Origin of the sequence: Pseudomonas yangonensis, assembly GCF_009932725.1 — a bacterium.
Lineage (GTDB): Bacteria > Pseudomonadota > Gammaproteobacteria > Pseudomonadales > Pseudomonadaceae > Aquipseudomonas > Aquipseudomonas yangonensis.
Genome location: NZ_BLJU01000015.1, coordinates 1 through 115343, shown reverse-complemented (window position 1 = coordinate 115343; position 115343 = coordinate 1). Strand labels below are relative to the sequence as shown.

Sequence of the window (115343 nt, the reverse complement as noted above, 5' to 3'; positions counted from 1 at the left end):
TCGGATAACGCCAAGACCGAGTTCGTTCAGCAGTGCATCGCTGGCGCGCCGGCGGGATATGAGGAGCCCCAATTGCGAGCCTATTGCGACTGCGCTGCGACCAAGGTCAGTGAGGAGTTCAGTGAAGCCGAGCTGCAGGAGATGGCCCGCCAGTCACCTCCCGATACTGCGATGCAGCAGCGTCTGGTGAACGCATCCAGCAGCTGCAGCGGCAAGCTCAAGCCCTAATCCTGTGTTGAGCGATTAGTGCGCATGCAGGCCGGAGCCCCATGGGCTCTGGCCTGGCGCCGTGTTTCCACAGCCAGTTCACAACCCCGTCCCCAGTATTTGTGCACAAGGCAAATATAACTCGTTGATCCTGTTCGATTTTTAGTCGCTTCTCGGGAGGCCCGGCAGCTCTGCCGTTGCGCCCGTGTCGAACAGCCTATGCACACTTTAATCCACAACTTCTGTGCATATCCCCAGCCGATTTCCGTCGCCTGAACTGTCGCTGGTGGATAAGCCGTGCGAGCTGTTTCGCTGTGCAGATATCGACCTTTCGCGCCAGGTTCAGAGCCGGTGCACCCCGCAGCCGTCGATCGACAGCTTTTCCACAGGCTCGTCCACGGTTTCTGTGCATGCCTGTTCTTGCTAACTGATTGATATTGGTCAGGAAATGTCCGTTGTCCTGCGCCCCGCGCACGAGCTGGGTCTGCGCGCTGTATGCACGGTTTATCCACAGCCTGATCCACCTGATTTGTGCGCAAAGCGATGCGCTCATATCGACTCGCCTGATTGCGACAGGGCTATGTCGCAAACAAATGCTCTCACGGCGTTAGCAGGCATCTGGGGGGGCATGGCCGGCCCTACCATCGCTCCACAGGGCCTTGCCGGCCCGTTAGTCCAAGACCGCCGCCCAAAGGCGCTGCAGGAGAGTCGAGATGTTCAGCAAGCAAGATCAGATTCAAGGTTACGACGACGAGTTGCTCGCGGCGATCAATCAGGAAGAACGCCGTCAGGAAGAGCATATCGAGCTGATCGCCTCGGAAAACTATTGCAGCCAGCGTGTGATGGAAGCGCAAGGCAGCGGCCTGACCAACAAGTACGCCGAAGGTTATCCGGGCAAGCGTTATTACGGTGGCTGCGAGTACGTCGACAAGGTCGAGCAACTGGCCATCGACCGCGCCAAGCAGCTGTTCGGCGCCGACTTCGCCAACGTCCAGCCGCACTCCGGCTCGTCCGCCAACTCCGCTGTCTACCTCGCGCTGCTCAACGCCGGCGACACCATCCTCGGCATGAGCCTGGCTCACGGTGGTCACCTGACCCACGGCGCCAAGGTGTCCTCCTCGGGCAAGCTATATAACGCCGTGCAGTACGGCCTGGATCCTGCTACCGGCCTGATCGACTATGACGAGGTCGAGCGCCTGGCTGTCGAGCACAAGCCGAAGATGATCGTCGCCGGCTTCTCCGCTTATTCCAAGACCCTGGATTTCCCGCGCTTCCGCGCCATCGCCGACAAGGTCGGGGCGCTGCTGTTCGTCGACATGGCGCACGTGGCGGGTCTGGTTGCTGCTGGCCTGTACCCCAACCCGATCCCGTTCGCCGACGTGGTCACCACCACCACCCACAAGACCCTGCGCGGTCCGCGTGGCGGCCTGATCCTGGCCAAGGCCAACGAAGAGATCGAGAAGAAACTCAACTCTGCCGTGTTCCCGGGCGCCCAGGGCGGCCCGCTGATGCACGTGATCGCGGCCAAGGCCGTGTGCTTCAAGGAAGCCATGGAGCCTGAGTTCAAGGCTTATCAGCAGCAGGTGATCGACAACGCTCAGGCCATGGCCAAGGTCTTCGTTCAGCGCGGTTACGAGGTGGTTTCCGGTGGTACCGACAATCACCTGTTCCTGCTCAGCCTGATCAAGCAGGGTCTGACCGGTAAAGAGGCCGATGCTGCTCTGGGCCGCGCCGGCATCACCGTGAACAAGAACGCCGTGCCGAACGACCCGCAATCGCCGTTCGTGACCTCGGGTATCCGCATCGGTACCCCGGCCGTTACCACTCGTGGCTTCAAGGTCGCGCAGTGCGAGACGCTGGCTGGCTGGATCTGCGACATCCTCGACCACCTCGGCGATGCCGATGTCGAGGCGCAGGTGGCCAAGCTGGTCGCCGGGCTGTGCGCGGATTATCCGGTCTATCGCTAAGCCAACCCTCTCTCTCGGCCCCTCTCGCGCAGTCGCGAGAGGGCAGTAGAACCCTGGAGCATGCCCATGCAACGTTATTCCGGCTTCGGCCTGTTCAAGCACTCGTTCAGCCATCATGAGAACTGGCAGCGCATGTGGCGTAACCCAACGCCCAAGCCGGTTTACGATGTGATCATCGTCGGCGGTGGCGGCCACGGCCTGGCTACGGCCTACTACCTGGCCAAGGAGTTCGGCGTGAAGAACGTCGCCGTGGTCGAGAAGGGCTGGCTGGGTGGTGGCAACACCGCGCGCAACACCACCATCGTGCGTTCCAACTACCTGTGGGACGAGTCGGCGCACCTGTACGAGCACGCGATGAAGCTGTGGGAAGGTCTGTCGCAGGATCTGAACTACAACGTCATGTTCTCTCAGCGTGGCGTGTTCAACCTCGGCCACACCCTGCAGGACATGCGTGACATCGAACGTCGTGTCAGCGCCAACCGCCTCAACGGTATCGACGGCGAGGTGGTGGACGCCAAGCAGGTGGCGGAGATGATCCCCTACCTGGATTGCTCGAAGAATACCCGTTACCCGATTCTCGGCGCCTCGCTGCAGCGCCGTGGCGGCGTGGCCCGTCACGATGCGGTGGCCTGGGGCTTTGCCCGCGCCGCTGACGCCCTGGGCGTCGACCTGATCCAGCAGACCGAAGTGATCGGTTTCCGCAAGGAAAACGGCGCGGTGATCGGCGTGGAAACCAGCAAGGGCTTCATCGGCGCCAAGCGCGTCGGCGTGGTCGCCGCCGGTAACTCCGGGCACCTGGCCAAGCTCGCCGGCTTCCGCCTGCCGCTGGAATCGCACCCGCTGCAGGCGCTGGTCTCCGAGCCGATCAAGCCGATCATCGACACGGTGATCATGTCCAACGCCGTACACGGCTACATCAGCCAGTCGGACAAGGGCGACCTGGTCATCGGCGCCGGCATCGACGGCTACAACGGCTACGGTCAGCGCGGCTCCTATCCGACCATCGAACACACCCTGCAGGCCATCGTCGAGATGTTCCCGGTGCTTTCGCGCGTGCGCATGAACCGCCAGTGGGGTGGCATCGTCGACACCACGCCGGATGCCTGCCCGATCATCGCCAAGACGCCGGTGAAGAATCTGTACTTCAACTGCGGTTGGGGTACCGGTGGCTTCAAGGCCACGCCGGGTTCGGGTCACGTGTTCGCGGCCAGCCTGGCCAAGGGCGAGATGCATCCGCTGGCCAAGGCGTTCTCCATCGAGCGCTTCCACAACGGTGCGCTGATCGACGAGCACGGCGCAGCCGGTGTGGCCCACTAAGGGTCGCGCGTAGCGCGACGGCTGATGCCCCTCTCCCCTTCATGGGAGAGGGTGGCCCGGAGGGCCGGGAGAGGGCAGTGCGCTAACGCCGCCCCTTTCCCACAACCCCTCTCCCGCGGGAGAGGGGAGACAAGCTTGCCCCGCGCGGTCATCCGAGCGGGTTTGAAGATTTACCGGAGGTAGCGACCATGCTGCACATCTTCTGCCCTCACTGTGGCGAACTGCGTTCCGAAGAAGAATTCCACGCTGGCGGCCAGGCGCACATCGCCCGCCCGCTGGACCCGAACGCCTGCACTGACGAGGAGTGGGGCGAGTACCTGTTCTTCCGTGACAACCCGCGCGGCATCCACCACGAGCTGTGGATTCACGCGGCGGGCTGCCGTCAGTACTTCAACGTCACCCGTCACACGGTGAGCTACGAAATTCTCGAAACCTACAAGATCGGCGAGCGCCCCAGCGTGACTGAGGCATCGCTCACCGCGAAAAAGGCAGTCGACCAAGGAGTAACGGCATGAGCCAGGTCAATCGTCTTTCCCAGGGTGGCCGCATCGACCGCAGTCAGCCCTTGACCTTCAGCTTCAACGGCCAGACCTATCAGGGTTACGCCGGCGATACCCTGGCCGCCGCGCTGCTGGCCAACGGCGTCGACGTGGTCGGCCGCAGCTTCAAGTATTCGCGTCCGCGCGGCATCGTTGCCGCGGGTGCCGAAGAGCCCAATGCCGTGCTGCAGATCGGCTCCACCGAGGCGGCGCAGGTCCCCAACGTGCGTGCTACCCAGCAGGCGCTGTACGCGAACCTGACCGCAACCAGCACCAACGGCTGGCCGAGCGTGAACACCGACCTGATGGGCATTCTCGGCAAGGTCGGCGGCGGCATGATGCCGCCCGGTTTCTACTACAAGACCTTCATGTATCCGCAGAACCTGTGGCTGACCTACGAGAAGTACATTCGTAAGGCCGCGGGCCTGGGTCGTTCGCCCAAGGAAAACGACCCGGATATCTACGACTATCTGAACCAGCACTGCGACGTGCTGGTGGTCGGTGCCGGCCCTGCCGGTCTGGCCGCAGCCCTGGCCGCCGGCCGCAGTGGTGCGCGGGTAATCCTGGCCGACGAACAGGAAGAGTTCGGTGGCAGCCTGCTGTCGACCCGCGAGATGCTCGATGACAAGCCGGCTGCTGACTGGGCTGTCAAGGCCATCGCCGAGCTGCAAAAGATGCCGGAAGTGACCCTGCTGCCGCGTGCCACGGTCAACGGTTACCACGACCACAATTTCCTCACCATCCACCAGCGCCTCACCGATCATCTCGGCGAAGTCGCGCCGATGGGCCAGCCGCGTCAGCGCATGCACCGTGTGCGTGCCGGTCGCGTGGTGCTGGCCACCGGTGCCCACGAGCGCCCGCTGGTTTACGCCAACAACGACGTGCCCGGCAACATGCTGGCCGATGCCGTGTCGACCTACGTACGTCGCTACGGCGTAGCGCCCGGCCAGAAGCTGGTGCTGTCGACCAACAACGATTACGCCTACCGCGTGGTACTGGACTGGCTCGACGCCGGTCGCCAGGTGGTGGCCGTGGCCGACGCCCGTAGCAACCCGCGTGGCAGCTGGGTCGAAGAAGCGCGTCGCCGCGGTGTGCGCGTACTCACCGGCAGTGCCGTGGTCGAGGCGCGTGGCAGCAAGCGTGTGACCGGTGCGCGCATCTGCGCCATCGATCTGGCCAAGCACAAGGTCACCAGCCCCGGTGAAGTGGTCGACTGCGATCTGATCGTGAGCTCCGGCGGTTACAGCCCGGTGGTGCACCTGGCTTCGCACCTGGGCGGCCGTCCTGTCTGGCGTGAAGACATCCTGGCGTTCGTTCCGGGTGAAGGCTTCCAGAAGCGTCACTGTGCCGGTGCGGTCAACGGCGTGTTCGGCCTGGGCGACGCCCTGGCCGATGGTTTCGAAGCCGGCGCCAAGGCAGCTGCCGAAGTGGGTTTCAACGCCGTGACCGGCAGCCTGCCGAAGGCCGAGAAGCGTATCGAGGAAGCCTCGGTCGCGCTGTTCCAGGTGCCGCACGACAAGGGCACCTCGCGTGCGCCCAAGCAGTTCGTCGATCAGCAGAACGACGTCACCGCTGCCGGCATCGAGCTGGCCACCCGCGAGGGCTTCGAGTCGGTCGAGCACGTCAAGCGCTACACCGCGCTGGGCTTCGGCACCGACCAGGGCAAGCTGGGCAACATCAACGGCCTGGCCATCGCCGCCAAGTCGCTGGGCATCAGCATTGCCGAAATGGGCACCACGATGTTCCGCCCGAACTACACCCCGGTGACCTTCGGCGCGATCGCCGGCCGTCACTGCGGCGAGCTGTTCGAGCCCAAGCGCTACACCGCCATGCAGAAATGGCATCTGGAAAACGGCGCCGAGTTCGAGGACGTCGGCCAGTGGAAGCGCCCCTGGTACTTCCCCAAGAACGGTGAAGACATGCATGCCGCTGTGGCGCGCGAGTGCCTGGCCGTACGCAATGCTGTCGGCATCCTCGATGCTTCGACCCTGGGCAAGATCGACATCCAGGGCCCGGATGCGCGCGAGTTCCTCAACCGCGTCTACACCAACGCCTGGACCAAGCTGGACGTGGGCAAGGCCCGCTACGGCCTGATGTGCAAGGAAGACGGCATGGTCTTCGACGACGGCGTAACCGCCTGTCTGGCCGACAACCATTTCGTCATGACCACCACCACCGGCGGCGCCGGCCGCGTGATGGAATGGCTGGAGATCTACCATCAGACCGAATGGCCGGAGCTGAAGGTGTACTTCACCTCGGTCACCGACCACTGGGCGACCATGACCCTGTCCGGCCCGAACAGCCGCAAGCTGCTGGCCGAGGTCACCGACATCGATCTGGACAAGGATGCCTTCCCCTTCATGACCTGGAAGGAAGGCAAGGTCGGTGGTGTACCGGCTCGCGTGTTCCGCATCTCCTTCACCGGTGAGCTCTCCTACGAAGTCAACGTGCAGGCCGACTACGCTCTGGGCGTGTGGGAGAAGATCGTGGAAGCCGGCAAGAAGCATGGCCTGACGCCTTACGGCACCGAGACCATGCACGTGCTGCGTGCCGAGAAGGGTTTCATCATCGTTGGCCAGGACACCGACGGTTCGGTCACCCCGGACGATCTGGGCATGGGCTGGTGCGTGGGTCGTACCAAACCCTTCTCCTGGATCGGCTGGCGCGGCATGAATCGCGAGGACTGCCTGAAGGAAAACCGCAAGCAGCTGATCGGCCTCAAGCCGCTGGACCCGAACAAGGTCCTGCCGGAAGGCGCACAGCTGGTGTTCGATCCCAAGCAGCCGATCCCGATGACCATGGTTGGTCACGTCACTTCCAGCTACATGAGCGCGGCCATGGGCTACAGCTTTGCCATGGCCCTGGTCAGGGGTGGCCTGTCGCGTATCGGCGAGCGCGTGTTCGCGCCGCTGGCCGATGGCAGCGTGATCGAATCCGAAATCGTCAGCCCCGTGTTCTATGACCCGAAAGGGGACCGCCAGAATGTCTAACGTGAATGTCTACAAGCAACGCCCCGACGATGTCGCCGGGCAATCGCCCCTGCACCACGCCGGCCTGCATGAGCTGGTCGGCAAGGGCCGCAAGGGCGCCGGGGTGACCCTGCGCGAGAAGAAGCTGCTGGGCCATCTGGTTCTGCGCGGCGACGCCGACGATGCCGACTTCGCCGGTGGCGTGCACAAGGCGCTGGGCCTGGAGCTGCCAGGCGCGCTAGGCCTGGTGGCCAGTGGCGAGACTTCGCTGCAGTGGCTGGGCCCGGATGAATGGCTGCTGATCGTGCCTGGCGGTACCGAGTTCGAGGTCGAGCGCAAGCTGCGCGACGCCCTGGCTGGTCAGCACATTTCGGTGGTCAACGTCAGCGGCGGGCAGACCCTGCTCGAGCTGCGTGGTCCGAAGGTGCGCGAACTGCTGATGAAGTCCAGCAGCTACGACGTACATCCGCGCAACTTCCCGGTGGGCAAGGCAGTCGGTACGGTGTTCGCCAAGTCCCAACTGGTGATTCGCCACACCGGCGAGGACACCTGGGAGCTGCTGGTGCGCCGCAGTTTCTCCGACTACTTCTGGCTGTGGCTGCAGGATGCCAGCGCGGAGTATGGGTTGGCGGTCGAGGCCTGATATCGAACGGCTTCCTGCGGGGAGAGGGGAAGGGCAGACTGCGTTAATTCGGATAGCCCTCTCCCCCGGCCCCTCTCCCATAAATGGGAGAGGGGGGCAAAGCAACGGAGTTTGTCTCGGAGTCTATTATGAGCCGCACCCCCGACACCTGGATTCTCACCGCTCATTGTCCGAGCGTGCTCGGTACCGTGGATGCGGTGACGCGTTTTCTGTTCGAGCAACGCTGCTATGTCACCGAGCACCATTCGTTCGACGACCGGCTGTCCTCGCGCTTCTTCATCCGTGTCGAGTTCCGCCAGCCGGAAGGTTTCGACGAGGCGGCGTTTCGCGCCGGAGTGGCCGAGCGTCTGGCGCCTTTCGGCATGCAGGTCGAGCTGACGCCGCCGGGGTATCGCGCCAAGGTGGTGCTGATGGTCTCCAAGGCCGATCACTGCCTGAACGATCTGCTCTATCGCCAACGCATCGGCCAGCTGGCCATGGATGTGGTGGCGGTGGTGTCCAACCATCCGGATCTGGAACCGCTGGCGAGCTGGCATGGCATTCCGTACCACCACTTCCCCCTCGACCCCAACGACAAGCCCGCACAGGAACGCCGGGTGATGCAGGTGGTAGAGGACACCGGCGCCGAGCTGGTGGTGCTCGCCCGTTACATGCAGGTGCTGTCCGCCGACCTGTGCCGCAAGCTGGACGGTCGGGCGATCAATATCCATCACTCGCTGCTGCCCGGTTTCAAGGGCGCCAAGCCCTACCACCAGGCGTACCAGAAAGGCGTCAAGCTGGTCGGCGCGACCGCTCACTATGTCAATGACCATCTCGACGAGGGGCCGATCATCGCCCAGGGCGTGGAGACGGTGGATCACGCCCACTACCCCGAGGACCTGATCGCCAAAGGCCGCGACATCGAGTGTCTGACTCTGGCGCGCGCAGTCGGTTACCACATCGACCGCCGCGTGTTTCTCAATGCCAACCGGACGGTGGTGCTCAACGCCTGAACGCAGTACCGCGACAGGCACCGCCGTAGCAATCAATGCAGGAAATCGGTGCGCATAGCGCACCTTAGGTTCATCGCCCTGCCAGGCTGTCCCGGCGGTGACCGGCAACAAAAGAGGCTCCAGTGCAAGGCCGCGCGACCGCCGGTCGCGCCTTGTGTCCACAACAAGAAGGAGAGTTACGCATGTCTGATAATCGTGGTGTGGTTTACCTCGGCGCGGGCAAGGTCGAAGTACAGAAGATCGACTACCCGAAAATGCAGGATCCGCGCGGCAAGAAGATCGAGCACGGGGTCATCCTGAAAGTCGTTTCCACCAACATCTGCGGCTCCGACCAGCACATGGTGCGCGGTCGTACCACCGCTCAGGTCGGCCTGGTTCTGGGCCACGAGATCACCGGCGAGGTGATCGAGAAGGGCCGCGACGTCGAGCGTCTGCAGATCGGTGATCTGGTTTCCGTGCCCTTCAACGTCGCCTGCGGTCGTTGCCGCAGTTGCAAGGAACAGCACACCGGCGTCTGCCTGACCGTCAACCCGGCGCGTGCCGGCGGTGCCTATGGCTACGTCGACATGGGCGACTGGACCGGTGGCCAGGCCGAATACGTGCTGGTGCCCTACGCCGACTTCAACCTGCTCAAACTGCCGGATCGCGACAAGGCCATGGAGAAGATCCGTGACCTGACCTGCCTGTCCGACATTCTGCCTACCGGCTATCACGGCGCCGTTACCGCTGGCGTTGGCCCGGGCTCCACCGTTTACGTCGCAGGTGCCGGCCCGGTCGGTCTGGCGGCTGCCGCCTCGGCCCGCCTGCTCGGCGCTGCCGTGGTCATCGTCGGTGACCTCAACCCGGCCCGTCTGGCGCATGCCAAGGCGCAGGGCTTCGAGATCGCCGACCTGTCGCTGGACACCCCGCTGCACGAGCAGATCGCCGCGCTGCTGGGCGAGCCGGAAGTGGATTGCGCCATCGACTGCGTGGGCTTCGAGGCCCGCGGTCATGGTCACGAAGGTGCCAAGCACGAGGCTCCGGCTACCGTGCTCAACTCGCTGATGCAGGTCACCCGTGTCGCCGGCAAGATCGGTATCCCCGGTCTGTACGTCACCGAAGACCCGGGTGCGGTGGATGCCGCTGCCAAGATCGGCAGCCTGAGCATTCGCTTCGGCCTCGGCTGGGCCAAGTCGCACAGCTTCCACACCGGCCAGACCCCGGTGATGAAGTACAACCGTGCGCTGATGCAGGCCATCATGTGGGATCGCCTCAACATCGCGGAAATCGTTGGCGTACAGGTCATCAGCCTGGACGACGCACCGCGTGGCTACGGCGAGTTCGACGCAGGCGTGCCGAAGAAATTCGTCATCGACCCGCACAAGATGTTCAGCGCGGCGTGATGCCGAGCTGCGTGGCCCGGCGTTGTTGCGGGCCACGAGTTGCGTTGGCGACGCGCTGCACGCGTCGCAGATAGGTTTACGGCCAGGCGCATTGGTCCGCGCCTTCTTCTTAGGGAGCCTTCGGGCTCCCTTTTTTCCGCCCTGGCGTCAGGCCTCACTGCGCAGCTGTTCGATGCGCTTGTCCTTGGCCAGCCACAGGTCCGACACCCAGTCCTGTACCTGCAGGCGGAAAGCCGGGTCGTTTTCGTAATCGCCCTGATACAGCGCCGGATCGAGTTCGAGCGTCTGGATATCGATGATCACCTTCGGCACCTGGCCGCTGAGCAGCGCCCAGAAGCCCGGTACCTGCTTGCCGGGATATACCAGCGTCACGTCCAGCACTGCATCGATCTGCTCGCCCAGCGCAGCGAGTACGAACGCCACGCCGCCGGCCTTGGGTTTGAGCAGGTAGCGATAGGGGGATTGCTGTTGGGCCTGCTTGGCCGGGGTGAAGCGGGTGCCCTCCAGGTAGTTGACCACTGTCACCGGCAGGCGCTTGAACTTCTCGCAGGCGGCCTTGGTGATCTCCAGATCCTTGCCTTTCATATGCGGGTTCTTCAATAGGAAGGCTTTGGAATAGCGCTTCATGAAGGGGTAGTCCAACGCCCAGAAGGCCAGGCCGAGGAAGGGGACCCAGATCAGTTGCTGCTTGAGGAAAAACTTGAAGTAGGGCGTCTTGCGGTTGAATGCCTGCACCAACGCCGGGATGTCGACCCAGGACTGGTGGTTGCTGATCACCAGATAGGAGCGGTCGTTGCGCAGTTCGGCATTGCCGCGGATATCCCAGTGCGTCGGGGTGAGCAGCGCAAAGATGCGTTTGCAGTTCTCTGCCCAGAACTCTGCCACCCACATCACTCCCCGTGAGCAGGCATCACGCGCGGCCTGCCCCGGCAGTACGAACTTGGCCAGGGCGATCAGCAGCAGCGGTCCGATCAACAGCAGGGTATTGCTCAGCAGCAGGGCTATATTGAGTAGGCCGATCAGCAGGGGACGCATATCAACTCCTTGGCGGGCGCGGAGCAGCCATCATAAGCACCTGGAGAATTTGTCTCAAAATTGCGACTAGTGGCCTATGGCCATTTTCTGCGCAGACCTTATGCTGATCCATGTGACATGTAGGGAATGTTCGACGGCCTGAGGTGTCCGGCTCGAGCCCTCCCGCCAACCTGCTCTGGATTATCTCGATGTTGAAGCGCATTGCCGTAGCCGATCTGCGTATCGGCATGTACATCCAGGAGTTTTGCGGATCATGGATGGATCATCCGTTCTGGAAGTCGAAATTTGTCCTCAATTCGCCGCAGGATCTGCAGCGCATTCAGGCCAGCAGCATCGGTGAACTGTGGATTGATGTCAGCAAGGGCCTGGATGTCGAGGCTGGCGCTCATGCCAGTAGTGTGGCCGAAGCCCAGCAGGAGGTTGAGGCCACCCTGATGGCGGCGGTGGAGCGTCGGCGCAACCCGCCGGCCGTTGCCATGGACGTCGAGCTGGAGCGCGCCGCCAAGCTCTGCGCCCGCTCCAAGCAGGCTGTGATGAGCATGTTCGGTGATGCGCGCATGGGCAAGGCGCTGGATTTCGGCCAGGCCGAGTCGCTGGTAGAGGAAATCTCCGAGTCGATTCTGCGCCATCCCAGCGCTCTGATCAGCCTGGCGCGGCTCAAGCATGCAGACGAATACACCTACATGCACTCGGTGGCGGTCTGTGCGTTGATGATCGCACTCGCGCGGCAACTTGGCCTGGGGGAGGGCGCGGTACGCGAGGCCGGCCTGGCCGGACTGCTGCATGATGTAGGCAAGATGGCCATCGATCAGGACGTGCTGAACAAGCCCGGCAAGCTCAGCGATGTCGAGTTCTCGGCGGTTCGCCGTCATCCCGAGGCCGGCGGTGAGATTCTCCGCGCCGGCAAGCAGGTCAGCGCTCTGGTACTGGATGTCTGTTTGCATCACCACGAAAAGGTCGACGGCAGCGGCTACCCGCATGGGCTGCAGGGCGACCAGATCAGTCTGTTCGCCAGGATGGGGGCGGTCTGTGACGTCTACGACGCCATCACCTCCAATCGCCCCTACAAGCCGGGCTGGGACCCGGCCGAGTCGATCCGCAAAATGGCCGAGTGGAAGGGGCACTTCGACGAGGCGGTATTCCAGGCCTTCGTCAAGACCGTAGGCATTTACCCGGTTGGCGCGTTGGTGCGTCTGGAAAGTGGTCGCCTGGCGGTCGTGCTGGAGCAGAATGCCAAGTCGCTGCTGGTGCCCAAGGTCAAGGCCTTCTTCCTGGCCAAGTCGAAAGTGCAGATTCCGCCGGTGGTGATCGACCTGAGCAAGCCGACCGCTCAGGATCGCATCGTCGGGCGCGAGTCAGCGGCGGCCTGGGGCTTCGAGAATCTGGACGAACTCTGGAGTGGTGTGCCACAGCAGCGAGCCCGGCGGTAACGCTTTGTCATGTTCGTCGGGGAACACAGCAGACTCTGGATAAGTCGGATAACGGGAATCCCATTGCTCAGGAGTGCCGACCTTGAAATACGCCCTGTTTCTGCTGGCCGCTGCAATCAGCCTGCCGACCATGGCCAATCAGCAACCCGACCTTTACGGCCGCTATGAGCTGATCAAGCTCCCTGCCCTCGGCCAGACGCTCAAGGCCAAGATGGATACCGGCGCCATGACCGCCTCGCTGTCGGCCAAGGACATCGAGCCGTTCAAGCGCGATGGCGAAGACTGGGTACGTTTCCGCCTGGCTGTCGAGGGCGCCGAAGATACGGTGTACGAGCATCCGCTGGTGCGTATCGCCGAGATCAAGAAGCGCGCCGAGGAGAGCGATGCGGAGGTCCAGGAAGTCGCCTACTCGCAACGTCCGGTGATCGAGATGCCAATCTGCCTGGGTGAGGAGGAACGCACCATCGAGGTCAACCTGACCGACCGCAGCACCTTCAGCTATCCGCTGCTGATCGGTGCCAGCGCCATGCGTGATCTGGGGGCAGCTGTGGACCCGGCGGAACGCTACACCCGCGATCGTCCGCAGTGCTGAGTTAACCGTCTTGGCTTGAGCGGTGCACCTTGCTCGTTGACGCCGCCCGATCGTCATCTGGTGGGGCTTGCCGGGCCTGATCCAGCAGGTTCAATCGCCTGCCAGGCCCTGGAGCCTGCTGCTGGCCAAGGTGCCGCGACTATGGCCTGTGCACATTGGCGGCGAGGGGCTGGCGCACAATACCGGACGATTCGGCCTCGCCTGGGCTGACCGCGGCGGCCAACTCTGCTAAAAACGGATAACAACGATAAGGAGCCGCCCGCATGAAAACCGTCGCAGAAGTGATTCGCAGTAAAGCCCATGCCTACGTTTACAGCGTCGACAGTGAGGACTCGCTGCTCGACGGTCTGCGTATCCTGGCCGAGAAGGGCATCGGCGCGCTGGTGGTGCTCTCCGGTGGGCGCCTGGTCGGCATCGTCAGCGAGCGCGACTACGTGCGCAAGGTGGCGCTGGCCGAGCGTTCTCTGCTCAACACCAAGATCAGCGAAATCATGACCAGCGAGGTGATCAGCGTCGGCCCCCGTGACAGCGTGCAGTACTGCATGGAGTTGATGACCGAGCGCCGCCTGCGTCACCTGCCGGTACTGGCCGAGGGCGAGTTGATCGGCCTGCTGTCCATCGGTGACCTGGTCAAGGAAACCATCGCCGAACAGGCCGACCTGATCCGTCAGCTGGAGCAATACATCCGCGGCGAGATTCCCTGAAAGGTAGCCCGGATGCAATCCGGGAAGTCCTGCCGTTCATTCCCCGGATTCCATCCGGGCTACGGGCGAGCGGCTAACCTTGTGGGAAGCGCTTTCGACTCTGGCATCCTGCTTCGTTCCACCTCCCGCATCCATGCAGTCGCAGCGGCGAATGTCGCCTAGGCAACCGGCCAATCTCCCCTGGTGGCTTGCTCCCGTCCTACGCGATAGCCCGCTTGACGCCCGCCGCGGCCCCCGGCAGTCTGCCGCCGTTGCCCCACAGGTGCAGGACGCCCGATGCCGCAGATACTCATAGTCGAAGACGAAGCCGCGATTGCCGATACGCTGGTCTATGCGCTGCAGGCCGAAGGCTTTGCCACCCATTGGTCGAGCCTCGGCGGCGAGGCGCTGACGTTGCTGGAGAGCGGCGCCTTCGATCTGGCCATCCTTGACGTCGGCCTGCCCGATATCAGCGGCTTCGAACTGTGCAAGCGCCTGCGCCGTTTCTCCGAAGTACCGGTGATCTTCCTTACCGCGCGCAGCGAGGAAATCGACCGCGTGGTGGGGCTGGAAATCGGCGCCGATGACTACGTGGTCAAACCCTTCAGCCCGCGCGAGGTGGCGGCCCGGGTCAAGGCCATCCTCAAGCGCATGGCACCGCGTGAAATACCGCAAGCCACTGCGCCGAGCGCCTTCCAGATCGACGATGGCGCCTTTCGCATTCACTACCACAGCCAGGCGTTGAACCTGACCCGCCACGAATTTCGCCTGCTGCGCACCTTGCTCGGCCAGCCGCGCCGGGTCTACTCGCGCGAGCAACTGCTCGACGCCCTTGGTGTCGCCAGCGAAGCCGGCTACGAACGCAATATCGACAGCCATATCAAGAGTGTGCGCGCCAAACTGCGCGCCATCGCCCCGAGCGAAGAGCCGATCCAGACCCATCGCGGTCTGGGCTACAGCTACGAGCCGGAGCTCTGAATCATGCCATTGGGCGTACGCATCTTTCTGGTCTACTTCCTCTTCGTCGGGCTGGCCGGCTGGTTCGTGCTGAGCACGGTGATGGACGAGATTCGCCCCGGCGTGCGCCAGAGCACCGAAGAAACCCTGGTCGATACTGCCAATCTGCTGGCCGAGATACTGCGTGACGAGGTCAAGTCCGGCACCCTCGGCCAGGGCCGTCTGCACGAGGCGCTGGAGGCTTATGGCCGGCGTCAGCCGCAGGCGAGCATCTGGGGCGTGACCAAGGCCGAGGTCAACCACCGTATCTACGTTACCGACGCCCAGGGTATCGTCCTGCTCGACTCGACAGGTCTGGCGGTCGGCCAGGATTATTCGCGTTGGAATGACGTACTGCTGACCCTGCGCGGCCAGTATGGCGCGCGCTCGACCCGTGAAGACCCGGACGACCCGGATTCCTCGGTGATGTACGTGGCCGCGCCGATCAGGGACGGCGAGCGCATCATCGGCGTGGTCTCGGTGGCCAAGCCCAACCGCACCCTGTTGCCCTATATCGAACGCTCGCAGAACCGCCTGAGCTGGCTCGGCGCCGGGCTGATCGGCCTTGGCCTGCTGATCGGTGCTGCGCTGTCCTGGTGGCTGAGCGCCGCCCTGGGCAAACTCACCCGCTACGCCCAGGCAGTCAGTGAGGGCCAGCGCGCCGAGGCGCCCAGGGTACGCGGTGGCGAACTCGCGCAACTGGCTCAGGCAGTCGAGCGCATGCGCACCGAGCTGGAAGGCAAGGCCTACGTCGAGCGCTACGTACACACCCTGACCCACGAACTGAAAAGCCCACTGGCGGCCATCCGTGGCGCCGCAGAGCTGCTCGACGGCGACATGCCCACCGAACAGCGCCAGCGCTTCGTGGCCAATATCCAGCAGGAAAGTGCGCGCCTGCAGAACCTGATCGAACGCCTGTTGCACCTGGCCCAGGTGGAGCAACGCCAGGGTCTGGAAGAGCGCGTGGCGGTACCGCTGGCGCCGCTGGTGGAGGAACTGTTGCAGGCGCAGCAGGCGCGCATCACAGCTACCAATTTGCAGATCGAACACTCGCTGCCAGCCGGCCTCAGTCTGCGTGGCGAACGCTTTCTGCTACGCCAGGCGTTGGCCAATCTGCTGGACAACGCCCTCGACTTCACCCCACCCGGCGGACACATGCGCATCGCCGCCGAACGCCAGGGCGAGCGCATCGTGTTGCGCCTGTTCAATCAGGGCGAAGCCATCCCCGACTACGCCCTGGGGCGCCTGACCGAGCGCTTCTACTCGCTGCCACGCCCCAATGGCGGGCGCAAGAGCACCGGGCTTGGCCTGAACTTCGTGCAGGAAGTGGCCGAGTTGCATGGCGGTGAATTGCAGATCGGTAATGTCGAAGGTGGTGTGGAAGTGCGTCTGACGTTACCCGTCTAGATTGCGCTGCGCATACCTGGAGGAGCGGCTTCAGCCGCGAAGCGCATCGAGCTGGGCAGGATGGGTAGAGCACCGCGAACCCCATGGCCTGTGGGTTCCCGGGTACCGCCTCGCTCAACCCAGGCTATGATTTTCGACCGCGATGATCGCGGCTGAAACGGAATGCCGCCCAGCCGACCCTACAGGTCGGGCTGCGGCTCGGGGGTGGGTGTTCTGTGCGGCAAACGCAGCAACTCAACCTGCCACCAGGTTGGCAACAGGCGGCGCACTTCGGGGCGGGCGAAGCGGTCGTCGATCAGGTAGAGCACGCCTTGATCCTCCGGCGTCCGGATCACCCGGCCGGCGGCCTGCACCACTTTCTGCAGGCCGGGGTAGAGGTAGGTGTAGTCGTAGCCATTGCCGAACAGGGCGTCCATGCGCTGGCGGATTTCTTCGTTGATCGGGTTGAGCTGAGCCAGGCCGAGGGTGGCGACGAAGGCGCCGATCAGGCGCTCGCCGGGTAGGTCCACCCCTTCACCGAAGACGCCGCCGAGCACGGCGAAGCCGATGCCGCGGCCGCCGATCTGGAAGCGCTCGATAAAGCCCTGGCGCGCTGCTTCGTCCATCTGCCGTGACTGTGTCCATACCGGAATCTGCGGATGATCGCGGCGCAGTTGCTGCAGCACCTGCTCCAGATACTGATAGCTGCTGAAAAAGGCCAGGTAGTTGCCGGGGCGTTCGGCGTACTGGCGCGCCATCAGCTGACAGATCGGCGTTAGCGAGGCGTCGCGGTGCTGGTAGCGGGTCGACAGGTTGCGCACCACCTGCACATGCAGTTGTTCGGCACTGAACGGCGAGGCCACGTCCAGGCACTGCGTCTCTTCCGGCAGGCCGAGCAGGTCGAGGTAGTAGTGGCTGGGGCTGAGGGTGGCGGAGAACAGCGTGGCGCTGTGGGCGTCCTCGAAACGTGGGCCGAGGAAGGGCGCCGGCAGGATATTGCGGATGCACAGGGTCGAGTAGCTACGCCCGTTGCCAGCCTCGACGCGGCTGATATCGAACAGCGAGTGCGGGCCGAAGCTCTCTGCCAGACGGCAGAACAGCATGGCGTCCAGGTAGAAGCTGAGCAGCTCGCCGCCATTGCCTTCGGGCTGGTCGGTGAGCAGGTCGGTGATGGCGCTGACCGCCTTGCCCAGAGCGGCGAGTAGCAGGTCCGGCGCCAGCGGGTAGACCTGATAGGGCACCTCTTGCTCGCGGTGCAGTTGCTCCCAGTGGCGGTCGATCCGGTCCAGCACGCTCTTCAGGCGTTTCGGCGCGTCACGGCACATGGCCTTGAAGCGCGCCTGATCCAACTCGGCGCTGTACATGCCGCGCCCGCGTTCCACCAGGTTGTGCGCCTCGTCCACCAGCAGGCAGACGCGCCACTGGTTGATCAGGGTGAAGCTGTGCAGCAGCGCGCCGAGGTCGAAGTAGTAGTTGTAGTCGCCCACCACCACGTCGCTCCAGCGGCACAGCTCCTGGCTCAGGTAGTAGGGGCAAACGCCGTGGGCGATGGCGATATTGCGCACGGCCTGCTGATCCAGCCAGCGTTCCTTAAGCGCCGCACTGCGTGCAGCCGGCAGGCGGTCGTAGAAGCCCTTGGCGAGAGGGCAGGAGTCGCCATGGCAGGCCTTGCTCGGGTGTTCGCAGGCCTTGTCACGGGCCACGTGTTCCAGCACGCGCAGCGGTGTATCCGCCTCGCGCAGGCGTTGCAGGGCATCCAGTGCCAGGCGCCGGCCGGGCGTCTTGGCGCTCAAGAAGAACAGGCGGTCGAGCTGCTGGCCAGGCATGGCCTTGAGCTGCGGGAACAGGGTGCCGAGGGTCTTGCCGATGCCGGTGGTGGCCTGCGCCAGCAGGTAGTGGCCATCACGCGCGGCGCGGTACACGGCTTCGGCCAGTTGCCGCTGACCATGACGGAATTCGCCATAGGGGAAGCTGAGGTTTTCCAGCGCCTGGTTGCGCGCCTGCTGGTGCGCCTGTTCCTGCCGCGCCCAGTCGATATAGCGGCGGCAGTGCAGGGCGAAGAACTCCCCCAGCGATTCGGCGCTGTGGCGCTCGCGGAATACCGTTTCCTGCTGGGTGATGACGTTGAAGTAGACCACCGCCAGATCCAGTTCCTCGAAGCCCAGCTCCTGGCACAGCAGCCAGCCGTAGACCTTGACCTGCGCCCAGTGCAGCAGGCGGTGGTTGGCCGGGATGCGCGAGATGTCGCCGCGATGGGTCTTGATCTCTTCCAGCAGACGAAACTCGGGGTCGAAGCCATCGGCGCGGCCGCTGACCGTCAGCCCCTCGAACTCGCCGATCAGCGGCAGTTCGGAAACGTAATCCGGACCGCGCCGGGCGACCACGGTGGCGTGCCCGGCCATACCTTCGGCGGCGGTGGGCGAGGGGGTGAAGCGCAGGTCGAGATCACCTTCCTTGGCGGTGAACTCGCACAGTTCGCGTACGGCGACGCGCAGGCTCAATCGTCCCACTCCACGTAACAGACGCTGACCGGCATGCCGTGCTCGGCACAGAAGGCCAGCCAGCGTTTCTGGTTGTTCTGCAGGCGGTCGCCAGGGCCTTTCACTTCGATCATCCGGTAGCGCGCCTCACTGGGCCAGAACTGGATCAGGTCGGGCATGCCGGCGCGGTTCTCGCGGATGTCTGCGAGCAGGCGGCGGAACCAGGCACTCAGGTGCGCGGGCGGCAGGCAGGCCAGTGCCTGTTCCAGGCGCTCGGCGTCGAGCAGATCCCAGAATACGAACGGCGACTGGATGCCGAACTTCTCGGCGTGGGTGCGGCGCATGGCCTCGACGTAACTGCCATCATCCAGACGCGCCAGGCAGGCGGCGAACAGTTCGCTGCGCCGTGCGTGGAAGTCGGCGCGGTGCAGATCCACCGGGCCGGCGTGGAAGGGGTGGAAGAAGGCGCCGGGCAGCGGAGCGAAGATCGCCTCCCAGCAGAGCAGGCCGAACAGCCCGCAGATCAGCGTGTTTTCCACGTAATGCACGGGGGCATCGGGTTCGGCCAGGTGCATGGCCACGGCCAGTTCGACGCTGGCGGCGCGCGGCAGACGCAGGTCGAGGCGAACCTCATCGAGCTTCGCCGCCCTGGCCGCTGGCGCCAGGCCGAGGCGTTTGCGCAGGCGCGTCCGTGCCCGTTCGGCCAGTTGCGCTTCTTCGGCGTTGAGCGGCGCTTTGAGCACCTGCTCGGCCATGCTCAGCGCTTCGGTATCCCGACCCAGGCGCTCCAGCACGCGGATCTGCCTTTGCCGCGAGCCCACCGCGCGGGTGTCGCGGTACAGCGTCAGCGCCGATTCCAGTTCACCGGTGCGCTCCAGATGCTGCGCCAGTTGCAGCAGCAGGCGCTGGTGGCGCTCGGCGATATGCGGGCTGTCGCTGGCGAAGTCGCCGAGCAGCTGCAGCACCTCGGTGACCGCCATGCCAGCCTCGAAGGCCTCGCGGCAGGCGCGCAAATGCAGGTAGTCGTCCACGTCCTGACGGTTGCGGAAACCGCGCGAGCCCGGCGTGATCGGCACCTGTTCGTAGCGGAAGATACCAAGGTCGGCGAGCACGAACTCCGACCAGTCCTGCGCCAGGTTGCCGAAGAACATCAGGCGCAGGCGGTCGCACAGCGGCGCGATGGCCAGGCTCAGCAGGCGTTCCTGCAGATTCGGACACCAGTCGGCCAGGCTGCGCGGTTCGACATGCAGTTCGCGCAGGTGGTCGAGCAGGTCGCTTTTTTTCAGTGGTCCGCGTGGCAGATCGGCGGCGAAATGTGTGGCCAGTTCATCCTTGAGCAGCAAAGCGCCCAGCTCGTCGAAGCTCAGAGCCGCACAGTCGATCAGCCAGCCCAGCACCAGCAGCGGTGCAGCTGCACTCTGGATTTCGCCGATCTCCGCATAGCGCAGCTTGCTGACACGAAAGTGCACGCCCTTGCGCATCACCAGGCGCACCAGCAGCGCCTGGGCGGGCAATGGCAGCTGGAGAAAATCCACGACGAAGGCGCGCTCGGCATCGTCCATCAGGTCGCGGTGATGGGCGTCGAGCCAGTCGAGGGCCTTGCGGAAGTTGGCCAGGTAATAGAGTTCGGGAGCGTCGAGGGCGAGCATGCTGCGAAGTTTTACTGGTTTTTTATACAGATTCCAGTGCCTTTCGCCCGCGCAGCTGCCGAGCAGACGGAAGGCGAGGATGACGCCGCGGGGACGTTTCTGATGACTATGTGGCTGATCGATAAGCGCTTTTTCAGGTATCGATGACGTCGATGGTCACTATCCCGAGATGTGCCTTTTGCCATTCCGGGGCGTGCGTAACATGACAACCGTAGCCAGTTGCTCACCCCCTCTTCAGGAGAACGACCATGAAAAAGCAAATCCTCGCCAGCCTCGTTATTGCCACTCTGTCTGCCAGTGTATTTGCCCTGCCGCAGATTTCCGCGCAACAGTCCGCCGCACCGGTCGTGGCCGAAGATGGTGCTGACCGCGTAGGCATCAATCGTGTCGCCGAAGGCGGTGCCGAGCGTACTCTGGAGCGTTTCCGCGTGGCCGAAGATGGCGCCGATCGCGTTGGTTCGAACCGCGTAGCCGAAGGTGGTGCCGATCGCGTTGGTCCGAACCGGGTAGCCGAAGGTGGCGCAGACCGCGTAGGCCTGAACCGCGTAGCTGAAGGTGGTGCAGACCGCGTAGGCCTGAACCGTGTAGCCGAAGGTGGCGCCGATCGCGTTGGTCCGAACCGCGTAGCTGAAGGTGGTGCAGACCGCGTAGGCCTGAACCGTGTAGCCGAAGATGGTGCCGACCGCGTAGGTGCCAGCCGTATCAGCTGATCCGGATATCCATCACGCGGGAGCAGTCTCATGCCGCATTGCAGTTAGAAAGGGCGCCCGAATCGGCGCCCTTTCTGTTTCATGCATTCTCCACACAATCTCCACGCTCGCCCCATACGCATCCCACCACCCCTGCCCAGACTCTGCCGTACCTTCACTCGCTACGGAGAGCCGTACCATGAGCCGTTCCCTGGGCTTCAAGCTGGGCGCCATCGCCCTGCTGATTCTGCTGCTGATGATTCCCCTGCTGATGATCGATGGCCTGGTCGACGAGCGACAGGGGCTGCGCCATGAGGTGCTGCAGGACATCGCCCGCAGTTCCAGCTACCGCCAGCAGATCACCGGGCCGATCCTGGTGCTGCCCTACATCAAGACCACGCATGAGTGGAAAACCAACGAGAAGACCGGCGAGCGCTACAGCGAGGAGCGTCAGCGCCGCGGCCGCCTGTATTTCCTGCCGGAGCGCTTCGTGCTCGAAGGGCAGGTTGGCACCGAGCTGCGAGCGCGCGGCATCTACGAAGCGCGCCTGTACCGCAGCGACAGCCAAGTCAGCGGGCAATTCCGCCTGCCGGCGCGCCTCGGGCTGGGCGAAGACCTGGGCTTCTACCGCTTCGAGAAACCCTTCCTCTCGGTCGGCATCAGCGATATCCGTGGTATCAGCAACGACCTGCAACTGCGCCTGAATGGCCAGACCCTGAGTTTCGCACCGGGCAGCGGCGACGATAATTTCGGCGCCGGCGTGCATGCACCGCTCCCGGCTCTGGATGCGCAGGGTGGGCAGACGCTCGAGTTCGCCTTCGATCTGAAACTGCAGGGCACCGAGCAGCTCTCGATCGTGCCGGTCGGGCGCGATAGCCGGGTCAAGCTGCACTCCGACTGGCCGCATCCGAGCTTCGTCGGCGAATACCTGCCGAGCAGTCGTGAGATCAGCGCTGCGGGGTTCACGGCCGAGTGGCAGACCAGCTTCTTCGCCACCAATCTGGAGGAGGCTTTGCGTGACTGCGTGGGCAGCGAGCGTTGCCAGGGGCTGTTCGGCCGCAACTTCGGGGTGAGTTTCGTCGACCCGGTCGACCAGTACCTGAAGACCGACCGCGCGATCAAGTATGCGCTGCTGTTCATCGCTCTGACCTTCGCCACCTTCTTCCTCTTCGAGGTGCTCAAGCGCCTGGCCGTACACCCGGTGCAGTACGCCCTGGTCGGCCTGTCGCTGGCGCTGTTCTACCTGCTGCTGTTGTCGCTCTCCGAACATCTGGACTTCGCCCTGGCCTACGGTCTGTCCGCCAGCGCCTGCGTCGCTCTGATCGGGTTCTACGTCAGTTTCGTACTGCATAGCTGGCAGCGCGGGCTGGGCTTCGGCAGCCTGCTGGCAGCGTTGTACGCGATGCTCTACGGCCTGCTCAACGCCGAGGACTACGCCCTGCTGATGGGCTCGCTGCTGGTGTTCGGCGTGCTCGGCAGCGTGATGGTGCTGACCCGCAAACTGGACTGGTACGGCGTCGGCCGCAGCGCTGCGCAAGCCTGAATCTGTTCGGCGCGGTCAGTGCAGGCCGCGCCCTTTATCGAAGGTGATCCCCATGCGTCTTCTCATGCAATTTTCCGCCTGCCTTGGGCTCGGTCTGGTGGTGGCGGTGATGATCCTCATCGGTCTGATGTTCTGCGGCTGGTTCAATCTGATCGACGGCCTGCTGCTGACCGGCAAGCCGCTGGCCAGCCTGAGCCTGATGGTGCTGCCGGAGGGCTTCTGGAGTGCCCTGACCGGTATCCAGGACGCGGCGAGCAATAGCACGCTGCGTTCGTTTCTGTCGTTGTGCGCGGCGCTGGGCCAGGTCGGCCTGCTGCTAGCGCTGGGCTTCATGCGCCTGTGGTATCGGGCATGAGCGGGCATATCGGTTTGCGCGAGGATGCGCGTGCCGGGCATCTGCTGGCGCTGCGCATCGCCTGGCTGTTTCGCGATGGCCGTCATGGGCTGCAGGTGAGCAGCCGCGTAGACTCGCGGCGGGACGAACCGGAGGATCTCAAGGATGAAAAGGCTTCTTGCCGCAGCCCTGGGCGGCTTGCTGCTGAGCAGCGCCGCACAGGCTGAAGATTGCCGCCAGCGACTGCCGGCCTGGATCGAGATGGCCCATCCGGGCCATGCGGCCGGCCAGGCGCCGGACGACGAGCGTGGGCACTACCGGGTGGATGCCGAGCGCAGCATCTGCAAGGTCTGGCCGGCACGGCCTCACCTGACTCTGCTTGCGATGCCGCTGGTGCGCGCCGAACACGATGGCTACGGGGAAACGGACCTGGAATTGCTGGTGTTCGATAGCGCCAGGCAGCGTTTCCTGGCGCGCCTGGTCGAGCCCAATCGACTGGATTGGGATGCGGTTTTTATCGAGGATTTGAGGTTCGATACCGCGCCTTATCGCCTGCGCGCAGACGTTATTGCATTCGGTGTGCGGATATCGCGGCGCGGCAGTTCGCGGCCCAATCCGTTCTATGAAACCCGGCTCGATCTTTACCTGCTGGACACCGATAGCCTGCGCCCATTGTTGAGCGAGTTACCGGTGAGAACGGCTGGAGGCGAGTGGGATACCAACTGCAGCGGAGCATTCAGCGAAACCAAGGGCGTGGTCATCATCACCGACCGGGCTGGGCACGACGGGTATCGCGATCTGCTGCTGAAGAACACGCGTGTCGAGCGGCGTATGGCGCTGATCGACGGCGAATGCCGGACCGTCGAGGAAAACTTCCATCGCTACCAGTTGCCCATCGAGTACGGTGATGACCGCTACCTGCTGCCGATCGAGCTGGTCTCCGACCCGCTCTGAAGGCACGTAGCCCGGATGCAATCCGGGAACGGCATGGCAGGCCATCCCCGGATTGCATCCGGGCTACGAAGTGACAAGCCAGGTGAACCGAGTTCACCTGGCGCTTGGCTTTACAGGCTGACGGAAATCCCCGCCTGCAGCGTGCGCGGCTCGCCCGGGTAGGCCCAGACGTTCCAGGCGCGCTCTTCATAGTGCTTGTCGAACACGTTGTTCAGGTTGAGGTTCAGGCGCACGTTCTCGGTCAGCGGGTAGTAGGCCAGCAGGTCGACCACGCTATAGCCGTCCATGTCGAAGGTGTTGTTGCTGGTCTGGCCCTGACGTTCGCTGACGTATTTCACACCCAGGCCCAGGCCCAGGCCGGCCAGTGCGCCGCTGTCGAACTCGTAGGTGTCGAGCAGGTTGAAGCTGTGCCGTGGCACGTTGGCCAGGCGCGAGCCCACCGGCATGGTGGCGCTGGTGCTTTCGGTGACTTCGGCGTCGACATAGGCATAGCCGCCGATCACCCGCCATTGCGGAGTGATGTTGCCGGCCAGGTTGATATCGAAGCCGCGGCTGCGCACTTCGCCGGCGGCGATGCTGCGCGTGGTATCCAGCGGGTCGCTGGTCAGCACGTTTTCCTTGACGATATGGAACGCCGCCGCGGTCAGGCTCAGGTCGCGGTCGGCCATGTCGTACTTGATACCGACTTCATGAGCGATGCCTTCTTCCGGATCGAAGGCATTGCCCAGGCGATCCGCGCCCCGATTGGGTTTGAACGAGCGCGAAGTGTTGGCGAATACCGCCAGCTCGTCGGTGAGGTCGTAGATCAGGCCGAAGCGCGGCGAGACTGCGTTGTGCGCCTGATCCCAGCTGCCGCTGCGGTTGAGCTTGTCGTCATAGCTCTGCTCGAAGCGCTCGATGCGCGCGCCCAGCTGCGCCTTGAGGCGTTCGGTCAGGGCGATCTGATCCTGCAGGTAGAAGGCGTAGGACTCCAGCGTCTCGGCGTCGTGCGTGGTGGTGCGGGTCAGCGCCGGCAGCGGCTGGCCGTGTACCGGGTTGTACAGGTCGATGGGGTAAGCGTTGCCGCCCGGCGAACGGATGATCAGCGAGTTGTAGTTGAACTTGTCGTACTCCACACCCACAAGCAGGGTATGGGCGAAGCCGCCGAGGTCGAAGTTGCCTTCGGCGTTGGCCTGGGCATTGACGTCGTTCCAGTTCAGCCAGCGCTCGTTGTAGTTGCGTCCGATGGTCGTGGAGCCTGCAGGCAAGCCGGTGTAGGCGTTGCTGTTGTTCTCCACGGCGCCGCCGGAAAGCTCGCCGTCGAGGTACTGCACGCCGCCGCGCAGGGTCCAGCTGTCGTTGAGCAGGTGTTCGATGCGCAGCTGCGTAGTGGCGTTGGCGTTGGTCAGCTTGCCGGCGGATTCTTCGCCGAGGAAGCGGTCGCGCGGCAGCTTGCCGTTCTGGTTGGAGTAGCGGGTGACGCCACGGTCGAGCGGGTGGCGGTTGTGCAGGTAGTCGCCTTCGAGGGTGACGGCGGTGGTCTCGTTGAGTTGCCAACGCAGCACCGGGGCGACGTTGTAGCGCTCGCTCTCGACGTCATCGCGGAAGCTGTCGCCGCCTTCGGCCACCAGGTTCAGGCGGTAGGTGAAGGCGGCTTGTTCGTCCAGCGCGCCGGTGGTGTCCAGTGTGCCGCGGCGCAGGCCTTCGCTGTTGACCTGGCTGCCCAGCACCGTGCGGCGTTCGGCCTGCGGCTGCTTGCTGACGATGTTGAAGGTGCCGCCTGGATCGCTGCGGCCGTAGAGCATGGCCGCCGGCCCGCGCAGCACTTCGATGCGCTCGATGGTGCTGGCGTCGGGCATGTTCGGGTAGCCACGGTTGACGGCGAAACCGTTGCGGTAGAACTCCTGGCTGTTGAAGCCGCGAATCAGAAATTCGGTCAGACCCTGGCCACCGAAATTGTTGCCGCGCTCCACGCCGCCGGCGTAATCCAGCGCATCTTCCAGGCGCACCGCGCCGATGTCCTGCACCACCTGCGCCGGCACTACGCTGATCGACTGCGGAATCTCGTGAATCGGCGTATCGGTACGGGTGGCACTGGCCGAGCGGCTGGCCCGGTAGCCATCCACCGGGCCGTCGGCCCGCTCGCTGGGGGCGGTGATCTGCATTTCTTCCAGTGCCAGCGGCGTGTCGTTGTCAGTGCTGGCGAAGGCGGTGTGACCGGCGAGAGCGGGTAGGGCGAGAAGCGGTACGACCAGGCGTCGCATGATGTGAATCCTTGGGGCGTCGGGTAGGTGAGGGCCCAGGATTCTAGTGTTTTAGAGAATCACTATCAAATGTGTTTTTGTCTTATTCATAGCCTTGGAAGGCGCCGTTTTTCTTCTACAGTTTCCAGCGTTTCCGACAATTGTCCGAAACGTTGCGCTGCAGCTAATACCAATGTCTATCTGTCGGTCCTGGCTGGCCTGCTGCTAGCTTGAAGCTGCATCAGAATAACAATAACCGGAGGCGTCTATGACTTCTGAACAAGCAAATGCCGCGGCCTACTGGAAGGCCAACGTGCGGCTCATCACCTGGAGCCTGATTGTCTGGGCGCTGGTTTCCTACGGATTTGCCATGATTCTGCGCCCGATGGTCGCGGGAGTCTCGGTTGGCGGTTCCGACCTCGGATTCTGGTTCGCACAGCAAGGCTCAATCCTCTTCTTCATCGGGCTCATTTTTCACTACGCGTGGAGACTGAACAAACTCGATAAAGAATTTGGCGTCGAGGAGTAAGTGGTCATGAGCCAATTCGTTATCAACATGTTGTTCGTGGGGGCGTCCTTCGCGCTCTACATCGGCATCGCTATCTGGGCGCGTGCCGGCTCCACCAAGGAGTTCTACGTCGCTGGCGGTGGTGTGCATCCGGTCACCAACGGCATGGCGACTGCCGCTGACTGGATGTCTGCTGCATCCTTCATCTCCATGGCGGGCCTGATTGCCGCCGGCGGTTATGCCAACTCCACCTTCCTCATGGGCTGGACCGGCGGCTACGTGCTGCTGGCGATGCTGTTGGCACCCTACCTGCGCAAATTCGGCAAGTTCACCGTGCCGGATTTCATCGGTGATCGCTTCTACAGTCGTGGCGCACGCCTGACTGCGGTGATCTGCCTGGTGATCATCTCCGTGACCTACGTGATCGGTCAGATGGCCGGTGCCGGCGTTGCCTTCTCGCGCTTCCTCGAGGTGAGCAACTCCACCGGTATCTGGATCGCTGCGGCCGTGGTGTTCGCCTACGCCGTGTTCGGCGGCATGAAGGGCATCACCTACACCCAGGTCGCTCAGTACGTGGTCCTGATCGTGGCCTACACCATCCCGGCCATCTTCATCTCCCTGCAGCTGACCGGTAACCCGATCCCGCCGCTGGGCCTGTTCGGTGACCACGTCGAATCCGGCGTGCCGCTGCTGCAGAAACTCGATGAAGTGGTGCGTGATTTGGGCTTCGCTGCCTACACCGCGGACGTCGACAACAAGCTGAACATGGTGCTGTTCACCATGTCGCTGATGATCGGTACTGCCGGTCTGCCGCACGTGATCATTCGCTTCTTCACCGTGCCGCGCGTGGCCGATGCCCGCTGGTCCGCTGGCTGGACGCTGATCTTCATCGCCCTGCTGTATCTCACCGCGCCGGCCGTTGCCTCCATGGCGCGTCTGAACCTGGTGACCACCATTTATCCGGAAGGCGCTTCGGCCCCGGCCCTGTCTTACGAAGAGCGTCCTGAGTGGGTCAGGACCTGGGAACAGACCGGCCTGATCAAATGGGAAGACAAGAACGGCGACGGCCGCATCCAGATGTACAACGATGCTGCACCGGCCTTCACTGCGACCGCTCAGGAGCGTGGCTGGAACGGTAACGAGCTGACCGTGAACAACGACATCCTGGTTCTGGCCAACCCGGAGATCGCCAACCTGCCCGGCTGGGTCGTCGGTCTGATCGCGGCGGGCGCCATCGCGGCGGCCTTGTCGACGGCTGCGGGCTTGTTGCTGGCGATCTCTTCGGCGATCAGTCATGACCTGATCAAGACCTTGATCAATCCGAAAATCAGCGAGAAGGGGGAAATGCGCGCAGCGCGGATCTCCATGGCCTGTGCGATCCTGCTGGCGACCTATCTGGGCCTGAATCCACCCGGGTTCGCCGCGCAGGTGGTGGCGCTGGCCTTCGGTATCGCTGCGGCAACCCTGTTCCCGGTACTGATGATGGGCATCTTCTCCAAGCGCATGAACGATAAGGGCGCGATCTGCGGTATGGTCGCCGGCCTGGTGGTGACGCTGCTGTACATCTTCACCTACCTGGGCTGGTTCTTCATTCCGGAAACCAACATGCTGCCCAATACCCCGGACCAGTGGTTCATGGGTATCTCCCCGGCTTCCTTCGGCTCCGTCGGCGCCCTGATCAACTTCGCCGTGGCCTACGGCGTATCGATGGTCACCGCCGAGCCGCCACAGGAAATCCAGGACCTGGTGGAAAGCGTGCGTACCCCCAAAGGTGCTGGTGCCGCTCTGAACCACTGAGCATAATCCTCGCCCGACGCCATCTGTCGATGGTCCAGGGTCTGACAGACGGGCCTCCACTGGAGGCCCTTCTTTTTTCGGGAACAGTCATATGTTGTGGACTTTGCTTGCCATCGTGGTGGCGGGGCTCGGCGCTGCCGGTATCGCTCTGCTGCTGCGCAAACTGACGCGCAACAAGCTGCCGAAGTGGATCGTGCCACTGTTCGGTGGCCTGGGAATGCTGAGTTATCAGGTGTTCTACGAGTACTCCTGGTTCGAGCATCAGCAGGCGCGTCAGCCCGCCGAGTCGGTCGTCGTTGCGACTGAAGCGGGTCATGTGTTCTGGCGCCCGTGGAGCTACTTCGTGCCGATGGTCACCGCGTTCACCGTGCTCGACAGCAAGAGCGTCGTGCGCAAGCAGGTGGCGGACGCGCAAGTGGCCGAGTTCATGCTCTATCGCTTCGAGAAGCAGCACATCGATCACGTGTCGCATCAGGCGCATCTGCTCAACTGCACGACCGCCGAGCTGTTGCCGCTGGATGAGAAACAGCAGCCTCTGTTGGCGCAGCTCAAGCGTATCGACAAGGAAGATGCGCTTTATCGACTGACCTGCCAGTAACCGTCTGGACTTCAACCTGCCTTGCCGGCCCTTCGGCAAGGCGCGTGTTCCCCGCTTTTTGCGTGCCGATAGACCCAGGTCAATATTCGCGCCTGCCACCTGCATAGAATCGCCAGCCCCTGATTTTTCGAGCTTGCGGTCATGCCCCGTTTTCCCGAACTGCTGTCGCCTGCCGGCACCCTGAAGAACATGCGCTACGCCTTCGCCTATGGCGCCGATGCGGTGTATGCCGGGCAGCCGCGTTACAGCCTGCGCGTGCGCAACAACGAGTTCGACCATGCCAACCTCGCGCTCGGCATCGATGAGGCGCACGCGCAGGGCAAGCAGTTCTACGTGGTAGTCAACATCGCCCCGCACAACGCCAAGCTCAGGACCTTCCTCAAGGACCTGGCGCCGGTGATCGAGATGCGCCCCGATGCGCTGATCATGTCCGACCCCGGCTTGATCATGCTGGTGCGTCAGCACTACCCGCAGATGCCGATTCACCTGTCGGTGCAGGCCAATGCGGTGAACTGGGCCAGCGTCGAGTTCTGGCGCCAGCAGGGGCTGACGCGGGTGATCCTGTCGCGCGAGCTGTCGCTGGAGGAAATCGAGGAGATCCGCAGCGAGGTGCCGGGCATGGAACTGGAAGTGTTCGTCCATGGCGCGCTGTGCATGGCCTATTCCGGGCGTTGCCTGCTGTCGGGCTACATCAATCGCCGCGATCCCAACCAGGGCACCTGCACCAACGCCTGTCGCTGGCAGTACCAGGCCACGCCTGCGAGCGAGAACGAACTGGGCGAGATCGTCCGTGTGGTCGAGCCGACACTGGGCCAGGGTGCGCCGACCACCCAGGCATTCGTGCTGCAGGAAGCAGGGCGGCCGGACGATGAAATGACCGCCTTCGAAGACGAGCACGGCACCTACATCATGAACTCCAAGGACCTGCGTGCGGTGCAGCACGTCGAGCGCCTGGTGCGCATGGGCGTGCATTCGCTGAAGATCGAAGGGCGCACCAAGAGCCATTTCTACGTGGCGCGCACCGCGCAGGTCTACCGCCGCGCCATCGACGATGCGCTGGCCGGCAAGCCGTTCGACCCGAGCCTGCTGGGCAGCCTGGAGTCACTGGCCCATCGTGGTTACACCGAGGGCTTCCTGCGCCGCCATGTACATGACGAATACCAGAACTACCAGCGCGGCAGCTCGCTGTCGGAGCGTCAGCAGTTCGTCGGTGAGCTGACCGGCGAGCGCCGTGGCGAGCTGGCCGAGGTGCGGGTGAAGAACCGTTTCGCCGTGGGCGACGGCCTGGAGTTGATGACGCCGCAGGGCAACCTGCGTTTCGGCCTGGAGCACCTGCAGAACGCTAAAGGGCAGGCGCAGCAGGTGGCGCCTGGCAATGGCCACGTCCTGTATCTGCCGCTGCCGGCGGATGTGCAACTGGAATACGGGCTGCTGATGCGCGATCTCTAGGTTTTCGTAGGGTGGACGAAAAGAGCGATGCGCAGCCGCGGCAACCACAAAACCGTAGGAGGGGCTTTAGCCGCGATAAACGCTTGCCGCTGAAGCGCCTCCCACCTGAACAGTATGTGCGGTTGGAGGAAGCGCCAGCCACGGATGCACAGCCTGCCGCGACCACTAACCCATAGGAGCGGCTTTAGCCGCGATGTCTGCCGCGCCGCTGCGCATCTGTAGGAGCCGCTTGCAGGCGATGCGCGGTGGGCTGCTACATCGCGTGCTGGCGCCGGCGCCGGCTGGCCAGCTGACGCTCCAGCTCGCAAAGACTGTCGATGCCTTGGCGGCGCGCCTTGCTGAACAGCATCAGCGCCAGTTCGGCGGTGACCAGTGCGTCGGCGCTGGCGTTGTGACGTTGGTGCACCTGCAGACCGAATTCGGCGACCCACTCGTCCAGCCCACCCTGACGGATGCGTGACTGCGGGCACAGCAGCGGCGCGATTTCGGCGACGTCGAAGAAATTGTGCTGCAGGCGATAGCCCAGGTGCTGCTTGAGCGAGCGGGCCAGCATGCGCTGGTCGAAGCCCGCGTGGAAGGCCAGCAGCGGGCTGCTGCCGACGAATTCCATGAAGTCCAGCAGCGCCTCGGCGGGATCGACGCCGCGGGCCACTTCACTGGGGGCGATGCCGTGAATCAGGGTGCTGGCGCTGGCCTGATGATCGGGCTGGTGCAGCGTGCATTCGAACTGTTCGGCGAAGTCGATGGCGCCGTGGTCGATCACCACCGCGCCGATGGCCAGCACCTGATCACGGCGCATGTTCAAACCGGTGGTTTCCAGATCGAGCACGACGAAACGCTGCTGATGCAGAGGGCGCTCGTCGAAGGGCGCCGGCGCGCTCAGCTCGTTGCGGCGCTGCAACTGCTGCTGGGTCAGGGCCGGACCGCGGCCGGTGAACCAGGTGAACTTGCTCATAGCTGATACCTCATGGCCAGGCTGCTCTGCAGGCGCTGCGCCTGGCGGAACGACTCGCGCAGAATACGCCGGTCCAGGTGGTTGAGGTGGTCGGGGTCGACCCGATTGGAGTAGGGCAGCTCGTCGCGTGCCTGCAACTGGTGCTGCTGCATGCGCGTCTGCTGAATGAAGTGGTAGGCCTCTTCATAGGCGGCGCCGTCCAGCGCATCGATCACGCCCTTGGCGATCAGCGCACGCAAGCGCTCCAGGGTGCCGACCGCGCCGATGCCATCGGCCAGCGCGAGCAGGCGCGCCCCGTCGACGAAAGGCGTCAGGCCCTGCACCTTGAGGTCGAGGGTGTCCTTGTCGGCGCCGGAACGTGCCACCACGAAATCACGGAAGCGCCCGACCGGTGGTCGCTGGCGCAGGGCGTTCTCGGCCAGCATCTTCTGGAACAGGCTGTTGCTGGCGACGCGGCCGAGCAGCTCGCTGCGTAGCTGCTCGCAGCCTTCGTCTGGGCCCCAGATGGTGCGCAGGTCGAAGTAGATCGACGAGCGCAGCAGGTTCTCCGGCGTGGCTTCGAGGACGAAGCCGGCGAAGCGCCGTGACCATTCCTGGCGCGACAGGCACAGCTCGGGATTGCTGGCCATGATGTTGCCCTTGCACAGGGTGAAACCGCACTGTGCCAGGCGCTGGTTGATCTCGCGCGCGATGGGTAGCAGGCGCTCGCGAATGGCCGCGGCCTCGGCGGCATCGCTGGCCTCGAAGAGGATGCCGTTGTCCTGGTCGGTGTGCAGGGTCTGTTCGCGGCGGCCTTCGCTGCCGAAGCACAGCCAGGTGAAGGGGATGCCGGGATCGCCCATGTCCTCGAGGGTCAGCTCGATCACCCGGCATACGGTGTGGTCGTTGAGCAGGGTGACGATATGGGTGATCTGCGTCGAGCTGGCGCCGTGGGCGAGCATGCGATCGACCAGCAGGCGGATGTCGCTGCGCAGCCCGGCCAGCGTCTCGACCTTGCCGGCGTGGCGGATGGTGCGCGCCAGGTGCACCAGATCGACGCGCTGCAGGCTGAACAGATCGCGCTCGGAAATCACCCCGCAGAGTTTCTCGTGCTCCACCAGGCAGACGTGGGCGATATGCCGCTCGGTCATGGCGATGGCGGCATCGAAGGCGCTGGCATCCGGCGCCAGATGGAAGGGGTTGGGCGTCATCAGCTTGTCGATCGGCTGGGCCAGGTCGACACCGTCGGCGACAACGCGGCGCAGGTCGCGCAGGGTGAAGATGCCCAGCGGTCTGTCGGCCGGGTCGAGCACCACGATGCTGCCCACGTGCTGTTCATGCATCAGTCGTACGGCATCGCGCAGCGGCGTGTCTGGCGCGCAGCCGATGGGTTGGCGCATGGCCAGTTCGCCCAGGCGGGTGTCCAGCGAATACTGCGCGCCGAGGGTTTCCACTGCGCGCAGCTGCACCTGCTGGTTGACCTGATCGAGCAGGCTGCTGACCCCGCGCAGGGCGAAGTCGCGCAGCGGGTTGGAAACGGCGAACAGCTTGACGAAGGCGTGCTTGGCCAGCAGCAGGCAGAAGGTGTCTTCGGCTGCCAGGTGTTCGGTGCGCGTGGCACGCTCGCCGATCAGCGCGGCCAGAGGGAAGCATTCGCCAGCGGTGATCTCGAAGGTGGTCTCTGTGCCGCGCCTCGCGCTGTGTGGGCGCTCACCGTGCACGCGCCCCTGCTTGACGATGTAGAAGTGTTCGACCGGGCCATCGCTGGGCTTGATGATCGAGTCGCCCTCGGCATAGAAACGCAGCTGGCAGTGCTCGACCAGAAACGCCAGGTGAGCGGTGTCCATCTGGTTGAAAGGCGGGAACTTGTGCAGGAACTCCATGGTGCCGTGGATGTTCTGCAGCACCGCAGTTTTGCCCGCATCGGCCATCGCGTCGGCCTTGCTCATGGGCGTGCGCCTCGCAGTTTCGGGATGGTGCCAGTGTGGCTCTCGGCCACGCTGTTGCCCATTGCACCTAAGTAGGGTGCCGGGGCGCGGTTCTTGACGAAATTTTGACGTGTCCCCAGGCAGACTGCACCCGCCCATGTATTCCGTAAAGAGCAAGGCCTATCCATGCAGTCATCCGTACCAGCTGCCCGTGAGGCGGCGCAGGTCAGTGTTGCCAGTCACCTGGCTTTCATCCTCGGCAGCGCGCTGTGCATGCTGCTGCTGTTCGCCCTGGCCCGCCTGGGGCTGCTGGCCTACAACCAGGCGTTGATCGCCGATACGCCGGCCGGCACCTTCGTCGAATCCTTCGTCAACGGCGCGCGTTTCGACCTGCGCCTGATTGTCTACCTGTGCATTCCGCTCAGCCTGTCGCTGCTCAGCGTCACGGCGATGCGCGCGCGAGGTCTGCACGTCGCCTGGCTGACCTTCGCTACCAGCCTGTGCCTGTTCTTCGCCGTGGTCGAACTGAATTTCTATCGCGAATTCCACCAGCGCCTGAACAGCCTGGTGTTCCAGTACATGCAGGAAGATATCGGCACCGTGGCCAGCATGATCTGGAACGGCTTCCCGGTGCTACGCCTGCTGCTGGCCTGGGCCCTGGCTACGCTGCTGCTGGCCTGGCTGTTCCGCCGTATCGAGCGCGCCACCCGCGCCCGTGGCCACGCTGCGCCGCCGCGCTGGCCGGTGCGCACTGTCGTTTTCGTGCTGTTGCTGCTGATCTGCGTGGTCGCCGCTCGCGGCACCCTGCGCTCCGGCCCGCCGCTGCGCTGGGGCGACGCCTACACCACCGATTCGATGTTCGCCAACCACCTGGGCCTCAATGGCACCCTGACCCTGGTCGATGCGGCCGACAACTTCTTCTCCGACCACCGCGACAACAGCTGGAAGGCCACGCTGCCGGCCGAGGAGGCGCAGCAGATCACTCGCGACCTGCTGTTGACCCCGCGCGACAAGCTGATCGACGCCGACCAGGCCGCTGTGCGCCGCCTTTACACGCCGCCGGCCGAGGGGCAGTTGCCGCAGGTGCGCAACGTGGTGGTGATCCTCATGGAGAGCATGGCCGGGCGTTACATCGGCGCCATGGGCAATCAGGACGGCATCACGCCGTACTTCGATGCCCTGGCCAAGGAGGGCCTGCTGTTCCAGCGCGTGTTCTCCAACGGCACCCATACCCACCAGGGCATGTTCGCCACCATGGCCTGCTTCCCCAACCTGCCGGCCTTCGAATACCTGATGCGCATGCCGGAAGGCAGCCACCAGTTTTCCGGCCTGCCGCAGCTGCTCAGCGCTCGTGGCTACGACGACGTCTATGTGTACAACGGCAGCTTCGCCTGGGATAACCAGTCCGGGTTCTTCGCCAACCAGGGCATGCGCAATTTCGTCGGTCGTGACGATTTCGTCGATCCGGTGTTCATCGACCCGACCTGGGGCGTGTCCGATCAGGACATGTTCAGCCGTGGCGCCGATGAGCTGGCCAAGCTAGCCAGCCAGGGCAAACCCTTCTATGCGCTGCTGCAGACGTTGTCCAACCATACGCCTTACGCTTTGCCGGAAGACCTGCCGGTCGAGCGCGTCACCGGCCATGGCTCGCTGGACCAGCACCTGACGGCCATGCGCTATGCCGACTGGGCGCTCGGCCAGTTCTTCGCCAAGGCGCGCCAGCAGCCCTATTTCAAGGACACCCTGTTCGTGCTGCTGGGTGACCACGGCTTCGGCAACGACGAGCAGATCACGGAAATGGACCTGTCACGCTTCAGCATTCCGCTGCTGCTGATCGGCCCCGGCGTGCAGGAAACCTTCGGCAGCAGCCGCGACACCGTCGGCAGCCAGATCGACGTGGTGCCGACCATCATGGGCCGCCTCGGTCAGCCGGTGCAGCAGCAATGCTGGGGCCGCGACCTGCTGGCGCTACCCGAGGGCGACGCCGGCGTGGCGGTGATCAAACCGTCGGGCAGTGATCAGACCGTGGGCCTGGTGACCGGCGACAACATTCTGGTCAAGCCGCGTGACCGTGATGCGCGCCTTTATCGCTACCAGCTGGGCCACGAAGCCCGTGCCGAGGTGATCGACGACGCGCAGCGGCGCAGCGATCTGGAACGCAAGCTGTCGGCCTTCGTGCAGACGGCGACAGCCAGTCTGCTGGGCAATACCACCGGGGTGACGGCGGACAAAACAGCGCAGACCAAGCCCTGACTGCCTGTCGCGGCTAAAGCCCCTCTCACAACATCCAGCGCCCGTGAGAGGGGCTTCAGCCGCGACTGCCCAATAAAAAACCGCCCCGGAGGGCGGTTTATTCATTCGCGCAGCGTCCGCATCACAGACCGTTCCTGGCCTTGAATTCGCGACGGCGGCGGTGCAGCACCGGCTCGGTGTAGCCGTTGGGCTGCTTGGTGCCTTCGACCACCAGCTCCAGCGCGGCCTGGAAGGCGACGTTGTTGTCGAAGTCCGGGGCCATCGGGCGATACAGCGGGTCAGCCGCGTTCTGGCGATCCACCACCGGCGCCATGCGCTTGAGGCTTTCGACCACCTGCGCTTCGGTAACGATGCCGTGGCGCAGCCAGTTGGCCAGCAGCTGGCTGGAGATGCGCAGGGTGGCGCGGTCTTCCATCAGGCCGACGTCGTTGATGTCCGGCACCTTGGAGCAGCCAACGCCCTGGTCGATCCAGCGCACCACGTAACCGAGGATGCCTTGCGCGTTGTTGTCCAGCTCGTTGCGGATTTCCTCCTCGCTCCAGCTGGTGTCCTTGGCCAGCGGGATGGTCAGGATGTCGTCCACCGAAGCCGGGGTGCGCTTGGCCAGTTCGGCCTGACGGGCGAACACGTCGACCTTGTGGTAGTGCAGGGCGTGCAGGGTGGCGGCGGTCGGCGAGGGGACCCAGGCGGTGTTGGCGCCGGACAGCGGGTGGGCGATCTTCTGCTCGACCATCGCCGCCATCAGGTCCGGCATGGCCCACATACCCTTGCCGATCTGCGCGCGGCCCTGCAGGCCGGTGGCCAGGCCAACGTCGACGTTGTTGTTCTCGTAGGCACCGATCCAGGTCTCGCTCTTCATCGCGGCCTTGCGCACCACGGCGCCGGCTTCCATGGAGGTGTGGATTTCGTCACCGGTGCGGTCGAGGAAACCGGTGTTGATGAACACCACGCGCTCGCTGGCAGCCTTGATGCACGCCTTGAGGTTGACGGTGGTGCGGCGCTCTTCGTCCATGATGCCGACTTTCAGGGTGTTGCGGGCCAGGCCCAGCACATCCTCGACGCGGGCGAAAATTTCGCTGGTGAAGGCGACTTCCTCCGGGCCGTGCATCTTCGGCTTGACGATGTACACGCTACCGGTACGGGTGTTCTTGCGGGTGGTGTTGCCGATCAGGTTGTGCACCGCGATCAGGCTGGTGAACAGCGCGTCCTGAATGCCTTCCGGGATCTCGTTGCCTTCGGCGTCGAGGATGGCCGGGTTGGTCATCAGGTGGCCGACGTTGCGCACGAACAGCAGCGAGCGGCCATGCAGGGTCAGCTCCGAGCCGTCCGGCTTGGTGTAGACGCGGTCCGGGTTCATGGTGCGGGTGAAGGTGCTGCCGCCCTTGGACACTTCCTCGGCCAGGTCGCCCTTCATCAGGCCCAGCCAGTTGCGGTAGACCACCACCTTGTCGTCGGCATCGACGGCGGCGACGGAATCTTCGCAGTCCATGATGGTGGTCAGCGCCGCTTCCATCAGCACGTCTTTCACGCCGGCGGCGTCGGTGCTGCCGATGGGGCTGGAGGCGTCGATCTGGATTTCGAAGTGCAGGCCGTTGTGCTTGAGCAGCACGGCGATCGGCGCGCTGGCCTCGCCCTGGAAGCCGACCAGTTGCGCGTCGTCACGCAGGCCGCTGTTGCTGCCACCCTTGAGGGCAACGACCAGCTTGCCGTCGACTATGGCATAGCCGGTGGAGTCGACGTGCGAGCCGGCAGTCAGCGGCGCGGCTTCGTCGAGGAAAGCGCGGGCGAAGGCGATGACCTTGTCGCCACGTACCTTGTTGTAGCCCTTGCCTTTCTCGGCGCCGCCTTCTTCGCTGATCACGTCGGTGCCGTACAGCGCGTCGTACAGCGAGCCCCAGCGGGCGTTGGAGGCGTTCAGGGCGAAGCGCGCGTTCATCACCGGCACCACCAGCTGCGGGCCGGCCAGGCGGGCGATCTCTTCGTCGACGTTGGCGGTGGTGGCCTGGAAGTTTTCCGGCTCCGGCAGCAGGTAGCCGATTTCCTGGAGGAAGGCCTTGTAGGCGGCCGCGTCGTGAGCCTGGCCCTTGCGCGCCTGGTGCCAGGCATCGATCTGCGCCTGCAGCTCGTCGCGCTTGGCCAGCAGGGCGCGGTTCTTCGGTGCCAGGTCCTTGATGACCGCGGCGGCACCGGCCCAGAACTTGTCGGCAGCGATGCCGGTACCGGGAATGGCTTCGTTGTTCACGAAGTCGTACAGGGCTTTGGCGACCTGCAGGCCACCGACTTGAACGCGTTCAGTCATCACTTGCCTCACTCTCTGAGCTTTACTCAATCGCCGCTTCGGGCACCTCTGAAAACGACCTGCGGATCAGCGCCTGCGCTTTCAGAGAGGCTCGTCGGAGACGGGCTGGCCGTCTTGTAGTCCGTGGCGCGGCATACTACATCAAGATTCCGGGGAAATGCAGTGGTTGCGCGTCAGACTGCGACCAAAAGACTAATTCGGGTCATGCTGAATACGCTGTGTGTGCAAAAAGCGGCGCTATTGTTCCATAAAATAATTAAAAACGTACACGATTAATTGATCCCGCTACTGACAACGGCATCAATATGGCCTACGCGTCCCTCGCCTATACTGCCCGACACGCCTTCTGGAGCCTGTCATGACGGTTTCCGCCGCTTCTGCTGCCGATCTTGTCGATCTCATCCGGCTCTTTGCTGGCTACCTGCGTTTCTATCAGGTGCCACGGGCTGATGCGGACATCGCCGCCTTCCTTGGCTCGCGGCTGGAGCGCGGAGATTCGCGTTTGTTCATCGCCCGCGACGGACAGGGCGCCGCGCAGGGGTTCGTGCAGCTGTATCCCTTTCTGTCCTCGCTGGCGCTGGAACCGGCCTGGCTGCTCAGCGATCTGTATGTCGACGAAAGCGCGCGCCGCTGCGGCGTTGGCGAGGCGCTGATGAATGCTGCCCGCGCCCATGCCGAGGCAACCGGGGCCTGCGGTCTGCAACTGGAGACGGCGAAGACCAACCTGGCCGGTCAGCGTCTTTATGAGCGGCTCGGTTATGTGCGCGACGAACAGTTCTTCACCTACTGGTTGTCGCTGCGCGACTGACTTTCCCATCCTATGAACGAGTGAGGTAGTACATGGATCATCTGGTACTGACGGTGATTGCCGAGGACCAACCCGGCCTGGTCGAGCGTCTGGCCGGCTGCGTGGCCAATCATGGCGGCAACTGGCTGGAGAGCCGGATGGCGCGCATGGCCGGGCAGTTCGCCGGGATCGTGCGGGTGGATGTACCGGCCGAGGCTCATGGCGGCCTGATCAAGGAACTCGAGGGGTTGAGTGCGCAGGGCATCCGTGTGCAGCTGGCGGCCAGCGGTAGTGAACCAGGCGGGCGTTTCGCCGCGATTCGCCTGGAGCTGGTGGGTAACGACCGTCCCGGTATCGTGCGCGACATCACCCGCGTATTGGCCGAGCAGGGCGTCAACCTAGAGAGCTTGCTCACCGAGGTGGCACCAGCACCGATGAGCGGCGAGCTGTTGTTCACCGCCGAGGCGCTGCTCGCCGTGCCGGAAACGCTGGCCCTGGAGCAACTGCAGGCGCGCCTGGAGACCCTGGCCGACGATTTGATGGTGGAGCTGAATCTGCGCACCGAGGAGTGATATCCACGCATTGCGTGGATCAGCCTGTGGGTAAACTGGGGAGCCCCGGCGCACTGCCTAGTGCGCCGGGGCTTTTCACTGAGTGGTCAAAAATTAAGCAGGATCAAGGGCTTGTGCACAAATGCCGGGGATGGTTCTGTGGATAAGCCGGGGGCGAAGGTCGCCGTCCCAATGCTGGCGAGACTTCGCAGTCTGTGCGCATTTTTTGTTCAATGCTCTGGTGAAGCCGGTACGCGCGGCGCACCGGTCGTTCATTCGGTCGGGCGTTTGCGCAGGCTCAGCCAGATATCCAGGCTGTAAACCGCCAGACCTGCCCAGATGAAGGCGAAGGCCACCAGCTTGGCTGGATCGAAATGTTCGCCGAACAGGAAGATCGCCTGCAGCATCACCAGGGTGGGCGCGATGTACTGCAGGAAACCGAGCGTGGTGTAGGGCAGGTGGCGCGCGGCGGCGTTGAAGCACACCAGTGGCACCAGCGTGATGGGCCCGGCTGCGGCCAGCCAGAGCCATTGCGAGCTGCTCCAGAACTCGGGTTGGCTGCTCATCGCTGCCGGGTGCAGGGCCAGCCAGGTCAGCGCCACCGGCAACAGCAGCCAGGTTTCCACCACCAGGCCGGGCAGTGCAGCGACGGGCGCCTTCTTGCGGATCAGCCCATAGAAACCAAAGGTCAGTGCCAGCACCAGCGAGACCCAGGGCAGGCTGCCCACCTGCCAGACCTGTTGCGCCACGCCGATGGCCGCCAGCCCCACGGCGACCCACTGCAGGCGGCGCAGTCGTTCACCGAGAATCAACAGACCGAGCAATACGTTGACCAGCGGGTTGATGTAGTAACCCAGGCTGGCTTCCAGCATGCGTTCGTTGTTCACCGCCCATACGTACACCAGCCAGTTGCTGGCGATCAGCAGACCGCAGCCGGCCAGCACCGCCAGGCGTTTGGGGTGCTCGCGCAACTCGCGCCACCAGCCAGGATGCTTCCACAGCATCAGCAGGATCGCGCCGAACAATGCCGACCAGACCGCACGGTGGACAATGATCTCCAGCGACGGAATGTGCTGTATGGCTTTGAAGTAGATGGGGAACAGGCCCCAGATGACGTAGGCGGTAAGGCCCAGAATGTACCCGCGTTGCGGGTTGGCGGCGGCCATTGGCGATCCTTGGTTGGGCTGCAGATCGGCTGTTTGTTTCGACAGCCTGCTAACGGTTAGCCGCGAAATTTTAGCTTTCAGGCCCCAGGCTTGTCTGTTCGTTGAGCCTTTTCTGTATACCGAAGCGCTGGCAAGTCGTAAGGCAAACTTTACGCGGCGCGCACAACTGTATCGGTATGCGGGGGCTCGCTGGGTAGTCCAAATGCCGCCCCAGGCCCTTGGCATCGGACAAAAAGCATCGCGGCTGAAGCGGAATGCCGCCCAGCCGTTCCTACAGATGTCCACCTGCCCGGTAGGAGCGGCTTCAGCCGCGAAGGCTTCTGCTCTCGATAGCCGCGATGATCCTGTAGCCCGGCTGCAATCCGGGATTGCGCTTCCGGATTGTATCCGGGCTACTTCTCAGAACAGCCGCAGCGGCTCTTCGTCCAGCGCCGCCAACTGTTCGCGCAGGGCGAGAATCTGGTCGCCCCAGTAGCGTTCGCCGGCGAACCAGGGAAAGGCCAGGGGGAAGGCCGGGTCGTCCCAGCGCCGAGCGATCCAGGCGCTGTGATGCATCAGGCGCAGGGCGCGCAGGCCCTCGATCAGCGGCAGTTCGCGGGCGGCAAAGTCGTGGAACTCCTGATAGCCGTCGACCAGCTCGGCGAGCTGGCCGAGGCGTTCGTGGCGCTCGCCGGCCAGCATCATCCACAGGTCCTGCACGGCCGGGCCCATGCGGCAGTCGTCGAGGTCGACCATATGGAAGGCGTCGTCGCGGTGCAGCAGGTTGCCGGGGTGGCAGTCGCCGTGCAGGCGGATCGGCGTGTAGCGTATGCGGGCGAACAGCTCGTCGAGTCGGGCGAGCAGATCGCGCGCCACCGATTCGTAGGCTGGCAACAGGCTGCGCGGTACGAAGCCACCGTCGAGCAGCGAGGCCAGGGCGGCGTGGCCGAAGCCGGTCACCGTCAGGCTTTCGCGATGCTCGAAGGGGCGGCTGGCGCCGATGGCATGCATGCGCCCGAGCAACTGGCCAAGGCGATACAGCTGGTCGAGATTGCCCGGCTCCGGCGCGCGTCCGCCGCGGCGGGGGAACAGGGCGAAGCGAAAGCCGCCGTGTTCGAACAGCGTTTCGCCATCGCGTACCAGCGGCGCCACCACCGGCACCTCATGCTCGGACAGTTCGAGGCTGAAGGCGTGCTCTTCGCGGATCGCCGCATCGCTCCAGCGGTCCGGGCGATAGAACTTGGCGATCAGTGGTGTCTCGTCCTCGATACCGACCTGATAGACGCGGTTCTCGTAGCTGTTGAGCGCCAATACGCGGGCGTCGCTGAGGTAGCCAAGGCTCTCCACGGCATCGAGCACCAGATCCGGGGTGAGGGTGAAAAAAGGATGGCTCATGAGCGGCTCCGCAAAGGTGGATGCACAGTGTACCTGGCGGATGGACTAGCCGTAGGGCGGGTGCAACCCGCCGCTACCGTTACTGACGGAGCGCGCGCTACAGCCTTGTAGCCCGGATGAAATCCGCGGCAACCGAGAATCCCCGCGTTTGCTCCGGGCCAGGGTTCTGTCGAGTCGCCCGTCCTACAGCTGCGTACCCAGCAACACCTGGCTGGCAGCGAACTGCGCGCGCACCGGATCACCGACCGCGATACCCAGCTCCGCCAGTCGCTGCGGCTCGACCGAGGCGCACAGCGTCTGGCCGTTGGCCAGGCTCACGCGCACTTCGCTGGGGCCATCGCCGCCCGGCAGAATCTGCTCGATGCGGCCTTCCAGTGCATTGAGCCCAACGTCTGCCGGCTGGCTCAGTGGTTGCAGCTCCAGCCAGCCGGCCTTGATCAGCGCAACCACGCTGCTGCCAGCGCCCAGCTGCAGGTTTTCCGTGCTGTCATGGGTGATCAGCGCCTGCAGGTGCTTGCCACCAGGCAGCTCGATAGTGATCAGGTCGTTGTGCCCCTGCGCATCGATCGCATGTACGCGGCCGGTCAGCTGGTTGCGCGCACTGGTGCGCAGCATCAGGCGGCCGAGCAGCTCCAGGTCGGCATCGCCACCGGCGGCCTGCAACAATTGCATCTGCAACGCCTGCAGGCGTCGCTGCAGTGCCAGCAAACGTTCGCCAGCGGGCGTCAGGCGTGCGCCGCCGCCGCCCTTGCCGCCGACGCTGCGGCTGACCAGAGGCTGTTCGGACAGGTTGTTCAGCTCGTCGATGGCATCCCAGGCAGCCTTGTAGCTCAGCCCGGCAGCCTTGGCGGCGCGGGTGATGGAGCCTTGTTCGGCGATCTGTTCGAGCAGGGCCAGGCGTTTCGGTCGGCGGCTGAGCAGTTGGGCGAGGGGATCGAGCTGCGACATGGTTCGGGCTTGGCAAAAAGGATGTTCGCACGGTGCGTGACTGTGCCAGGTGCGTCAAGTCAGCCATCGCCCGGCCGTGGCGTGCGAGCCAGGCAGTAGACGTCGACGCGCAGGGCGCCAGCGCGGTGCAGCAAATGGGCGAGCGTACCGGCGGTTGCGCCTGTGGTGAGCACGTCATCGACCAGCGCCAGATGAGCACCGGCAACCGGCGCATGAGGACCGAGGCCGAATGCCTGGCGCAGGTTGCGCTTGCGCGTGGCGGCATCCAGACCCTGCTGAGCGGGCGTATCGACACGGCGCTGCAGCCAGTCATTGTGTACTGGCAGCTTCAGGCTGGCGCCCAGCCAGTCGGCGAGCATCTGCGCCTGGTTGAAGCCGCGCTGCCGTTGTCGCCTGCCTGCCAGCGGCACCGGCAGCAGGGCTTGCGGCCGTGGCAGGCCTTCGTCGTAGGCGTGGCCGAGATGCTCGGCCAGCAGTTCGGCGAGCAGACGACCATGGGGCCACTGCGCCTGGTGCTTGAAACGGGTGATCAGATTGTCGACCGGAAAGGCGTAGCGCCAGGGCGCTTCCACGCGGGCGAAGCTCGGCGGCTTGTTCTGGCAGGCGCCGCAGATCAGCCCGTGAGCCGCCAGCGGCACTGCGCAGACCTGACAGTGTGGGCCGAGCCAGGGCAGCTCGGCTTCGCAGGCGGTGCAGATGTTGTGCGTGGGATGGTCGGTCGCTTCATCGCAAAGCTGGCAATGGCGACGTGGCCTGAGCCAGGGCAGGCGGCGCAGCGAGGTGAGGTCGAACAGTGGCATGGCGGCTCATCCGTGAGCGGGGATGCCGGAAGTGTAGCCAGCGTCAGCGGATCAGCCAGCCCATGACGATCAGGCCGAGAAACAGCCAGATCACCCCGCCGATGATCGAGCCGCGCAGGAACGAGCGCACACCGCTGAAGAGAAACAGCAGACCGATGATCAGCAAAATGATGCTGAAGATCGACACGTCCATGCCGATGGCCCTGGCCAGCCCGTGAAGAAAGTCGTCGATGGCATCGGCCATCGCGCCCAGCACGCCGGACAGCATGTCGACGATGAAACGGATGGCGCGGCCCAGCGCTTCGCCGAGTCCTTCAAAAAAACCTTCAACCTGCATGCAGAACATCCTGTGAGAGGTGTAAGCATTTGGCCTTGTGCCATAACATAAGTTCTATTGATCGATAAATGATCAGATGTAAACCTGTGTCTTTATCGTGGTTGACAGCATCCAATCGCCACTTATGATGGCCAAAGCCTGAATGCCCTGCTGGGGCCCGACAACAGATGCCGCCAAGCGTCGAAGGACTTCTCTGATGAGCGCAACCGCTGAAACCACCACCCGTCACGACTGGAGCCTCGCCGAGGTTCGCGCCTTGTTCGAGCAGCCTTTCAACGACCTGCTGTTCCAGGCGCAGAGCGTGCACCGCCAGCACTTCGACCCCAACCGCGTGCAGGTCTCGACGCTGCTGTCGATCAAGACCGGCGCCTGCCCGGAAGACTGCAAGTACTGCCCGCAGTCCGGCCACTACAACACCGGCCTGGACAAGGAAAAGCTGATGGAAGTGCAGAAGGTGCTGGAGGCTGCCGCCGAGGCCAAGGCCATCGGCTCCACCCGTTTCTGCATGGGCGCGGCCTGGAAGCACCCGTCGGCCAAGGACATGCCCTACGTGCTGGAAATGGTCAAAGGCGTGAAGAAGCTCGGTCTGGAAACCTGCATGACCCTCGGCCGCCTCGACCAGGAGCAGACCCAGGCATTGGCCGAAGCCGGGCTGGATTACTACAACCACAACCTCGATACCTCGCCGGAGTTCTACGGCAACATCATCACCACCCGCACCTACGGTGAGCGCCTGCAGACCCTGGCCTACGTGCGCGAGGCGGGGATGAAGATCTGCTCCGGCGGCATCCTCGGTATGGGCGAGTCGGTGGATGATCGCGCGGGGCTGTTGATCCAGCTGGCCAACCTGCCGGAGCACCCGGAAAGCGTGCCGATCAACATGCTGGTCAAGGTCAAGGGCACGCCATTGGCCGAGGAGAAGGACGTCGACCCCTTCGACTTCATCCGCACCCTGGCCGTGGCGCGCATCATGATGCCGAAATCCCATGTACGCCTGTCCGCCGGCCGCGAGCAGATGAACGAGCAGATGCAGGCCCTGGCCTTCATGGCTGGCGCAAACTCGATCTTCTACGGCGAGAAGCTGCTGACCACCGCCAACCCGCAGGCGGACAAGGACATGGCCCTGTTCAAGCGCCTGGGCATCAAGCCGGAAGAGCGTGAAGAGCACGCCGACGAGGTGCATCAGGCCGCCATCGAGCAGGCGCTGGTCGAGCAGCGCGACTCCAGGCTGTTCTACAACGCCGCTTCGGCCTGATTTCTTTTATGTAGGAGCGAGCTCTGCTCGCGAATGGCGCCCTGTCCTGGCTTTTCGCTCGCGACGCTCGCTCCTACGGGAAACGTGCATGAGTTTCGATCTTGCTAAGCGCCTGGCCGAGCGCCAGGCCGCCGACCTGTTTCGTCAGCGCCCGTTGCTGCAGAGCCCGCAGGGGCCGCAGATAGAGGTGGACGGTGAGCAACTGTTGGCCTTCTGCTCCAACGATTACCTCGGCCTTGCCAATCATCCCGAGATCATTCGCGCGATGCAGCAGGGCGCGGAAAAGTGGGGCGTTGGCGGCGGCGCTTCGCATCTGGTGATCGGCCACAGCACGCCGCACCACGAACTGGAAGAGGCACTGGCCGCATTCACCGGCCGGCCCCGGGCGCTGCTGTTCTCCACCGGCTACATGGCCAATCTGGCTGTGGTCACCGCGCTGGTGGGGCAGGGCGATAGCGTGCTGGAAGATCGCCTCAATCATGCCTCGCTGCTCGACGCCGGCCTGCTCTCGGGCGCGCGATTCTCGCGCTACCTGCACAACGATGCGGCAAGCCTGGCTAGTCGTCTGCGCAAGGCCAGCGGCGACTGCCTGGTGGTCACTGACGGTGTTTTCAGCATGGACGGCGACCTGGCCGATCTGCCTGCACTGTGCGCCGAAGCGCGCGCCCGGGACGCCTGGGTAATGGTCGACGATGCGCATGGCTTCGGCCCGCTGGGCGCCACCGGCGGTGGTATCGTCGAGCACTTCGGCCTGGGCCAGGATGATGTGCAGGTGCTGGTCGGCACCCTGGGCAAGGCCTTCGGTACCGCCGGTGCCTTCGTTGCCGGCAGCGAGGAGCTGATCGAGACCCTGATCCAGTTCGCCCGCCCCTACATCTACACCACCAGCCAGCCGCCGGCGGTGGCCTGTGCCACGCTGAAAAGCCTGGAGCTGCTGCGCAGTGAGCACTGGCGTCGGGAGCATCTGCAGCGGTTGATCGGGCGTTTTCGTCAGGGCGCCGCCGAGATCGGCCTGAGTCTGATGGACAGCCCGACGCCGATTCAGCCGATCCTGGTCGGCGACAGTGCCCGCGCGCTGAAACTGTCAGCGTTGCTCAGGGATCGCGGCCTGCTGGTTGGCGCCATCCGCCCGCCGACCGTACCGGCGGGCAGCGCGCGGCTGCGCGTGACCCTGTCCGCCGCGCACAGCGAGGCGCAGCTCGATCTGCTGCTTGCAGCGCTCGCCGAATGTTGGCCGCAGGTGCAAAGCGATGCGTGAGACGCTTGTTCTGTTGCCGGGCTGGGGCCTGGATAGCGCTGTACTGCAACCGTTGGCGGACGCGCTGGGATATGACCTGGACGTGCAGCTGCCGGCCCTGCCGCGGTTAGCCAGTGCAGTCGCCGCCGACTGGCTCGACGAACTGGATACGCGCCTGCCACAAGATTGCTGGCTGGCCGGCTGGTCGCTTGGCGGCATGCTCGCCACGGCCCTGGCGGCACGGCGCGGCGAGCGTTGCCGTGGGCTGATCACCCTGGCCAGCAATGCCTGTTTCGTCGTCGGCGACACCTGGCAGGCGGCGATGCCGGCGCCAACCTACGCCGCCTTCTATCAGGGTTGCCAGGATGACCCCGGCGCTACCCTCAAGCGCTTCGCCATGCTCTGCGCGCAGGGGGGCACCGATACGCGACGGCTTTCACGCCAGCTGCAAGGCAAGCTCAGGGTTGGCGACGAGCCTGCTCTGCTGGCCGGGCTGCGCCTGCTGGCCAGTCTGGACAACCGTGCGGCGCTGGCCGGGTTCGCCGGCCCGCAATTGCATCTGCTGGCCGAGCAGGACGCCCTGGTGCCCGCCGCCGTTGCCGATGACCTGCTGGCGCTTTTGCCTGGCGGCGAGGTGGGTGTGCTGGAAGACTGCGGCCATGCCTTCGTGCTCGAGCAGGCGGATGTGCTGGCGACCTTGATGCTCGATTATGTTCGCGAGGCCTGCGATGTCTGAACATTGCGCGCGCCCACTGCGCGAGTCACCCGGCGCGCACAGCGCCACTTGCGCTCTGCCGGACAAGCGTCAGGTGGCTGCGTCCTTTTCCCGTGCGGCGGCCAGCTACGATGCCGTCGCCGAATTGCAGCGCAGCGTCGGCGCCCAGTTGCTGGCGCGCTTGCCGGCGGAGCTGCAGCCTCGCCGCTGGCTGGACCTGGGCTGCGGCACGGGTCACTTCACCCGCGCGCTAGCCGAGCGTTATGCGCAGGGCGAAGGCCTGGCCTTGGATATCGCCGAAGGCATGCTGCGTCATGCCAGGCCACAGGGCGGCGCTGCGTATTTCGTTGCCGGCGATGCCGAGGCGCTGCCTCTGCAGGACGCCAGTGTCGATCTGCTGTTCTCCAGTCTGGCGCTGCAATGGTGCGGCGATTTCCCGCGGGTGCTGAGGGAGGCGCAGCGCGTATTGCTTCCGGGCGGTGTGCTGGCCTTTTCCAGCCTTTGCTTGGGTACTCTGCAGGAGCTGCGCGACAGCTGGCTGGCGGTCGATGGCTTCGTCCACGTCAATCGCTTTCGGCGCTTCGAGGATTACCAGCAGATGTGCGCGGCCAGTGGTTTGCAGTCGCTGACCTTGCAACGCCAGGCCGAGGTGCTGCATTTCCCCGATCTGCGCAGCCTGACCGGCTCGCTCAGGGACCTCGGCGCGCACAATCTCAATCCGGGGCGGCCGGGTGGCTTGACCGGGCGTTCGCGCATTCGCGCGCTGATCGAGGCCTACGAGCGTTTTCGTCAGCCTCAGGGATTGCCGGCGACCTATCAGGTCGTGTACGGCGTGCTGCAGAAGCCCTTGTAGGCGCGAACCTCGCGCGACAATCAGGTAACAGACAAGCTTCGCGAGCAGAGCTCGCTGCTATGGGGGATCAGATGGCCCAGGCTTATTTCGTCACCGGCACCGATACGGAAGTTGGCAAGACCACCATCGCCGCTGGTCTGCTGCATGCGGCGCGTCTTCAGGGGCTGAGCACGGCAGCGGCCAAGCCGGTGGCTTCCGGTTGCGTGAGCACCGCGCAGGGGCTGCGTAATGACGACGCGCTGGCGTTGCTGGCGCAGTGTTCGCTGCCGCTGCGCTATGAGGAGGTCAACCCGCTGGCCTTCGAGCCGGCCATCGCGCCGCACCTGGCGGCACGCGAAGTTGGCGTCGTGCTGGATGTGGACAGCCTCTATCAGTCCGTGCGCGGCGTTCTGGACAAGGGGGCCGATTTCTCCCTGGTCGAGGGGGCGGGTGGCTGGCGCGTGCCGCTGTCCGGCGCGCAGACGCTCTCGGATCTGGCCGTCGCATTGAGGCTGCCGGTGATTCTGGTGGTCGGCGTGCGCCTTGGCTGTATCAACCACGCCGTGCTGAGCGCCGAAGCCATTGCCCACGATGGTCTGCAGCTGGCGGGGTGGGTGGCCAATATCATCGAGCCACAGACATCGCGCCTGGAGGAAAACCTGGCGACCCTCGCCGAACGCCTGCCTGCACCCTGCCTTGGGCACGTGCCGCGGCTACAAAACGCTCAGGCCGACGCCGTCTCGGCGTATCTCGATCTGGAGCGGCTGCCTGGCTGGTAATAAACAGCAACGCGATCATAGCCTTTTCTCTGTACGTTTTTTAGCCGATTTCTGCTTCAATACTGGCCATTAGGTTCTACATCCCTCAGGGGGCTGCCATGGAAATCTCCGCCAATGCATTCAATTCGGGTTTGAACGGTATTCAGGCCGGGCAACGCCGTGTCGAGCAGGCAGCCGCTGATATCGCCAGCAACACCGTCAATCCCTCGCAGCAGGCCACGCAGACGCCGCCGCAGAATCAGGTCAACCCGAGCACGCAGGTTTCCGAGCGTAACCGTCCCGACCTGACCGAAAGCCTTGTGGCGCTGCGCGTCGGTGAGAACGAAGTCCGCGCCAATGCACGTGTCGTCGACACGGCCGACGAGGTGCTGGGCACGCTGATCGATACCCGTGCCTGAGTAGTACCCGGCTGCGAGCGCAGCCGGTAGCGGGGCAGGAGGGCGTTCATGCAGATCGGCAACAGCCTGCCAGCATTCATTTCCGCACCTTCCGTCAGTCCGGCCAGGCCGCTGTCGCCCGATGTGTCTGTCGACATAGCTCGTGCCGACCAGGCGCCTGTCGTCGCGCCACAGGAGCAGCAGGCCGATTCAGCTGCTTCCGGGCGGGAAGAGGCTGATCGCGACGCCAGCTCATCGACTCGCCCAGGCGAACCAAAGCTCACTCCCCAGGAGCAGCGCCAGCAGGAGCTGGAAATCGCCGAGCTGGTGCAGCGTGACCGCGAGGTGCGCACTCATGAGCAGGCGCACGCTGCCGTAGGCGGGCAGTACGCCGGTGCGCCCACCTACAGCTTCAAGCGCGGCCCTGACGGGCAGCGCTATGCCGTGTCCGGTGAAGTCAGCATCGACACCGCCCCCGTTCCCAACGACCCCGAAGCGACGCTGCGCAAGATGGAAATCGTCCTGCGCGCAGCGCTCGCGCCCATCGAACCTTCCCCGCAGGACTTGCGTGTTGCCGCGCTGGCTCAGGCGCAGGCGGCGCAGGCACGCGTCGAACTCGCCGAGCTGCGGCGCCAAGAGGCCAGCGACGCCGTCGAGCAGCGCAAGGCGGGTGCCGAAGCCAGGCAGGCTGATGAGTCGACAGCCGAGCCCTCGCAGCAGGCTCTGGCGCCAGCGCCTAATCTTGATCTGTATCGGCGTCTGGGTGAATTGCCAGCGCCGGAGCCGCGCATCGATGTGGTCGGCTAGTGGGCCGATTGGCAGCGCTTGACAAGGGGTTGGCGTAAACGTATGTTTCAAACGCCTGTTTGATTGCTTTGGCCGCAGCCGCGTGCGAGGCAGCCGGGAGTGATCCCGAGAGCGACCGCCAAGACGGTCACCCCAACTACTAGGAATCCACCGCAGAGGTTTACCGTTATGCCTGACTACAAGGCCCCCTTGCGTGACATTCGTTTCGTTCGTGACGAGCTGCTGGGCTATGAAGCTCATTACCAGAGCCTGCCAGGCTGTCAGGACGCCACTCCGGACATGGTCGACGCCATCCTCGAAGAAGGCGCCAAGTTCTGCGAGCAGGTTCTGGCTCCGCTGAACCGTGTGGGTGACACCGAGGGCTGCACCTGGAGCGAATCCGGCGTGAAGACCCCGACCGGCTTCAAAGAGGCTTATCAGCAGTTCGTCGAAGGCGGCTGGCCGAGCCTGGCCCATGACGTCGAGCATGGCGGCCAGGGCCTGCCGGAATCCCTCGGCCTGGCCATCAGCGAGATGGTCGGTTCGGCCAACTGGTCCTGGGGCATGTACCCGGGCCTCTCCCACGGCGCCATGAACACCCTGAGCGCTCACGGCACCGACGAGCAGAAGCACACCTACCTGACCAAGCTGGTTTCCGGCGAGTGGACCGGCACCATGTGCCTGACCGAGCCGCATTGCGGCACCGACCTGGGCATGCTGCGCACCAAGGCCGAACCGCAGGCCGACGGCAGCTACAAGGTCACCGGCACCAAGATCTTCATTTCCGCTGGTGAGCACGACATGGCCGACAACATCGTCCATATCGTTCTGGCCCGCCTGCCCGATGCCCCGGCCGGTACCAAGGGTATCTCGCTGTTCATCGTGCCGAAGTTCCTGCCCAATGCCGAAGGCGGCGTAGGTGAACGCAACGCCGTTTCCTGTGGCTCCATCGAGCACAAGATGGGCATCCACGGCAACGCCACCTGCGTGATGAACTTCGACGGCGCTACCGGCTTCCTGATCGGCCCGGCCAACAAGGGCCTGAACTGCATGTTCACCTTCATGAACACCGCTCGTCTGGGTACCGCGCTGCAAGGCCTGGCCCACGCCGAAGTCGGCTTCCAGGGTGGTATCAAGTACGCCCGCGAGCGTCTGCAGATGCGTTCGCTGACTGGCCCGAAGGCGCCGGAAAAAGCCGCTGACCCGATCATCGTGCATCCGGACGTGCGTCGCATGCTGCTGACCATGAAGGCGTTCGCCGAAGGCAACCGCGCCATGGTCTACTTCACCGCCAAGCAGGTGGACATCGTTCAGCACAGCGAGAACGAAGAAGAGAAGAAGGTCGCCGATGAGCTGCTGGCCTTCCTGACTCCGATCGCCAAGGCATTCATGACCGAAGTGGGCTTCGAGGCCGCTTCCCACGGCATGCAGATCTACGGTGGCCACGGCTTCATCAGCGAGTGGGGCATGGAGCAGAACCTGCGCGACTGCCGCATCTCCATGATGTACGAAGGCACCACCGGCGTTCAGGCGCTGGACCTGCTGGGCCGCAAGGTGCTGATGACTCAGGGCGGCGCCCTGAAGAACTTCACCAAGATCGTGCACAAGTTCTGCCAGGCCAACGAAGGCAACGATTCCGTCAAGGAATTCGTCGAGCCGCTGGCCAAGCTGAACAAGGAGTGGGGCGACATCACCATGAAGATCGGCATGGCGGCGATGAAGGATCGCGAGGAAGTCGGTGCCGCTTCGGTGGACTACCTGATGTACTCCGGCTACGCCTGCCTGGCCTACTTCTGGGCCGACATGGCGCGCCTGGCTGCCGAGAAGCTGGCCGCCGGTACCGACGACGAGGCCTTCTACAAGGCCAAGCTGCAGACCGCGCGCTTCTACTTCGCGCGCATCCTGCCGCGCACCCGTACGCACGTCGAAGCCATGCTGTCCGGCGCCAGCAACCTGATGGACATGGAAGAAGAGCACTTCGCGCTCGGCTTCTAAGTTCTGATTGCTTGAACCACAACGCCGCCCCTCGGGGCGGCGTTGTCGTTTTTGCGTCGTGCATTGAAGCAAATGTCGCATCCTGTCGCTGTTTTCAAGGGGCGAAGCAGGCAAAATGCCTTCACCTATCGTCCGGGATGCCAGCGTGATTCGTCCGGCCAGTCTGCGCCTCAGTCACTTCTTCTCCTCGCTGCCCCTGCTGGTCGGCGCGCTGGTGGCTGCACGCTTGCCGGTATTGAGCGAGTTCTTCATTTCCCTGTTCAATGTGTTGCCGACCCTGCTGTTGCTCCTAGGCGGCGCCTTCTGCCTGGTCTACGGCCGTCAGCGTGAAGTGTTTCTGCTGTTGGCGCTGTATGTCAGCTATTTCCTGCTGGATACCCAGGTCGATCACTTCCGGGACAATGGCCAGGTGCGCGACGATGCAGCCTTGGTCTTCCACCTGATCTGCCTGCTATTGCCCCTGCTTTATGCCCTCTACGGCTGCTGGGAGGAGCGTTCGCATCTGCTGCAGGACATCTTCGCCCGCTCACTCGTGCTGCTCGCGGCCAGCGCGGTGGCCGTCGGGCTCGCACGCCGTTATCCGCAGGGCATTGCCGACTGGCTGGCGCAGATTCACTGGCCATCGCTGCACGGCGCCTGGATGAACCTCGCGCAACTGTCCTACCTGGCGTTCCTGCTGGCATTCATCGCCTTGCTGGCGCAGTACCTGCGCCGCCCGCGTCCGCTGCATGCGGCGCAACTGGTGGGGCTGTTCGGCCTGCTGTGGATGCTGCCGCAGGTGTTCATCCTGGCCAACGCGCTGCAGGTGATGATCAGCATGGTGATGCTCATGCTGGTGGCCGCCGTGGCGCACGAGGCCTACCAGATGGCCTTTCGCGACGAGCTGACCGGGCTGCCCGGCCGGCGCGCGCTCAACGAGCGACTGCAACGCCTGGGGCGTGACTACGTGATCGCCATGGTCGACGTCGACCACTTCAAGAAATTCAACGACACCCACGGTCACGATGTCGGCGATCAGGTGCTGCGTCTGGTCGCCAGCCAGTTGCGCAAGGTCGGTGGTGGCGGCAAGGCCTATCGCTACGGTGGCGAGGAGTTCACCCTGCTGTTCCCGGGCAAGACCCTGGATCAATGTTTGCCACATATGGAAGCAGTGCGCCTGGCCATCGAGCAGTACCGCATGCAGTTGCGTGACAAGCAGAGCCGTCCTCGCGATGACCGTGAGGGCAAGCAGCGTCGTGCCGGCAAGGCCGCTAGCGAGGTGTCGGTGACCGTCAGCATGGGCGTGGCCGAGCGCCAGAGCGAGCAGCGCAACCCGCAGGAAGTGATCAAGGAAGCGGACAAGGCCCTCTATAGCGCCAAGGCGGCCGGGCGCAATTGCATCCGCAGCGCGGGGCAGCGGCGGGGGGCCGTGAGGCTGACGCCAGGCCGAGATTGAGGCGCTTGCAGACGAATGGTTACAAGGCTTTGCGGCGCTCGGATGAGTGTTTTCCAGATCAGATAGTTGCTGACTGCTTGTGAATTATTGGTCACAACACGACCCTATGTGTCTGTAAAGTTGTTCAAGTAAACTCGGCCCTTTCACGTAAGTCCGTTTCCGAGGATGTGTCATGGCCGATTACAAAGCCCCCCTGCGCGACATGCGCTTCGTGCTCAATGAAGTATTCGAAGTCTCCAAGCTCTGGGCCGAGCTGCCGGCCCTGGCCGAGGTGGTGGATGAAGAAACCGCCAATGCCATTCTCGAAGAGGCCGGCAAGGTCACCGCGGGCAGTATCGCCCCGCTGAACCGCAGCGGCGACGAGGAAGGCTGCTCCTGGGACAGCGGCGTGGTGAAGACCCCGGCCGGTTTCCCCGAGGCCTACCGCACCTACGCTGAAGGCGGCTGGGTCGGCGTCGGCGGTTCGCCCGAGTTCGGTGGCATGGGCATGCCCAAGGTGATCGGCGCCCAGGTCGAGGAGATGGTCAACTCGGCCAGCCTGTCCTTCGGCCTGTACCCGATGCTGACTTCCGGCGCCTGCCTGTCGATCCTCAACCACGCCAGCGAAGACCTGAAGGCGCAGTATCTGCCGAACATGTATGAAGGCCGCTGGGCTGGCTCCATGTGCCTGACCGAGCCGCATGCCGGCACCGACCTCGGCATCATCCGCACCAAGGCGGAACCGCAGGCCGATGGCAGCTACAAGATCAGCGGCACCAAGATCTTCATCACCGGCGGCGAGCACGACCTGACCGAGAACATCATCCATCTGGTGCTGGCCAAGCTGCCCGATGCACCGGCCGGGCCGAAGGGTATCTCGCTGTTCCTGGTGCCGAAGATCATGGTGAACGCCGACGGCTCGCTGGGCGAGAAGAACGCTCTGGGTTGCGGCTCCATCGAGCACAAGATGGGCATCAAGGCCTCGGCCACCTGCGTAATGAACTTCGACGGTGCCACCGGCTACCTGATCGGCGAAGTGAACAAGGGCCTGGCGGCGATGTTCACCATGATGAACTACGAGCGCCTGGGTGTCGGCATCCAGGGCCTGTCCCTCGGTGAACGCAGCTACCAGAGCGCTATCGAATACGCCCGCGAGCGCATCCAGAGCCGTGCACCGACCGGCCCGGTCGCCAAGGACAAGGCCGCCGACCCGATCATCGTGCATCCGGACGTGCGCCGCATGCTGCTGACCATGAAGGCGCTGAACGAGGGCGGTCGCGCCTTCTCCAGCTACGTCGCCATGCAGCTCGATACCGCCAAGTACAGCGAGGACAGGGAAACCGCCAAGCGTGCCGACGAACTGGTGGCGCTGCTGACGCCGGTGGCCAAGGCCTTCCTCACCGACATGGCGCTGGAAACCACCGTGCATGGCCAGCAGATCTTCGGCGGCCATGGCTTCATTCGCGAGTGGGGCCAGGAGCAGCTGGTGCGTGACTGCCGCATCACCCAGATCTACGAAGGCACCAACGGCATCCAGTCGCTGGACCTGATGGGGCGCAAGATCGTCGGCAGCGGTGGCAGCTACTACAAGCACTTCGCCGACGAGATCAAGGCCTTCGTCGCTTCGGCCGATGCCAGCCTCGCCGAGTTCACCAAGCCACTGGCCGCGGCCGTGCAGAACCTCGATGAGCTGACCGCCTGGGTACTGGATCGCGCCAAGAGCAATCCCAATGAAATCGGTGCGGCGTCGGTCGAGTACCTGCAGGCCTTCGGCTACACCGCCTATGCCTATATGTGGGCCTTGATGGCTCGCGCCGCGCTGGGCAAGGAGGCACAGGACGAGTTCTACGCCAGCAAGCTGGGCACTGCGCGCTTCTACTTCGCCCGTCTGCTGCCGCGCATTCATTCGCTGAGTGCATCGGTCAAGGCAGGCAGCGAGTCGCTGTACCTGCTCGACGCCGCGCAGTTCTAAGCGCCTCCGGCACCACCGAAAGCCCCGGCCATAGTGCCGGGGCTTTTGCGTTCTGGACCTCTGGTGCGAGGTGCAACGAATGCCATATCGCGTCGCTTCGTAGCCCGGATGCAATCCGGGGCAGATCGTCCACTTCCCCGGATTGCATCCGGGCTACGGTAAAGCGCCGCGCCGTGAGCCCCCGGTGCGCGGCGCACCCTACGTGGCGGGTTATGCCGGTCACTCCCCTGTCATTGCCGCTCGCTAGCCTGGGGCGACCCAGTCGGGCAATCACGTCAGCGAGGAACCGTCATGACCGATCAGATGCACAGTTCGTTACAGGCCTACGAGCAGTTGCTGCAGGCCGAATTCCAGGACAGCCTCGACGAAGAGCTGGAGATGGAACTGGACGATGCACGCCTGGATGATCTCGTCGCGCGGGCGGACCACGGCGGGCCGATGACCAGCGATCTGTCGCGTCGCGAGTATTTTTCCGAGCTGCTGCGCCTGCAGGGTGAACTGGTCAAGCTGCAGGACTGGGTCGTGCACAACCAGCTCAAGGTCGTGGTGCTGTTCGAAGGGCGCGACGCCGCCGGCAAGGGCGGCGTCATCAAGCGTGTCACCCAGCGTCTCAACCCCCGTGTCTGCCGGGTCGCGGCGCTGCCGGCACCGAATGATCGTGAGCGCACCCAGTGGTACTTCCAGCGTTACGTGTCGCACCTGCCGGCGGCCGGGGAAATGGTGCTGTTCGACCGCAGCTGGTACAACCGCGCAGGCGTGGAGAAGGTCATGGGCTTTTGCAGCGATGCCGAGTACGAGGAGTTCTTCCGCTCGGTGCCGGAGTTCGAACGCATGCTGGTGCGTTCGGGCATTCTGCTGATCAAGTACTGGTTCTCCATCACCGATAACGAGCAGAACCGCCGTTTTCTGGCGCGTATCCACGACCCGCTCAAGCAGTGGAAGCTGAGCCCGATGGACCTGGAGTCGCGGCGCCGCTGGGAGGCCTACACCCAGGCCAAGGAAGTGATGCTCGAGCGCACCCATATCGAAGAGGCGCCCTGGTGGGTCGTGGAGGCTGATGACAAGAAGCGCGCGCGACTCAACTGCATCGCTCACCTGCTCAGCCAGATCCCTTACCAGACGGTGCCGCGCGCCCAGGTGCAGCTACCGACGCGGGTTTACAACCCGGACTATCTGCGTATGCCGGTGCCGGACACCATGTTGGTGCCGTCGCTCTACTGATGGTGGGTTGCCTGGGGCACAGCATGGGGTGCCGCGCACGCAGCGCCCCGTGTCGTGAGCTTTATGGCGCCTTGACCAGCGCCTGCATGCTGTTGCGATAACTGTCGCGCGCCAGCGGCATATAGCCGGTGAAATGAATCCAGCCAGGCAGGCCGTCGAGGTAGTGGCTGAGAAAGCGTCCCAGCATGGGCTTTTCCGCCAGGCTGCGTTGGCTGACGTACAGAAACAGCGGCCGGGTCAGTGGCTGGTAGCGATCCTGCGCGACGGTCTCCAGAGTGGGAAACACCGCTCCGTGACCGGCGTCCACCGCCACCAGTTTCAGTTCGTCCCAGTGCCGGTGGTAGGCGCCTATGCCGAAGAAGCCGAGGGCGTTTGGCTCGGCGGCGATGGCATTGGCGAGAAACTCTTCATCCTCGCTGGCCTGATAATCCTGGCGGCTGCTGTGGGTGGTGCCGACGATGGACTGGGTGAAGATGTCGTAGGTGCCGGAATCCTGGCCGCGGCCGAAGAGCACTATAGGCTCGTTCGGCCAGCCCTCACGCAGGTCACGCCACGTGTTGAACGTGTTCTCGGCACCCGGCGACCAGAGCTTCTTCAGCTCATCGACACTGATCTCGTCGACCCAGGTGTTGGCCGGGTTGACCACCACGGCGATGGCGTCCATTGCCAGCGGCACGACCCGAAACTCGACGCCATTGGCCTGGCACTGGGCCAGTTCCTCGGCGTTGATTTCCCGCGAGGCGTTGCTGATGTCGGTCTCTGCGGCGCAGAAGCGTCGAAAGCCTGCCGCCGTACCGGAGAACTTCACTTCGATCTGACCACTCAGCGCACCACGCTCGAAGCGCCGAACGGCCTCGCGGGTCAGCGGAAACACCGTGCTGGAGCCGTCGACGCGCAACTCGGCTGCGTCTGAAGTTGTCGATGGTGCCTGCTCACACGCGGCGAGCAGGGTGGCTGCAATGCCGGCGGCCAGCCCCTTGCCGAGAGAGAAATGGGTCGTCATGGGAATCACCCCCTGGGCTTGCGCCATTCCTGTTTCAGCGAGTTCCAGAACAGTTGCAGGCTGCTGAGCTTGGTGTCGACGGCATCGATGTAATCGTCGAGTTGCTCGATCTGCTCGTGCTGGGCCTTTTCCTGCACTTCCATCCCCGCCAACTGCGCTTCGAGGTCATTGAGGGTCTCGCGCAGTTCGTGGATGCGCTGCTGAGTTTCCTGGCGGTTGCGTTGGTGTTTCATAGCGACTCCTTGGCACGGCTCAGAGCTGGGTGATACCGATCAGCAGCAGGGGCAGGGCGAAGAACAGCCCGACGATATAGGCGGCCACGTAGAGTTTGCTGCGTTGTGCCAGGGTGGCCAGGCCCTCGGCAATCATAGGCGGCACGCCGCGCAGCAACGGCAGGGCATAGATGATCAGGATGCCCAGCAGATTGAACAGCAGGTGCACCAGGGCGATCTGCATGGCCACTTCCGCAGTCGGGCCGGTGATCGCGGTGGCTGCCAGCAGTGCGGTTACGCAGGTGCCGATATTGGTGCCAAGGGTGAAGGGGTAGACCTGCTTGAGGCTGAACACGCCGCTGCCGGCCAGTGGCACGATCAACGCCGTGGTGGTCGATGAAGACTGCACCAGTACCGTGATTACGGTACCCGAGGCGATGCCGGAGAGCGGGCCGCGACCGACGCTGGCGTGCATGATGTCCTTGGCACGACCGACCATCACCTTGCGCAGCACCTTGCCGATGGCCGTGACCACGAACAGGATCATCGCCACGCCGATGAGGATCAGCGCGACGCCGCTCCACATCGCCCCGGGCAGCCAGCTGACGCTCGCGCCAAGCAGATCGGAGGCTGGCGACAGCAGGGTTTTCATGAAGTTGACGCTCTTCATGTCGAGGCTGGCGTCGCTGACCAGCAGGCCGGCGAGTGCTTCTGACATGCGCTGCAACGGCTGAAACAGCAGCTCAAGCGGTAACAGTATGGTCACCGCAGTGATGTTGAAGGCGTCATGCACGGTCGCAGCAGAAAACGCGCGCCGGAATTCTTCGCCGCTGCGGATGTGGCCGAGGCTGACGATGGTGCTGGTCAGCGAGGTGCCGATATTGGCGCCCATGATCAGTGGAATGGCGATGGGAATCGGCAAACCGCCGGCGACCATGCCGACGATGATCGAGGTCACTGTGCTTGAGCTCTGTATCAGCGCGGTGGCCACCAGGCCGATCATCAGGCCGACCAGCGGGTTGGTGGCGAAGGCGAACAGCTCACGGGCGTTGTTGCCAGTGGCGGCCTTGAAGCCATCGCCAATGGCGCCGACACCGGCCAGCAACAGGTAGATCAGCGCGACCACCAGCAACCAGGAAAGCCACTGGCGCGTGGCTGGTAGCGAAGGCTGTACTGTCAGCGCGTCGGCATTGGTGGTCATGAGCCATTTCTCCCTCGGCAGCGAATGGCTCGATGCTGGCGACCTCGGGTTAAGATTTGATGACCGCTCAGCTACCACCGGTCTCGCGCTGCATCCACGCCAGATACAGCAGCGCTGGCTGCTGTGCATGCAGGGCAATTGAGCCGGGCCGGCTTTCCAGCAGCAATCCCTGGCCGCCTGCCAGACTGTGTTCTTCCCCGTCCGCCAGCCGGCACTCGATGCCCGCACCGGTCTGGCACCAGACCAGCATCAGTTCGGCATCGTTCTCCACGTCCTGGCGCCCATGCAGTGGCAGCGGGGCGACCCGATGGCGCCAGGCGCCGCGCCGGGTCATCAGGTTGAGGTCGCTGACCGGGCCGTCCACCAGCGCCGCGGTTATCGCCTCCTCGCCGGCGAAGTGCACCACTGCGCCGCCGGCATACAGCACCTCGGCCCGACCGTCACCACGTTGCAGGCGCAACCCAGCGCCACTTAACAGCGCCAGACTGCGATCGACGCCGGCAAAGGTCGAGAACGGCCCCGCCGCGCCGACCCGAGCGCTGCTGATGCGCCATTGGAAATGCTCCAGCCCGGCGCCCGCGGGCGCAATGGCCAGTTCCAGGGTCTCGCCGCCGCCGTTCTTCCAGGGCATGACCCGTGCGCTGGCGAGATCGAGCAGGGTGCAGGACATGAAAATCTCCAAATGTATATACATGAAGTGCGCCGACCAACGGTGTCCATCGGCGACAGCAGAACAGGGTCTCTATAAGGCTAGCGAAAGCGTTTATGGCGCGGTTCGCTTGATATGCAGGTCGTGAGCGTCGCTGCGTCACGGGCGCGACCCGTACGTCACGGGTTGACGCTCGGTCGATGCGCTCATATTGTATATACAAAACAAGCAAGGGGAATCCCATGCCCACGCAATCATCTTCGAAGCAGCTATGGCGCGATGTGCAGGTCTTTGACGGCCTGGCGCAGCTGGACGAGGCAATGAACGTGCTGGTCGAGGACGGCCGCATCGTCGGTCTGTGGCCGGCGCGCGAGTTCAACGAGGCGCAGGCCCAGGGCGCCGCCTGCGCCGGCCGCGGCGGGGTGCTGACTCCCGGCCTGGTCGATTGCCACACCCATCTGGTCTACGCCGGCAACCGTGCCGGCGAGTTCGAGCAGCGCCTGGAAGGGGCGAGCTACGAAGAAATCGCCCGCGCCGGCGGCGGCATCCTCAGCAGCGTGCGCGCGACTCGTGCGGCCAGCGAAGACGAGCTGATCGCCGCCAGCCTGCCGCGCCTCGATGCGCTGCTGGCCGATGGCGTGACCACGGTGGAGATGAAGTCCGGTTACGGCCTGACCGTCGAAAGCGAGCTGAAGATGCTGCGCGTGGCTCGCCGCCTTGGCCAACTGCGCCCGGTACGGGTGCTCACCACCCTGCTCGGCGCCCACGCGCTGCCGCCGGAATACGCTGGCCGCGCCGATGACTACGTGAGCCTGGTCTGCGACGAGATGATTCCGGCGGCGGCCGCCGAAGGCCTGGCCGATGCGGTGGACGTGTTCTGCGAAGGCATCGGCTTCTCGCCTGCGCAGTGCGAGCGCATCTATCAGGCGGCCAGGGCCAATGGTCTGGCGATCAAGGCGCATGCCGAGCAGCTGTCCAATCTGGGCGGCAGCGCCCTGGCCGCGCGTTACGGTGCGCTGTCCGCCGACCATATCGAATACCTGGATGAAGCCGGCGTGCGCGCCTTGGTCGAAGCCGGCACGGTCGCCGTGCTGCTGCCCGGCGCCTTCCATGTGCTGCGCGAAACCCAGCTGCCGCCTATCGAGCTGCTGCGCCAGTACGGTGTGCCGATGGCCGTGGCCAGCGACGCCAACCCCGGCACCTCGCCGATCTGCATGCCCACGCTGATGGCCAACCTGGCCTGCACCCTGTTTCGCCTCACCCCGCGCGAAGCCCTGGCCGGCATGACCGCCCACGGCGCCCGTGCCCTCGGTCTGCCCGAACTCGGCCGCATCGCCGTCGGCGCGCCTGCCGATCTGTGCCTGTGGGATATCCAGCAGCCGGCCGAACTGGCCTATGCGGTGCAGGCCGGGCGCCTGCGCCAGCGCGTTTTCAAGGGAGAAGTGGTTTATGCACGCTGACCGTCATTGCATGAGCGCCTGGACCGGCCGCACCGATCCCGAAGCCGACAGCGCACGCTGGCACCAGCGCATCCGCGCGCTCAGCGAAGCCAGCGAGCCGGGCCTGGCCCTGCTCGGCTTCGCTTGCGACGAGGGTGTGCGCCGCAACCATGGCCGTGTCGGCGCCGCTGGCGCGCCGCAAAGCGTGCGCAAGGCGCTGGCCAATCTCGCCTGGCATCGCCAGGCGCCGGCCTATGACGCCGGTGACGTGACCTGCGAAGACGGTGACCTGGAAGCGGCCCAGGCCCGCCTCGGTCGCAACGTCTGCGCGCTGCTGGACGCCGGCCACCTGCCGCTGGTGATCGGCGGCGGCCACGAGGTGGCCTTCGGCAGCTGGTCCGGTCTGGCCGAGCACCTGTCCGGCAACCCGGCTCCCAAGATCGGCATCGTCAACTTCGACGCCCATTTCGACCTGCGCGACCCGTCCCATGTGCATTCCTCCGGCACGCCCTTCGCCCAGATCGCCGAGCAGTGCGCCGCGCGCGGCTGGCCGTTTCGCTACGCCTGCCTGGGCGTCAGTCGCGCCAGCAACACCCGCGCGCTGTTTTCTCGCGCCGCCGAGCTGAACGTGCTGGTGCGCGAAGACCGTGAAATCCGCGAGGCCACCCTGGAAGCCATCGGCGCCGAGCTGGACGCCTTCGCCGCCGGTTGCGACGCGCTCTACCTGACCATCGACATCGACGTGCTGCCGGCCTGCGAGGCGCCCGGCGTCAGCGCGCCGGCCGCGCGCGGCGTGCGCCTGGAGCTGCTCGAGCCGCTGATCGAACGGCTCAAGGCCAGCGGCAAGCTGCGCCTGGCCGACCTGGCCGAGATCAACCCCGACTACGACATCGACAACCGCACCGCCAAGGTGGCGGCGCGGCTGATTCATCTGCTCAGTCTATGAGCACGCAAGCCCGACGCTTTCCCGCACAACAACAACTACGAGGAAACTACGATGTTCACCACCGCCCGCCGCCGCGGCCAGGAGCCGCGCCATGTCTGAGTCCCTGCCGCTGAGCGCCGGCGTGTCGCGCCCGCGTGCGCTGGCCCGTCTGCTGGGGTACAGCCTGATCGGCCTGCTGCTGTTCTTCGTGCCGTTCGAGATCGGCGGGCGTTCGACCATCCTCCTCGACCACGCTGCCAGCGCCCTGCAGCTGCATGCGCGACCTCTGGTGATCGGCCTGGCGCTGCTGTTCATGCTCTACGGCGCCGTTGCCCCCTGGCTTGACGGCAGCTGGCGACGCAGTCGCACCCACGGCGTGTTCAGCGTGCTCAAGGTGTTCGGCCTGCTGGTCGGTGTCGCCTACCTGCTGCAGCTCGGCCCGCAGGCACTGTATCAGCCGGGCATGCTGCCGTTTCTGTTCGACAAGCTGGTACTCAGCCTGGCGCTGATCGTGCCGCTGGGCTCGCTGGCCCTGGTGTTTCTGATCGGCTTCGGCCTGCTGGAGCTGATCGGCGTGCTGATGCAGCCGGTGATGCGGCCGATCTGGCGCACGCCGGGCAAGTCGGCCATCGATGCCGTGGCCTCCTTCGTCGGCAGCTACTCGGTGGGCCTGCTGATCACCGACCGCATGTACCGCCAGGGCCACTACAGCCTGCGCGAGGCGGCGATCATCGCCACCGGTTTCTCCACCGTGTCGGCGCCGTTCATGGTGATCATCGCCAAGACCCTGGGCCTGATGGGGCAGTGGAACCTGTATTTCTGGAGCGCCATGGCGGTGACCTTCAGCGTCACCGCGATCAGCGCGCGCATCTATCCGCTGTCGCGGCTGCCGTCCGAATCCATCCCGGAAGCGCCGCTGCAAAGCGGCGAAAGCCGACTGGCCAGCGCCTGGCGTGCCGGCCTTCAGCAGGCCAGCATGGCGCCTTCGCTGCCGATGGCGCTGCGCGAGACCTTCCTCGATGGCCTGCGCATGACCGCGGCGATCCTGCCGAGCATCCTCGCCGTCGGCCTGCTCGGTCTGCTCGCGGCTCAATACACCCCGCTGTTCGATGCCCTCGGCCTGCTGCTCTATCCGCTGACCTGGCTGTTCGGCCTGGATGAGCCGATGCAGGTGGCCCGCGCCCTGTCTTCGGGCCTGGCCGAGATGTTCCTGCCGGCCATGCTGCTCAAGGACGCCGACGTGCTGGTGAAGTTCGTCACCGCCATCGTCTCGGTCAGCAGCGTGCTGTTTCTCTCCGCCTCGATTCCCTGCGTGCTGGCCACGCGGATTCCCCTGAGCCTGGGCCACCTGCTGCTGATCTGGCTGCAGCGCACCCTGCTCAGCCTGCTGCTGGCCATCCCCCTGGCCTATCTCGCGCAATTTCTGGGCTGGCTCTGACCGCCCACCCTTAACTCGTTCTCCGTAGGAGCCCGCAACATGACCAAGTTCCGCGACACCGAAATCCGCGCCCCGCGCGGCAACACGCTCACCGCCAAGAGCTGGCTGACCGAAGCGCCGCTGCGCATGCTGATGAACAACCTCGACCCGGACGTGGCCGAAAACCCCAAGGAACTGGTGGTGTACGGCGGCATCGGCCGCGCCGCGCGCAATTGGGAGTGCTACGACAAGATCGTCGAGACCCTCAAGGAGCTGAACGACGACGAGACCCTGCTGGTGCAGTCCGGCAAGCCGGTCGGCGTGTTCAAGACCCACGCCAACGCGCCGCGCGTGCTGATCGCCAACTCCAACCTGGTGCCGCACTGGGCGAGCTGGGAGCACTTCAACGAGCTGGACGCCAAGGGCCTGGCCATGTACGGCCAGATGACCGCCGGCAGCTGGATCTACATCGGCAGCCAGGGCATCGTCCAGGGCACCTACGAGACCTTCGTCGAAGCCGGTCGCCAGCACTACGGCGGTGACCTCAAGGGCCGCTGGGTGCTGACCGCCGGCCTGGGCGGCATGGGCGGCGCCCAGCCGCTGGCCGCCACCCTGGCCGGCGCCTGCTCGCTGAACATCGAATGCCAGCAGAGCAGCATCGACTTCCGCCTGCGCAGCCGTTACGTCGACGAGCAGGCCAGCGATCTGGACGACGCCCTGGCGCGCATCGCCAAGTACACCGCTGAAGGCAAGGCGATCTCCATCGCCCTGCTGGGCAACGCCGCCGAGATCCTGCCGGAACTGGTCAAGCGTGGCGTGCGCCCGGACATGGTCACCGACCAGACCAGCGCCCACGACCCGCTCAACGGCTACCTGCCGATCGGCTGGACCTGGGCCGAATACAAGGATCGCGCAGCCACCGATCCGGCTGGCGTGGTCAAGGCCGCCAAGCAGTCCATGGCCGTGCATGTGCAGGCCATGCTCGACTTCCAGAAGATGGGCGTGCCGACCTTCGACTACGGCAACAACATCCGCCAGATGGCGAAAGAGGAAGGCGTGGCCAATGCCTTCGACTTCCCCGGCTTCGTCCCGGCCTATATCCGCCCGCTGTTCTGCCGCGGCATCGGCCCGTTCCGCTGGGCGGCGCTGTCCGGCAACCCCGAGGACATCTACAAGACCGACGCCAAGGTCAAGGAACTGATCCCCGACGACGCCCACCTGCACCGCTGGCTGGACATGGCCCGCGAGCGCATCAGCTTCCAGGGCCTGCCGGCGCGTATCTGCTGGGTCGGCTTAGGGCTTCGCGCCAAGCTCGGCCTGGCGTTTAACGAAATGGTGCGTTCGGGTGAGCTGAGCGCGCCCATCGTAATCGGCCGCGACCACCTGGACAGCGGCTCGGTCTCCAGCCCCAACCGTGAGACCGAGGCGATGCGGGACGGCTCCGATGCCGTGTCCGACTGGCCGCTGCTCAACGCCCTGCTCAATACCGCCAGCGGCGCGACCTGGGTGTCGCTGCACCACGGTGGTGGCGTGGGCATGGGTTTCTCCCAGCATTCGGGTATGGTCATCGTCTGCGATGGCACCGACGAAGCCGCCGCGCGCATCGCCCGCGTGCTGACCAACGACCCGGGCACCGGCGTGATGCGTCATGCCGATGCCGGTTACCAGATCGCCATCGACTGCGCCAAGGAGCAAGGTCTGAACCTGCCGATGATCGGTTAAGACACGTTCGCCGCCGGCCCGATGGGCCGGCGCATCAATCACCGCACGTACCGCGACTTCAGCCATTATTCGGCTCTGCTTCGCCAGGCGCGATCTCACCCGTGGAAGAACAGAACATGAACACCCTGAACCTGAAACCCGGCCAGCTGACCCTGGCCGACCTGCGCGCCGCCTACCAGGCTCCCGTGCACCTGACCCTGGACGCCAGCGCCCATCAGGCCATCGACGCCAGCGTCGCCTGCGTCAACCAGATCATCGCCGAGGGCCGCACCGCCTACGGCATCAACACCGGTTTCGGTCTGCTGGCCTCGACCCGCATCGCCAATGCCGATCTGGAAAAGCTGCAGCGCTCCCTGGTGCTGTCGCACGCCGCCGGCATCGGCGAGCCGCTGAGCGATGCCATGGTGCGCCTGATCATGCTGCTCAAGATCAACAGCCTGGCGCGCGGCTTCTCCGGCATCCGCCGCAAGGTGATCGACGCGCTGATCGCCCTGGTCAACGCCGAGGTCTACCCGCATATCCCGCTGAAAGGCTCGGTCGGCGCCTCCGGCGACCTGGCGCCGCTGGCGCATATGTCGCTGGTGCTGCTCGGCGAAAGCCAGGCGCGCTACAAGGGTGAATGGCTGCCGGCCACCGAGGCGCTGGCCATCGCCGGTCTGGAGCCGATGACCCTGGCCGCCAAGGAGGGCCTGGCCCTGCTCAACGGCACTCAGGTGTCCGCCGCCTACGCCCTGCGCGGGCTGTTCGAGGCCGAGGACCTGTACGCCGCCGCCAGCGTCTGCGGCGCGCTCAGCGTCGAGGCGCTGCTGGGTTCGCGCTCGCCCTTCGATGCACGCATCCATGCCGCCCGTGGTCAGCGCGGGCAGATCGACGCGGCAGCCGCCTTCCGTCACCTGCTGGCTGACAGCAGCGAGATCGGCCGTTCCCACGCGGCCTGCGACAAGGTGCAGGACCCGTACTCGCTGCGCTGCCAGCCGCAGGTCATGGGCGCCTGCCTGACCCAGCTGCGTCAGGCTGCCGAGGTGCTCGGCGTCGAGGCCAATGCGGTATCCGACAACCCGCTGGTGTTCGCCGCTGAAGGCGAGGTGATTTCCGGTGGCAACTTCCACGCCGAGCCGGTGGCAATGGCCGCCGACAATATCGCCCTGGCCATCGCCGAGATCGGCTCGCTGTCCGAACGGCGCATCTCGCTGATGATGGACAAGCACATGTCGCAGCTGCCGCCGTTCCTGGTGGCCAATGGCGGGGTCAACTCCGGCTTCATGATCGCCCAGGTGACGGCGGCAGCCTTGGCCAGCGACAACAAGGCGCTGTCCCACCCGCACAGCGTCGACAGCCTGCCCACTTCGGCCAACCAGGAAGACCACGTGTCCATGGCGCCGGGCGCCGGCAAGCGACTGTGGGAAATGGCCGCCAACACTCGCGGCATCCTCGCCGTGGAATGGCTGGGCGCCTGCCAGGGCCTGGATTTCCGTGAAGGCCTGAAGAGCACGCCGGCGCTGGAGCAGGCGCGCCAGACGCTGCGCGCCAAGGTGCCGTACTACGTCGAGGACCGCTTCTTCGCCCCGGACATCGCCGCCGCCGACGAACTGCTGGCCGAGCGTGTGCTGACGCCGCTGCTGCCGGCCGGCATGCTGCCGTCGGTAGGCTGAGAACGGCGGTAGCGTAGCCCGGATGCAATCCGGGGCTTTGATATGAGGCCCCGGATTTCATCCGGGCCACGGTCTTCATGTAGGAGTCGCGCCCCGCGGCGAATGGTGGTTATGCCGCAGGTTTTGCTGAGTGGTTGCGACCGCTTTCGCCCCGAGGCGGGGCTCCTGCGAGATCACTCGTATGGCTGATGTATCATCCGCGCACCGGGCATACCCAAGGAGCAGCCGTGACCAGTCCCACCCCGCGCTACAAGGTCATCGAGGATTTTCTTCTCGAGCGCATTCACGGCGGTGCCTATCCGGTCAATCATCAGATTCCGCCCGAGGAGCAACTGGCGCGCGATTTCGGCGTCAGCCGCATGACCGCCAACAAGGCGATCCAGAATCTGGTGCAGAAGGGCTATCTGGTGCGTCAGGCCGGGCTCGGTACCTTCGTCACCGACCGCAAGGCCGAGTCGCCGCTGCATGAGGTGATGAACATTGCCAGCGAAGTGCGCGGTCGCGGTCATGCCTACAGCAACGCTGTGGTGCGCTGCGAAGCCATCGCCGCCGATGACGAGGTGGCCCTGCGCCTTGGCCTGCGCTTGGGCGGCGAGGTGTTTCACAGCATCCTCGTGCACCTGCAGGACGGCCTGCCGATCCAGCTCGAGGATCGCTTCGTCAACCCGCGCTGGGTGCCGCACTACCTGCAGAGCGACTTCACCCAGGTGACGCCCAACGAGGTGCTGGTCGCCAGTTGCCCGATCTCGGATGTCGAGCATGTGGTCGAAGCGGTGCTGGTGGATGCGCGTACCGCCGAGCTGCTGCAGATCGACCCGGCCATGCCCTGCCTGAGCGTGATCCGCCGTACCTGGTCGGACGATCACCTGATCAGCTACGCGCGGCTGATCCACCCCGGCGATCGCTACAAGCTGCGCTCGCTGCACAAGCGCAGAGCCTAGGCCTTGCACAAACCGTAGGGGCCGGCTTGCCGGCGATCCGCAGTGGTTTCGTCGCGGCTAAAGCCCTCCCACAGTGACCGAAATCAGTCGCTGATCAGCTGATCCACCAGCGACGGATCGTCGATAAAGCGATTACGCGTGCCTTGCAGCACTTCGATCCTGTCGTTGCGCGCCTTTTCTTCCGCATCGGGCGGGTCCAGGCGGTGCCAGGCCTTGTACATCGGCACCAGGCCGACGATCGGCAGGCCGTACTCGACATGCATGTAGAAGATCGCCCGGGCGATATTGCCCTTGGCTTCGTCACGCGGCTCCACCAGCTGATAGCTGGCCTTCAGGTCGCAGCCGATATCGGCAAACTTGCTCGGCACATCGTCGGCCAGGTCGGCGAACTGGGCGTTACGCCGCACCAACTCCACGCGGGTCAGCGCCGGGTAGTAGTTGTGCAGGTCGGCGACTATATAGGGGTAGCGCGGATTCATGATGGTGCACTGGCGATCGGTGACGCAGCGCATCGCGCTCTTGAGCTGTTTGCTGCTGTAGATCGGGCTGGCGGTCAATGTGCTGCTTTCGCGGGCGAAGGTCTGAGCGCAATACAGCGTGCTGCCTCCGTTGCCATAGAGGTTCTGCCAGAACGCCTGTTCGATGGCCTGCTTGACGTCACCCAGTTGGGTCTGGCCGCTGGCCAGGGAAAAGGTGCTCATGCAGGAGGTTGCCAGGCAACCGAGAAGCAGAGTGACTGCGCGCATACTCAAGCCCCAGTGACCGCCGTTGACGGGGTCTGTTGTTTTTGTAGGACAAGATGGAGTCTAGCAAGACGTGCGTCACAAAAAACATCGACAGATGCCTCGACCCAACTTGGGATGGCTCAGGGCAAGTGCCAGCCGGAATCGGCTCGCGAGCGCTAGCGAGCAATTTTTGTAAGCCATGGCTTACAAGATGTCCCGATTATCGCCACTGTCGGGCCATCAGGCACGGGCGTACTCTGCCGCACATGGATTCAGCGCAGGAAGCGCCTAGACAAACAGGGACACGCTGGACAGCCACCAGGACGGTGAGCAGATCAAGGATGTCAGGACAACAGTCTGCAAGACCCCGCAAGCGCGGGGTTTTCTTTTTTCTGCCCGGTGGTTTTCTACCGCCTCCTGCTTTCACGCAGCTCGCTGTTCGATACGCAAGCGCTCGAACCAGTCCAGGGTCTCGTCCCATAGCCGCTGCGCCGCAGGGCGGAAGTAACCCATATGACCGATAGTGCCCAGACCTTCGGCCTGTGAGTCGAGCGTGCGCGCCTGATAGGGCGCGTTGACGTAGGCAGCCATGAAGGCATCGCGTGAGGCGGGCGGTGCCCACAGATCGTCCAGCGTATTGAGGGCCACGATGGGCGTGCGCACCTGAGCGAAACGCTCGGCCAGCCCCGGCATCCGCGGATCGTCGAAGAAGTAGCGGGGAAAGCGGCACCAGCGCTTCCACTGACGGTAGACGCCCAGCGGCAGATCTTCGCCCATGCCCAGCTTGCTCCACGCCAGATAGCCCTTGTAGCGCGTGATCAGCGGGCCGACCAGCCGCCACATGGCCAGCACGCGCAGTTGTTCGCTCTTCGGCATCCAGCCATGCCAGCCGGCGCCCGTGCCGAAGGTGTAGAAGCCGGCGACCTGAGCATGGTTGGGCAGCAGGCCGAAGGCGTGGCCGCCGAAGGAATGACCGATCATGAACAGCGGACGCTCGGCATGCCAGTGCTGATCCACCGCCGCGGCCAGGTCGAGGTGTGCCCAGTCCAGATACTCCATCTCGAAACCACGCAGGCTGTCCGGCCTGGATTGGCCGATACCGCGGTAGTCCAGGGTCAGGGTATTGAAGCCCCGGCTGGCAGCGTGTTCGGCGAAGCGCCGGTAGAAGCCCTGCGGCACGCCGGTGGCGCCGGCGATGAGCAACTGTGCCTGGGGACGCTCGGCGTGATAGCGCGTGGCGGCCAGCGGATAGTCGTCAAGGGCCAGCAGGGGCTGGGTTTCGCGGCGAATGGGCGTGGTCATGGCGACAGGGACTCCGTGCGATGCTGGCGGATGAAGTGGAGCAGGGTGGTCACGGCCTGTTTCAGCGGTTCGCTGCTGCCGGCGACGCGCGCCTGCAGCAGGCCACCTTCGTAGAGCGCGACGAACAGGGCAGCCAGGCCCTGTGGCTGTGGATAACCATGGCGTTGCAACTGCTGCTGCAGCGCCTGGCGAATGACCACGAAGGCGTTGGCCAGGGCCGCGCGAATCTGCTGATCGTCCGGGGTGCTTTCCAGGGCGATGGCGGCCAGTGGGCAACCGCGTTCGAACGCGCTGTTCTGCAGTTGGCCGAGCGCGCTCTGCAGCCAGGTGCTCAGTGCATCGAGCGGGTCGGGCTGCTGCGCGAAGAGCGTGGCGAAAGCCTGCTCGGCGCGCTGGCCGACGCGTTCGATGGCCGCCACGGCGAGCTCGGTCTTGCCACCGGGGAAGTGGTGGTAAAGGCTGCCCTTGGGCGCTTCGGCGGTAGCCAGCAGTTCGTTCAGGCCGACGCCGTGCAGGCCCTTGCGCTGCAGGGCATCGATCATGGCGTCGATCAGTTTGTCGCGAGTGGTCTTGGTCATGTCCTGGATTATCTAGACCGGTCGGTCTAGTGGCCAGTGTCATTCAGGCCGCTGATCAGGCCATATCGGCAATTGTGGCCTGCTTCAGGGTGTTTCCCAGGCGCCGTCGAGCGCGCTGCGCAACAGATCGATCATCGCCTGCTGGCGCTGTGCGTCGCGATACACCAGGCCGACCTGCAGCGGGATGCGTGGCTCGCTCAGGGGCTTCCAGAGCAGGCCATGATGGGCATGCATCTGCCTGGCGCGCCCGGGCAGCACGCTGGCCAGGGTGGTGTGCGGCAGGCTGTCGAGAATGCCGTTCATATGGTTCAGCTCCGCCTGCACCTGCGGCCTCCGGCCGAGCAGGGCAAGCTGCTCTTGCCAGATCTGGCGGATGCGAAACTCCTCGCCGAGCAGCAACATCGGCAGGTCCGCTGCCTGGCTCAGGGACACCTTGCGGAAATCGCGCAGGGGATGGTTCTCCGGCACCACCAGCTGTAATTCGTCCTCGTACAGCGCCAGGCTATGCAAGCCCGGCTGACGCGGCGGCAGGAAGCCGATGCCAATGTCCAGGCCACCGCTGAGCAGGCGCCGCTCGATGTCCACGCCCGAGAGTTCGTAGAGCTTGACCACCAGCTGCGGCTGCGCCTGCTGCAAGCGTTCCAGCAGTAGCGGCACCAGGCTGGCGTTGACCGTCTGCAGCACACCGATGGACAGGCTGCGTGGCCCTGGCCCGCGGAAGCTGCGCAGCGCCTCGCGTGCGCGCTCCATGCCATCGAGCAACGGTACGGCGTGGTTGTACAGCGTGTGTGCGGCCAGTGTGGGCAGCAGACGCCTGCCGCTGCGCTGGAACAGGCCGACATCCAGATCGCCTTCCAGCTGGCGGATCTGTTGCGACAGTGCCGGTTGGGAAATGTTCAGGCGCTCGGCGGCACGGCCGACATGGCCCTCCTCATAGAGCGCGACGAAATAGCGGAGCTGACGAAAATCCATAAGTTTCCGTTATGAATCAAGCAGGGAAAACGAAATGTCAAAATAGCCCGAAGCTCCCTAGTCTAGCGGCATCATCAACAGCCGATAAGGCCGGAGCGGTCGGTGAAGCAGGTCGAGATTCAAGGCGTATTCATAGGTAAAGCCGAAGAAATTGGTGGTGGGCTTAGTGTCGCGCGGCGCAAGCAGCGGGTCGATCACCGCCTGTGGCTGTGGCCGCAGGGCCTCGGCCAGGACGAGCAGGGCGATGCGCGCTTCCACGGTGGTCCCGAGCGTGCCCTGCACCACTATCCGGCGGAACACTATGAGCACTGGCAGGCGCTTTACCCGCAGCTGGACTGGTCACGGCCCAGCTTCGGCGAGAATCTCTCCAGCCAGGGGCTGACCGAGGCACAGGTGTGCATCGGCGATGTGTTTCGGTGGGGCGACGTGCTGCTGCAGGTCAGCCAGCCGCGCTCGCCCTGCTATCGCCTCAACCGTGAGGGGCTACACCCGGAACTGGCCCAGGCGGTTCAGGACAGTGGTCGCTGCGGCTGGTTCTATCGCGTACTCAAGCCGGGTTTCGTCAGTGCCGAGCTGCCATTCGAGCTGGTTCAGCGCCGCTATCCCAGCCTGAGCGTGGCGCGGGCCCTGCAGCATTTCTATCACTCGCCCATGGAGCGAGCCGGCCTGCAGCAGTTGCAGTTGTGCCCGGCGCTATCGGCACGCTGGCGTGAAATCGCCGCGCAACGTTTGCGCAGCGGCCGTCTGGAAAACTGGTCGGCGCGTCTGCTCGGCCTGCCTCTGGCGGGCGCGGTCGCCGAGGCGGAGCGTCGTTATGCGTGATGGCATGGCAAGGCTGCAACTGATGGGCGAGCACGCCGCTCCTCTGTTCGTGCGCGGGCAGGGCTCCTGGCTGTGGGACGCCGACGGCCGCGCCTATCTCGATTTCGATCAGGGACAGGGAGGCAACAGCCTGGGCCATAGCCCGACCCTGCTGCTGGATGCCTTGCGTCGTCAGGCCGAGCAGTTGATCAGCCCAGGGCGCGAGCAGTGCAGCCGGGGACAGCTCAAACTGGCTTCACGCCTATGCCAGGCCACCGGTAGCGAGCAGGCAGCGTTCTGCAGCGACCCCGCGCAGGCCAACGCGCTGGCCGTGCACTTGGCGCTGCAGGCAGCGGCAGAACAGAAGCCCGCGGCCGACACCCTGGTGTTGCTCGATGGCAGCCACCTCGCCTTGCCGCTTCATCCGGTGGCGAAGCGGGTAGTGCGGGTGCCGTTCAACGATCTCGAGGCCCTGGCCGCCGTGGTCGATCTGCGTTGCGCCGCCGTATTGCTCGAGCCGGTGCAACGAGCTGCCGGCGTGGTACCGGCAACTCTGGAATACCTGCAAGGTGCGCAGCGGCTCTGCCGCGAGCAGGGCGCCGTATTGATCCTCGATGAGACTGGCAGCGGTATGGGACGTTGTGGCGCGCTGCTGGCCGAGGAGCTGTACGGCGTGCGCGCCGACCTGTTGACCCTTGGCGGCGCGCTCGGCGGCGGCCTGCCCCTGGCCGCCGTGCTGGCGCGTGGGCGGATCGCCGAGGCGTCTGCGGCCTTGCTGCCCGCCTGCCCGGCCGAGGCGTTGCTGACGGTTGCCGGTGTTGCGGTGCTTGGCGCCGTGCTCGAAGGCAGTTTCTTCAGCCAGGTGCGCGACGTCAGCGAGCATGTGCGCGAGGGCCTGGCGCGATTGTCGCGACGGCATGGCCATGGCTCGCTGCGCGGCCACGGCCTGTTGCTTGGCTTGCCCCTGATCGGGCTGTCGGCGCCTGTGGTGCAGCGTGCCGCGCGTGAGCAGGGGTTGTTGCTTGGCGTCGCACGTAATGACTGCCTGTGCCTGTCGCCGGCCCTGACGGTGAGCCATGGCAACGTCGAGGAGATGCTGCGTCGCCTGGGCCGAGCATTGCAGCGGGTCGAGCAACTCTGCGAGGAGGTGGCCTGATGCGCATTGCGGTGATTCAGCACGGCGCGGATGTAGGCCCTGCGGCAATGCGACAGTGGCTTGGCGAGCACCAGGTCAGCTGGCACCGGTTGTTCGCCGGTGAGCCCTTGCCGAGCCTGGAGGATTTCGAGCTGCTGCTGTTGCTCGACGGCTCGCTGAGCGTACATGACGAACGCCAGCACGGCTGGATGGGCGCAGAGAAGTGCCTGATCCACCAGTCTCTGATGGCGCGCAAGCGGGTGTTCGGCAGCGGGCTCGGCGCCTTGCTTCTGGCCGAAGCCCTGGGCGCACGTATCGCGAGTGGCCCGCAGGCTGCGCGAATCGGCTGGTGGCAACTGGAAAAGGACCCGCAATCACGCCAGTCGCCGCTTGGCCGCATGCTGCCGCAGCGTCTGCTGGCGCTGCACTGGCAGCGTGAAAGCTGCAGCCTGCCGCAGGGCGCGATCGCCTTGTACGGCTCTACGGCTGCGGCCTTGCAGGGCTTCGTCTGGCAGGAACGCGCCATCGGTTTGCTCTGCCAGCTGGAAAGCGATGCCGAGAGTCTCGATGAGCGCCTGCAGCAGGCCTCGGCCGATCTCGCTCTAAGGGGCGAGATGCAGGATCGCGCGAGCATTCGTGACGGCGCGCCACATGCGGCATCAGCCAACGCCACCCTGTTCCGTCTGCTCGATTACCTCTCGGGTGCCCACGCCCATATGACCTGAACACCCTTTTTGCGAGTCTGTCGCACGCCCCGGTCTACCGACGGGGCGTTTTTTCTGCGGCTTCAGCCAGCGTGCTTGGCCACCCAGTCGGCGTAAGCGTCGATGAACTTCTGCAGGAACGGCTTGATGCCGTCGCTGAGCACGCCGTTCTCGTCGAAGAAGTTGCCGGCACCGCCGAGGTAGGCCTCCGGCTGCTGCAGCACATACACATCGAGGAACACCAGGCACTGGCGCAGGTGATGGTTGGCGCCGAAGCCGCCGATGGCACCTGGCGAGGCGCTGAGCACTGCTCCCGGCTTGCCGCTGAAGCCGCTCTGGCCGTACGGGCGCGAGCCGACGTCGATGGCGTTCTTCATCGCGCCGGGGATCGAGCGGTTGTATTCCGGGGTGATGAACAGCACGGCATCGGCGGCCTTGAGCTTGCTGCGAAAGGGCGCGTAGGACGCCGGAGCGCTATCGCCATCGGCGTCTTCGTTGTACAGCGGCAGGTCGCCGATCTCGAGGATCTCCAAGTTCAGCGAAGCGGGCGCCAGGTCGGCCAGCGCCAACGCCAGCTTGCGGTTGATAGAGGCCTTGCGCAGGCTGCCGACCAGTACGGCGACGTTGTAGGTCTTGCTCATGGTTGTTCCTCTGGCGAATGAATAAACAGGCAGCAACTATAGACCGGTCAGAGGACTCGGGTCCCGTCTTGTCTCATTCCAATGCGCGTGCCGTGGCGATGAAGGGCCGCAAGGTGATCGGGATGGACTTGGCCGCCGGCACCTTGGCCTTCTTCTCATGGTGCCAGAGCGGCACCAGCACGTTGCACTCGGGGTAATAGGCCGCGCAGCAGCCTTCGGGAATGTCGTGCGGGGTGACGCGCAGCGGTCCGACCGAGCGCTGTACGCCATCGTCCACGGCGGTGCTTGCCTGCACCTGATCGCCTTCGTTCAGCCCCAGGCGGGCCATGTCGTTGCGGTGCATGAACAGTACCGAGCGGGTGCCGTGCACGCCGCGGAAACGGTCATCGTAGCCATACACCGTGGTGTTGAACTGATCGTTGCTGCGGATCGTCATCAGGTTGAGCACGTCACGGCGCTCCGGGTTCTGTTCGACGTCGTCGTTGAGCTCCAGGGTGTACGGCCGGGTGAAGTTGGCCTTGCCGCTTTCGGTGTTCCATTCGCGCCAGGTAGCCGGCAGGGGACGATGGAAGCCGCCCGGTTCGAGCATGCGCGTGTTGAAGTCGTGGAAGATCTCCGGATAGCTGGTGGCGATGGCCTCGCGGATCAGCCCGTAGTCGGCCACCCAGGCATCCCAGTCCATGCGCGGGTTGGCCGGCAGCGTGGCCTTGGCCAGGGCGGCGATGATCGCCGGTTCCGAACGCAGCTGCTCGCCGGCCGGCTTGACCACGCCCTGCCAGGCACGGATGCAGGCGGTGCTGTCCTCGGTGGTGTGGTACTGCGGGCCGCCGGCCTGAATATCAATCTCGGTACGCCCCAGACAGGGCAGGATGTAGGCTTTCTCGCCGTGCACCAGGGCGCTGCGGTTGAGCTTGGTGACGATCTGCACGGTCAGGCGCAGTTTGCTCCAGGCCGGCTCCATGCGCTGGCTGTCCGGGGTGGCACGAACGAAGTTGCCGCCCAGGGAGAGGAATGCCTGGATCGTGCCGTTGAGCACGCCCTCACAGGCGTCCACCGTGGTGGCGCCGTCACGCTCCGGCACGTTGAAGCCGAACTGCTGGTACAGGCGGTCGACCGGCACCTGGGCGACCTTCTCGGTGATGCCCACGGTGCGCTGGCCCTGCACGTTGGAATGGCCGCGCACCGGGCAGATGCCCGCGCCTTCCTTGCCCAGATTGCCGCGCATCAGCAGCAGGTTGACCAGCATCTGGATGCTGGTCACTCCATGACGATGCTGGGTCAGCCCCATGCCGTAGATGGCGATGACCCGCTGGCAACCGGCATAGACCCTGGCGGCGCCCTCCATCGCGCCACGGGTCAGGCCGCTGCGGCGCTCCAGCATCTCCCAGGCGTAGCCGCGAATGGTCTGCTCGAAGCTCTCGAAGCCCTGGGTGTGCTGCTCGATGAAGGCGATGTCCAGCACACGATCCTGGCCGTTCTCGCGCGCCGCGTCGTCCATGGTCAGCAGCGCCTTGCAGATGCCGGCAATGGCCGCGGCATCGCCGCCGATGGTGAGCTGGTGATAGTGGGTGCTGACCACTTCCGACTCACCCGTGAGCATCTGCTTTGGCGACTGCGGATTGGTGAAACGCTCCAGGCCGCGTTCGCGCAGCGGATTGAAGGTGAGAATGGGGGCGCCGCGCTGGCGGGCAGCGTCCAGGTCATGCAGCATGCGCGGGCTGTTGCTGCTGGTGTTGTGGCCGAAGATCAGCAGGCCGTCGGTCTTGCCGAAATCCTCCAGAGTGACGGTGCCGACCGGCACGCCGATGCTTTCCGGCAAGGCCACCGATGTGCTCTCGTGACACATGTTGGAGCTGTCCGGCAGGTTGTTGGTGCCGTAGGCGCGGGCCAGCAGCTGCCACAGGTAGGAGGCCTCCAGCGAGGCGCGGCCTGAGGCGTAGAACACGGCCTGGTCGGGGTTTTCCAACGCCTTGAGTTCGGCGCCGATCTCGGCGATGGCCTCGTCCCAGCTGACTGGCAGGTAGCGATCAGTGGCTGCATCCCAGCGCATCGGTTCGGTGAGCCGGCCCTGCTGCTCCAGCTGATAGTCGCTCCAGTTGCGCAGCTCGCTCAGGCTGTGGGCGGCGAAGAATTCGGGCGTGCAGCGCAGGCTGGTGGTTTCCCAGGCCGTGGCCTTGGCGCCGTTCTCGCAAAAGGCCAACGGTTTGGACGGGTGCGGCTTGGCCCAGGCGCAACTGACGCAGGCGAAGCCGTTGATCGGGCGGTTCTGCTTGAGCAGCGCCATGGCGCCGGTCAGCGGCGCCCGTTCGCGCAGCAGGATGGTGCCCACGGCATTGGCCGAACCCCAGCCGCCGGAAGGTCCACGATAGGGTTTGAATCGGGGTTTCATGCTCCGTCTCCCTGGCTCGTCGTCTTGCAGTTACGACGGAGGGGGCGGGGGATGGTTCAGGTTGTTTGCCCGCGCATGGCGCAAGCGGGGCGCATCCTGCCGGGTAAAAAAACGGGCCCGTTCAGGCCCGCGAGTTCACGCTCAAAGGCTTGCCAGGCATTGCGCCAGGCCTATCGGTTCGGGGCGCAACAGCCGTGCGTCCATCAGTTTCGGCTGGCGCACGATGGGGGCGAAGTCCATGCGCGCGAGAATGTCGCGCTCGATATCCACGCCCGGCGCCACTTCGATCAGCTCCAGCCCTTCGGCGGTCAGGCGCAGCACGCAGCGCTCGGTGACGTAGAGCACCGGCTGGCCGCGTTCGGCGGCCAGGCGACCGGCGAAGGTGCGGTGCTCCACCTCGGCGACGAACTTGCGCAGCTCGCCGTCCCGGACGATGCGCAGCTGGCCACCTTCGATGCGGATGTCCTGCGCGCCGGCGCTGAAAGTGCCAACGAACACCACCTGCTTGGCGTTCTGACTGATATTGATGAAACCGCCGGCGCCGGCCAGGCGCGAACCGAATTTCGACACGTTGAGGTTGCCCGCCGCATCGGCCTGGGCCAGGCCGAGAAAGGCGATGTCCAGGCCGCCGCCGTCGTAGAAGTCGAACTGGTAGGGCTGATCGAGCAAGGCGCTGTGGTTGCTCGCCGCGCCGAAATCCAGCCCCGAGGCCGGCACGCCGCCGATCACGCCGGGCTCTGCGGTCAGGGTCAGGCGCTCGATCACGCCTTCTTCGGCGGCCACTGCGGCCACGCCTTCGGGCATGCCGATGCCGAGGTTGACCACCGCGCCTGCTTTCAGCTCCAGCGCGGCGCGGCGGGCGATCAGCTTGCGCACGTCCAGCGGCATCGGCGTCAGGCTGTCCACCGGCACCCGGGTCTCGGCGGCGAAGGCCGGGTTGTAGGCGGTGGCGAAGGTCTGCTGGTGGTTGGCCGGTTCAGCCTGCACCACGCAGTCCACGAGGATGCCGGGGATCTTCACCTGGCGCGCATTCAGCGAGCCGCGCTCGACGATGCGCTCGACCTGGGCGATCACCAGGCCGCCGGAATTGCGCGCGGCCATGGCGATGGCCAGGCTCTCGATGGTCAGCGCCTCGCGCTCGAAACTGAGGTTGCCGTCGGGATCGCTGCTGGTGGCGCGCACCACCGCCACGTCGATGGGGAAGGTCGGGTAGAACAGGTAATCCTCGCCGTCGATGGGCATCAGCCGCACCAGATCGGCGGTGGTGCGCGCATTGAGCTTACCGCCGCCATGGCGCGGGTCGACGTAGGTGCCCAGGCCGACACGCGACAGCTGCCCCGGCTTGCCGGCGGCGATGTCGCGAAACAGCTGGGAGATCACCCCCTGCGGCAGGTTGTAGGCCTCGATGCGGTTGTCCACCGCCAGCTTCTGCAGCCCCGGAACCAGCCCCCAGTGACCGCCGATCACCCGGCGCACCAGGCCTTCATGGGCCAGGTGGTTGAGGCCACGACCCTTGCCGTCGCCCTGGCCGGCGGCATACACCAGGGTCAGGTCGCGCGGCGCCTGCTCGGCCACGAAACGCTGCTCCAGGGCGATGGCGATCTGCTCGGCGAAACCGATGCCGACGAAGCCGCCGGTGGCCAGGTTGGCGTTGTCCGGGATACGCGCCACGGCTTCGGCGGCGGTCATGATCTTGCTCATTGCGGGTACTCGTGAATTGCAGAGGACTGTAGGAGCGGCCGGGCGGCGCTCCGCTTCAGCCGCGAATTTCGCGGATAAATCCGCTCCTACAGCGGTCATCAGAAGCTTCCAAACAGCGTGCCCAGGGTGATGACGACAGCCAGCGCCACCAGCGGGAAGGCCACGGTGTTGACGAAGATGAACTTGTACGACTCGCGGTGGGTGAGCTTGCAGATCGCCAGCAGCGAGATCACCGCGCCGTTGTGCGGCAGGGTGTCCATGCAGCCCGAGGCCATGGCGGCGACGCGGTGCAGCAGCTCGGGGCTGATGCCGGCGGCGGTGGCCATGGTCAGGTACTGCTCGCCGAGGGTCTTCAGCGCGATGGACATGCCCCCCGAGGCCGAACCGGTGATACCGGCGAGGATGTTCACCGCCACCGCTTCGGAAATCAGCGGGTTGCTGGAAACACCCAGCACCAGGTCGCGGATGACCACGAAGCCGGCCAGGGAGGCGATCACCGTGCCGTAACCCACCTCGGCGGCGGTATTGAGGATCGGCAGCATGGAGCCGAAGGCGCCGTCGTTGACGCTCTTCTTCAGGTCCATCCAGCGTTTCCAGTGCAGGGCGATCAGCAGCACGATGGCAGCGCTGAGGGCGACGATGATCGACCAGATGCCGATCAGCGACTTGGCGTCCTGCAGACCGCCATATTCCGGCCTGGCCAGGTAGCTGGTGTCCACGGCCGGCAGGATCTGCTTGGCCATCAGGAAGTTCAGCGCGATCACCACGAAGATCGGCAGCAGCGCCAGCCAGAAGCCGGGAATGTCGCGGCGCTCTTCGCTGACCGGATCATCGCGATGCTCACCGTAGCCTTCGCCGGCAGCCATCAGCTTGCGCGACTGCGCGGTGAGCCACCAGGTGCCGAGGCCGAACATGATCAGCCCGGCGATCACCCCCAGGCCCGGCGCGGCGAAGGCATCGGTGCCGAAGAAGGGGTTGGGAATGGCGTTCTGAATCGCGGGCGTGCCGGGCAGGGCGGTCATGGTAAAGGTGAACGAGCCGAGGGCAATGGCACCGGGGATCAGGCGCTTGGGAATGCCCGCTTCGCGAAACAGCGCGGCGCCGATCGGGTACACGGCGAAGGCCACCACGAACAGCGATACGCCGCCGTAGGTGAGGATGCCGCACGCCAGCACGATGGCCAGGATGGCGCGCTCGCTGCCGACCTTGGCAACGATGCCATGGGCGATGGCGCGCGCCGATCCAGAATCGTCCATCAGCTTGCCGAACAGGGCGCCGAGCAGGAACAGCGGGAAGAACTGGATCACGTAGCCGCCCATGGCCTTCATGAACACCTGGGTGTAGGTGGGCAGCAGCAGGCCGACGTCGCCGGCGAACAGCAGCGCCAGCAGGGCCAGCAGCGGAGCGAGAATCAGGACGTTGATGCCGCGGTACGCGAGGTACATCAACAAGGCGAGGGAAATCAGAATACCGAGGGTACCCATGGGTGGTTCCTTTTGTTGTTGTTCTAGCGGCTCGAAGCCGTTTTATCGGGAAGGCGCGGATACGACAGCGCCTTTGCCGGATATAGAGCCAGAGTCGTGCCAGGCTGGGGTGAGACTTTGGTCGATGGGGTGGGAAGCCTTGTGGCCAGGGGTTTACAGGCGTTTTTGCCGAACGCAGGGCAGTCATACCGGATATAAGCAGCTGTCCAGATTTCTGGATTTTGTCCAGATTTTTAGATTCTGCTTGTGCGTAATTCCAGAAATCTGGATTCGTAGCCCGGATGCAATCCGGGGCTTTTGCGGTGCCTGGCCCTCGGATTTCATCCGGGCTACGTGATTGCGGCCAGCGGCGTTATCTGTAGGAACGGCTGGGCGGCATTCCGCTCTAGCTGCGAAGCGATTTCCGGCCCGGTAACAATCGCGGCTGAAGCCGCTCCCACGACCCGCAATCAATACCGTAGCCCGGATGCAATCCGGGGCTTTTGCGGCGCCTGGTCCCCGGATTTCATCCGGGCTACGCGATTGCGGCCAGCAACGGAATCTGTAGGAACGGCTGGGCGGCATCCCGCTTCAGCCGCGAAGCGATTTCCGGCCCGGTGACAATCGCGGCTGAAGCCGCTCCCACGACCCGCAATCAATACCGTAGCCCGGATGCAATCCGGGGCTTTTGCGACGCCTGCTCCCCGATTTCATCCGGGCTACGCAATTGCCGCCAGCAACGGAATTTTTAGGAACGGCTGGGCGGCATTCCGCTTCAGCCGCGAAGCATTGTTGGGAGCATCGCGGCTAAAGCCGCTCCTACAACACGCTCTGCGAAGTGCTCAGCCCCGGCGCCCCAACCCATGCTGCGCCAGCTTGGCGTAGAGCCCGGCGCGGGAAATGCCCAGACGTTCGGCGGCCAATTGGCGATTGCCGTCGCAGGCCGCCAGTGCTGCCAGCAGCGCCTGCCTTTCGGTCTGCGCCAACTGCTCGGCCAGGGTTTGCGTCGCGCTGATTGCAGGCGGCACAGGGGGCGCCGGCTCGCTCGGCGCCACCGGGTCGACCAGCAAACCACGCAACGCTTCGCCATCCAGCCGCCCATCGACCGCCAGCTGCGCCCGCTCCAGCAGGTTGCGCAGTTCGCGCACGTTGCCCTTCCACGGCTGCGCGCAGAGCAGGGCGAGGGCGTCGTCGCTCAGTTCCATGGGCGCCAGGCCGGAGCGGTTGGCCAGGTCGTCGAGCAGATGCTCGATCAGTGCCGGAATGTCGCCGGCGCGTTCGCGCAGCGGCGGTACGCGCAGGGCCAGCACGTTGAGCCGGTAGTAGAGATCGTCGCGAAACTGCCCGGCCGCCACCTTGGCCTCCAGGTCGATATGGGTGGCGGCGATCACCCGCACGTTGAGCGGCTTGACCTGGTTCGAGCCGAGCGGCTCCACCTCCTGCTCCTGCAACACGCGCAGCAGCTTGGCCTGCAAGGGCAGCGGCAAGTCGCCGATCTCATCGAGAAACAGCGTGCCGCCGTTGGCCACCTCGAACTTGCCGATACGTCCCTTGCGCTCGGCGCCGGTGAAGGCCCCCGGCGCGGTGCCGAACAGCTCGGCTTCCACCAGGGTTTCCGGAATGGCCGCCACGTTGACCGCAACGAAGGGGCCGTTGGCCCGTGGCGATAGGTTGTGGATGCCCTGGGCCAGCAGCTCCTTGCCGGTGCCGGTCTCGCCGCGAATCAGCACCGTGGCATCGAGCTGCGCAGCGCGACGCGCCTGGCGCTTCACTTCGCTAGCTGCTGCGCTGGCGCCGATGAAGCCGGCGATGGTGTAGCGCGCCCGGCGTGCCTTGGCCAGCTCGTGCTGGGTGGCGAGCAGTTGCGTCTGCAGGTTGGCGTACTTGGCCATCAGCGGCTTGAGGTGGCGGGCACGGTCGAACAGGACGAAGCCGAGGGCGCCGACCAGGGTGCCGTCCTCGTCGCGCAGCGGAATGCGGGTGACCACGAAGTGCTCGTCGCCGAAGGCCATCAGGTCGAGCATGCTCGGCTGGCCGCTTTCCACCACCTCGCGCAGGCGGCTGGCCGGTAGCACTTCCTCGATCTCCTTGCCGAGCGCCGTGCGTGCATCGGCGATACCGACCTTCTGCGCGTACTTGTCGTTGATCCAGACGATGCGTGCCTGGCGATTGACCGCGATGGTGCCTTCGCACTGCGCATCGAGGTGATCGAACAGCAGCGGCATGGCCACCGCGCGAAAGCGCTCGGGCGACACGCCGATGATCAGACCGTGCTGGTCCAGGTCGTCGCGGGAGATGGCCATGGGCGAATGTCCGAAGTCAGAAGCCCTTGATTATGGTTGGCGCCGATCCGCGCGGGCAATGTCAACAGTCATCGGACAATGGCATTCGACGCGCGCTTCTGGAATAGTTGAGCGGCTGCGCGTAACCCGCCGGCACCTGCCGATCGCCCACAAGGCCTGCCCGGCAGCCCTGACACCTGCCGTGTCCCTTTCGCGCGCTGACCAGGCGCGCCGAGGCGAGCCATCCGCCCGCCGCTGGATCCGCACCGCTTTGCCGGTGCCACAACGATAACGCCAAGATCCACTCAAGGACGCCCCGATGAAACTCAAGCGACTCTTCTCCGCGCTCGCCGCCGGCGCTGCGCTGACCGCCCTGTGCGCCACCGCGCAGGCGCGTGAATACTCCGTCTCCACCGTGCTTTCCGACGCCTTCCCCTGGGGCCAGGCCGCGCAGAAATGGGCCGATCTGGTCAACGAGCGCTCCGAAGGGCGCATCACCCTGCGCGTCTACCCCAACGCGCAGCTGGTCGCCGGAGACCAGACCAAGGAATTCTCCGCCATGCGCTCGGGCCTGATCGACATGGCCGTGGGCTCGACCATCAACTGGTCGCCGCAGGTGCCGGAGCTCAACCTGTTCTCCCTGCCGTTTTTGATGAAGAACGACGCCGACCTCGACGCCATCACCCAGGGTGAAGCCGGCAAGCTGGCCTTCGCCGCCATCGAGCAGCGCGGCATCGTGCCGCTGGCCTGGGGCGAGAACGGCTTCCGGCAGATCTCCAACTCGGCCAAGCCGGTGCGCAGCCCTGCCGACCTGGCTGGCCTGAAGATCCGCGTGGTCGGTTCGCCGCTGTTCCAGGACACCTTCACCGCCCTCGGCGCCAACCCCACGCAAATGAGCTGGGCCGATGCCAAGCCGGCACTGACCACCGGCGCCGTGGACGGCCAGGAAAACCCGCTGTCGGTCTTCGACGTGGCGCGCGTCGACCAGGTTGGCCAGAAGTACCTGACCCTCTGGGATTACATGGCCGATCCGTTGGTGTTCGCCGTCAACCAGCGCGTGTGGAAAGGCCTGCCCGAGGAAGATCGCGAACTGCTGCGCCAGGCCGCCATCGACGCCGGCAAGTGGGAGATCGAGCTGTCGCGTGGCGCTCAGGCCCAACGCCTGGCCGACGTACGTGAGCGCGGCGTGGAAGTGATCGAACTGACCGATGCCGAGCGCGCCGCCTTCGTCGAGGCCACTGCCAGCGTGCAGGAGAAATGGGCACCACGCATCGGCGACGCGCTGATGGACGCCGCGCGCAAGGCCGTGGCCCAGCCCTGATTCGTTATATCTGACCGCAAGCCCGGGGGCTTTTGGGGCGTGGTGCTGTAAGCCAGTCGTGCGACACCGATCCGCTCCCCTCTCCCATTTATGGGAGAGGGGCTGGGGAGAGGGTCGCTCTTGCGCTGAATCACGCCGAGTCGGTCATTCGAGGTTTCTATGAGCAAGCAAGTCGACGCGCCGCTGGAGCGCGTGCTCGCCACCCTGGCCCTGGTGATCATCAGCCTGATCAGCCTGGCCAACGTCGTGGTGCGTTATTTCACCGATGCATCCTTCGCCTTCACCGAGGAAATCTCGGTGTTCCTGCTGGTCATCCTCACCTTCGCCGGTGCCTCGGTGGCCATGCGCAGCAACCGACACATTCGTATCGGCCTGCTCGAGCGCCTGTTCCCGCGCCTGCGCACGCCGCTGATCCTGTTGCAGTGGCTGGCCGGCGTGCTGGTGCTGGCGCTGGTGTGCTGGTACGGCGGCCAGTTCGCCTGGGAGGAATTCCAGTGGGATTCCGAGTCGCCCGGTCTGGGCCTGCCCAACTGGTGGTACGTGATCTGGCTACCGATCCTGGCGCTGCTGGTGTTCGTACGCCTGACCCAGATGACCGTCGATCGCCTGCGCGGGAGGATCAGCGATGAGCCCTGATCTCTGGCTGATCCTCAGCTTCATCGTGCTGCTGGCGCTCGGCGTGCCGGTGGCTTTCGCCCTTGGCCTGTCCGGGGCCATCGGCATCATCGCCGGCCTGTCGCCGGACATGCTCGCCACCCTCGGCACCAACACCTACAACGGCGTGGCCAAGTATCCGCTGATCGCCATCCCGCTGTTCATCCTCACCGGCCTGGTGTTCGAGAAGGCCGGTGTAGCACTCAGATTGGTGCGCTTCGCCCAGGCGCTGATCGGCCCACGGCATGGAGGTCTGGCGCTGGTCGCGGTGCTGGTCTGCCTGATCATGGGCGGCATGAGCGGTTCCGGCCCGGCCGATGCCGCTGCCGTGGCCATGGTGATGCTGCCGAGCATGACCAAGGCGGGCTACCCCAAGCCGTTCTCGGCCACATTGATCGCCGCCTCGGCCTCGACCGCTATCCTGATTCCGCCGTCCATCGCGCTGATTCTCTACTCCATCGTGGTGCCGGGCGTAGACCTGCGCGCGCTGTTCGCCGCCGGCCTGTTCCCCGGCATCCTGGCCGGCCTGGTGCTGTTGCTGCCGGCCTGGCTGCTGTCGCGTCGCTATGGTTGGGAATCCTCGGAGGAGGGCGAGCGTCCGCCGCTGGGCGAAAGCTTCAAACAGGCGCTGCCGGCGCTGTTCGCGCCGGTACTGATCCTCGGTGGCCTGCGCAGCGGCCTGTTCACGCCCACCGAAGCGGCCGTGGTGGGCGTGACCTATGGCGTGCTGATCGGCCTGTTCCTCACCCGCGAGCTGGACTGGCGCAGCCTCTGGCGCCTGTGCGGCGAGGCGGGGGTGATCTCCGGCGTGGTCATGCTGATCATCGCCCTGGCCGGCATCTTCGCCTGGGCCGGTACCATGCTCGGCACCTTCCGCCATCTGGCCGAATGGCTGATCTCGCTGTCGGACAACGGCTGGGTGTTGCTGGCGCTGGTGATGCTCGCCGTGCTGCTGGCCGGCATGCTGCTCGATGCCATCTCCATCTACCTGATCCTGATGCCGATCCTGATTCCGGTGATGCAGCACTTCGGCTGGAACCCGGTGTGGTTCGGCATCCTGCTGGCGATGAACATTGCCATCGGCCAGTTCACCCCGCCGGTGGCGATCAACCTGATGGTTACGGCGGAAGTCGCCAGGATACGCCTGGAGCAGACCGTCGGCTGGGCGGCGCTGTTCGTCGTGGTGATGTTCAGCGCGTTGATTCTGGTGGCGATCTTCCCGGAAATCGCGCTGTGGCTGCCGCGCGTGCTGGGGTACGCGGTGTAAAACTTTCAAGGGCGTCTATAGTTGCCTGACGGTGCGCAGAGGGGACTGCGCATCATCAGGGGCGGCGGTGTCAGGCAATAAAATGGGCGACGGCAACTATAACGATCACAAGGATGTAGGCACGGGGCACAGCGACGGCCTTCTGGAGGCTGGCAAGCGCGCACTGGTGCGCACCATCCTGCTCGCCACCGGCCTGACCCTGGGCGGCTTCGCCATCCTGCAGGCCCTGAACGGCAACTATCCCTTCGCCATCGTTGAAGTGTTGTTCACGGCCTTGCTGCTGTTCGGTGCCTGGCGCATCGAGCGCGCCAAGCACCTCTACCTGTGGATTTACCTGTACCTGATCCCGACCTTCTGCTTCATCCTCTACATCATCGTCATGCCGGATGCCTCGTCGGCGGCGTTCGTCTGGTTGTACATGATCCCGCTGCTCGCCTACCTGCTGCTGGGCAAACGCCGCGCCTTCCTGCTCACGGCGCCGTTCATGCTGGCCGGCCTGCTGTTGTATTTCGCCGATAACCATCCGAACCTGGACACGCACGGCCTGATCGACCTGGGCAATGCGGCGTTGTGCGGCGTATTGATCCTGGTCTTCGTGCATATCTACGACGGCCTGCGCATGCAGGCGCACCAGGAGCTGGAACGACTGGCACAGACCGATTCGCTGACCGGCGTGGCCAGCCGCGGCAGCTTCCAGCAGGCGCTGCAGCGCAGCATCCAGGAAGCCGAGCGCAGCAGTGGGCATCTGGTGCTGGCGCTGCTCGACGTCGACCACTTCAAGCAGGTCAACGACCAGTGGGGGCACGAAGCGGGTGACATGGCCCTGCAGCACATCTGCCAGATACTGCAGCAGCGTCTGCGCGTGACCGATTTTCTCGGGCGCCTGGGCGGAGAGGAGTTCGGCCTGCTGCTACGCCACACCGACAGCGCTGGCGCCGACCCGCTGGTGGAAAAGCTGCGCCAGCAGATCGCCGATCAACCGCTGGAATACGACGGCGCGCAGATCGCACTGTCCGCCACCTTCGGCCTGGCGGCCTGGCCGCGAGACGGCCGCAGCGCTGCCGAGCTGTACCGCACCGCCGATCGCCGCCTGTACAGCGGCAAGCAGCGCGGTCGCAATCAACTGGTCAGTACCGACCTGCCGACCGAGCTGCTGCTGGACAAGCTCGACGTTCGGCTCTGAGCGCCGCTCAGCGCGATGCACTGGCCGGCGCTGCGGCGGGCACGCAAGGTTGCTGGCCGGCACCGGCCAGGGTCTCGACGTTACTCAGCACGTTATGGCCCTGATTGACCTTTTGCGCGTTCTCCGCGACCTGCATGCGCTGTGCATAGGTGGCGGAGTTGCCGTTGAGGCTGTGCTGGGTCTCCAGCACGGTATTGGCCATATCCAGCAAGCTGCGGCCGGTGGCGATCAGGCTGCTGGTCGCGGTCGGGGCACAAGGGTCGTTGGCCAATTGGGTGTTCTGCAATCCCTGGGTCTGCGTGTTCTGCGGCAGGCAACCGCTCAGCGAGGTCAGTGCAGCAGTGCTCAGGACGATTGCCAGGCTTCTTTCCTTGATGTTCATCAGACATTCCCTTCAGTGGCGGGGCCTCGACCCAGTGCCGAGGCGTTGCCCGGATTCTAGAAACGAGGGCGTCTGGCCCGAAATAGTACGGGTGTACTGATGTCGAAACGCCTGCCAGATGGTGCCTTGCGCTGGCCGCCGACTAAGTCCTAAGGTGCAGGCAAACAACTTGAGCGGTCAGCAGGGAGTCGCCATGACCAGGAAGGTTTCCGCCGCCTACGATACCGAGCGCGCCCAGGCCGGGGTGCGTTTGATCTTCGTGGCCGTCGCCGGCTGTTACACCGCCGCGCTCCATCACTTTTCCCTGATCGACCCCGCGCTGGTGTGGAAGATCTTCCTGCTACATGGCCTGTTCTGCGTCGTGGCCACCTTGATCTGGTCGGATATCCGCCGCCGTCCGGGGCACTACCGGGGGCGGCGCCTGTTCACCATGCTCACCGACTACAGCGGCATCACCGTGGCGCTGGCGAACGGCGGCGCGGCCATGCTGCCGGTCTACGCGATCCTGATCTGGGTCACCATCGGCTACGGCCTGCGTTACGGCTCCGGTTACCTGCTGCTGGCGACGGTCATGGCGCTGCTGTCGCTGACCGTCACCGCCAGCGCGTCGGCTTACTGGCAGTCGCAGCCCTATCTGATCGTCACGCTGCTGCTCACCACTCTGCTGGCGCCGGCCTACATGCACGCCCTGCTCAGGCGCTCGCGCCAGGCAGCCGAGGCTGAGCAGGCGGCCATTCGCGCCAAGTCGCAGTTTCTTGCCCAGGCCAGCCATGACCTGCGTCAGCCCATTCACTCCATCAGCCTGTTCACCGCCTGCCTGCGCGACAGCAGCCTGGACTCCGAGCAGCGGCGCCTGGTGGAGAACATCGACCAATCGCTGCACGGCGTCGCGCGGCTGTTCCGCACCATTCTCGACATGTATTCGCTCGACAGCGGCAAGGTCGTGCCGCAGCTGCAACCGCTTGCGTTGCGCCGCCTGCTTGAGGACCTCATCCAGCAAAATGCCGAGGCGGCGCGCTGGGCCGGGGTCGAGATACGCCTGCGCTGCCCGCCGATTTACGTGCATGCCGACCCGGTGTTGCTCACCACTATGCTGCAGAACCTGCTTTCCAATGCGCTCAAATATGCCCCCGGCAAACCGCTGCTGATCGCCTGCCGGCGTCGAGGCCCGGCCATCGCCATCGAGCTGTACGACAGGGGCCGGGGCATTGCCGCCGGGCACCTCGACAGTGTTTTCGAGGAGTTCTACCGTGTACGTCAGGCACGCGACAGTGACGTCGAGGGCCTCGGCTTGGGCCTGGCCATCGTCAGGCGCCTGGGCGCGCTGATGGACATGCAGGTCGCCATTCACTCCGTGGAGGGGCGGGGCACCCGAGCGGTAATCGAAGGTCTGCAAGCAATGATGGCGCCAAGCGATATGCCGGCCACCAGGGCCGGCAGCCTGCAGTCGCCGCGCATGCTCGAAGGGTTGCGCGTGTGCCTGATCGAGGATGACCGCAACGTACTGCTGGCCACCGCAACCCTGTTGAAGAAATGGGGCTGCGAAGTCGCCACCTTCAGCACCTTGCCCGATGCGTCGACGCCGTTCGATCTGGTGGTGACGGACTTCGACCTCGGCACCGAGGCCTCGGGCGCCGACTGCATCCAGCATCTGCGGCGCTGCGCCGGGCGCAAGGTACCGGCGATCATCATGACCGGTCACGACGTGCGTCGTGTGCAGGAGCAGGTGGACGACAGCGATATTCCGATCCTGGCGAAGCCGGTGCAGCCCGCCGAGCTGCGCTCGCTACTGGTGGCGCTGAAGCTCAAAGCCGCGTGCTGATCAAACCAGCCCGGCCTTGGCGCCCCTGGCGGCAGCTGCTGCGCGAGTGCTGACGTCCAGCGTACGCAGCAGCGACGAAACATGGATGCGTACGGTAAAGGGCGAGATCGCCAGTGCGCGGGCGATTTCTTTGTTCGACAGGCCGCGCACCACCAGCCGCAGCACCTCCTGCTGCCGCGGTGTCAGCTGTTCCAGCAGGTGGCGCTCTTCGGCGAAGGCCGGTACGCCGGCTGGGCCCAGGGTCAGGACGAACTCTCCGGCGCGCACGGCCAATAGCGCAGCAGCGATTTCATCAGGCGGCGTCGCCTTGCCGATGTAGCCGTCCGCGCCGGCGTTCATCACCTCATCGATCAGCTCGCGGTTGTCGACCATCGATACGATCACGATCGAGCTGCACTGAAAGGCCTGACGCAGCGCGCTGATGGCCTGCGGCGACTGCCCGGGGAAGAGCAGATCGAGCATGAACAGGCTGGGGGCGGCGCCGCCTTGTGCCAGGTTCAGCACTTCGTCCATGTCTCGGGCTTCGAGGACGCAGGCCTGGGGAAATACGCGCTGGGCGATACGGCACAGACCATCGCGGAAAACCGGATGATCGTCGGCCACTATGATGCGTTCTTGTGGTGATTGTTCAGTCATGTGGACGCTTCCATCGTGGCCCCAGACTACGGCCATATCCACATCGTTACCAGTCTCTGGTTCTCGGTATCGGCTCCGCATCAGGGAGGCGATATGAACTGCAAGGCATCTGCCCGTGTCTGTTGCAGTACCTCTTATGGAACGTAAAGGAGTACCACATGGATCTTATCCGCATCCTCATCGCCATTCTGCTGCCGCCGCTGGGCGTGTTTCTTCAGGTGGGCTTCGGCGGCGCGTTCTGGCTGAACATCCTGCTCACCCTGCTGGGCTACATTCCCGGCATCGTCCACGCGGTATACATCATCGCCAAGCGCTGAGGCCCGCCAGCAACGAAGCCAAGGTGCCCTTCTGTAGGAGCGAATTCATTCGCGATAGGGTCGACGCCGTACCCAAACAAGATCGCGAATAAATTCGCTCCTACACGCTCCTCACTCCCGCCGTAAAAAATGCACGCTGAACAGCTGCGCCGGATCGCGCCACATGGCGACCGAGGCGAAGCCGCATTCGCCTGCCAGCTCGCGAAAGCCGCTCGGCGTGTATTTGTAGGAATTTTCCGTGTGCAGGGTTTCGCCGGCAGCGAAGTCGAACACGCGATTTTCGATGCGCACCCGCTGCGCCTGACGGCTGACCAGATGCATCTCGATACGCGACTCGGCCTCGTTGAAAAAGGCCCGGTGCTCGAAGCGGCGCGGGTCAATGTCGCTGTCCAGCTCGTTGCGGATGCGCTCGAGCAGGTTGAGGTTGAACAGCGCGGTCACCCCGGCCTGGTCGTTGTAGGCACGCTCCAGCACCTGGCAGTCCTTCACCAGATCCACGCCGATCAGCAAGCCACTGCCGGCCGGCAATGCCCGATGCAGGTTGCGCAAAAAGGCGCGGGCCTCAATCGGGTCGAAATTGCCGATGCTGGAGCCGGGGAAGAACGCCAGCGGGCGCTGCCCCAGCGCCTCGGCGGGTAATTTCAGCGGCTGGCTGAAGTCGGCGCACAGCGCGTGCACGTCGAGCCAGCGGTAATCGGCGGCCAGGCGACGGGTGCAGATATCCAGAAACTCGCGTGAGATATCGATGCCCAGATAACGCGTTGGGCGCAGGGCTTCGAGCAGCAGGCGAATCTTGCGGCTGGCGCCGCTGCCCAGCTCCACCAGGCTGGCGTTGCGCCCGGCAAGCGTGGCGATATCGTTCGCTGCCAGGCGCAGGATGGTCTCCTCGGTGCGCGTCGGGTAGTACTCCGGCTGCTGGCAGATCAGCTCGAACAGCTGTGAGCCTCGGTGATCGTAGAAGAACTTCGGCGACATCGCCTTCGGCTGGGCTGCGAAGCCGCGCAGTGCCTCGTCGCGTAGCGACTCCTGTTCCGCGCTCAGGGATTGTTCGTGGGTACGGATTGCCAATGCCATGCTCAGAGCTCCTTGGCCAGGCGCAGGCCGGAGAACTGCCAGCGCATCGTGGGGTAGAAGAAGTTGCGATAGGTAGGGCGAACGTGGTCTTCCGGCGTGGCGCAGCAACCGCCACGCAGCACCATCTGCCCGGACATGAACTTGCCGTTGTACTCACCCAGGCTGCCGCCCAGCGGGCGAAAGCCTGGGTAGGGCCGGTAGGCGCTGGCGGTCCATTCCCACACATCGCCATAGAGCTGCTGCAGGCCATCGCCGGCGCCCGCGGCCACCGGCTGCAAATGATCGTTCTCGACGAAGTTGCCCCACAGCGGTTCGTCCTGCGCGGCAACTTCCCACTCTTCTTCGCGTGGCAGGCGCGCCTGCGCCCAGGTGGCGAAGGCCTCGGCCTCGAAGTAGCTCAGGTGACAAACCGGTGCATCCAGATCCAGCTCGCGCGGGCCGCCCAGGGTCAGCTCCAGCCAGTCGTCGCCCTCGCGTTGCCAGTACAGCGGCGCCTGCCAGCCGGCGCGCTGGATATGGTCCCAGCCATCCGCCAGCCACAGCGCCGTGCTGCGATAACCGCCATCGCGGATGAACTCAAGGTACTCGCCATTGCTCACCGGGCGGCTGGCCAGCTGAAAGGCCTCGACGAACACGCGGTGCCGCGGCCGCTCGCAGTCGAAGGCGAAGTCCTCGCCGGCATGGCCGACATGGCGCAAGCCGGCGGGGAAGTTAACCCAGCGCAGCTCGCTCGCCTCGGCGCTACCCGGCTTGAGGTCGTGGCGATAGACCGGGCGCAACGGGTTCTGCGCCAGGATGTGCTTGATATCCATCAGCAACAGCTCCTGATGCTGCTGCTCGTGCTCCAGCCCCAGCTCCACCCGCTGCAGCACCTCGTCGTCGAGGTCACTGCCCATCCGGTTGAGCAACTGCTCCATGGCCAGATCGACATGGCTGCGATAGGCGTACACCTCGCTTACCGTCGGCCGCGACAACAACCCCCGCCGCGCCCGCTCGAAGGGCGTGCCGTGGGTCTTGTAGTAGGAGTTGAACAAATGGTCGTAGCGCTCATCCAGCGGGCGATAGCCACGCAGGAAGGGCTGCAGCACGAAGGCCTCGAAGAACCAGGTCACATGCGCCAGATGCCACTTCGGCGGGCTGACGTCCGGCATGCTCTGGATCACATAATCTTCAGCCTCCAGCGGCTCGCAGAGCCGTTCACTGGCAGCGCGTACCCGCTGATAACGCTGCCATAGCTGTTCGAGTTGCAGTTGTGAAACGTCGATCCTGCTGGCGCGGTTCGGCATATCGCGCATCCTTTGCTGGCGTCGCAAAGCGCGACGGTTCTTTAAGCCGACCGGACGAAGAGGGCAAAGGTTCAGGGAATCGTATGACGTTTACATGGCAGGGGCTGGGATCGAGGGCGTCATACACTACGCAGTCGCGGCGTCGAAGAAATTGCACCCCAAGCAACCAACCTAATACACACCGAGAGGCAAGTACTATTGCTTTTGTGGCCGCTTGCTTGGCTTAGTTGGCTTTACCTTGGTGACAAGGAAGTCTTCAATTTCCTTTATCCATCCTGGTTTTTTTGATGGATCATCCAGTTCTGTGTATTTGAGTGCGAAATTTACTTTAAATCCATCTGCCTCAAATATATGTTCCATCAATTTCCGATTGGTGAAGTTTAAATTTAAAGCAAGGCCGGAAGGCCATTCTTTATTTTCTGATGTAAGTCTTGCTGGTAGTTTTTCAATCAAGGGGCCATAAGTTTTATGAGATCTAAAGCTCTCAATTGCCGAGATAAAGGTTGTGGGGTTTAAAGTGTCTTCTATGACTGTGGGGGGTGATGCATTGTTATCGCTGGTCTTTAAGAGTGCAGTGCGAAAGCTGTCTTCATCATTTTTTTATTCTGCGTATCTGAATTCCCGTCAAAGAGTCTTTACCGTCGAAAGACTCAAATTTTTTGTCAGTGTCAATTAGGCAGAAAACTTTGCCTTTTATGTCGTCTCTTGCGTCTTCAAGTGCGAGGTATAGGTAATTGTATATCTTTTTTACTGCAGGGGAACCGCCGACAGGTACGATAAATAATTCCGGGGATTTTATATAGTGATTTAAGTAGATGCGATCTGCGGAGCCTTCGCAAATAATCCATTTGTAGTCGGATGTTGTAATGGATGCGATTATGGACTGAACAAGGTCGTTTATTCCTTTTAGCTCCAGTTCGACCGGTAGCTCCCCTTTGGTTTCGCGTTTTAGTTTCTTTATATCCTCTCTGAAACATCTAAGGTCAAGAAGTAGCGGTGACTGATCGCTCTTGGGGCAATAAACTGCTACGCCATCTGAAATGATTGGCATGAATCCATACCAATGCGTGGTGATGAGTATTTGTATTTTTGATTCGGAGATTTCTCTCAGTTTCTCAAATTGCCTAAAACAAGAGGATACATGCAATGATAGCTCTGGTTCATCAATGGCAAGTATTATTTGCTGGTGGCTTGGGGCTGCATTTGCTAAGAGGAAAGCCTTGGCAACATCCACCAAAGCCTGACGTTTCTCACCTGAGCTGAGGTCTCCTACTGGAGTGCGCTCGCGACCGTCTTTTCTGTTGAGAACTTTGGACTCAAAGAAGGCTTCAATGACTTTTTCAGTTAGGTGTGACTGGTTGACAAGGTTTTGTTTTTGAGCGGGTTTTCTATACTCATATATTTCCAGTTTCTCTGATATTGAGCCTAGAAAATCGTTCAGTTGTGAGTTGATGGTTCGTACGTCCTCTCGCTTAATGAACGCCCTGACAATTGTGTCTAGTTTTTGTCCAAGTAGCGCCTGAATAGTTTTTCCTTCTATTTTTGTATATTCTATAAAGTCTATGTCGGCAGGTAGGTAGATGTATTTGTAGTACTCTGTGATTCTTTGTTGCAAAAGGGCGATGGCGTCTCCCGATCCGGCATAATTTTTTATTAGAGAGTTGTATGATGATACTGTCTCAAACATTGGAAAGAAAACGGTTGGTAATGCGTTCTTCTGATCTTTTTTTACGCCAAAAGGAATCAAGTAATGCGTCTTGTTGCTGTACCCTTCGAGCATAAGTGCTTCGCGATGCTCGCAAAAAAGTTCGGCATGAATTTTATATGAAGGGTTGAAATCAAGAACTGCTGAAGACCAAGTGAGTTCGCTTATCTTTTCCAGGAGCCACTGAAAGTCTCCCAGTGATGGGAGTGTGTTTTTCTTTATGAGAAATATTGGGCATATAAAAGGCTCCCTTTCTGTGAAGCCTTTTGTGAGTGAGTGGTGATAATTCCAATCGGCTCCATTAAAAAAGCTGTTTAATGCTTCGAGGACGGAGCTTTTTCCGGCTCCATTCTCACCTACCATTGCGCTAAAGAATTTGCCGTTTGAAAGCTTTATATAGTTTATGGCCTGGTAGGTTTTAAAATTTCTGACTAGGAGTCCCACTATCATTGTCTTGCCTTAAGTTGTGGCCTTATTCAATGTAAGTTATTGAAGAGGGCGCGGTATATATTCGAATTCTGGTCGTATTAGGACTGGCTTTCTAGGGCGACTGAACAGTGCGGCACTTCGGAAACGCCGAGCATCCCCAGAACTGCTGCCCCGCTTTCGGCCCTGTCTTTACTGTGCGGATCAACAGAGCGCTGCCGCATTTCGGGCATTGCCGCTCGGCTGTCGGATCGCTACGGCGCTTAAGGTTCTGCACATGCTCTCGGTGCGTAGCGGGAGTCGGGGCGCGGCGGCCGGTTTGTAGTGTTTGCAGCATCGCGTCGACTTCAGCCTCGCTGAATACCGGCTGCTGGAATGACTTGATATAGCGGATAAAGCCGATGCCCTGGGTCACGTTGGCCGGCACTTCGGTCTTAAAAGTGCTGCCGCCGACGAAGGTAATGACCGAGTGCAGGTGCTCGGGGCTGACGCCAAGGGTGGCTTCCAGGGCCTTTAGGTGTTTGTAGTTCTGCCGCAGCGGGTTCTGGAATTTGAAGCTGCGTTTATAGAGCTTCTGCGTCCACTGCGCCTGCTTCTCGCTGCCGAAGATCCAGCCGCTCATGTTCTTCGTTTCCAGCACGAAGATGCCGTAGGGCGAGAGGAATACGTGGTCGATCTGCGTGGTGCCGTCTGGCGTGTTCAGGGTGACGTTGTGCAGGCGGCGGTAGGTCTGCTTGTCCAGCTGCCAGTGGGCGAATAGCCGCACCAGCAGTTCGCCGATCTGCCCCTTGGCCCAGGGCGATTTGAGCAGGCCGATCAGCAAGGCTGCCAGGATGAACCAGGTCAGCATGCCCCAGACCTGGGCGACTATCGGGCTGTAATCCATTTTCTTCCTTGAGCCGAGCTGCTTGATGGAGAGGCGAGCAGGTGTGCCGAAATCCAGATGCCTGGCACACCCGGATAATGGCTAATTGCTTTCAAGGGCTCAAGGGGATCGCGACTATTGTCTTAAGGGCGACGTGTGGGGCGACTGGCCGACAAGCGTCTGTTCTGAAGCAGCAGTTTGGAGATATCTCGGGGTGAGCCGATTAGAGGCGCTATTCGGCTCATTCTATGAGCCGAATCGAGCACAGCATTCGTGGATGCAGTGATATGAGGCCTCAGCAGGCTTGGGTCATAAACGCGAAAGCCGCGCAGTGCGCGGCTTTGAAGGTGGTGGGCCCACACGGACTCGAACCGTGGACCAAAGGATTATGAGTTGCCTCGAAACGCCGCGAGACCAGTAAAATCGTGAGCAACTCAGCGCAAGTAAAATAAGCTGAAGGCAGCGTCATTACTGAGCTTGAGCGTAATTCTGCAAAAGTGACAGAAGCTAGGCACTGTACCGCCAGTGTACCGATTTTTGTACCTTTTAGGCTCCAGAAGCTAGCTTTCGATATCGAGTGCCTTAGCTGCATCGTCAGTGATGGCGATGCCCATCTCGAGGCCTTCGGATTGCAATTTCCTACAGCTTCTCTTTCAAGGGGTAGAGACCCTATTCCAATCTCCCATATCGACGTAAGTACGCTCTCAGTCGTTCAAAATGCTGGTCTGCGTCGAGTTCCGGTGCGGCTGTGCGTATCGCATCAAGGCAGGCACCGAGCTCAGTCGGAGGCCATTGAGTTTGATCGCCTATCACGAGGCTGAGGAATTCTAGGGCCTGTTCCGGGAACCTGTCGCAAAGACCCGTCTCATGAAGACGATGTATCAGATAGTTGGGATGGGGCGGGGGTTGCAGCCAGGCGCGAAGCAGCCCCAAGGCTTCGGGGAACGCATCGTGCGCCGCTATGCAAAGGCGGCCGAGGCTGTCTGCAATGGCGGGTGAAATATTGTCCCGGGTTTTGGGCCAGATGGCGTGGATGTAAGGGACAACCCGGTTGGTCCAGTACTCGGCCCTCTGATTGCTCGCCCCCTCAAGCGCTCTAACCAAAGTTTGCGCAGCGTCGCTTAGACCGGCCGGCGGAAGTAGGCGTGTAGCGATGGCCAGCTCGACGGTTGTGAACGTATCACCCGGCTCGAGGGCGGCGAATGTCAGTAGCGAAGCGTATTGTCCGTCGTGCTTCCCCAATGCGGCATAGTGGCGAGCGGTGTCGAGGAAGGCTGGCTTGAGCACTGCCATCAGAGGGCGATACAGCCGTGGTGACCATAGGAAGCCCTCCCAAGCCGCACGTGCTTCATCTTCGGAGCGTTGCCAATCGAAATGCGGCAACAGGTGTTGCGTTGTCCAATCGCTGTCTACGCGGAACAGCGCAATGATATTGGCTGCCAGCAGCACTCGGCCATGTCGGAACTTCTCGATACTAATATCGCAAAGCTCGGTGAATACTGGCTTGAGCTCTCCCGGTAATCCTTGTCCATCCTCCAGCAAGCGTCGATACCACCAGCGAAGCAGTGCCTCGGTCACGTGGCCCACGGGATGGTTGATGGCGTTCATTACGGGTTCGTCGGTATCTACGCCGCCCTGATGGTCCTGAGCCAGGAGCCGGCGAGCCAGTCTGAGGAAATGCTCTTCGTGGCCTTCGAAGGACTTAGCAATAGCCTGCAGCCACCAACTGACGCCCTGGGCGAGCGTCTGTAGTACCTCTTCAGGCGCGGTCGCTAGGGTCGGTGCCATGTAGCGCCAGGAGGGCTTCAGGAGTTTCTCTTCTGACCAAGCTTGCAGGGCTTCGCGCCACTGTCTCGTTGGCCAGACGTCTTCCCGGGCTAATGCGTACAAGGCGCACGCGGTGGTGGCAAAGCTATCACGGCAGCGCTGCCGCCAGTCATCCTCCTGCCGAGGATCTAGGTTGGGTTGCTGCCTCAGCCACTCGATTAGTTCACGGCGAAGACGCGGAGTAGCGATGAACTTGCGCCACTCGTCGCTCTCAACTTCACCCATCCAGTAAGGAAACTCATCGCGCTGATCCGCTGCCAACGTCCAATCCGGATATTGTGTCGTGAGGCCCGTGAGTCGATCATTACCGTCAGCACCCAAAACCGCGCCAGTGTCAGCCATTTTAGCCAGCCGCAGCCAGACTTCATGATCCACGATACGGGTCCAGCGCTCCGGCTCCATGTCGTCGTTGAACATGTCGCGCGGAGGCCCGATAAGTACGGCCTGTTCCAGTTCCCTCAGCATCACCTCATCGAGATGTGGCGCCATCGCCACCAGCAAGCGCATAGCTTCCCGTTCGGTTTCCACCGACCACAGCCACCAGTGATCATCCGCTAGCAGCCAGTCGAGTGCCTGTCGGTGGGAGATCACGTCGTCCTGAGCGGCGGCAAAGAAGGCGAGGCGCCGGAAAAGCGGATAGGGCGTGTGCCACCAAGACTGGGCTATCAGTGCTGCCTGCGTCTGTGACTGTGCAGCAGTGGCGAGCCAAGCATCCCGAGTTAGGTTGATCAGTGCTGTCCAGTCGTGAAAGTCCCGGTTCTGCGGGTGCTCGCCGATTGAGGGGTGATGTATGTAGGACAGGTCACTCCTGTCCTCGGAACTGCCAAGTTCGCGCATCAGATCGAGCGCGTCGCGTAGCAAGGAGCTGAAATCGGACAGCAGCTCCGGCAATGCGGCATCCCAGCGCTCATCCCTTGGCAGATCGCGCAGGCTGGAATGGACATGATCCGTCGACAGCACGATTTCCCATTCCACCAGATCTTTGATGCGCTCCGGCTCGCGACTTTCACCGCCCTCTACGGGCCAGTGGAACGGTTCGCGCAACGATACGCGAGGTGTCAGCATCTCCCGCAGTTCCAGGCGCAGGGTAGCGGTGAGTCCATCGCGTTTGAATCGGTCGCGCCAGCGGTACAGGTCAAAGTCGCGCAGCCATGATTTCACGCGCCCGGTTAATAGCAGACGCCATAGGGCGCGCATTAGCGGACTGGGAATCGCGTTGGATGCGTCCTCACGAATGCGCGCCAACTGGGCGGTGTTGCCCTCAGCTTCAAGTTTGGCCAGTTCGTCCAGGCGGTGTTCGATCCACCAGATTAGATCATCATGAAGCTGAGCGCCGCTCTTGACCGCCCAAAGCAGCAGCTCCGGGTCGTTCAGATGACGGGTCAGCCATCGTGCCAGTTGCCGCATTACCTCGTCCCAGCGGCTGCCGCGTGCTCCGGCATCGACGAGGCACATCAACGGTGCGAGCGGATATGGCGAAGGGCGGCGAGTCAGACTGAATGTGAGCTTTTCATCTGCGGTCGCTCTGGGCAGCACACCGAAGCGGCCCAGGTCGGCATGCCGGAAGCGTTGATCACTAAGCGGCTCCAGCCAATCCAGCGACGGCACCGGATTCAGATCGGCAAATTGCCTGGCGGGCAGCCCGCCCGGATCGCTCAGAGCCCACAGTAGGCGTCCTACGAAGTCATCCTGCCGTGTGCTTGCCAATGGGCGGGCCATTGCGCATTCGATCACGATACGTTCTTTGCCGCGCACGCCGTCTCGGTAGGTTTCGGCCCATGTGCGCAGGGTCTTGTGCAGGTAGGCATGTCGATTATGCTCGCGGTAGAGGATGGGAGTGACGTTCTTGGCCCTCCACTCATTACTCCGTTCTTCCTCTTTTCCTTTGGAGAAACTACCGAAGGCGAACATCTCTGGCGGCGACTCACCCAGCAAACGATCGGCGGCGAGCGCATCCATCATGTAGCGCAGCACAGGGTCGTTGATGCTGTAACCGACGAAGCATACGGTGTAGTTGCGGAGCAGTTCGCTGACAAAACGTGCTGCCCAGCGCTCGGTGAGATAGGCCAAGCCGAAATCTCCGCTGGAGACGACTAGGCGATCTAGTTCGCTCCCTGTTGGTGTGTTACCGAGCAGACCATGCAAATACACCAGTCCATCCCAACGGTTCTTCGGCACCGGCAACAGGGGCGCTTTGAACTGCTTGATGGGCAGTGACTTTGCGGCAATCACCTCCTCAAACAGGCGATCGAAGTTGGTCGTAATAAGGCGGTGATAGCCATTGCGACACTTGCTCAGAGTCAGCAAGGCTTCATGTGTTGCTGTCGCGTTCGGTGCGCTGAGATTGGGGGTCAGGATGCTGGCCAGTGCCATGCGCACTGTCTCTCGGCCGCCGACGATATCGGCCTCTAGTAGGCCGATGGCAGTGTCAAACTGCCCGGCCTTTATTGCAGCCTGCTGCACCGCGTTGGGTATGGTGCCTAGGGCTTTATATACCCTGTCTACCAAACCAGCGAAGCCAGGCAAGCGTGCGGGATATGAAATGCCTGCACCACAGAAGAAGACGACACGTCCGTCCTCATGAGCCTGCAGCAGGCGCTCAGGAATGTCAGGGCCTTGGCGGACAAACTGCATTCAGAGAGCCTCGGATGAGAAAAGGGGAGCTGATTTATTCTTTGGTGGAAACCATCTTGAACGTCTCACTGCTCACCCTCTCAAATGTTCTGCATAGTTCGGCACTTGGGAAATGCTGAACAACCCCAAAACTGCTGCCCAGCCTTGGGCCCTGTCTTCACTGTGCGAATTAGTAGTGCACTACCGCATCTCGGACATTGCCGCTCAGCTGTCGGATCGCTCCGGCGCTTGAGGTTTTGTACATGCTCGCGGTGTGTAGCGAGGGTCGGTGCGCGGCGGCCGGTTTGCAGGGCGTACAGCATGGCGTCGACTTCAGCCGCGCTGAATACCGCCTGCTGGAATGACTGGATATAGCGGATAAAGCCAATGCCCTGGGTCACGTTGGCCGGCACTTCGGTCTTGAAGGTGCTGCCGCCGACAAAGGTGATGACCGAGTGCAGGTGCTCAGGGCTGACGCCAAGGGTGGCTTCCAGAGCCTTGAGGTGTTTGTAGTTCTGCCTAAGCGGGTTCTGGAATTTGAAGGTGCGTTTGTAAAGCTTCTGCGTCCACTGCGCCTGCTTCTCGCTGCCGAAGATCCAGCCGCTCATGTTCTTCGTTTCCAGCACGAATATGCCGTAGGGCGAGAGGAATACGTGGTCGATCTGCGTGGTGCCGTCTGGCGTGTTCAGGGTGACGTTGTGCAGGCGGCGGTAGGTCTGCTTGTCCAGCTGCCAGTGGGCGAACAGGCGCACCAGCAGTTCACCGATCTGCCCCTTGGCCCAGGGCGATTTGAAAAGGCCGATCAGCAAGGCTGCCGGGATGAACCAGGTCAGCATGCCCCAGACCTGGGCGACTATCGGGCTGTAATCCATTTTCTTCCTTGAGCCGAGCTGCTTGATGGAGAGGCGAGCAGGTGTGCCGAAATCCGGATGCCTGGCACACCCGAATAATGGCTAATTGCTTTCAATGGCTCAAGGGGGATCGCGACCATTGTCCTATGACGCGATGACGCACTAGAGGCTGACAAACTCGGCTAAGGTGCTCAGCGTGCTATCTGATAACGGGTGCTGCGCCCTCCACCGGGCAGCCGCTCGATGCAGCCCTTTTCCAGCAGGTCGCTCAGATGGCGGGTCGCGGTTGCTTTGGATACTTTGGCAACGGCTTGGTACTGGGCTGCGCTGATACCGTTTTCGAAACCCCTTTCGCCGCCATCGAGCAGGCGGTTGAGCACTTTGATCTGCTCCGCCGATAGCGTCTGGCTTCGATGTGACTGCCAGAAGCGTGCCTTGATCAGCACGCGGTCGATACGAGCAAGGGCCTGCTCCAGGCTGTTGAGTAAGGTTGCGAGAAACCACTGCAGCCAACTGGTGATATCCAGCCCACCTTTCTGACTGCCTTCGAGGATGCGGTAGTAACCGGCGCGGTCGTCGAGGATGCTCGCGGACATCGCGTAAAATCGAATGGCTTGCTGTTCGCCCTGGGCCAATGCCAGATCGGTGATGGCGCGGGTGAGGCGACCATTGCCGTCGTCGAAAGGGTGTAGGGTCACGAACCAGAAATGGGCGATGCCAGCGCGCAGAAAGGGGTCAAGGCTGGCATCGCTTCGGCTGCTCTCGAACCAGGCGAGAAAGTCCGTCAATTGCGCTTCCAGCCCTGCCCGGGGAGGGGCCTCGAAATGTACCGCAGGGCGGTCTATGCGACCGGAAACGACCTGCATCGGCTCTTCGCCGCGCAGTGTGCCGATGTGTAGCGGTCGAGCCAGTAGTTGGTCATCGGTGGGGAATAGCCAACGGTGCCAGGTGAAGAGTCGCTGTTCGTCTAGCGGTTGTTGATGCATGCAGGTGGCATCGAGCAGCAGTTCCGCCAGGCCTTCGGAACGTGAGGTGGTGCGACCCTCTTCGCTCAGCCCCAAGCGCCGCGCCAGTGATGAACGCACCGAACCGACATTAAGTTGCTCACCCTCGATGGCTGAGGAGGTGACGATGTTCTGCAGCATGGCATCCAGGCTGCTCTGCACTTCGGTGTTACTGCCCACCGCACCGAGCATTCCCAACAGACGCCCCTGAGCCTGGCTGCAGGCTCGCAACAGCGGGGCGAGAGCTTCGGCTTGCCAACTGAAGTGCGGCCAGTCGGGCTGCTGCCAGATCCAGAGCGGGTCATTCATAAGGGTTGTTCATCTGTGAGCCGGTTAACGAGCCTATTCGGCTCATGCAGTGAGCCGATAATGCCGCCTATTCGGCTCACTGTCTAATTCTCAAGCCGGGCTTGCTAGGTTGATGAGCGTGTCTGAGCTGGGTGGTTGCTCGCACGCTTTTTTCAGCGTTTCAGAAACATCGTTGAAAGAGGTCATTTGTAGCTCTCGGGCTACAAAATGGCACAGTCTGAGCTGTCTTGTAGCTCAAGGGCTACAAGCTTCCAGGCATGACTCTGTGTCTGCATCGGTTTCCGGTTGTAGGTTCGGTTACCGATGCCTGTTCCAAACAGATCGTATTATGGAGTGTTAGGCACGCGCCAAAGCCAGTGCTGGCGGGTGTTTGCGCTGTGCGCGGCACGCCTATGCATGCATTGAGTGCCGTCTCCAGCCCCCGTGCAGACTGCTTTTCAGGCCAACGAAGTGCCGCCACCTTTTATCTTGCCCTTCGCCTTTTCTGTGCATTCTGAACCGCTGGGTTGAGTAAGTAGGTGGAGAGAGCGGGTACTTCGACGTCGTTGGGGGGCGAGGGCAGGTCAACGCTACTCGAGCGCACACGCCATCGACCGCTATGCCGACGCAAGAATGGCCGGTTTATTGACAGGAGTCTGACCACAAGGGCTGTGCCCAAACGATCATTGCGTCGACAGACTCCAGGCTGAACAAGCGTCAGTTGAACAACTCCAGGTTGTTGCTGATCTGGAACAACTTATCGCCAACCAGGCACCGACAGATATGCCAGCACTGCAGCGCCCGGCTCTGGCGATCTCAGTTCCAGCGCCTGGCCACAATCGTACCAAGGTGTGCATCTGGCTTGCTGCGGCGCCACCGACTACCCCACCGCCTTCAACATCGGCAGCTGACAGGTGCGCTGTGGTTGCGTTGCAGACCTTGGCGATGACGTTCTACGATTTCGCCGCCGGTAACTGGCTGGAGTCAGCCGACTGTTTCAACACAATCGGCCAAAAGCGGACGCCAAAAGGTCTTCGAAACTAGGGGCAATTCAGCAGGGGCTATACTAGGCAGCGACGCGAAGTATTTGGGCCACCAAGCCAAACTAATCCCCCGACACCCCTCGTCAGAAAATCTGCTGATCGTGAAGGAAATGCTCTACTAGGTCACTGCCATCTCCAACCTGACTATTCCAAGCAAGCTGGAAAACATGCCGATGGAGTTGATCTGGCATGCTGAACCAATGCACCTGCATGCAACCCTTGTGATCATGCACGCCAGAAACACGGTGCGCGAGGTATCCGGCACCATTCACATCCATCATTGCGGCAGCGTACCCAAGCGTTTGATGGAGGCGCGCGATCCGGGAGATGTCTGAGTCATGGCAAGTCACTTCGATATCGCCCATATGACGCTCTATTTGCTCGTACGCCATTCCTGCTCTCCTATGTGGCTGTGTGCTAAGTGGCTGATGTGAGGTTTGAAATCCAGCCCTCCGTTTCCTTATATCCGCAGCTTTTCGCTATACCTCATATCAGGGTGGAGAGAAAGCTAGCTGCGCTGCAATCTCTGGAAACAAAAGGCAGACCAGCTCGTCCCACTGCCGATCCGGCGCGTAGGCAGCGTCCCCCTTTCGCCATGCTTTCAAGTACGTTTTGACTTTGATATTACGCCAATTGCCGGTGCGATCTTGAGTGCGGATCAGCTCTCCCTGATCATGTGCAGCCAGCATTAGCCGCATTGCCCACAAATGGGGTTTGTAGCGATCAAAAACATGATGCGCAACGTTGATAAGCTGCGCATGCCCCCAACCTACGGGCCTTCCCTCTCGCGCCGAATACAGAGTGTTCAGCAAATGATAGGGGCCATCAGGATGGTCTGGAGAGTTCGGAACCTCGATCCCTTTATCGAGCAGCTCATCACGCAGTACCGCCCAAATGCCCGGGTCGTGGTCAGAGGAAAGCCAGAAGCGATGGAAAGCTTGTCGAAGGTCATCGTCGACCAGCACTGCTAGGCTCGTATCAACTTTCTGCTCTGCGCCTTCAGCGTCAAAAAAGTAGACTCGTTGCCGCTCGCGCTCAATCGTAAGTTCGCTGAATCCAACACGTTGACTCCTCTCTACCCAGGCTCGAGCTCCCATTTCAATGACTGGCTCCGTCCAAATGCAGTCAAGCATGAGCGATTTATTGTTTCTCGAGGAGACCAGTGTTTCGTATGAAACGACAAAGGCGTTGCGATTGTTGTTATAGAAGATGTCGTCTTGCGTGAGCCGAGATTCACTCGCATCGAACACCTTGAACACCCATAGCAGCAAACCACCTTCTCGAAGATAGAACTGCCTGCGCTCGGCAATAACACGAAGGAAGGTCGTCGAAAGCTGAACCTCAAAGGCTACCGGCAAGCTCCCCTTCCAAACGGCTCGAACATCAGGCCTTCTCCGGCTGTTCTTCTCGAGGCCTTTCCAGATGGGCTCAATCTCGACTTCGGAGAAATCAGGATCGTTGCGGAGGCTTTCCGCGATGATGCGCTTCATTTGCTGATGCGCTATCGACTCCCGGACGCCGTCGTACTTCAGAGCAGATATCTGTCGCTCGTCGAGATTCCCTTTGGTCTTTGCAGGGCAGCGACCATCTTCCAAGTCGTGTCGGAAAAAGAAGCGTCCTTTTTTCTTTTGAGAGACGATTCTGACGGGTACAACGCAGAGCGGGCAGCAGTACAAAGGGGCGCCAGTAGAAATACCCTCCTGCAATGCCATGCGTAGCTGAATAGCCTTGTCGTAGTCACGCCCTATGACCTCATGGGCGGATAGCACACGCCCGCTTTCCATGTGGAGCACTGCAGTAACCGCAGCATCAGCAACCGCCAATGACTCGGGAAGGTAAAAAGCTTCAGACATCCTTCGCACTCCATCGCGTACAAAACCGGTACAACATCGCCGATGTTCATAGCCTAAAGCCTGCGAGAGCTAGCACCTTGCACCAAACCAAAGCTCAGCAGGAAGTGTCTCGCCATTTTCTACCCCCTCAAAGCCTCGAAATATGCCTGACACAGCCTTTGCGACGATGAACCCCCTCATCGAGGTGCAATTCCAAACATTCAAGTCTACCCCGAGCTACGAGAGTACCGATCAGTTGATCGGTGCGGAACATCTTGTCCAGATGTCCGGGAATCATTAATCACGATAGCTCAAGCAAGGTGCACCCTGGGAAGTCGACCTACCAGGGCTGGGGCAGTGATATCAGATCCAGGAAGCTGGAATGAGTCCGTCCCCCTTCACGCTCCAAGAGGCTGCGGAATGGGTGTTATTGATGCTTCCCCAAATGTCCTTGCCCGCATGCTCAAGCACGATGATCTGTAGATTGGAGTTGGTACGCCTAATGCCCTCACTCAGAACTTCGAAGATACGACGGGTCGCGATGAGATCTTCGATTCTGGTTTTCCGCAGGGTGGTGATATCTTCGTCCAAAGCGTTACTTCCAAGTTCACTGCTTGGGAAGTAGACTTGACTAGGTTGGTCGATCACCAAGAAGCTGAGCGGAGGAAGTTCCAGATTTTCCTCTTGAAGGAGGAATTCATGAATGCCTAAGAAGGCTGCGATATGGTAACCCATCCAGTTAGCGCCGCTTCCAACTTCCCAAAGGTAGTCGTGCTGGCCATAGTCTTTGTCGAAGCGGATGGTCAGGTCTTTCCGATCTAGTTTGAGAACGGAGTTGGCCGGAGCTTCTAGGTTGCCGAACTCATCGGCATAGTCGCCAATTAGCTCGCTTAGCGCTCCGTCTACGATTCGCTCTTTGGCCTGGCGGCTGGCCTTGTTCATGGCTTTGTCGTAGCCTTCAATATCACTTTCTAGGACACCAATGCGCTCGGTAATTGACTTATCGGCGGACGTATGTCCAATTTTCTTCAGTATCTCTGCAATACTGCCAGCAAGATAATATATATCACCAATTGCGTTTCGCAGTTTTTCATCTTCGGCCAGGATCGCGTTTTTCTCGCTTCGCAACTCGTGGAGATATCTTTGAGCTTTAGCCAGCTGGCGTTTGAGCCCTGCGATCTTTTTATCGATTACTGGGTTTTGCTCAAGAATCTCGGCGATTTGAGTGACCTTGTTGAGCCTTGACTCCAGATTGGTAATCACCGGTACCAATGAGTGACCAGTTGAGCCGCAGGCTACGCACTGCCCTTTCGACTGAACGCTGCGCTTGAGCCAGGCGAGGCCAATCACGTGCTTCTTGTCGTCTTTGATAGTTTCAACGAACTGCTTGCTGTTGTCAGCGAGGCTACTGAAGCCGGTGATCTCAGCTGCGAGTTCATCGACCAGGCGCTGCTGTTCATTTTCTCTAGCTACGGCCTGCTCGAAGCGCTCATTGGTATGGAGTCGTTTCGGTTCAATTAGCATGGCTTCAAGGCGGCGCTCGTGGAAGGCTGTGACAACCGTCCTGAGCGCTGAAATCCTCAGTTCGAGGGACTCGGGTGCAGTAGAGAGGAGACCATATTCAATGCATTTGTCTAAGGAGCGCCCTACCTCAAATCGCCAATTGTTTTTACTCTTTTCAATAACGGCGAGCTCTTTTCTAAGACCTTCAATCTCTTTTTGAGCTGCTTCGCGCCGACGCTCATTAATAACATATTCGGCGTCTACGATGCCTAGTGCATAGGGCATCGCCCTGGTCAGTTTTTCCTTATGCTGCCAAGTGTCAGCCTTGAAGAACAGTGTATTGGGGTTTGCGACAATATGCTGGGGAAGGAAGTTGAACGCTGCCATATCCCTAAAAGAGGTTCGTGCATCCAGTTTGCCGGGCACTTCTTCGTCTGAATGTGGGAGATCACTGACTCTAGTGAGGGCGTTGAATTTGGATTTTACAATGGCGCGGGTGGTTTTGACAGGTAAGGTTTGCGGAATGGCACCAGTGAACGGCTCGAAATAATAGTCGTTGGAGGGCGATCCATCTTTAGGTCCACGGCGGGCCAGAAGCCAGGTTTCTCCACGTAGCAATATTTTTAAGCCGAACCATTGCACAGAGTCACGAATCTTACCGATTGGGATCTGGCACTTGCTTGAGCCCATTGCATAATCAATGATATGCAGAATTGAAGACTTACCAGTTCGGCTTAGGCCGTGAATGATGTTGACCTTGCCCTGTTCGAATTTGATTATTTGTAGCTCGTTGTTTATATTTTTCGGCCAAAGAATTACAGCGTCAATGTGAAATTTCATGAGGAATTCCAAAGAGCAATTTAATTAAAATTGGCGTGTCGATTTCGGAATACCAGTTCGCCAACCTGTTCACGGTTGTCACCATTTCAGAGGGCAGTGCAGATTTGGTGCCGTGTGGCCAACGCTCAAGGATGAACCTAACGACAGGAGCTTCGCTGGGGGAATGAGTAACCTCAATTATTTTTGAAGAAACAGCTAAATTGAGTCCTTGGAACGTGACTGCAGTGTGTGAAAATACACGTCTTTCCAAATCCACCTTAAGTTCAGGTGATTCCCGTAATACGGTATCGAATCTTGTTCTAGCCGTTCGCTTTCCAAGTGCGTTACGGCAGCTTTCATTCCAAACAAACGGTAATACCATCTGTAGTTTTAGAAGATCCAAGGGGAACTCAGGGTCTTCCAGCTCATACTTTTGTGCAAATAGCGAAAGTAAAAAGCAGGCAAGGGCGCTGTTATGAATTATTCCCCTGTCGACGTACACTTCAGGCATCTCGAGCCCCTGGCGTCATCCAATAAATCGGGTATTTGGTACCGTCGTCATTGACTTGGTGGTGATGGGTTCCATGATAGAAATAGGGGTGTCTGGCTTTCAATCTGCCCATTGAGACTTCACAGTTAACGGGTGGAAGGATCTTGAGGTAGATATTTTTATGATCTTTAGCGGCGAAGTCTTCTAGTGGAAGGCTTTCCACGTTAGAGTAGTGCTCACGAATGCCGTCCCATTCCTTGAAGAATTTCTCTTCAAGGGAGTCGAGATCCTCATTTAGCACCTTGCCCAGTTTAAGCAGCCTGGATCTTTCAGAGTAGGTTGCCCAATAATGGCCGATCTCCTTCTCAATGGTTCGATCCATTATGCCTATCTCTCGCAATTGTTCTACGAAGGGCAGCATGAGGTACTTATGGTCGTGCATAAGCTCTTTATACTCAGTATCTTCTTGGCTTCGGGTCGTCCAATCATCAGCAGAGTACATCTCAAAGAGTAGTTGCTTTCTAGTAAAGTAAGTGTCGGATGTCGTCCAGAAAGGCTCTTTCTTTCGCCATATTTCTAAGCAGTCATTGAAAAGGCGTCCGGTCAAATTATCGAGAATAAGGTCTTGGTGCTTTTCAAGATGAGACGGCAATTGCAATGCTGTGTATATGGCTTCTCTTAGGTCTTCAGGCTGCATTCTGTGAACTAATTCAAAGTTGGCGATCACATATTTCAGCGATTCGTCATCATAGCTCATAACCTCTGCGCCAATTTCCTTTATTTCTTTTGTAAGCTTTTGGGCTTGGGCCTTTAAGGCTTTGAAGGCTTCAGCAATCTCCTCATCCGTCTTAGCATTCGATAGCTTTGCGGCAAGAGCAGTCTTCGGGACGGATCCATTGGTAATCAGCAGAAATTTTATTTCCGCATATTCGCTCTTCAATCCATCAAGCTTATTTAGCCAGTTCTTTAAAGAGTTCCACAGGTTCTTACTGCTGTCTTGAACCGGATTTTTATCGGTGCGGGTATGCTTGTCTTGCTCGAGAATTGAGGTTATTCCATGTGACCGCGGAATAATCTCTGCGACGTCATCAGTTGTCTCTATACCGAATAGTGCCTTGCGATGTGTACTATGGAAGATGCGGTATAGAGCTCGTTCGAACTGGAATCCATATCCAGCAATGCTTGCACTAGCCTCTGTATTGTCCATTGTTCCTTCTCTTGGATAGTCCCTCAAAGCGCTGCCAAGCCCAGCAAGCACCCCGTTGGAATTTACCATTGATTAATGGCATTACGCCACGAAAGGAAAGTTGTCTGTATACATGTACAGTGTTGATTGCCTTGGCTAATTAGGTTTCAAGCCAGTGGAATCGGGTGGTGGGAGCAGGGAATGGAGCCCCTACTCTCTCTCAGGCAGATGCAGACTCTCCGCTTTTTATCGCTTCAAGCGCTCGCAGCGCCTGGCTCGTCTTGTGAAGCTCCGGTCGAGGGCACAACTGCAGTGCTCGCAGCAGGTTGGATAATAAATGCCTCAGTCGGGAAGAACTGTTGGAATTTATATAGGGCGTTCTGGAGCAGATCATCCCTGTTCGGGTAGTCCCCGCTGTAGCGGCCCGATTTGGCGTTGATCTGCCAAGTGCCTTTACCAATCTTGTGCATTTCTCCGGCAATCCGAGCAGGTTGAAACGCGGTGATGCTGGGGTGCCCGCATTTCTCCCGGCGACCATCGATCTTCACCTCGAACTCCTTGCCGATTAGCAGTGCACCATCTTTTGCGACAGCCCAAATTAGGTAGGTTGTTCTGCGAGAGGCGAATTGTTTATTCAGCTCTACGATAGGCATACGTGGAGCATCGTAGAGCCGGACAGCTGTCGGGTTATTGAAAATATCTTGGCCTTGAATCTCTTGTGCCTTGAGGTAGAGAGGAGCTCTTAGCCCCCCATAGGTCTCCTCCAGGTAGGCGTCTACAGACGAGTCCACTTCGACGAGGCGGCGCATGAATGACGGGAAGAACTGGCCATCCTTTGCTTTGAAGCTTGCTGCCGTTGGGTTCCACCGCAGCAACTTCAGTATGCCTGTCCCGAGGATCAAGTTATCAGTGAACACGGCTGAGACCGCGTCACCTTGAGGAACGTCTGTAGCATCGATGAAAACCTTGAAGATCGGCAGGCCGTTGAATAGAAACTGAGCCTCCCACTGAAACCTGGCGAAGCCCTTTGTCAGGAACTTAACCTTTTCCTTTTGCCACAGTTCGGTTTCTTCTACAGACGGAGTGAGCTGAGTGTTGAGCTCTTCTTCCGCTGAGTGTGGTTCAGCTTTTGGCTTCGACGCACCCTCGGAGTGTGCTGATATTGGCTCGGAGGTGCCTCGAAGAGTCACTGGGTCCTGCTCAGCTGGTTCCGTACTCATCAGAGTCTCGGTTGATTCTGATGTGGCGTCATCATCTGTTGGAGGTGTTTCTACGGTTCTGTAGTCTAGGTTCTGATCTATTATCTCCTGACGAATGTGGGAAATTTCCCTTAAGCGAATACGGAAGGAGATTTCATCTGCGACATTGGTCTCTTCAGCGGGGAGCCATGTTTTCCAGTCTAGGGCGACCTGTTTTTTGATGCGGTCGCAGGTCTCCAAGGCAAAGTAGAAGGGTAGGCGAACCTTTTTATCTGTCGGTACGATGAGGACATCAGGCTCGATGAGCTCAACGGGATCGCTCCAGGTGCCATCCTCGTTCATCGTTTGAAGCGCCAACGCCCAAGACTCCCGCATCGGCTTTCGCTTCATCGAATAGCCAACAGTTGGGATCAGCTTTGCTCGGACGTAGGGACCGAGCCGGTCGTCATGGATGTATAGGATCTTTTCGTGATCCTGTTTGTAGCCAACGATGCAAATTGCGTGGTTACCTTCACGTGTCGGTCTTTTCTTGCCTGGCCCGCTCAACGAGTAAACGTCCCCAATGAAAATTAGGGGCAGCTGGCTATCGATGTGGCTCACTACCGTTTCAAAAAAGCGTTTTTCATCAGTGCCGCGAAGGTTCTCCTGGTGATGTCTCAATCCTTCAGCATCAATGGAGCGCAGCATTTGCTCGGTGTTCAGCTCCGTGTTGGGGAAGCTATTTGACGAACCGCTGCGGTCGTTCAAGGCGTTCATCGTGATCTCGCTACACGAATGGACGCTTCGAATGCTGTGCCACTGCAAGGCATGCAGTGCAGACCAAATGGCTGTCGTTGCACAAGCGGCAATGACCTTGTCCTGTTCTTGGAAGGCGAGGGATTCGACGCTTAGGCTGATCCCAAAAAGGTCGACCTTGTACTTTCGGCTGAGGCGGCGCTTGCGTTTGACCGCAGTGGACTCATCCTCCATCACCTTGAGGCAGGTTTTGCCAATAAAGGTTTTGGGAAGTGGCTTGATCACCATGAAGCCCAGGTAATTGGCTTGCAGTGTCTTCACCAACTCGTCGGCTCTCGGACCACCCGCGAGGATCTCGAAAACCATCCCGTGATCTAGGGCGCAGGCGAAGAAATGCATCCGGGCGCATTTGTGTCCATCGTTGCCATAACGCTTGGCGTAGTAGCGCGAGAAATCTTCCAGGAAATCCTTGTCCACGTACTGAAATTCGAGCAGTACCGTTTTCGCGTCGAGCCGGTTCAGGTAGTTGAAGATGTAACCTACTTGGCGCTTTGTCAGGATGTCCGGAAAATCGTAACCAAAGCATTCGCGCACCAGATTGGTCATGGTGGACTGAGCAAATTGAGATACGAGATACGGAGTCATAGGCATAAAAAAAGCAGCCTTTCGGCTGCTTTCCTTGAAATAGGGATTAGAGGCTGCAGGTCTTCGCCAACTGCTCGCTAGTCACTGCCTTCGCAGCGATACGGGTCTCAATTTCACGGTCGTAGATCTCCATCTGCCGGCGCGATTGCTCTAGGCGTCTAGAGACGTTTCGATCAGCATCAACCTTGTTAGGGCTACGGGACAGGGAAATCAGTGCTTGCAGGCTCATGGCTATCTCGTCCAAAGGGCGCGTCAGGTTCGCATTCAGGGCGCGAACGTCGAAGGCATCATCGAACACAATCTAACTGTCAGTAAGGGGGGCTTCAGGCATCAGTAGGCTGAAGCGACCAGCGATTGTACTGGCGATTGATCAAAAACTCATCACCGGAATTCACTTTCCTACGAACTACTCGACGAATGCAACAGAATTCATCGTTACGACATCGCAATCGCGTTGAAGGTTTGATCCAAACGATTCACGAGGTGAGTGAAGCACATGCTTTAGCGTTCGCAAGGCCGGCAGGCCTGGAAAGCGTCCGACGTAGAGGTTATCGGTATCGAGTCCCAGATCTGAAAGCGGGCCCCATTTCGCATTCAGAAAAATCTGCCGACGAAAGGTAGGCGCAGTTTCCCGCACTCGTGGCAGGAAACTCCAACAGCTTCCTGCCATTGGGCTCGCCAGGCAGTGATCATGAACCCTATTTACGTCCGTCTACGCGGGCATCGCTTGAGGCATCTGGATCGGGGGTAGTCCAAGTATAGGCCGGAAAGGTCGACCCGAGTGGGGTAGTCCAATATTCCTGAAAAGCCCCGCCGCCGCTGACGATGTATCTGCGCCAGATCACCTTTGCACGTGAGAGGCTGCTCCTGGCCGTTCTCGGCTTGTATCTGGCCCTCGTACTGTCGGCTTCGTCCCTGTAGTTGGCTGGCATATTTGTGGTTAGCGTAAGCCGGCAAGGCCGGCTCACGAACCTCTGAGGCAAAATGATTTATTCGAGTGGCCGCAGTACCTGTGAGCGCATATGCGCTGATGGAGGCGGCTGAGAAATCCAACTTCGAAGGCTCGCCGTTCTATTGCGCATGGCAGTAAGTCGCGCTCGGCGATCATTACTGCCCAGAGCCAGCCGGTACGAGCATTATCAAGCCAACTCTGGGCCAGCTTAGCGCCTTGGTTGAATGCCTCCCTGCAGTCGGAGGCCCAGATGATTTCCACGCCTGGGTGGCCGTCGTGAGCTGGAAGGCAGGTCAATACTCCCTTGCTCATCTCGCACCTCCTCGCGCCTCGGATAGGGCTCGGCGATAGAGCACGACCATCTCATCGAGTAGATCCAGAGCTGAGTAAGCAGCGATCCGCACGCGCAGATCTTCCGGCTGGAGCCCGTCTGGCTCTGCCAGTTGATCCAGCAGATTACCTAGCATGACGCCACGTAGCTCAGCTGCAGCTTCGGAGGGGAGGGGAGAGCGTTCAGATTCATGCAGCGGGCTTCGCTGCAGTGGAAAAGGTACAACGCAGGATTCGAACTCAGCCATGGCACACCTCCGGGGCAGAGGTGGACAGCAAGACCTGAAGCCCAAGGCGGAGCTCTCGGGTAAAAAAGGGGTAGCGCATTTTCCTTGTGCTCCTCAGACGATTAAGGAGCCGTCACCCGCCGTTGTCACTCGGATATGGGTGGCGGACCGTGCGGGGGTGACAAACCGGCGTCCGAGGGAACCGGCCAGGCAAAAGCCTGCCCCACACGGCCCGCCATAGAAGTTAAGCAACCAAGCAATCGTATTGCTGGCTACCTAAGCTATGGCGCTACCGCGCCTCGAACGAATCAGGTTGTCACACCCGGTCGTGGGATTTACCACGACGGGCGCACTCTAGCCCGAGGGTTTCAGGATGGCAACCAACTATGGCGTAGTGGGGGTTCGGTGGTTTGCGCTAAGTGCGGAGGCGGATGATGTAGCCAGCTTCTGCCGGCATAAATGACGAGTTGCAGGGGGACCAGGCGGTGACATGCCTCGACAACTTCAAGCAGCCGCTTTAACCGCAGTCTTTGGTGGTTTGGTGGTCGATGGGGCGCCACCTACTGTTCACAGGTGAACTGACTCCACGGCGGCTGTAGGTCTTATGAGCAATGCGCTGAGCGTCCTCAGGCGATATTCCGCCTTGAACCAGACGTTTCACATAGTCCGCTTCCGACAGCTCTGGCGCATTCTGCGGATGCACGTGGCTGCCTGTCCGGCGAATGACAGCGTTCAGCCAGCGTGATGGGGAAGTACGGATGGTTCCCTTGGCCAGCGCGTTCAACAGTTGGGATGTGATCGCCTCCTGTTGATCAGCTGGAGCGGAACTGATCAGCAGAGCGACCTGTTGACTCTCCAGAGCACTCAGCCGCATCAGTTTTGCCGTGCGGCTTACTGATGATTCATTTGAAGGTTCATATGGTGGTTCTAGGGGTGACATAGCTATGTCACCCTCCCCCTGACATAGCTGTGTCACCCCGGGGGTGACAGTGGTGTCACCCTCCCTGGCAGTGTCATCGGCCGGGGGTGACAATTTGTCGTGGTAGGTCAAAGCGAGTGTGTAGCCGTTAGAAACCTGCCGGCCGCTGGCATCGAATCGAGCGTCCTTCTTAAGGAGACCGGCAGCCAGCAGGGCTTTGATAGTACGTTGGACGGTGCGCTCCGACGTACTGCACTTTGCTGCAATCGTCTTCATCTTCGGCCAGCAGTAGCCGTGATCATCTGCGTTATCAGCGAGCGCCATGAGAACTAGCTTCGGCACGGGCGGGAGCGGCTGCTCCCATGCCCAGTTCATGGCTTTGATGCTCATAGCGATCAGGCTTCTTCGATGACGCGAGCGTGAAATAAATCCGTCGGCCGATCTTGACCTTGCACGAGCGCAGCTTCGCGGACAGCTCGTTGTCGCTGCTCAGAGAGATCCTCAGGCCGTTTTTGCTGCGATGGAGCACCTCTGCGAGCTGCTCAAGGGAAAGCAGTGGTGAGCCTCCGTAGCGGTTCAGCAGGGTTTCTTCGACTGTCATCTTGCGACTCCTTGTATGGCTTGCGATACACTGCGGTCATTACGCGAAAAAGGCGTAAGAGTCCTTAAAAAACACTAAATGTCCATATTTTAGACATTTAGTTCTTTTTATGATCGAAGGCTTACGATGTCAAGCACGATTGAAGACCGCGTCATTCTGATTTTGAAGGAGCAGATGTCTCCGGCTGACCTTGAGAGCCTGAAGGGTCACGAAGGGCCATTCTCAGCGCTGCTCAGCCTATGGAGTCAGCCGCCGTACGCTGGTCGCGGCTTTTGGGAAAAGCTTTCCCAGCTCACAGGCATTCCGTCCGCCCGGTGGCGTAGTGCGTTCTCGCGCAAGCAGAAGCCGACCTCCGCCATGATTGAGTCGATAGCCCACCTGTGGCCGAAATATGCGTTCTGGCTGGTTACTGGCGTGACCGATGCGGCCAATGGTCATGTGGCGCCATTAACGGCGCTGACCTTCCCTGAGTTTCTTCATGCGGAGCAGCCTGGTGCGGATGCGTATTTCAGCAAGGCCATTGCCCTTGCAAAGCGCCTGTATGAAGAGGGGGAGGTCGATCTGGAGAGCGATGAAGCGCGCCTCGCGGCAGTTGAGAGGACGCTTCCCTTTGCGCATTGGGTTGGGAGTGATCTGGTTGACGTGGCTTATCGACTGGCGGCCAGCGATGAGTACCAGGAGCTTGTCAGGGCTTGGGAGGGCCGAGAAGAGTCTCGTGCTGAGCATCTTGGTCGAGTGCTAGGCACTGACCGGCCCTGGGAGCGGCAGTTGGAGGAGGGCAAGTCTCTCGGCCTCAAACTGACTCCGACCCCAGGACAAGACCCTCGCGTCACGCACCAGAGCAGCTGGGATCTTTTCTACAAGCCAGATAGCGACGATGCCTGAGCGCTGGTGACCGAAGCTGGGTCAGTTAAAGCCCTCAGTAAGCGCGGTGAAAAAATGCCAGGCTGCGTGGCTGCAGATCAGTTGTCAGCCTGTTGCCTGCTGCGCCTGGTCGTTTTCCTCTCGAGCTTATCCAGCTTGCCAACAAGGTCTTCAGCACGCAGGTGCGTGTAGCGCTTAAGCATCTGCATCGACTTGTGGCCGCTGATGGCCGAGACCTCCTGATCAGATAGGCCACCCTCGACCAAGCGGCTGACCGCCTCATGTTCTACTAGCATCAAGGT

General features: G+C 62.5%; 96 protein-coding genes and 2 pseudogenes (1 of these 98 running past the window's edge). 52 read left to right on the top strand and 46 right to left on the bottom strand.

Features of this window, described 5'->3' with window-relative positions:
• The 8 genes from GYB81_RS16430 to fdhA all read left to right on the top strand — a co-directional run.
• Positions 1 to 228 carry the 3' portion of a hypothetical protein gene (locus GYB81_RS16430; RefSeq protein ID WP_161866043.1) on the top strand. It extends 72 nt beyond the left edge of the window, so the window shows 228 of its 300 coding nt (coding positions 73-300); its start codon lies off the left edge, out of view; it ends in the stop codon at positions 226 to 228.
• Between the two features lie 692 nt (positions 229 to 920).
• Positions 921 to 2174 carry a serine hydroxymethyltransferase gene (gene glyA / locus GYB81_RS16425; RefSeq protein WP_161866042.1) on the top strand — a complete coding sequence of 418 codons (1254 nt, stop codon included), beginning with the start codon at positions 921 to 923 and terminating at the stop codon, positions 2172 to 2174.
• A 66-nt stretch (positions 2175 to 2240) separates the two neighbouring features.
• Entirely contained in the window at positions 2241 to 3491 is a 1251-nt protein-coding gene (locus tag GYB81_RS16420) for a sarcosine oxidase subunit beta family protein (RefSeq protein ID WP_004373722.1), read from the top strand.
• Between the two features lie 188 nt (positions 3492 to 3679).
• Positions 3680 to 4006, top strand: coding sequence for a sarcosine oxidase subunit delta (locus GYB81_RS16415; RefSeq protein ID WP_161866041.1), 327 nt, complete (start codon positions 3680 to 3682; stop codon positions 4004 to 4006).
• Complete coding sequence (locus GYB81_RS16410; protein WP_161866040.1) at positions 4003 to 7020, top strand: sarcosine oxidase subunit alpha; 3018 nt, start codon at positions 4003 to 4005, stop codon at positions 7018 to 7020. The genes GYB81_RS16415 and GYB81_RS16410 overlap by 4 nt, the downstream gene beginning before the upstream one ends.
• Positions 7013 to 7642 (top strand): sarcosine oxidase subunit gamma, encoded by a 630-nt coding sequence (locus GYB81_RS16405; protein ID WP_161866039.1) that lies wholly within the window; start codon positions 7013 to 7015, stop codon positions 7640 to 7642. Before GYB81_RS16410 ends, GYB81_RS16405 begins: the two co-directional genes overlap by 8 nt.
• A gap of 128 nt (positions 7643 to 7770) precedes the next feature.
• Complete coding sequence (gene purU / locus GYB81_RS16400; protein ID WP_161866038.1) at positions 7771 to 8634, top strand: formyltetrahydrofolate deformylase; 864 nt, start codon at positions 7771 to 7773, stop codon at positions 8632 to 8634.
• A gap of 182 nt (positions 8635 to 8816) precedes the next feature.
• Complete coding sequence (gene fdhA, locus GYB81_RS16395) at positions 8817 to 10016, top strand: formaldehyde dehydrogenase, glutathione-independent (protein ID WP_012019956.1); 1200 nt, start codon at positions 8817 to 8819, stop codon at positions 10014 to 10016.
• Between the two features lie 147 nt (positions 10017 to 10163).
• Here the strand turns inward: fdhA and yihG are convergent, their stop codons facing one another.
• Positions 10164 to 11051 (bottom strand): 1-acylglycerol-3-phosphate O-acyltransferase, YihG family, encoded by an 888-nt coding sequence (gene yihG / locus GYB81_RS16390; RefSeq protein WP_161866037.1) that lies wholly within the window; start codon positions 11049 to 11051, stop codon positions 10164 to 10166.
• Between the two features lie 188 nt (positions 11052 to 11239).
• Between yihG and GYB81_RS16385 the strand changes: the two genes are divergently transcribed.
• From GYB81_RS16385 to creC, 5 genes are all read left to right on the top strand, one after another.
• The gene (locus tag GYB81_RS16385) at positions 11240 to 12481 is read left to right on the top strand and encodes an HD-GYP domain-containing protein (RefSeq protein WP_161866036.1); all 1242 of its coding nucleotides are present in this window, start codon (positions 11240 to 11242) and stop codon (positions 12479 to 12481) included.
• Between the two features lie 82 nt (positions 12482 to 12563).
• The gene (gene rloA2 / locus GYB81_RS16380; RefSeq protein WP_161866035.1) at positions 12564 to 13073 is read left to right on the top strand and encodes a retropepsin-like aspartic peptidase RloA2; all 510 of its coding nucleotides are present in this window, start codon (positions 12564 to 12566) and stop codon (positions 13071 to 13073) included.
• A 263-nt stretch (positions 13074 to 13336) separates the two neighbouring features.
• A complete protein-coding gene (locus GYB81_RS16375; RefSeq protein WP_161866034.1) occupies positions 13337 to 13777 on the top strand; it encodes a CBS domain-containing protein in 441 nt (146 codons plus the stop codon).
• 276 nt (positions 13778 to 14053) lie between these two features.
• Entirely contained in the window at positions 14054 to 14734 is a 681-nt protein-coding gene (gene creB / locus GYB81_RS16370) for a two-component system response regulator CreB (RefSeq protein WP_161866033.1), read from the top strand.
• 3 nt (positions 14735 to 14737) lie between these two features.
• A complete protein-coding gene (creC, locus tag GYB81_RS16365) occupies positions 14738 to 16159 on the top strand; it encodes a two-component system sensor histidine kinase CreC (RefSeq protein ID WP_161866032.1) in 1422 nt (473 codons plus the stop codon).
• A gap of 179 nt (positions 16160 to 16338) precedes the next feature.
• Here creC and GYB81_RS16360 read toward each other — a convergent pair whose 3' ends face one another.
• Positions 16339 to 18639, bottom strand: coding sequence for an ATP-dependent DNA helicase (locus tag GYB81_RS16360; protein ID WP_161866031.1), 2301 nt, complete (start codon positions 18637 to 18639; stop codon positions 16339 to 16341).
• Positions 18636 to 20267 carry a VRR-NUC domain-containing protein gene (locus GYB81_RS16355; RefSeq protein WP_161866030.1) on the bottom strand — a complete coding sequence of 544 codons (1632 nt, stop codon included), beginning with the start codon at positions 20265 to 20267 and terminating at the stop codon, positions 18636 to 18638. The genes GYB81_RS16360 and GYB81_RS16355 overlap by 4 nt, the downstream gene beginning before the upstream one ends.
• Before the next feature lie 248 nt (positions 20268 to 20515).
• Here GYB81_RS16355 and GYB81_RS16350 point away from each other — a divergent pair, with 248 nt between their 5' ends.
• The 5 genes from GYB81_RS16350 (at position 20516) to GYB81_RS16330 (ending at position 23787) form a co-directional block, all read left to right on the top strand.
• Positions 20516 to 20977, top strand: a complete 462-nt coding sequence (locus GYB81_RS16350; protein ID WP_161866029.1) for a phage infection protein — start codon at positions 20516 to 20518, stop codon at positions 20975 to 20977.
• 178 nt (positions 20978 to 21155) lie between these two features.
• Entirely contained in the window at positions 21156 to 22499 is a 1344-nt protein-coding gene (gene creD / locus GYB81_RS16345; protein WP_161897894.1) for a cell envelope integrity protein CreD, read from the top strand.
• 52 nt (positions 22500 to 22551) lie between these two features.
• A complete protein-coding gene (locus tag GYB81_RS16340) occupies positions 22552 to 22854 on the top strand; it encodes a hypothetical protein (RefSeq protein WP_161866027.1) in 303 nt (100 codons plus the stop codon).
• The gene (locus GYB81_RS16335) at positions 22851 to 23060 is read left to right on the top strand and encodes a hypothetical protein (protein ID WP_161866026.1); all 210 of its coding nucleotides are present in this window, start codon (positions 22851 to 22853) and stop codon (positions 23058 to 23060) included. The genes GYB81_RS16340 and GYB81_RS16335 overlap by 4 nt, the downstream gene beginning before the upstream one ends.
• Entirely contained in the window at positions 22999 to 23787 is a 789-nt protein-coding gene (locus tag GYB81_RS16330) for a PA3715 family protein (protein ID WP_161866025.1), read from the top strand. Before GYB81_RS16335 ends, GYB81_RS16330 begins: the two co-directional genes overlap by 62 nt.
• 110 nt (positions 23788 to 23897) lie before the next feature.
• On the opposite strand, the gene GYB81_RS16325 is transcribed toward GYB81_RS16330, so the two are convergent.
• Positions 23898 to 26030 carry a TonB-dependent siderophore receptor gene (locus tag GYB81_RS16325; protein ID WP_161866024.1) on the bottom strand — a complete coding sequence of 711 codons (2133 nt, stop codon included), beginning with the start codon at positions 26028 to 26030 and terminating at the stop codon, positions 23898 to 23900.
• 247 nt (positions 26031 to 26277) lie between these two features.
• On the opposite strand from GYB81_RS16325, the gene GYB81_RS16320 reads away from it, so the two are divergent.
• From GYB81_RS16320 to trhP, 4 genes are all read left to right on the top strand, one after another.
• Entirely contained in the window at positions 26278 to 26538 is a 261-nt protein-coding gene (locus tag GYB81_RS16320; RefSeq protein WP_161866023.1) for a DUF4212 domain-containing protein, read from the top strand.
• A gap of 6 nt (positions 26539 to 26544) precedes the next feature.
• Positions 26545 to 28314 carry a sodium:solute symporter family protein gene (locus GYB81_RS16315; RefSeq protein WP_161866022.1) on the top strand — a complete coding sequence of 590 codons (1770 nt, stop codon included), beginning with the start codon at positions 26545 to 26547 and terminating at the stop codon, positions 28312 to 28314.
• A gap of 91 nt (positions 28315 to 28405) precedes the next feature.
• Positions 28406 to 28912, top strand: a complete 507-nt coding sequence (locus tag GYB81_RS16310; protein WP_161866021.1) for a hypothetical protein — start codon at positions 28406 to 28408, stop codon at positions 28910 to 28912.
• A gap of 141 nt (positions 28913 to 29053) precedes the next feature.
• Complete coding sequence (gene trhP, locus GYB81_RS16305; protein WP_161866020.1) at positions 29054 to 30361, top strand: prephenate-dependent tRNA uridine(34) hydroxylase TrhP; 1308 nt, start codon at positions 29054 to 29056, stop codon at positions 30359 to 30361.
• Between the two features lie 253 nt (positions 30362 to 30614).
• On the opposite strand, the gene GYB81_RS16300 is transcribed toward trhP, so the two are convergent.
• Positions 30615 to 31316 carry a 3'-5' exonuclease gene (locus GYB81_RS16300; RefSeq protein ID WP_161866019.1) on the bottom strand — a complete coding sequence of 234 codons (702 nt, stop codon included), beginning with the start codon at positions 31314 to 31316 and terminating at the stop codon, positions 30615 to 30617.
• On the bottom strand, positions 31313 to 33244 hold the full coding sequence (locus GYB81_RS16295) for a putative nucleotidyltransferase substrate binding domain-containing protein (protein ID WP_161866018.1): 1932 nt from the start codon (positions 33242 to 33244) through the stop codon (positions 31313 to 31315). The genes GYB81_RS16300 and GYB81_RS16295 overlap by 4 nt, the downstream gene beginning before the upstream one ends.
• Positions 33245 to 33409: 165 nt before the next feature.
• Between GYB81_RS16295 and GYB81_RS16290 the strand changes: the two genes are divergently transcribed.
• Positions 33410 to 35476 (top strand): LTA synthase family protein, encoded by a 2067-nt coding sequence (locus tag GYB81_RS16290; RefSeq protein ID WP_161866017.1) that lies wholly within the window; start codon positions 33410 to 33412, stop codon positions 35474 to 35476.
• 121 nt (positions 35477 to 35597) lie between these two features.
• On the opposite strand, the gene GYB81_RS16285 is transcribed toward GYB81_RS16290, so the two are convergent.
• Complete coding sequence (locus GYB81_RS16285) at positions 35598 to 37775, bottom strand: malate synthase G (RefSeq protein ID WP_161866016.1); 2178 nt, start codon at positions 37773 to 37775, stop codon at positions 35598 to 35600.
• Between the two features lie 358 nt (positions 37776 to 38133).
• Here GYB81_RS16285 and GYB81_RS16280 point away from each other — a divergent pair, with 358 nt between their 5' ends.
• Positions 38134 to 38583: a GNAT family N-acetyltransferase gene (locus GYB81_RS16280; RefSeq protein WP_161866015.1), complete on the top strand. Its 450-nt coding sequence runs from the start codon at positions 38134 to 38136 to the stop codon at positions 38581 to 38583.
• A gap of 32 nt (positions 38584 to 38615) precedes the next feature.
• Positions 38616 to 39134 carry a glycine cleavage system transcriptional repressor gene (locus GYB81_RS16275; protein WP_161866014.1) on the top strand — a complete coding sequence of 173 codons (519 nt, stop codon included), beginning with the start codon at positions 38616 to 38618 and terminating at the stop codon, positions 39132 to 39134.
• A gap of 251 nt (positions 39135 to 39385) precedes the next feature.
• On the opposite strand, the gene rarD is transcribed toward GYB81_RS16275, so the two are convergent.
• From rarD to GYB81_RS16250, 5 genes are all read right to left on the bottom strand, one after another.
• Positions 39386 to 40279, bottom strand: a complete 894-nt coding sequence (gene rarD, locus GYB81_RS16270; protein WP_161866013.1) for an EamA family transporter RarD — start codon at positions 40277 to 40279, stop codon at positions 39386 to 39388.
• Between the two features lie 399 nt (positions 40280 to 40678).
• Entirely contained in the window at positions 40679 to 41653 is a 975-nt protein-coding gene (locus tag GYB81_RS16265; protein ID WP_161866012.1) for a serine/threonine protein kinase, read from the bottom strand.
• Positions 41654 to 41836: 183 nt separating this feature from the next.
• Positions 41837 to 42601, bottom strand: coding sequence for a TOBE domain-containing protein (locus tag GYB81_RS16260; RefSeq protein WP_161866011.1), 765 nt, complete (start codon positions 42599 to 42601; stop codon positions 41837 to 41839).
• A 59-nt stretch (positions 42602 to 42660) separates the two neighbouring features.
• Positions 42661 to 43401, bottom strand: a complete 741-nt coding sequence (locus GYB81_RS16255; RefSeq protein WP_161866010.1) for a ComFC family protein — start codon at positions 43399 to 43401, stop codon at positions 42661 to 42663.
• A gap of 43 nt (positions 43402 to 43444) precedes the next feature.
• Positions 43445 to 43738, bottom strand: a complete 294-nt coding sequence (locus tag GYB81_RS16250; protein ID WP_161866009.1) for a hypothetical protein — start codon at positions 43736 to 43738, stop codon at positions 43445 to 43447.
• A 196-nt stretch (positions 43739 to 43934) separates the two neighbouring features.
• Here GYB81_RS16250 and bioB point away from each other — a divergent pair, with 196 nt between their 5' ends.
• The 11 genes from bioB to ppk2 all read left to right on the top strand — a co-directional run bounded on the left by bioB (position 43935) and on the right by ppk2 (position 56321).
• On the top strand, positions 43935 to 44993 hold the full coding sequence (bioB, locus tag GYB81_RS16245; RefSeq protein WP_161866008.1) for a biotin synthase BioB: 1059 nt from the start codon (positions 43935 to 43937) through the stop codon (positions 44991 to 44993).
• Between the two features lie 88 nt (positions 44994 to 45081).
• Positions 45082 to 46251 carry an 8-amino-7-oxononanoate synthase gene (gene bioF / locus GYB81_RS16240; protein ID WP_161866007.1) on the top strand — a complete coding sequence of 390 codons (1170 nt, stop codon included), beginning with the start codon at positions 45082 to 45084 and terminating at the stop codon, positions 46249 to 46251.
• Positions 46244 to 46966: an alpha/beta fold hydrolase gene (locus tag GYB81_RS16235; protein ID WP_161866006.1), complete on the top strand. Its 723-nt coding sequence runs from the start codon at positions 46244 to 46246 to the stop codon at positions 46964 to 46966. Before bioF ends, GYB81_RS16235 begins: the two co-directional genes overlap by 8 nt.
• Positions 46959 to 47798, top strand: coding sequence for a malonyl-ACP O-methyltransferase BioC (bioC, locus tag GYB81_RS16230; RefSeq protein ID WP_233787601.1), 840 nt, complete (start codon positions 46959 to 46961; stop codon positions 47796 to 47798). The genes GYB81_RS16235 and bioC overlap by 8 nt, the downstream gene beginning before the upstream one ends.
• A 71-nt stretch (positions 47799 to 47869) precedes the next feature.
• On the top strand, positions 47870 to 48556 hold the full coding sequence (gene bioD / locus GYB81_RS16225) for a dethiobiotin synthase (RefSeq protein WP_161866005.1): 687 nt from the start codon (positions 47870 to 47872) through the stop codon (positions 48554 to 48556).
• Positions 48557 to 48654: 98 nt separating this feature from the next.
• The gene (locus GYB81_RS16220) at positions 48655 to 48954 is read left to right on the top strand and encodes a hypothetical protein (protein ID WP_161866004.1); all 300 of its coding nucleotides are present in this window, start codon (positions 48655 to 48657) and stop codon (positions 48952 to 48954) included.
• Positions 48955 to 49002: 48 nt separating this feature from the next.
• Positions 49003 to 49740 (top strand): putative metalloprotease CJM1_0395 family protein, encoded by a 738-nt coding sequence (locus tag GYB81_RS16215; RefSeq protein WP_161866003.1) that lies wholly within the window; start codon positions 49003 to 49005, stop codon positions 49738 to 49740.
• A gap of 168 nt (positions 49741 to 49908) precedes the next feature.
• Positions 49909 to 51714, top strand: a complete 1806-nt coding sequence (locus GYB81_RS16210) for a phenylacyl-CoA dehydrogenase (RefSeq protein WP_161866002.1) — start codon at positions 49909 to 49911, stop codon at positions 51712 to 51714.
• A 115-nt stretch (positions 51715 to 51829) separates the two neighbouring features.
• Positions 51830 to 53149 carry a GGDEF domain-containing protein gene (locus GYB81_RS16205; protein ID WP_395505465.1) on the top strand — a complete coding sequence of 440 codons (1320 nt, stop codon included), beginning with the start codon at positions 51830 to 51832 and terminating at the stop codon, positions 53147 to 53149.
• Positions 53150 to 53321: 172 nt separating this feature from the next.
• Positions 53322 to 55100 (top strand): acyl-CoA dehydrogenase C-terminal domain-containing protein, encoded by a 1779-nt coding sequence (locus GYB81_RS16200; RefSeq protein ID WP_161866001.1) that lies wholly within the window; start codon positions 53322 to 53324, stop codon positions 55098 to 55100.
• A gap of 291 nt (positions 55101 to 55391) precedes the next feature.
• A complete protein-coding gene (gene ppk2, locus GYB81_RS16195) occupies positions 55392 to 56321 on the top strand; it encodes a polyphosphate kinase 2 (protein ID WP_161866000.1) in 930 nt (309 codons plus the stop codon).
• A gap of 61 nt (positions 56322 to 56382) precedes the next feature.
• Here the strand turns inward: ppk2 and GYB81_RS16190 are convergent, their stop codons facing one another.
• From GYB81_RS16190 to GYB81_RS16175, 4 genes are all read right to left on the bottom strand, one after another.
• Positions 56383 to 57324 (bottom strand): PstS family phosphate ABC transporter substrate-binding protein, encoded by a 942-nt coding sequence (locus tag GYB81_RS16190; protein ID WP_161865999.1) that lies wholly within the window; start codon positions 57322 to 57324, stop codon positions 56383 to 56385.
• 5 nt (positions 57325 to 57329) lie between these two features.
• Positions 57330 to 57557, bottom strand: a complete 228-nt coding sequence (locus tag GYB81_RS16185) for a hypothetical protein (protein WP_161865998.1) — start codon at positions 57555 to 57557, stop codon at positions 57330 to 57332.
• Between the two features lie 19 nt (positions 57558 to 57576).
• Positions 57577 to 58737 carry a Na/Pi symporter gene (locus GYB81_RS16180; protein ID WP_161865997.1) on the bottom strand — a complete coding sequence of 387 codons (1161 nt, stop codon included), beginning with the start codon at positions 58735 to 58737 and terminating at the stop codon, positions 57577 to 57579.
• Between the two features lie 67 nt (positions 58738 to 58804).
• The gene (locus tag GYB81_RS16175) at positions 58805 to 59407 is read right to left on the bottom strand and encodes a HutD/Ves family protein (RefSeq protein WP_161865996.1); all 603 of its coding nucleotides are present in this window, start codon (positions 59405 to 59407) and stop codon (positions 58805 to 58807) included.
• A gap of 221 nt (positions 59408 to 59628) precedes the next feature.
• Here GYB81_RS16175 and hutI point away from each other — a divergent pair, with 221 nt between their 5' ends.
• The 6 genes from hutI to hutC all read left to right on the top strand — a co-directional run bounded on the left by hutI (position 59629) and on the right by hutC (position 67482).
• The gene (gene hutI, locus GYB81_RS16170) at positions 59629 to 60846 is read left to right on the top strand and encodes an imidazolonepropionase (RefSeq protein ID WP_161865995.1); all 1218 of its coding nucleotides are present in this window, start codon (positions 59629 to 59631) and stop codon (positions 60844 to 60846) included.
• Positions 60836 to 61771, top strand: a complete 936-nt coding sequence (gene hutG, locus GYB81_RS16165; protein WP_161865994.1) for a formimidoylglutamase — start codon at positions 60836 to 60838, stop codon at positions 61769 to 61771. The genes hutI and hutG overlap by 11 nt, the downstream gene beginning before the upstream one ends.
• A 91-nt stretch (positions 61772 to 61862) precedes the next feature.
• On the top strand, positions 61863 to 63188 hold the full coding sequence (locus tag GYB81_RS16160) for a YjiH family protein (protein WP_161865993.1): 1326 nt from the start codon (positions 61863 to 61865) through the stop codon (positions 63186 to 63188).
• 39 nt (positions 63189 to 63227) lie between these two features.
• Entirely contained in the window at positions 63228 to 64889 is a 1662-nt protein-coding gene (hutU, locus tag GYB81_RS16155) for a urocanate hydratase (RefSeq protein WP_161865992.1), read from the top strand.
• A 116-nt stretch (positions 64890 to 65005) separates the two neighbouring features.
• Positions 65006 to 66541: a histidine ammonia-lyase gene (hutH, locus tag GYB81_RS16150; protein WP_161865991.1), complete on the top strand. Its 1536-nt coding sequence runs from the start codon at positions 65006 to 65008 to the stop codon at positions 66539 to 66541.
• Between the two features lie 227 nt (positions 66542 to 66768).
• Positions 66769 to 67482 carry a histidine utilization transcriptional repressor HutC gene (gene hutC / locus GYB81_RS16145; protein ID WP_161865990.1) on the top strand — a complete coding sequence of 238 codons (714 nt, stop codon included), beginning with the start codon at positions 66769 to 66771 and terminating at the stop codon, positions 67480 to 67482.
• Between the two features lie 83 nt (positions 67483 to 67565).
• Here hutC and GYB81_RS16140 read toward each other — a convergent pair whose 3' ends face one another.
• From GYB81_RS16140 to GYB81_RS16125, 4 genes are all read right to left on the bottom strand, one after another.
• Complete coding sequence (locus tag GYB81_RS16140; RefSeq protein WP_161865989.1) at positions 67566 to 68228, bottom strand: endonuclease; 663 nt, start codon at positions 68226 to 68228, stop codon at positions 67566 to 67568.
• 402 nt (positions 68229 to 68630) lie between these two features.
• Positions 68631 to 69509 (bottom strand): alpha/beta hydrolase family protein, encoded by an 879-nt coding sequence (locus tag GYB81_RS16135; RefSeq protein ID WP_161865988.1) that lies wholly within the window; start codon positions 69507 to 69509, stop codon positions 68631 to 68633.
• Positions 69506 to 70087: a TetR/AcrR family transcriptional regulator gene (locus tag GYB81_RS16130; RefSeq protein WP_161865987.1), complete on the bottom strand. Its 582-nt coding sequence runs from the start codon at positions 70085 to 70087 to the stop codon at positions 69506 to 69508. The genes GYB81_RS16135 and GYB81_RS16130 overlap by 4 nt, the downstream gene beginning before the upstream one ends.
• A gap of 84 nt (positions 70088 to 70171) precedes the next feature.
• On the bottom strand, positions 70172 to 71059 hold the full coding sequence (locus tag GYB81_RS16125; RefSeq protein WP_161865986.1) for a LysR family transcriptional regulator: 888 nt from the start codon (positions 71057 to 71059) through the stop codon (positions 70172 to 70174).
• Positions 71060 to 71161: 102 nt separating this feature from the next.
• On the opposite strand from GYB81_RS16125, the gene GYB81_RS16120 reads away from it, so the two are divergent.
• Genes GYB81_RS16120 through GYB81_RS16110 form a run of 3 tightly spaced genes read left to right on the top strand, consistent with a single transcriptional unit; the run spans position 71162 to position 73720 of the window.
• On the top strand, positions 71162 to 71881 hold the full coding sequence (locus GYB81_RS16120) for an MOSC domain-containing protein (RefSeq protein ID WP_161865985.1): 720 nt from the start codon (positions 71162 to 71164) through the stop codon (positions 71879 to 71881).
• Entirely contained in the window at positions 71874 to 73016 is a 1143-nt protein-coding gene (locus GYB81_RS16115; RefSeq protein ID WP_161865984.1) for an aspartate aminotransferase family protein, read from the top strand. Before GYB81_RS16120 ends, GYB81_RS16115 begins: the two co-directional genes overlap by 8 nt.
• A complete protein-coding gene (locus tag GYB81_RS16110; RefSeq protein ID WP_161865983.1) occupies positions 73016 to 73720 on the top strand; it encodes a type 1 glutamine amidotransferase family protein in 705 nt (234 codons plus the stop codon). Before GYB81_RS16115 ends, GYB81_RS16110 begins: the two co-directional genes overlap by 1 nt.
• 62 nt (positions 73721 to 73782) lie before the next feature.
• On the opposite strand, the gene GYB81_RS16105 is transcribed toward GYB81_RS16110, so the two are convergent.
• From GYB81_RS16105 to GYB81_RS16085, 5 genes are all read right to left on the bottom strand, one after another.
• Positions 73783 to 74340 carry an NADPH-dependent FMN reductase gene (locus GYB81_RS16105; RefSeq protein WP_161865982.1) on the bottom strand — a complete coding sequence of 186 codons (558 nt, stop codon included), beginning with the start codon at positions 74338 to 74340 and terminating at the stop codon, positions 73783 to 73785.
• 73 nt (positions 74341 to 74413) lie between these two features.
• A complete protein-coding gene (locus GYB81_RS16100; RefSeq protein WP_161865981.1) occupies positions 74414 to 76729 on the bottom strand; it encodes an FdhF/YdeP family oxidoreductase in 2316 nt (771 codons plus the stop codon).
• 141 nt (positions 76730 to 76870) lie between these two features.
• Positions 76871 to 78430, bottom strand: coding sequence for an acyl CoA:acetate/3-ketoacid CoA transferase (locus tag GYB81_RS16095; RefSeq protein WP_161865980.1), 1560 nt, complete (start codon positions 78428 to 78430; stop codon positions 76871 to 76873).
• Positions 78431 to 78528: 98 nt separating this feature from the next.
• Positions 78529 to 79914: a GntP family permease gene (locus GYB81_RS16090; protein WP_161865979.1), complete on the bottom strand. Its 1386-nt coding sequence runs from the start codon at positions 79912 to 79914 to the stop codon at positions 78529 to 78531.
• Between the two features lie 821 nt (positions 79915 to 80735).
• A complete protein-coding gene (locus GYB81_RS16085) occupies positions 80736 to 82196 on the bottom strand; it encodes a sigma-54 interaction domain-containing protein (protein ID WP_161865978.1) in 1461 nt (486 codons plus the stop codon).
• Positions 82197 to 82494: 298 nt separating this feature from the next.
• Between GYB81_RS16085 and GYB81_RS16080 the strand changes: the two genes are divergently transcribed.
• The 4 genes from GYB81_RS16080 (at position 82495) to GYB81_RS16065 (ending at position 86600) form a co-directional block, all read left to right on the top strand.
• Positions 82495 to 83496, top strand: coding sequence for a DctP family TRAP transporter solute-binding subunit (locus tag GYB81_RS16080; RefSeq protein ID WP_161865977.1), 1002 nt, complete (start codon positions 82495 to 82497; stop codon positions 83494 to 83496).
• Between the two features lie 159 nt (positions 83497 to 83655).
• The gene (locus tag GYB81_RS16075; protein WP_161865976.1) at positions 83656 to 84132 is read left to right on the top strand and encodes a TRAP transporter small permease; all 477 of its coding nucleotides are present in this window, start codon (positions 83656 to 83658) and stop codon (positions 84130 to 84132) included.
• The gene (locus GYB81_RS16070; RefSeq protein ID WP_161897893.1) at positions 84122 to 85417 is read left to right on the top strand and encodes a TRAP transporter large permease; all 1296 of its coding nucleotides are present in this window, start codon (positions 84122 to 84124) and stop codon (positions 85415 to 85417) included. The genes GYB81_RS16075 and GYB81_RS16070 overlap by 11 nt, the downstream gene beginning before the upstream one ends.
• Before the next feature lie 82 nt (positions 85418 to 85499).
• Positions 85500 to 86600: a GGDEF domain-containing protein gene (locus GYB81_RS16065; protein WP_161866203.1), complete on the top strand. Its 1101-nt coding sequence runs from the start codon at positions 85500 to 85502 to the stop codon at positions 86598 to 86600.
• A 7-nt stretch (positions 86601 to 86607) separates the two neighbouring features.
• Here GYB81_RS16065 and GYB81_RS16060 read toward each other — a convergent pair whose 3' ends face one another.
• A complete protein-coding gene (locus tag GYB81_RS16060; RefSeq protein ID WP_161865974.1) occupies positions 86608 to 86982 on the bottom strand; it encodes a hypothetical protein in 375 nt (124 codons plus the stop codon).
• Positions 86983 to 87175: 193 nt separating this feature from the next.
• On the opposite strand from GYB81_RS16060, the gene GYB81_RS16055 reads away from it, so the two are divergent.
• Positions 87176 to 88804 (top strand): hybrid sensor histidine kinase/response regulator, encoded by a 1629-nt coding sequence (locus GYB81_RS16055; protein ID WP_161865973.1) that lies wholly within the window; start codon positions 87176 to 87178, stop codon positions 88802 to 88804.
• Here the strand turns inward: GYB81_RS16055 and GYB81_RS16050 are convergent, their stop codons facing one another.
• On the bottom strand, positions 88805 to 89440 hold the full coding sequence (locus GYB81_RS16050; RefSeq protein ID WP_161865972.1) for a LuxR C-terminal-related transcriptional regulator: 636 nt from the start codon (positions 89438 to 89440) through the stop codon (positions 88805 to 88807).
• A gap of 158 nt (positions 89441 to 89598) precedes the next feature.
• On the opposite strand from GYB81_RS16050, the gene GYB81_RS16045 reads away from it, so the two are divergent.
• Entirely contained in the window at positions 89599 to 89757 is a 159-nt protein-coding gene (locus GYB81_RS16045; protein WP_003084988.1) for a YqaE/Pmp3 family membrane protein, read from the top strand.
• 111 nt (positions 89758 to 89868) lie between these two features.
• Here GYB81_RS16045 and egtD read toward each other — a convergent pair whose 3' ends face one another.
• The 18 genes and pseudogenes from egtD to GYB81_RS25250 form a co-directional block, all read right to left on the bottom strand.
• On the bottom strand, positions 89869 to 90831 hold the full coding sequence (egtD, locus tag GYB81_RS16040; protein ID WP_161865971.1) for an L-histidine N(alpha)-methyltransferase: 963 nt from the start codon (positions 90829 to 90831) through the stop codon (positions 89869 to 89871).
• A gap of 2 nt (positions 90832 to 90833) precedes the next feature.
• Positions 90834 to 92117: an ergothioneine biosynthesis protein EgtB gene (egtB, locus tag GYB81_RS16035; protein ID WP_161865970.1), complete on the bottom strand. Its 1284-nt coding sequence runs from the start codon at positions 92115 to 92117 to the stop codon at positions 90834 to 90836.
• 195 nt (positions 92118 to 92312) lie between these two features.
• On the bottom strand, positions 92313 to 92570 hold the full coding sequence (locus GYB81_RS16030; protein WP_161865969.1) for a hypothetical protein: 258 nt from the start codon (positions 92568 to 92570) through the stop codon (positions 92313 to 92315).
• 139 nt (positions 92571 to 92709) lie between these two features.
• On the bottom strand, positions 92710 to 94272 hold the full coding sequence (locus GYB81_RS16025) for an ATP-dependent nuclease (RefSeq protein WP_161865968.1): 1563 nt from the start codon (positions 94270 to 94272) through the stop codon (positions 92710 to 92712).
• A gap of 91 nt (positions 94273 to 94363) precedes the next feature.
• Positions 94364 to 95134 carry a nuclease-related domain-containing protein gene (locus GYB81_RS16020; RefSeq protein WP_161865967.1) on the bottom strand — a complete coding sequence of 257 codons (771 nt, stop codon included), beginning with the start codon at positions 95132 to 95134 and terminating at the stop codon, positions 94364 to 94366.
• A 648-nt stretch (positions 95135 to 95782) separates the two neighbouring features.
• The gene (gene dsr1, locus GYB81_RS16015; protein WP_161865966.1) at positions 95783 to 99574 is read right to left on the bottom strand and encodes an anti-phage defense-associated sirtuin Dsr1; all 3792 of its coding nucleotides are present in this window, start codon (positions 99572 to 99574) and stop codon (positions 95783 to 95785) included.
• Positions 99575 to 99654: 80 nt separating this feature from the next.
• Positions 99655 to 100425: a nuclease-related domain-containing protein gene (locus tag GYB81_RS16010; RefSeq protein ID WP_161865965.1), complete on the bottom strand. Its 771-nt coding sequence runs from the start codon at positions 100423 to 100425 to the stop codon at positions 99655 to 99657.
• Between the two features lie 170 nt (positions 100426 to 100595).
• Positions 100596 to 101717: a Fic family protein gene (locus tag GYB81_RS16005; protein ID WP_161865964.1), complete on the bottom strand. Its 1122-nt coding sequence runs from the start codon at positions 101715 to 101717 to the stop codon at positions 100596 to 100598.
• Between the two features lie 1105 nt (positions 101718 to 102822).
• On the bottom strand, positions 102823 to 103131 hold the full coding sequence (locus GYB81_RS16000) for a hypothetical protein (protein ID WP_161865963.1): 309 nt from the start codon (positions 103129 to 103131) through the stop codon (positions 102823 to 102825).
• 99 nt (positions 103132 to 103230) lie between these two features.
• Entirely contained in the window at positions 103231 to 104592 is a 1362-nt protein-coding gene (locus GYB81_RS15995) for a DUF6035 family protein (RefSeq protein WP_161865962.1), read from the bottom strand.
• A gap of 342 nt (positions 104593 to 104934) precedes the next feature.
• Positions 104935 to 106914: a DUF3732 domain-containing protein gene (locus GYB81_RS15990; RefSeq protein WP_161865961.1), complete on the bottom strand. Its 1980-nt coding sequence runs from the start codon at positions 106912 to 106914 to the stop codon at positions 104935 to 104937.
• A complete protein-coding gene (locus GYB81_RS15985; RefSeq protein ID WP_161865960.1) occupies positions 106898 to 107404 on the bottom strand; it encodes a three component ABC system middle component in 507 nt (168 codons plus the stop codon). The genes GYB81_RS15990 and GYB81_RS15985 overlap by 17 nt, the downstream gene beginning before the upstream one ends.
• Positions 107397 to 108590: an ABC-three component system protein gene (locus tag GYB81_RS15980; protein ID WP_161865959.1), complete on the bottom strand. Its 1194-nt coding sequence runs from the start codon at positions 108588 to 108590 to the stop codon at positions 107397 to 107399. The genes GYB81_RS15985 and GYB81_RS15980 overlap by 8 nt, the downstream gene beginning before the upstream one ends.
• Positions 108591 to 108823: 233 nt before the next feature.
• On the bottom strand, positions 108824 to 111109 hold the full coding sequence (locus GYB81_RS15975) for a C39 family peptidase (RefSeq protein WP_178101832.1): 2286 nt from the start codon (positions 111107 to 111109) through the stop codon (positions 108824 to 108826).
• Positions 111110 to 112112: 1003 nt separating this feature from the next.
• A complete protein-coding gene (locus tag GYB81_RS15970) occupies positions 112113 to 112412 on the bottom strand; it encodes a LasR-specific antiactivator QslA (RefSeq protein WP_161865957.1) in 300 nt (99 codons plus the stop codon).
• On the bottom strand, positions 112409 to 112678 hold the full coding sequence (locus GYB81_RS15965; RefSeq protein WP_055985363.1) for a hypothetical protein: 270 nt from the start codon (positions 112676 to 112678) through the stop codon (positions 112409 to 112411). Before GYB81_RS15965 ends, GYB81_RS15970 begins: the two co-directional genes overlap by 4 nt.
• 496 nt (positions 112679 to 113174) lie before the next feature.
• A complete protein-coding gene (locus GYB81_RS15960; protein WP_161865956.1) occupies positions 113175 to 113966 on the bottom strand; it encodes a helix-turn-helix domain-containing protein in 792 nt (263 codons plus the stop codon).
• Between the two features lie 22 nt (positions 113967 to 113988).
• Positions 113989 to 114177, bottom strand: a pseudogene (locus GYB81_RS25250) (DNA-binding protein); the annotation flags it as partial.
• A gap of 126 nt (positions 114178 to 114303) precedes the next feature.
• Here GYB81_RS25250 and GYB81_RS15950 point away from each other — a divergent pair.
• A complete protein-coding gene (locus GYB81_RS15950) occupies positions 114304 to 115062 on the top strand; it encodes a hypothetical protein (protein ID WP_161865955.1) in 759 nt (252 codons plus the stop codon).
• Between the two features lie 77 nt (positions 115063 to 115139).
• Here the strand turns inward: GYB81_RS15950 and GYB81_RS15945 are convergent.
• Positions 115140 to 115343: pseudogene (locus GYB81_RS15945) on the bottom strand (site-specific integrase); the annotation flags it as partial.

Coding starts and splice junctions, on each gene's coding strand:
- GYB81_RS15980 (WP_161865959.1), bottom strand. CDS start 108,590: ATGGACAATACAGAGGCTAGTGCAAGCATTGCTGGATATGGATTCCAG.
- GYB81_RS15960 (WP_161865956.1), bottom strand. CDS start 113,966: ATGAGCATCAAAGCCATGAACTGGGCATGGGAGCAGCCGCTCCCGCCC.
- bioF (WP_161866007.1), top strand. CDS start 45,082: ATGAGTTTCGATCTTGCTAAGCGCCTGGCCGAGCGCCAGGCCGCCGAC.
- purU (WP_161866038.1), top strand. CDS start 7,771: ATGAGCCGCACCCCCGACACCTGGATTCTCACCGCTCATTGTCCGAGC.
- GYB81_RS16200 (WP_161866001.1), top strand. CDS start 53,322: ATGGCCGATTACAAAGCCCCCCTGCGCGACATGCGCTTCGTGCTCAAT.
- GYB81_RS16045 (WP_003084988.1), top strand. CDS start 89,599: ATGGATCTTATCCGCATCCTCATCGCCATTCTGCTGCCGCCGCTGGGC.
- GYB81_RS16265 (WP_161866012.1), bottom strand. CDS start 41,653: ATGAGCCATCCTTTTTTCACCCTCACCCCGGATCTGGTGCTCGATGCC.
- GYB81_RS16190 (WP_161865999.1), bottom strand. CDS start 57,324: ATGACGACCCATTTCTCTCTCGGCAAGGGGCTGGCCGCCGGCATTGCA.
- GYB81_RS15995 (WP_161865962.1), bottom strand. CDS start 104,592: ATGTCTGAAGCTTTTTACCTTCCCGAGTCATTGGCGGTTGCTGATGCT.
- dsr1 (WP_161865966.1), bottom strand. CDS start 99,574: ATGCAGTTTGTCCGCCAAGGCCCTGACATTCCTGAGCGCCTGCTGCAG.
- GYB81_RS16125 (WP_161865986.1), bottom strand. CDS start 71,059: ATGGATTTTCGTCAGCTCCGCTATTTCGTCGCGCTCTATGAGGAGGGC.
- GYB81_RS16115 (WP_161865984.1), top strand. CDS start 71,874: ATGCGTGATGGCATGGCAAGGCTGCAACTGATGGGCGAGCACGCCGCT.
- GYB81_RS16255 (WP_161866010.1), bottom strand. CDS start 43,401: ATGCCACTGTTCGACCTCACCTCGCTGCGCCGCCTGCCCTGGCTCAGG.
- GYB81_RS16160 (WP_161865993.1), top strand. CDS start 61,863: ATGTCTGAGTCCCTGCCGCTGAGCGCCGGCGTGTCGCGCCCGCGTGCG.
- GYB81_RS16090 (WP_161865979.1), bottom strand. CDS start 79,914: ATGGGTACCCTCGGTATTCTGATTTCCCTCGCCTTGTTGATGTACCTC.
- GYB81_RS16315 (WP_161866022.1), top strand. CDS start 26,545: ATGAGCCAATTCGTTATCAACATGTTGTTCGTGGGGGCGTCCTTCGCG.
- fdhA (WP_012019956.1), top strand. CDS start 8,817: ATGTCTGATAATCGTGGTGTGGTTTACCTCGGCGCGGGCAAGGTCGAA.
- GYB81_RS16420 (WP_004373722.1), top strand. CDS start 2,241: ATGCAACGTTATTCCGGCTTCGGCCTGTTCAAGCACTCGTTCAGCCAT.
- GYB81_RS16295 (WP_161866018.1), bottom strand. CDS start 33,244: ATGAGCAAGGCCGACGCGATGGCCGATGCGGGCAAAACTGCGGTGCTG.
- GYB81_RS16300 (WP_161866019.1), bottom strand. CDS start 31,316: ATGAGCAAGTTCACCTGGTTCACCGGCCGCGGTCCGGCCCTGACCCAG.
- creB (WP_161866033.1), top strand. CDS start 14,054: ATGCCGCAGATACTCATAGTCGAAGACGAAGCCGCGATTGCCGATACG.
- GYB81_RS16110 (WP_161865983.1), top strand. CDS start 73,016: ATGCGCATTGCGGTGATTCAGCACGGCGCGGATGTAGGCCCTGCGGCA.
- GYB81_RS16100 (WP_161865981.1), bottom strand. CDS start 76,729: ATGAAACCCCGATTCAAACCCTATCGTGGACCTTCCGGCGGCTGGGGT.
- GYB81_RS16415 (WP_161866041.1), top strand. CDS start 3,680: ATGCTGCACATCTTCTGCCCTCACTGTGGCGAACTGCGTTCCGAAGAA.
- GYB81_RS16105 (WP_161865982.1), bottom strand. CDS start 74,340: ATGAGCAAGACCTACAACGTCGCCGTACTGGTCGGCAGCCTGCGCAAG.
- GYB81_RS16285 (WP_161866016.1), bottom strand. CDS start 37,775: ATGACTGAACGCGTTCAAGTCGGTGGCCTGCAGGTCGCCAAAGCCCTG.
- GYB81_RS16335 (WP_161866026.1), top strand. CDS start 22,851: ATGAGCGGGCATATCGGTTTGCGCGAGGATGCGCGTGCCGGGCATCTG.
- GYB81_RS16055 (WP_161865973.1), top strand. CDS start 87,176: ATGACCAGGAAGGTTTCCGCCGCCTACGATACCGAGCGCGCCCAGGCC.
- GYB81_RS16330 (WP_161866025.1), top strand. CDS start 22,999: ATGAAAAGGCTTCTTGCCGCAGCCCTGGGCGGCTTGCTGCTGAGCAGC.
- GYB81_RS16355 (WP_161866030.1), bottom strand. CDS start 20,267: ATGCTCGCCCTCGACGCTCCCGAACTCTATTACCTGGCCAACTTCCGC.
- egtD (WP_161865971.1), bottom strand. CDS start 90,831: ATGGCATTGGCAATCCGTACCCACGAACAATCCCTGAGCGCGGAACAG.
- GYB81_RS15985 (WP_161865960.1), bottom strand. CDS start 107,404: ATGCCTGAAGTGTACGTCGACAGGGGAATAATTCATAACAGCGCCCTT.
- GYB81_RS16290 (WP_161866017.1), top strand. CDS start 33,410: ATGCAGTCATCCGTACCAGCTGCCCGTGAGGCGGCGCAGGTCAGTGTT.
- GYB81_RS16310 (WP_161866021.1), top strand. CDS start 28,406: ATGTTGTGGACTTTGCTTGCCATCGTGGTGGCGGGGCTCGGCGCTGCC.
- GYB81_RS16410 (WP_161866040.1), top strand. CDS start 4,003: ATGAGCCAGGTCAATCGTCTTTCCCAGGGTGGCCGCATCGACCGCAGT.
- GYB81_RS16385 (WP_161866036.1), top strand. CDS start 11,240: ATGTTGAAGCGCATTGCCGTAGCCGATCTGCGTATCGGCATGTACATC.
- egtB (WP_161865970.1), bottom strand. CDS start 92,117: ATGCCGAACCGCGCCAGCAGGATCGACGTTTCACAACTGCAACTCGAA.
- ppk2 (WP_161866000.1), top strand. CDS start 55,392: ATGACCGATCAGATGCACAGTTCGTTACAGGCCTACGAGCAGTTGCTG.
- GYB81_RS16140 (WP_161865989.1), bottom strand. CDS start 68,228: ATGCGCGCAGTCACTCTGCTTCTCGGTTGCCTGGCAACCTCCTGCATG.
- glyA (WP_161866042.1), top strand. CDS start 921: ATGTTCAGCAAGCAAGATCAGATTCAAGGTTACGACGACGAGTTGCTC.
- GYB81_RS16065 (WP_161866203.1), top strand. CDS start 85,500: ATGGGCGACGGCAACTATAACGATCACAAGGATGTAGGCACGGGGCAC.
- GYB81_RS16205 (WP_395505465.1), top strand. CDS start 51,830: ATGCCTTCACCTATCGTCCGGGATGCCAGCGTGATTCGTCCGGCCAGT.
- GYB81_RS16350 (WP_161866029.1), top strand. CDS start 20,516: ATGAAAAAGCAAATCCTCGCCAGCCTCGTTATTGCCACTCTGTCTGCC.
- GYB81_RS15950 (WP_161865955.1), top strand. CDS start 114,304: ATGTCAAGCACGATTGAAGACCGCGTCATTCTGATTTTGAAGGAGCAG.
- GYB81_RS15990 (WP_161865961.1), bottom strand. CDS start 106,914: ATGAAATTTCACATTGACGCTGTAATTCTTTGGCCGAAAAATATAAAC.
- GYB81_RS16215 (WP_161866003.1), top strand. CDS start 49,003: ATGCAGATCGGCAACAGCCTGCCAGCATTCATTTCCGCACCTTCCGTC.
- GYB81_RS16175 (WP_161865996.1), bottom strand. CDS start 59,407: ATGTCCTGCACCCTGCTCGATCTCGCCAGCGCACGGGTCATGCCCTGG.
- GYB81_RS16250 (WP_161866009.1), bottom strand. CDS start 43,738: ATGCAGGTTGAAGGTTTTTTTGAAGGACTCGGCGAAGCGCTGGGCCGC.
- GYB81_RS16325 (WP_161866024.1), bottom strand. CDS start 26,030: ATGCGACGCCTGGTCGTACCGCTTCTCGCCCTACCCGCTCTCGCCGGT.
- GYB81_RS16340 (WP_161866027.1), top strand. CDS start 22,552: ATGCGTCTTCTCATGCAATTTTCCGCCTGCCTTGGGCTCGGTCTGGTG.
- GYB81_RS16070 (WP_161897893.1), top strand. CDS start 84,122: ATGAGCCCTGATCTCTGGCTGATCCTCAGCTTCATCGTGCTGCTGGCG.
- hutH (WP_161865991.1), top strand. CDS start 65,006: ATGAACACCCTGAACCTGAAACCCGGCCAGCTGACCCTGGCCGACCTG.
- GYB81_RS16275 (WP_161866014.1), top strand. CDS start 38,616: ATGGATCATCTGGTACTGACGGTGATTGCCGAGGACCAACCCGGCCTG.
- GYB81_RS15970 (WP_161865957.1), bottom strand. CDS start 112,412: ATGAGCAAGGGAGTATTGACCTGCCTTCCAGCTCACGACGGCCACCCA.
- trhP (WP_161866020.1), top strand. CDS start 29,054: ATGCCCCGTTTTCCCGAACTGCTGTCGCCTGCCGGCACCCTGAAGAAC.
- bioC (WP_233787601.1), top strand. CDS start 46,959: ATGTCTGAACATTGCGCGCGCCCACTGCGCGAGTCACCCGGCGCGCAC.
- hutU (WP_161865992.1), top strand. CDS start 63,228: ATGACCAAGTTCCGCGACACCGAAATCCGCGCCCCGCGCGGCAACACG.
- creC (WP_161866032.1), top strand. CDS start 14,738: ATGCCATTGGGCGTACGCATCTTTCTGGTCTACTTCCTCTTCGTCGGG.
- bioB (WP_161866008.1), top strand. CDS start 43,935: ATGAGCGCAACCGCTGAAACCACCACCCGTCACGACTGGAGCCTCGCC.
- GYB81_RS16010 (WP_161865965.1), bottom strand. CDS start 100,425: ATGGATTACAGCCCGATAGTCGCCCAGGTCTGGGGCATGCTGACCTGG.
- creD (WP_161897894.1), top strand. CDS start 21,156: ATGAGCCGTTCCCTGGGCTTCAAGCTGGGCGCCATCGCCCTGCTGATT.
- GYB81_RS16130 (WP_161865987.1), bottom strand. CDS start 70,087: ATGACCAAGACCACTCGCGACAAACTGATCGACGCCATGATCGATGCC.
- hutI (WP_161865995.1), top strand. CDS start 59,629: ATGCCCACGCAATCATCTTCGAAGCAGCTATGGCGCGATGTGCAGGTC.
- GYB81_RS16185 (WP_161865998.1), bottom strand. CDS start 57,557: ATGAAACACCAACGCAACCGCCAGGAAACTCAGCAGCGCATCCACGAA.
- GYB81_RS16210 (WP_161866002.1), top strand. CDS start 49,909: ATGCCTGACTACAAGGCCCCCTTGCGTGACATTCGTTTCGTTCGTGAC.
- GYB81_RS16095 (WP_161865980.1), bottom strand. CDS start 78,430: ATGAGCAAGATCATGACCGCCGCCGAAGCCGTGGCGCGTATCCCGGAC.
- GYB81_RS16080 (WP_161865977.1), top strand. CDS start 82,495: ATGAAACTCAAGCGACTCTTCTCCGCGCTCGCCGCCGGCGCTGCGCTG.
- GYB81_RS16220 (WP_161866004.1), top strand. CDS start 48,655: ATGGAAATCTCCGCCAATGCATTCAATTCGGGTTTGAACGGTATTCAG.
- rarD (WP_161866013.1), bottom strand. CDS start 40,279: ATGGCCGCCGCCAACCCGCAACGCGGGTACATTCTGGGCCTTACCGCC.
- GYB81_RS16375 (WP_161866034.1), top strand. CDS start 13,337: ATGAAAACCGTCGCAGAAGTGATTCGCAGTAAAGCCCATGCCTACGTT.
- yihG (WP_161866037.1), bottom strand. CDS start 11,051: ATGCGTCCCCTGCTGATCGGCCTACTCAATATAGCCCTGCTGCTGAGC.
- GYB81_RS16235 (WP_161866006.1), top strand. CDS start 46,244: ATGCGTGAGACGCTTGTTCTGTTGCCGGGCTGGGGCCTGGATAGCGCT.
- GYB81_RS16260 (WP_161866011.1), bottom strand. CDS start 42,601: ATGTCGCAGCTCGATCCCCTCGCCCAACTGCTCAGCCGCCGACCGAAA.
- GYB81_RS16135 (WP_161865988.1), bottom strand. CDS start 69,509: ATGACCACGCCCATTCGCCGCGAAACCCAGCCCCTGCTGGCCCTTGAC.
- GYB81_RS16075 (WP_161865976.1), top strand. CDS start 83,656: ATGAGCAAGCAAGTCGACGCGCCGCTGGAGCGCGTGCTCGCCACCCTG.
- bioD (WP_161866005.1), top strand. CDS start 47,870: ATGGCCCAGGCTTATTTCGTCACCGGCACCGATACGGAAGTTGGCAAG.
- GYB81_RS16405 (WP_161866039.1), top strand. CDS start 7,013: ATGTCTAACGTGAATGTCTACAAGCAACGCCCCGACGATGTCGCCGGG.
- GYB81_RS16005 (WP_161865964.1), bottom strand. CDS start 101,717: ATGAATGACCCGCTCTGGATCTGGCAGCAGCCCGACTGGCCGCACTTC.
- GYB81_RS16000 (WP_161865963.1), bottom strand. CDS start 103,131: ATGGCGTACGAGCAAATAGAGCGTCATATGGGCGATATCGAAGTGACT.
- GYB81_RS15975 (WP_178101832.1), bottom strand. CDS start 111,109: ATGACCAATCTGGTGCGCGAATGCTTTGGTTACGATTTTCCGGACATC.
- GYB81_RS16085 (WP_161865978.1), bottom strand. CDS start 82,196: ATGGCCATCTCCCGCGACGACCTGGACCAGCACGGTCTGATCATCGGC.
- GYB81_RS16320 (WP_161866023.1), top strand. CDS start 26,278: ATGACTTCTGAACAAGCAAATGCCGCGGCCTACTGGAAGGCCAACGTG.
- GYB81_RS16180 (WP_161865997.1), bottom strand. CDS start 58,737: ATGACCACCAATGCCGACGCGCTGACAGTACAGCCTTCGCTACCAGCC.
- GYB81_RS16050 (WP_161865972.1), bottom strand. CDS start 89,440: ATGACTGAACAATCACCACAAGAACGCATCATAGTGGCCGACGATCAT.
- hutG (WP_161865994.1), top strand. CDS start 60,836: ATGCACGCTGACCGTCATTGCATGAGCGCCTGGACCGGCCGCACCGAT.
- GYB81_RS15965 (WP_055985363.1), bottom strand. CDS start 112,678: ATGGCTGAGTTCGAATCCTGCGTTGTACCTTTTCCACTGCAGCGAAGC.
- GYB81_RS16280 (WP_161866015.1), top strand. CDS start 38,134: ATGACGGTTTCCGCCGCTTCTGCTGCCGATCTTGTCGATCTCATCCGG.
- GYB81_RS16025 (WP_161865968.1), bottom strand. CDS start 94,272: ATGATAGTGGGACTCCTAGTCAGAAATTTTAAAACCTACCAGGCCATA.
- GYB81_RS16060 (WP_161865974.1), bottom strand. CDS start 86,982: ATGAACATCAAGGAAAGAAGCCTGGCAATCGTCCTGAGCACTGCTGCA.
- GYB81_RS16020 (WP_161865967.1), bottom strand. CDS start 95,134: ATGGATTACAGCCCGATAGTCGCCCAGGTCTGGGGCATGCTGACCTGG.